The organism is Rheinheimera sp. (assembly GCF_965283995.1).
Taxonomy (GTDB): domain Bacteria; phylum Pseudomonadota; class Gammaproteobacteria; order Enterobacterales; family Alteromonadaceae; genus Pararheinheimera.
This window is the reverse complement of sequence record NZ_CBDIQG010000001.1, coordinates 3,455,794-3,571,136: the sequence shown is the minus strand read 5'-3', so window position 1 is coordinate 3,571,136 and position 115,343 is coordinate 3,455,794. Positions and strand designations below refer to the sequence as shown.

The window sequence follows — 115,343 nt, the reverse complement described above, 5'->3', positions numbered from 1 at the left end:
CCCAGCGACTGCAGACAGCGCTTGCCGCGCTGGGCTGCCGCTCAGTACAATACGCGCCCATTCTGAGGTGCCGCTATGCAACGTTTACAACAATTATCTGAACAGGTCGAAGTGGTCTTTGCCGACATTGGCCAGCGTTATGCGCAATATCAGCGCGACCGCGGGCTGTTTTGCCGCAGTGGCTGCGGCGAATGTTGTTTGCATCCGGGCATTGAAGCCACTGTGCTGGAAATGCTGCCGCTGGCATTTGAACTGATCAAAGAAGGCAAAGCGGAAAGCACGCTCGATGCTTTAGCTGCCCACGACAAACCTGGTTGTTTCTTCTACAGTCGCCATTCGGAAGACGGTAAACAAGGCCAGTGCAGCGTCTACCTGAAACGCCCTGGCATCTGCCGCCTGTTTGGCGCCGCCGGCTACAATGGCCGCGAAGGCGAAGTACAGCTCAGTGTCTGTAAAAATATCAAAGCCGATTATCCGCAAGCCTACCAGGACAGCTTAATCGCACTGGAATCCGACCCACCGCCGATGATCCGTAACGGCAAAGAACAAATCCGCCAAATCGACTACGAACTGGGCGGGATGAATTTCCCAATCAACGAAGCGATGGAACAGGCGCTGCAAAAAGTGCTGTTTGAACAGTATTACCTGGGATTAGCAGACGCTGAGTAAGCTGGATTTTGCCCTGACGGGCAAAAACCACTATCACTCTTCGTATTGATAAGCGCCGCCGCCAAGCTTGGACGCTTCTTCAGTCTTGCTCGAAGTCAGTAACATGGCTTCCAGTTCGGCCATCTCGGCCGGCGTCAGTTCGCGCCATTGACCCGGTGCAAGGCCGGCGAGGCGCACGTTCATGATGCGTACGCGTTTGAGCTTAGTGACATTAAAACCCAGATATTCCGTCATGCGGCGAATTTGCCGGTTCAGGCCCTGGCGCAACACGATATTAAAGGTTTGACGCGATTTCTGCGTGACCTGACAAGGCAAAGTCACAGTGTCAAGAATAGGCACGCCAGCGGCCATTTTTTTCAGGAAATGGTCGTGGATAGGTTTGTCGACGGTGACAACATATTCTTTGTCGTGTGCATTGCCGGCGCGCAGGATTTTATTGACGATATCGCCGTCGTTGGTCAGAAAAATCAAACCTTCGGATTCTTTATCCAGCCGGCCTATCGGGAAGATCCGCTCCGGATATTGCACCGCATCAACAATATTGCCTTTGACATGCAGCTCGGTGGTACAAGTGATACCCACCGGTTTGTGGTACGCCAGATAAACCCGGCGCGGTTTGTTTTTCAGCGGCTTACCAGCCACTTCGACGCGGTCGTCGGCCGACACTTTGGTGCCCACCACCGCCACCTGCCCGTTCACTTTGACCTGACCGGATTCAATCAGCTTGTCCGCCTCGCGCCGCGAGCAGAAGCCGGTATCACTGATAAATTTGTTAAGCCGGAATAACGAAGTCGCGTCGGTCAAAGTGGTAACCCTGTGGCAGAAAAAAGTGCGCAAAGTTTAAGGCCGGCGACGGCAATGGGCAAGTAAAGGCGATCCCACATAACTCTGACGGCCATCGTCATCTACTTATATGGCAACTGAAAGAGACTCACACCTGATCCCTGAAAACACTCGATGACTTGGTCTCATATCCATAGACAACCTCAAATCGAAGTTAAGAATGGGTCACCTACAACTAAAAAGCCAAACGACCTGCTCACGTCACCAATAGATTTTTTTTGAATCTTTAATTCATTTATAATCCGCCGACCAGAAGAACCATTCACATCAAAATAAAGAACTTCACTGGCGAGACCACTGAGTGACCCTGAATTTTTCCCGAATATATAAGAAATAATGGGCGAACCATATGTAAGCACATGGCCTATATTGCAACTGATGGCAATTACAAATTTTGTCTTAGGCTCTGCTTTTTCAATGAAGTTATAGTCTATACATTCATAAGCACACGGGTAATGAAGTTCTGTAGAACCGTGAGCACCAATAAATAATATTTCGTATTTGTTTTCCAGAAGATTTCTGGAGTATTCATCTTGCCATCGGATTGCTTCTGATAGGTCGTTATAGTCCTTAATTCCGGTCACCATATCTATTTCGAAGTTAAATTTCTCAAAATCCTTTCGGAACAAGGTTTTCTCTGAATCTATCTGAGCATCAGCCAATAAAACTCTACGCGGATAAATATTTATACCATCATAATGGTCGTTCAAGCGTTTGAAGTATTGGGAAACAGTTGTGTCCCTTGGTTTGATAACAGCTACGGTGACTTCACCTGAGCCCATCTCATGTTCATTATGCCAATCCCCTTTGACTATATTTGACAAAGAGGAGTACATCCCTAGATATTTAGTACCAGTATTATTATCTGCTAATGCAGGAACGTCGTAGCCAATAAACACAACATGCTTAAGATTCGAAGAATTATAGCTATCTTTTAAAGACTGCTTGAGAACTGCAGCAGAAGTACCTGGCTGGATTTTGTGCAAATCAGCCTGTATATGTTGATTATTACGCTTAACTGCCGCCATCCACTTTTCAATAAGCACGACAGCCTCTGGTTCAACATCATGATTAACAATGATTATTGCTTTTTCATTCTGTTTTGGTGCCGTCTTAATTTTTTTACAGCCAAAGAAGCCAGTGGTTTTAAAATTGTTTACACCACGCATACATACTTCATATTCTGAGTCGGGCTTGAGATTGGAAATAACCTTTTTATACACATTTCTGGCTATCGGCATTCGAATCGAAGTACTATAGTTTCTATTTACTTCCTCAGTAGAGGAATGAACAACACCATTCTCCTTGTAAATAATGTAGCCTAAATCAGTGTTTGGAACATTCACTTGACTCAAATCCATAGAAACGATAATAGAACTATCTTCATGATATGGATATAAATCTAAACTTAAAATACCCTCAGTGAACTCTGCAATAATCTGACAATCGGATGTCACTGAATCAATAATATAGATACTATCCTTAAGATAACCGCCACAACCTGATATTTTGTATTGCCCAACACCTGTATTCTGAGCAGTATAAAATATTAAACGACCACCATGTTCAACCGTTTGCGCCATCGGCGTAATACTTACAGCTGTGTCTGGTATGCTGGCTGTCACAGTATGTATTTTTATTTTGAATTTTGCAGACACTTCACACGCAGCGGTAATGCTGCTGGTTGTGTAGAGATTGCCATTGAGTTGTCCATTACAGCCCTCGACTTTATCAATGTCAAAGCCCGCGGCAGCTGCAATATTTACCACCGCCACACCACCATGTTGGATTAATTGACTGACCGGGGTGACGGTACCGCCTTCTGAGGCCGTCGCTGTAACTGTATAGGATTTTAATTTGAATTTTGCAGACACTTCACACGCAGCGGTAATGCTGCCGGTTGTGTAGAGATTGCCATTGAGTTGTCCATTACAGCCCTCGACTTTATCAATGTCAAAGCCCGCGGCAGCTGCAATATTTACCACCGCCACGCCACCATGTTGGATTAATTGGCTGACCGGGGTGACGGCGCCGCCTTGCGAGGCCGTCGCTGTGACTGAATGTGATTTTAATTTGAATTTTGCGGATATTTCACAAGCGGAGGTAATGCGGCCGGTTGTGTAGATATTTCCGCTGAGCTGTCCATTACAGCCAACGATGCTCTCAACTTCATATTCATTATCAGCAGCAACATTCAAAGTCGCTGTGTTGCCAGTCAAAATTAACTGGCTTTTGGGGGTGATATTGCCACCTATGGAAGTGATTGCTGAAACTTCATAACTGAGTTTGGCAGGTTCCGTTGGGATTTCTTGCTTATCTGAAGAAGCACCACCACAACCAATAAAAAAGCAACTCAGTGGCAGTATGAAAAGCTTCTTCAACATTTTTGTGTTCAATGTAAAAGTCCTTTTAAAAATTCCATGTGTACCTGCGACTCCACTAAACAGTGTCTTTAGTAAATCTTGGCGGTCCTGCGGTCCGCATTAATGCTGAAAAACAAAAAATTAACATAACGCCTGTAGATTATGATTTTACTATAACAATGTCCAACTCATTTTCGATGAAAGTCTCTAGCGAGCATTGAGAAATTCCATTCAGTACCGCCCCCCCTATTGCCTCAGGATTATTTGCCCAAACATGGGATAAAATTTGGCACACGCCATGCTGAAAATGCGGTGTGGAATCATCTACAAGCTTCATTAGCGCTGTCTGTCATCCGCATGCAAAGAGCTGAATGGCTCCAACAGAACAAGATGGTGTCTGCCCCGGATTGTGCTGCCGGTAACAGGGAAAAATCACTATGCAATCAAATCCACTGCTCGCAACAAATCTTGCCGCTTTTTACCGCTTAAACCCGCAAATCTCCGTCTGGCACCTAATTTCCTCTGCTGATTTTCGCTGATTGATAATACCGACCAGACCCATACAGCCGGCTGCGGCCACTTCGCAGATCACGGTTTAGTTAAAAGGAAATCAGATGAACAAGCGCCTTATTTGCACCACCCTGTTCAGTTGCAGCTGCGCGATGGCGGCAACCCCAACAGCACCGCTCAACTCAACACCGACAATCCAAACCACAACCACGGCAACGCTGCGTATGCAGGATGATTTTTATTTGGCGGTGAACGGCGACTGGCTAAATAGCGCGCAAATCCCCGCTGATGCGTCGTTTGTTTTTGGTGCAGATTTACCCGGCATCACGTCAAAACGACTCCATAAAATCATCGTAGAGCTGGCCGGTAGCAAAAATCCTGCTGGCAGCGTAGCGGAAAAAGTGGGCACTTTTTATGCCACATACCTCGATACAGCTCGGTTAGACCAGCTTAGCCGGACACCGCTTAACGCAATTCTGGCCGAAATCGATGCACTGGCCAGCACCAGCGAGTTGGCGCATTGGCAGGGTAAAGCACAAGGCCGTATGGAGACGCCGGTACATTTTCCGTTTGTAATGCCTGGCTTGCAGGACCCGACCATCAATCAGGCCATGCTGGCACAAGGCGGCTTAGGCTTACCGGATCGCAGTTATTATCTGCCGGGCAACGACGCGCAGTCTGCCAACATCTTCACGGCTTATCGAATCTATTTATTGAAATTAGCCAAGCTAGCACAACTGCCACAGGCGCAAGCACTGGTCGAGCAGGCACTCAGTGTTGAAAGCCAAATCGCACAGGCACAATGGGAACTGGCGAAGAGCCGGGATCCTGGCAACATCGCGACGATGCAAATCGCAAAGCTGATCAAAGCTGCGCCAGGCTTTGACTGGCTGGCGTTTTTAGACGGCGCGAACTTAAAGGGGCAAACCACACTAAGTAATCTGCAGCCGGGAGCCGTGCTGGCGATCTCTCAGCTGTATGCCAAGATCCCATTGGCGCACTGGAAAGCCTACACCAAACTACAAAGCCTGAATGAAGCTGCGCCGCTGCTGTCGGCCGAATTTCGTGCCGCCCATTTTGACTTTTACGGTACCACTTTAAATGGTCAGACCGAGCCAGAGCCGCAGAGCACAAAAGCCGTGGCCAGGTTAAATAGCGCGATGGGCGAAGCGCTCGGCCAACTCTATGTGGCGCGTCACTTCCCCGCCGACCACAAAGCGCGTATGCAGGAACTGGTAAAAAACTTACTGACCGCGTACCGCGACGCTATCAGCAGACTGACTTGGATGACCCCCGCGACCAAACAGCAGGCGCTGGATAAAATCGCCAAATATGGCACTAAAATTGGTTACCCTGATGTCTGGCGCGACTATAGCGGCCTGCGCATTGTCGCCGGTGATGCGCTCGGCAATCAGCATCGCGCGGCCCGGTTTGACTGGGAATTTAAGGCCGCCAAAGCCGGCAAAAAAGCCGACAAACGCGATTGGGATATGCTGCCGCAAATGGTCAGTGCGCAATACAACCCACTGCGCAATGATATCGAATTTCCCGCCGCGCACCTGCAGGCGCCCTACTTCGATATAAGTGCCGATGATGCCAGCAACTATGGCGCGATCGGCGCGGTTATTGCTCACGAAATCAGCCACGGCTTCGACAATATGGGCAGTCAGTTTGATGGCGACGGCAAATTTCGCAACTGGTGGGCAACGGCAGACAAAGCTGCATTTCAAGCGATGGGCGACAAGCTGGTGCAACAATTCAGCGCTTACCAACTGTTTCCGGGCAAACATGTGAACGGGCAGCTGACTTTGTCTGAGAACATGGCAGATTTAGCCGGCTTACAAATCGCTTATGATGCTTACATCAACACATTAAAAGGAAAAAAGTCGCCACTGATCAACGGCCTGACCGGTGAACAAAGATTCTTCTACAGTTACGCCCAAAGCCGGCGCAGTAAATTTCGCCCTGAGCTTGCGGCACAATGGTTGGTCACAGATCCACACGCCCCTGATGTGTTTCGTATCAATGGCGTGGTGATTAATATTGATGGCTTCCATCAGGCATTTCATACCCAACCTGGTGATGGCATGTTTAACAGCCAAGCAAACCGGCTGCGGATTTGGTAAGGTCCAGCCGGTGATCAGTCGACACTGATGAACGCCGTCAGATGGGCAAATCTGACGGCGCATTTTTCTGGCACTGCCCAGCAACTGAGGTCATATCGCATTATGCCTGCATTGTATTTCTACCCACGGGACCGGCAGTTCTGGTTATTCCATAGTGGCGCCTTGTTGTTTGTTTGCGGGATCACGCTGCTCAGTATTTTCTTTCTGGGCGATTTTTCTGGCTTTAACATCACGGCATCTGTGGTTTGGGCCCTGCCCTATACTCATGCCGTCTTGCTGCTGCGCTTTATCTATAAACAACGTCAGTGGCAGCAAAAATCCATCACTGCGCTGATCACCATGATCATCCTCTACAGCACTGTGGCTGGTGTATTGGTGGTAGCCAGCGTTTTATTGCTGACGCTGCCATTTTTCTGGACCATTTTGAGCCAAAGTCAGGTCCATTTTGATACCAGCAGTTTCATTTTCCGCAATTTGATCGGCGGCAGCCTGAATACTCAACTATTTATTTGTTCGTGGATTTTTGTCTATGCATATATCAGCAATAGCCGCAGAACCAGAGCCACCGAAATTAACAATCTGCGTTTGCAACATAGCCTCAAAGAAGCACAGCTAACCAACCTGGCTAATCAACTGAACCCCCACTTTCTATTTAACGCATTGAATAATATCCGTTTTATGATGCACGAAAATACAGCTCATGCGGAGAATATGCTGATCGCTTTGTCTGACATTCTGCGTTATTCGCTGGCGAGCAGTGAACATGCCAAGGTCACGCTGAGCCAGGAGCTGGACATCATCGGGCGTTATATCTCTATCGTCAGCATTCAGATGGAAGCGCGGCTACAGTATTCACAGCGTGTCGAGGCGACACTACAGCACTATTTGCTGCCGCCGATGATGTTACAAATGTTGATAGAAAACGCGATTAAACATGGCGTGGACAATATCGCAGGCGGCGGCCGGCTTGAGCTGACGGCCGAAGAACATGAAGCAACATTAGTTTTCACCATCAGCAATGATTTTGCCGCAATCCGTGCCGACTCAGCGCGCACAACCAGCACAGGCGAGACGCCTAGTGCGACGACAGGTGCGACGACAGGTGCGACGATAGATACGACGACAAACATGGGCATCGGCTTAGACAATATCAGACAGCGTTTACTACTGTTGTATGGTCAGCAGGCTAGTCTGCATATCGGCAATCACCAGACTGCAGGCGCTATGCATCAGTTTGTCGTGACGCTGACGATCCCGAAGGAGCGTACCCGATGAAAGTGATAGTAGTGGAAGACTCGCGACTGGCGCGCGAAGGCCTGGTGCGGATGCTCAAAGACTATCCAGAGCTGACGGTGGTCGGGCAAGCAGATCATGCCGGCAGCGCTTTAACTTTGGTTAATGAGACACACCCGGAGGTGATTTTCCTCGATATCCATATGCCGGGTGGCACTGGCTTTGACCTGTTGGAAAAACTCAGTTATTTGCCGCAGATCATTTTCACAACGGCTTATTCAGAACATGCGATCCGCTCGTTTGATTTCAATACCATTGATTATTTACTGAAACCCATCAGCAAAGAACGCTTAACCGTCGCGATAAATAAGTTACTGGCCCGCACAAACTCCAATAACACTGACACTGACACTGACACTGACACTGACACTGAGGATGAAAATCAGTCAGATAATGATAAAAATCAAACGGTTAAAGATCCATTAGAGGGGCATAGCAAATTATTGGTCAAAGACGGCGACCACTGCTATTTAATTCGGCTCGATACTATCCGCTATATCGAAAGCCAGAAAAACTACGTCCAGCTTTTCTTTGAAAACAATAAAGCTTTTGTGAAAAAGTCGCTGAACAGCATCGAAACACGCTTACCAAAAAGTATTTTTTTCCGCGCCAACCGACAATATGTGGTCAACCTGCAAGAGATCCGCCGGATCGAAGAATCCATCAGTGACGGTTTTATCGTGACGATGAGCGACGGCAAGGAATTGGAGATCTCCCGGCGTAATGCCATTGAATTAAAAGAGCTACTCAGTTTTTAGCTGCAGAATAAGCTGCGCCCGATAAAACGGACTGCATTGCTACGTACAGAATATTCAACGAACAAGACCAAACCCCACCGATCCCGGTTCAATCACCTGTCGGTGGCCGGAAAATTCTTTTAGGATAAATTTCAGCCAATTATCCGCACGTTAGTCAGACTCGGCCAAAAGGAAATCACCGATGAAACCACTTTATCTTGCTCTGCTGCTGGCTTTCAGCCCGGTGGTCTTTGCTAGTGAACCTGCAAACAAGACAGCAGTATTGCCAGAACGCGAGCAGGCGCAACTGATTGATGAGTTATTGCAGCAACGGCTGACACAGATTTTGCCGCCGCTGATGCAGCGCGAAAACATCGATATGTGGTTGCTGATTTCCCGCGAATACAACGAAGACCCGGTGCTGAAAACGATGTTGCCGGCGACCTGGCTGTCGGCGCGCCGGCGCACCATGTTGGTGATCTTCAATCCGGGTGCCGGCAAAGCGCCGGAGCTATACGCCGTAGCGCGTTATGACGTTGGCACTGCGTTTAAAAAAGCCTGGGATGTAGAAAAACAACCTGACCAATGGCAGGCACTGGCAGATCTTATCCGCAGTAAAAAGCCGAAACGCATCGGTATTAATCAGTCGGCCAGTTATGGCCATGCCGATGGCATGGTCGCGACTGAACTTGAGCTGCTCAAGCAGGCACTGGGTGCTGCGCAATCCAGCAAACTGGTCAGTGCGGAGAAACTTGCAGTGGGCTGGCTGGAAACGCGCTTGCCGGCCGAGATCGAGCAATATAAAAATTTGACCGCGATTGGCCATCAACTGATTGCACAGGCGTTTTCCAATCAAGTGGTGACACCGGGTAAAACCAGCACTGAAGATGTGGTCTGGTGGTTACGTCAGCAAAGCACCAAGCTTGGCTTACCGGTCTGGTTCCATCCGACCGTCTCCATTCAGCGGCCCAATTCCGGTCAATTCGACCAAATTAAAGCCTTCTCGTCTGCCAAAAAATCCGCCAAAGCCGATGCCCAATCGGAAAGTATTATTCAGCCGGGTGATTTACTGCACGTTGATTTTGGCCTCACCTACTTAAGGCTGAATTCGGACCAGCAACAACATGCGTATGTGTTACGCCCTGGCGAAACCGATGCGCCGGACGAGTTAAAACAGGCATTGAAACTAGGTAATCAGGCGCAGGATATCCTGACCGGCAACTTTAAAACCGGTTTAACCGGCAATGCGTTACTGGCAAAAAGCCTGAATGACGCGAAAAACAAAGGCCTGAAAGCGACAATCTACAGCCATCCGATTGGGCACCACGGCCATGCGGCCGGTCCAACCATCGGCATGTGGGACAATCAGCACGGCACGCCGGGCAGTGGCGATTATCCGTTACAGCCAAACACCGCCTATTCGATTGAACTGAACGTCGCTGTGGCTCTACCGGCCTGGGACAACGAGATCCGTATCATGCTGGAAGAAGATGGTTATTTTGACGGCGTAAAGTTCCATTACCTGAACGGCCGACAACAGCAACTGCACCTGATCAGCACGCAATAAGCAGGATTGGGCACCGTCAGCCGCGGCGCGGTACCTGAGGCAGGCTCAACGCCTGTAACTGCCGCGACTGGCTTTGGGTCAGTGTCTGCAGCTGCAAAAGCTGCACTAAATCAGTCGCCGACTGATCCCAATATTGTTCCAGCTGCAGCAAATGTAACTGTGTCAGTAGATTCAGCAGCTGATCGGCGTCGTCGGGCTGGCAGCGCTGCGCCTGCCAGAACATTTTCAGCGCGCGGTACCACTGTTTTTGTTCATTAAACATCAAGCCCCATTGGGTGTAAGTTTGCGCCGTCAATTGCGCATCGGTGTGGCAATACCCAAACAGGATGCGGTGGAAATAGCCGACTGCCAGCCGCTCCGCAGCCATTGGCATCGCCGTCAGCTGCACCTCTACCCGCCATAATTGCTCCAGCGCATGCTGTTCACGGCCCAGCCGCAAATAAATGTACGCCAAAAATAACAGCTGAAATACATCAAGCTGTTGATCTTCCTGTGCAAATTGTTGCAGCGCCGGTTCAATCTCATCGTCAATTGCATGGACGGTGGCAGCCCGCGCCAGTAGGATCAACTGCTCGAAACGGCGAAAATCCAGACTCCCAAGGTCCGGATTAAACTGCTCAGCATATGCATCGAGCCAATCAGCATGTGAACCGCCGGGTGCTGCCGCCAGTGAATCTAACAAAGTCAGAGTGATCAGCATCAGCAATAATGCATTGCGCTGATAGCTGTCGCGCGCCTGACCCAGCCGGTTTTCCAGAAAAGTGCGGGCCGCCGGTAGCTGCTGTTGCTGGTACAGCAAAATCGCTTTCAGGTTGGTCTCGTACGGCGTCAGCTGGGAGTCGCGCAGCTCAGCAAATAGGTCTTCCGGTAATTCATCCAGCTGCAACGCCTGAAATCGGCACAAGTACCAGCTTTGTTTGCGTTTGAGCTGATGATTTTGCTGCATGTGCTGCAGCTGCTGTTGCAACGCTTCCAGATCCCCGAGCTGGTAAGCCAACTCCAGCCGCAGCTCCAGCCCCAGCAGCGGGTCGCGGATGCGCCCGGCCAAGGCCCAGGCTTCTTTGGCATAACGCCAGTCCAGCAACACCCGCACCTGCATTTGCCGAATAGCATCGCGACTGATAGCCGGCAGCTGACCGGCACGGATACGGATCACCCGGCGCAGCGCCTCGGGTTCCGCACCACAACTGACCGCTTGCAGCAATGGCCGCGCCTGACTCAACAATACTGCCGTTTCCTGCAATAAACCGGTCAGCATGATCCCAGACAAAGGCTTGGCGAGTACCCGGCATGGCAGCTGTAACCACGGCAGATCGGCCAGTGCGTCGTCGGCCTGATTAGTAATAAAAGCCACCCGGCAACATTGCGCAAGACGCTGGCGCCTGAGCAGGTAGCGAACCAAATCTGTGCCGCGCAGCTGATCGCCAAGGTCAAAACCTAACAACAATAAATCGGCGTCGATGCGCTCAAATTGCCGCAACAAAGCACTGCCATTGGCCAAGGCATGCACTGACTTCACGCCGGCAAGACGCAGCAGCTGGCGCAGCATAGTCCGGCTACCGGACTCATCCTCTACCAAAATAACTTTTAAATCAGATACCTGGATCTGTTGCATTGAAGCCTGCTCACGACTGCGCCAGATTACGCTGTGCTAAGCATAGGCAAAAATCAACGGTCAGTCGGTCAGGCCGATTTGTTGCAAGTTATCACGCCCGATTTTTTCAGTCAGCCAAGGCGGACAATAAGCAACGGCAGCGGCTCGATAACAACATGCGTGACGGACAATGTCAGGCAGATCTAACCGCTGTACCACGTCGTTCTGTTGTGATGCCTTTCGATAAAAAATAATTTCGTAAGTTTCATTTGCTTTCTTTTCATGCAAAAGCTAGCATCCTGCCAGATTGTTCACAAATATTTCTCACTATTTCAGCAATGTCGCAGGAGTGTTGTCATGTTCAATAGATCGCTGGCAGGTCCGGCTTTACTTTTCATTTCGTTATTAAGCGCTGGCTGTGGTAGCAGTGGTGGTAAGGAAACGCCAGCTGCACCGCTGCCGGTGCAACAAACGCCCACTCAGCCACAAACCCCGCAACTGAGTCTGAAAGTACCAACTGCAGCCAATAGCTGGGTCGAAGGCAATCCGAAAGAAACTGAAAGCATCATCCAGGCCAATGGCATCCGTAACTGGCGCCGCAGCTCGGACAAAATTGTTACTTACCTGCGCCTTGGTAAAGCGGGCGAGCTGGAACTGGCGCTGAATGCTAAAGTGCTGTCCGGCACGTCGGCGATCGAAGTCAGTGTCGGCGGACTGAGTAAAAAAATAGAACTGAACAACACCACACTGCAACAGGTCTATGTCGGTAAGTTTGCCGTCAGTCAGCCCGGCTATCAGAAAATTGTCCTGCAAGGCGTCAGCGCCAGTGCCGATGTGTTTGCTGACATAGATGACATCCTGATTGGTGGCAGTGCGGTTGGCAGCGACACCTATTTTATTAAAGATGAGTTTTACTGGGGCCGGCGTGGCCCTTCGGTACATCTGAACTATCAAAGCCCGACCAGCACGCCGCTGGAATATTTCTACTCTGAACTGACAGTCCCGGCCGGACAGGATGTGATTGGCTCTTATTACATGGCGAATGGTTTTGGTCAGGGTTATTTTGGTATTCAGGTGAATTCGGCCAGCGAACGCCGGGTGTTGTTTTCGGTCTGGAGCCCTTATGAAACCGATGACCCGAGCAAAATTCCGCCGGAAGACCGCGTACAGTTATTGCGCAAAGGCCCGGACGTGCAAACCGGTGAATTCGGTAACGAAGGCTCCGGCGGACAAAGTTACCTGGTTTATCCGTGGCAAGCCGGCACCACCTATAAGTTCCTGCTCAAAGCCAAACCGGCAGACAATAACAACACCGATTACAGCGCCTGGTTTTATGCGCCGGAACAGGCACAGTGGCGGTTGATCGCCAGTTTCCGCCGGCCGAAAACGCAAACCTGGCTGACCAATCAGCATGCCTTTTTGGAGAATTTTATCCCAGAAGCCGGCCAATTCAGCCGGGAGGCGCAGTATGGCAATGGCTGGGTCCGTACCGCTGCCGGTGAATGGCTGCCACTGCTGCAGGCCAGCTTCAGCTATGACGATACGGCCCGGCGCCAGTCACGCTGGGACTATCAGGGCGGCGTGAAGAATGGCCGGTTTTACTTAAAAAATGGTGGTTTTTTTGATGATTTCACCACATTTGGCAGCAAATTCAGCCGCGATACGACCGCTGCACCTGTACTGGATTTGACAAAACTACCGTAATTTATTCCTTAAGATAGTCATCTCAAGAATAAATTATCAACAACCTCTGGTCGCTGCGTAACCAACGCGATATAACTGTGGTGGATATTTCACCACAGTGTTGGAGATGCAGATGTCAGAAGCCAACTTACCCCGTCGCCAGCTCGCGAAGCATTTACTCGGTCTGGCGGCGACGGGGACTTTACTCAGTTTCGCCGCGCCTGCTGCGATAGCGGCACCGCAACTGCCAAGCATCAAGCCGCGTCCGCTGCAGCCGGGCGACACTGTGGGCCTGGTCAGCCCCTCTGCTGCCACCGCGGACGCGATGGATTTTCAGCTGGTGCAACAAGCGATGCAGGCGCTTGGCCTGAAAGTGAAAAATGGCAATTTTATCGCCAACCGGCGTGGTCATCTGGCTGGTACCGATGCGGAACGCGCCCAGGATCTTAATGCCATGTTTGCTGACCCTGAAGTCAAAGCGGTGATTTGTCTGCGCGGTGGTTCCGGCGCAGCCCGCATCCTGTCGTTACTCGATTACGCGCTGATCGCAGCCAATCCAAAACCTCTGCTCGGTTATTCTGACATCACAGCGCTGCACTGTGCGCTACAGGCGAAAACCGGCTTGATTAGTTTCCATGGCCCGAATGGTGCCGACGGCTGGCCCGCTTTTAATGTCCAGCAGTTCCAGCAGCTATTTTTTGCCAAAGCACTGCCGCTGTATCAAAACGAAGCGGAAATCAAAGATGAACTGGTGCCGCGCAACAGCCAGACGCTGACTATCCGCAGCGGCGTTGCCGAAGGCCGGCTGGTTGGTGGCAATCTGACGGTGTTGACCGCGTTATCCGGTACGCCTTATTTTCCGGATTGCCGCGACAAAATCCTGTTTATCGAAGACATTGCCGAAGCACCGTACCGCATCGACCGGATGCTCAGTACGCTGGCATTAAACGGCACGCTAAAGCAAATCAAAGGCTTGGTTTTTGGCGAGTGCACGGACTGTGAACCTGAGCATGGCTATGGCAATCTGACCCTCGACCAGATCCTGCAGGACTATCTATTGCCGCTGCAGATCCCAGCCTATCGCGGCGCCATGATTGGTCATCTGAAACGACAGTTTATTTTACCGGTCGGCGCCAAGGTAAGGCTCGACGCCACAGCCGGCACTTTGCAGCTGCTGGAGCCGGTATTTGCCGGCTGAACCAGAGTGACGCTGCGCTCTGCAGTAGCACTGGGTTAGTCGCTCAGGCCCATTTGCTGTAAACCATAGCGCTCGATTTTTTTCAGTAAGCCCTGGCGCGACAACCCAAGCTGGCGCGCGGCCTGGCTGCGATTGCCCTGATGTGCGGTCAGGGCTTCGCTTAACAGGCGAATTTCCAGCTGCCGCACCTGCTCATCCAGTGAACTGCCGGGCGGTAACTGCAAGTCAGGAAAAGAGACCTCCTGCGCGTCCAGATGCAAGAGCTGAATATCCGCCAGCTGCACCACACCATGACGGGCAATTGCCACGACACTTTCCAGCACATTGCGCAGCTCGCGCACATTGCCGGGCCAGGGCCGCTGCAACAACCATTGCAGCGCTGGTGCCGATAACTGGACACTTTGTACTGATTTTGCGGCGATTTGCTGCAAAAAATGCTGGATCAATAGCGGAATGTCTTCGCGCCGTTCGTCCAGTGCCGGCGTTTCCAGCGTGATGCCTTTGATGCGGTAATACAGGTCTTCACGAAACCGGCCTTGTTTTACCAACTCAGGCAACTGCGCATTGGTCGCCGACACCAGCCGGATATCAATTTTTTTCTGCTCGCGGCCACCGACCGGATAAAACGTGCCTTCCTGCAATACGCGCAGTAATTTTACCTGCATCGGCAACGGCATCTCGCCAATTTCATCGAGAAACAGCGTGCCGCCGTCAGCCATACTGAGTAAGCCCTGGCGGTCTTTGTCGGCACCGGTAAAAGCACCACGCACGTAGCCAAACAGTTCACTTTCCAATAATTCCGCCGGGATAGCGCCACAATGCACCGAGACAAAAGGCCCGGCGGCGCGCAAGCTGAGTTGATGCAGCGCTTTGGACACCACCTCTTTGCCGGTACCAGACGGGCCGGTCACCAATACCCGCACGTCCGTCGGTGCTATTCGTTCAATCAGTGTGCGGATATTGCGTAGCGCCTGTGACACGCCAACCAACGGCAATAAGCCTTGCGCGGCGCTGACGCCGCGTTTCAGACTATTCAGTTCCTGTTCCAGCAAGTGCTTGCTGACGGCGCGTTTCACTACCACGGCCAGCAAATCGGGATCTATCGGCTTGGCGAGGAAATCCCAGGCGCCGAGGCTAATTGCCTGCAGCGCCAGTTCACGCTCGGCATGGCCGGTCAGAATGATCACCGGCTGGCCGGCCAGTTCCGGCAGCGCATTCAGCGTCGCTTGCGGGTCAAATACCGGCGGCAATGATAAGTCCAGCAGCACTAAATCAACCTGCTGCTGCGCCAGAATGGCCTTGGCCTGTGCCAAATCAGCCGCCAGCAACACCTGATGACCCTGTTGCTGCAAAAAGCGCTCGGCCAGCAGCCGGAACGCCGGTTCGTCATCCACCAACAACACTTTAGCGGTGCGGAAACTATCTAAAGAAAAAGCAGCGCTCATCAGCGTATCTCTCCGGAAACAACAGGCAAATAGAGGGTGAAGCAGACCGGCCAGTCGGGGTCGGGATCATGCTGGATGCGGCCCTGGTGGGCCAAAATGATGCGGGCAACGATGGCAAGACCCAAGCCGCTGCCGCCGGCTCTTTTGCTGACAAAAGGCCGGAATAGCTGACCGTCCAATAGCGCAGGGTCCAGCGCCGGGCCGTTATTCAGCACCCGGATCTGCACTTCTGCATCTATCGTACTAGCCTCAACGCGCAAACAAGCGCCAGGCTGATTGCGTAAAAAAGCAAAGGCGTTATCAAACAGGTTTTGCAGTACTTGCTGCATCCGATAAGGGTCGGCGTGTAGTTGCAAATCAGCCGGCACCGCAAGCTCAGTGCGCACGCCATCTAGCGCTTGCAGCAATAACGACTGCACCAGCGGTTGCAGTGGGAATATAACCGGCTGCAGCTGCAGCCGGCCCGCATAAACCAACATATCGGCGATCAGCCGGTCAGCCCGCTTTAACTGGGTTTGAATATGACCACGCAGCTCAGCATCAACAGCGGCAGACGCCATCGAGATGATATTCAGCGGATTCCTGAGCTCATGTGCCATCGATGCCGCCAGCGCGCCCAGCTCAACCAGATGTTGCTGCGCCAGCTGCTGTTTTTGTGCTTCGGCCAGCGCCAGTGCCGACTGCAAGCGCGCACTGCTACTGACCAGCAGCGAGCCAAACACTTCCGCGGTCAGCTTTAACGTCGGCGTCAGGCCCTGCTCGCCGACAATACTGAACTGCCATTGATTGCCGCTGTGATCGTCGCTGCCTGTCGTGCTGACCAGCAACTTGAGGCCGGAAGTTTCAGCACTTTGCGCCAATAATTCAGGCCCCTGCAGCAGGCAAATTTGTACCGGTTGTTTTAGTGGCTGTCGGATCAGTAAAGCCGCCTGATCGGCCAATTGCTGCCAATCCGCCGCACCAGAAAGCTGTTGCTGCCAGCGACTGACCATCGCCTCACTGAGCTGCACGCCGGGGAAAATCAGGCGCTCGGCCAGCCGGCTGGCCGGACGGTATCCAGCTGCGGCAAATAACAACAATAAACTCGAATACAACCAAAGCTGCCAGCCCGGTACCGCGGCCAATGCTGGCATGCCAAACTGACCAAATAACGAGCTGATCAGCGCCATCAGCAATAACAACAGTAAGCCCATTACCAGATAGACCAGGGCACGGCTGGCAAAGGCATTCACCGCCAGCATTTGATACCGTACCACGCTGTACACCAGCAACACCAGATACAACGGCAATACCAGCATCGGATAGGGATACCAGTTCAAACCAAGCGACGGAAAGACAAAGCTGGTGGCCAGCAACAAACCCAGACCAGCCGTCATCGAAATCGCCACCACTGAATGATGTTTATTGCCGTGATAAGCATGGCGGCCCCGCCACAGCACCCAGTGCGCCAGCATGCCCAGTAGCACTGTGTACGCCAGATTGAACCAGCCAAACCCATCAAACAGGAAAAACACCGGCATGCCGTACAGCGCCTGCACCCGCGCTGATGGTTGTGACCAGCTCAGTAACACCACAAGGACCGATGCAAGTAAAAACCAGGACTGATATTGCCGTAGCCATTCAATCCAGCGCAGCTGCGGCTGCTGTGGTTGTGTTGTGACATAAGCCAAAGCGAACTGCAGAAAAAACGCCGGCATCAGCGGGTTGGCCAGGATCAGCGCTTTACCCGGTAACAACAAATCATGTTGCAGCGCCAGATGACCGCCACACCAGACCGCCATCATGGCGCAAAAACCGGCCAGTGGTTTCAGCACCGGCTGAAACCGGGCATGCCACCACAGCCAAAGCCCGGTCCACAAGGCACTGAGGCTGGTCAGGCCCAGCATGGTCTCAAATAACAGCGCTAAATCCATCGGATCTCCCGGTTGCTGCGGTTTTGCATGTCAACACTGTTGACAGATACAAAGATGCACAGCGTAAACCAGCTTGTCAGCCACCTCAAGCAGCTTTCAATTTATTGATACAGATCAATGTTTTGTCAGAAATCAAAACACTGGCCCAACAATCGCATTGAGCTGGCATCGCTTTTGACTGATTGGTTCGCTGTGAGAGGAGTTGCCGCATGTTGTGGTCTGTATTTTTCACTGAGTTAGGTTTCCTGTTGGGCATCGCCGCCTTGCTGGGTCCACTACTGTATTGGGCTGAGAATCGCCGGGGAGCTGCATGATGGAATTAGATTCCGCGATACTGTCCCGGCTGCAGTTTGCCTTTACTGTCAGCTTTCACATCATTTTCCCGTCTATCACTATTGGCCTTGCGACACTGATCGCAATTTGGGAAGGCCTGTGGCTGAAAACCCGCAACCCTTTGTACCTGCAACTGGCAAAGTTCTGGATTAAACCGTTTGCCATCACTTTTGGCATGGGCGTGGTATCCGGCATCGTGTTGTCATACGAATTCGGCACTAACTTCTCGAAGTTTTCCGAGCTTACCGGGGCCGTCATCGGGCCGCTGATGGCATATGAAGTACTGACCGCCTTTTTCCTCGAAGCCGGTTTTCTCGGAGTCATGCTCTATGGCTGGCAACGGGTCAGTGCCCGGCTGCATTTCTTCGCCACTTGTACCGTGGCAGTCGGCACCTGGATCTCAGCGTTTTGGATCATCGCCGCCAACAGCTGGATGCAGACGCCAGCCGGTCATGCCATTGTTGACGGCAAGTTTGTCGTCGAAAGCTGGTTTGAAGTGATTTTTAACCCGTCGATGCCCTACCGGCTGAGCCATATGCTGCTGGCTACTATGTTGACCGCCGGGTTAGTGGTCCTCGCGACCTCAGCCTGGTATCTGCGCCGCAAAGAACATATCGCGTTCGCCCGCAAAGGCCTGTCGTTTTCGCTGTGGTGGATATTGATTTTCGCGCCGCTGCAGGCGTTTGTCGGTGATTTGCATGGCCTGAACGTCAAAGAACATCAGCCGGTGAAACTGGCCGCGATGGAAGGCATTTGGCCTGCACGCGAGCAGAACGTACCGCTACTATTGTTCGCTATCCCGGACCCGGTGCAGGAGAAAAACCACTTTGAAGTGGCGATCCCAGGCATGGCGAGTTTGATCCTGACCCATGACTGGCAAGGTGAACTGACAGGTCTTCAGTCGGTGCCTAAAGCCGACCGGCCGAACGTGCCGCTGGTGTTTTTCTCGTTCCGCGTGATGGTTGGGCTTGGCGTGCTGATGATTGTTGTCGCACTTTGGGGCCTCTGGCTGCGCCGGCGCGAAGCGCTTTACCAGCAACCGCAATTTTTGTGGTTATGCAGCCTGCTGGCGCCGACCGGCGTGATCGCAGTATTAGCTGGTTGGTATGTCGTCGAAATTGGCCGTCAGCCCTGGATTGTCTATGGGCTGGTGCGCACCAGTGAAGTGGTCTCACCATTGCCGCCAGAGCGTGTTGCGCTATCGCTAACGCTATTTGTACTGACCTACAGCCTGTTGTTTGCAGTCTATCTGTATTTCTTCCACAAGTTGATTAAAAAAGGCCCGCCACCGCTGGAGTCGTTACAACACCATCTGATTGGCGTGGAAGCCTCTGGTTATGCACTGGCATTGACCAAGACTCTGCAAACCGCAGAAGGCAACAACCGTCACACTGGAGGAGCAAAATAATGGATTTACCACTGTTTTATTTCCTGTTACTCGGCTTTGCCATTCTGATGTACGTGTTGCTGGATGGCTTTGACTTGGGGATTGGCATTTTGTACCCCTGGTTTCGCGATGAAGCCGACAAAGACCAGCTGATGCGCTCGATCTCGCACGTTTGGGACGGCAACGAAACCTGGCTGGTATTTGGCGGGGTCATTCTGTTTGGCGCTTTTCCAGCGGCTTACGCCGGTCTGACATCGGCCTTGTATGCGCCCATTATGCTGATGCTGATTGGGCTGATTTTCCGCGGTGTAGCATTTGAATACCGTTTTAAATCAACTACTTCAAAACGCTGGTGGAACCGGGCTTTTGCTATTGGCTCGACCGTCGCGGCTTTTTGCCAGGGCCTGATGCTGGGAGTTCTGATTGGCGGTACTCCGCTGGTATCCGCATCACCGCTGGATTTACTGACGCCGTTTACGTTGTTTACCGGTTTTGCCTTGCTGGCTGGTTATGCCCTGCTCGGCTGTACTTATCTGGTAATGAAATGCCGGGATGAACGCCAGCAGCGTGCAGCGCGTTATGGCCGCAGGTTGGTGTGGGTGCTGATGGGCGCGATGTTAGTGGTCAGCATCTCTACTGCAGTTGGTAGCGACGAGATCTGGCAACGTTGGTTTGGTGGCTGGCATTTCCTCTGGTTATGGCCGCTGCCGCTGTTGTCAGTGCTGGCTGCCCGTCTGCTTTACCGTGATTTAGGCCGGGTGCAACGCCAGTTAAAAGCCGGTGCTTTGCCGCACAGCCGCCATGAAGATCGGCCATTCTGGCTGGCCGTGAGTCTATTTGCATTGGGCTTTGCCGGTCTGCTGGTCAGCCTGTTCCCGGCCATCATGCCGGGCAAACTCAGCTATATCGAAGCCGCCGCGCCTCAGGCCAGCCTGCAGTTTATGCTGCCAGGGGTGCTGATTTTTGTGCCCTTGATTCTGGCTTATACCTGCTGGGGCTACCGCATCTTTGCCGGCAAAGTTGAAGACTTCACAGAAGGTTATTAAGGGGATCAATGATGGACAAACAGCCACAAACAGCTGAAATTTTTTCTCTTACAACTACCATTCGTCGCAAATGGCAGCGGTTACAACGCCCGGGCAATCACTGGTTTTTTCTGCTGTATCTGGGGGGATTATTGACGATTATTGCGATCGCCAGCTTATTGAAATTCGGTATAAAAATGCTGTAATCACGGGCTTTTTCAAACAATCTGCTGCAGGAAAAACTGCAGTAAATCTTGACATGGATCAGGGTTTTCAAACACAGCCTGATTGACTTTCCCGGTCAGGCTGTGCAGTTTTTTTTGTTGTCTTTTCAAAACAGCCGCTGCTATAGTCGAATCATGGTTCTGATGTTGAACCTGCCTGAGATGAAATTCTATGCGTCTGCTGAATGTGTTTTTAGCCATCCTTTATCTGAGCGTCCTGCTGTCGGGTGAAACCCGATCTGCATCTCAGGCATGGGTGGACAACACAGAAGCACATTTCAGCCACAGTCAATCGTTAATCAGCCAGCAAACATCAAAAATTGCCGATGCTGAAACACCAAAAGATCCCGAGACCAAACATCCGCTGTTGTTGCAGACCAGAACTGCCGCCACTGCGTTGTATTCAGATGTCATCGCCCATTTTGCCCCCGAGCAGCTGCCACGCCGCTCAATGTTGCTGACAGCAGCCCCACGCGCACCACCAGCCATCGCCTGATCTGTAGTTCGTCCGCTGTAGACACAGCATTGCATTCTTTTTTTCCAGATTAGATTGGGTCTGCCGGCGCGGGCCCTAACGAGGCATGTATGAGAAAGTTAAACGTTTATACCGTTGATCATATTGACCATTTGATCCAACCTACTGAATTCGCTGATACCACGTTAAAATCACCTGCACTGCAGATTTTTAATGACTTCCGTCACAGTGCACCGGCCATCCTCGATGCAGAAACCAATGCATTAGAAGCGTTGGATATGATGACGCATGAACACTGCACCTTTAAATTGGTGGTTGATGCACACAAAGAGATGATCGGCCTGATTAGTACTGAACAGCTATCGACACAAAACATCATGCAGCATGTCAGCAAAGATCTGAAAGCCAGCGAGCTGCAGGTTGTTGATTTGATGCGGTCGCGCGAAAATCTGATCGCATTGTCGTATCAGCAGATCCAATTCTGCACAGTTGGCGATGTACTGAATACACTGCAGCACAATGGCGAGTCATATTGCGTCGTCATCGACCTGGAAAACCACCAGATCCGCGGTGTGATCAGTGCCCGTGATATTGCCAGCCGCTTGCATTTACCGCCGCTGGATATTGAACGGCAACCAACATTTCTGAATATCTTCGACCGGCTTTACGCCTAACGCTCAAAGCGTCGGGTTACACAAACCAGGTTGGGAACCGGCTGTTGGGGCCGGTGTGGTTAGGACAATAAAGGCGGCTTCGGCCGCCTTTATTGTTTTTCAGTACTGTCACGGGAGGCCCGGATTAGTAATCATCCTGCATCCGGTCCATCAGGCTGGTCAGGTAGGCAATGCCATTTTCTGCAGATAAAGCATTAATAGGTGCCTGCCCCATCGTATAAGCATTGGCATTGGTCAGCCACTGCGCAAACAAAGCGTCAGAGCCGAAATAGGCCAGACCTTGCTGATAAAACTGTTCTGCTTCGACCGGATCAATCGCGTGTGAACGAATCATCCGATATGCATTTTCCGAGATTGTTGCCATAGCATCCCTCCTGCGGTGTTTGCCTGAACCTTTTTACTATAGTCAAGGCTGCCAATTCGCCAAGCGATAGTGTTAAAACACCGGCGTTCTGCGCCACGTCAGCTTTACAGGCGATGCATTCGTATGCAGCTTTATCTGGCAGTAAGATCCCCTATATTGCTGACAATGATAGTTTTTGTGCGGGAAGGGTTTTATGCGTAGGTCTCTGCTGGTGCTGTTTACTCTTTTTAGTTTTTTTTCGCAGGCACTGCCGCAAGTCAGTCAGGGTAGCCTGCAACGGCTGGAAAACTTCCCATCACAACTGGTTCCACCGCGCCATATCGATATCTGGCTACCGGCCGGATTTAGCGCAACCAAAAAGTACGCTGTGTTATACATGCACGATGGCCAGATGTTGTTTGACGCCAACAGCACCTGGAATAAACAGGAATGGCGGGTTGATGAAACCGCTCAGGCTCTGATCAACAGTGGCAAAACCCGGCCTTTTATTGTGGTCGGTGTGCACAATGCCGATCTGAACCGCCACGCTGAATACTTTCCACAACGCCCTTTTCAGAGTTTAACGCCGCAGACGCAGCAAAACTTCTACCAGTTAGACCGCCAACCCGGTCAAAAACTGTTTCAACGTCCCGTTTACTCAGATGCATATCTGCAGTTTCTGGTGACAGAGCTGAAGCCCTATATCGACAGCCATTTCCCGGTACTGACCGACCGTGCCAATACCTTTGTGATGGGCTCCAGCATGGGTGGGCTGATTTCGATGTATGCCATCAGCGAGTACCCTGAAGTGTTTGGCGGCGCCGGATGTTTATCGACGCATTGGCCAGGCGTGTTCCCGGACAAAGAAAATCCGGTACCCGTCGCCTTTCTCCGTTATATGCAAAACAACCTGCCAAAAGCCGGCCAGCATAAAGTGTATTTTGATCATGGTGACCAGACGCTGGATGCTCTCTACCCGCCATTGCAACAGCAAGTCGATCAGCTGATGCAACAGTTGAAATATCCGCCGGCGCTATGGCAAAGCAAGTTTTTCCCGGGCACAGATCACTCGGAGCAGGCCTGGGCAAAACGCCTCGACATTCCGCTGCAATTTTTACTGACGCCAAAACCCTGATCGAAGCCTGCGCTGCTACGTACCTGTTGATAGACAGCAAACGGAGACAGCAGATGCATGTGGTTATTTTGGGTGGCAACAGCGGGATAGGTGCGGCATTAGCAGCGCATTATCTGCAACTGCAGGCACAGGTGTCGGTATTCAGCCGCGCAGCTCTGGCAGCTGCGGTACTGCCAGACGCAGCTCCGGGTTTACAGCAATATCAGTACCAGCCGGAGATGCTGGAGCAACCGCAGTCGCCACTGCATGAATCACTGAAAACCGTGTTTGGCCAACCGGCAGACCTGGTATTTTGTTGCCTGGGTCTGCTGCATCAGGACCAGCTACAGCCAGAAAAAAGTCTGCGTCAACTCAGTGCGGCGGGCTTACGCCAAGCCTTTGAAGTGAACACGATATTGCCGGCGCTATGGCTGCAGGCGATCTGGCCTTGGCTCAGTCAGTCACCGCAAGTGAAGTTATGTTGGTTGTCAGCGAAGGTGGGCAGTATTACCGATAATCAGGCGGGTGGCTGGCATAGCTATCGCGCCAGTAAAGCAGCGTTGAATATGTTGGTGCGCTGCGCGTCGATTGAACTGAAGCGTTCACTGCCACAGGCGACGCTGGTGGCGCTGCATCCGGGCACCACCGATACCTCAATGTCGAAACCTTTTCAGCGCAATCTGCCAGCCGGACAGTTACAAGTCCCGGCCGATACGGCGCGACGACTAGCAGCGACTGTGGCATACCTGACACCGGCGCAAACCGGTGCATTGTTGCATTGGGATGGTAGCGTCTTGCCTTATTGATCCGTACAGAATACGTGCATGCTTCGGCGATCGACCACCGGCAATTCACTGCAGACACTAATTTGCCGCAGTGGTGGTTTCAGCAGAATGCCCTTTTTTAACAGCGCTTGCTGCAGCTGCAATTGCCAGCCAGGCAACAAGCCAAGCAACAGCTCACGCTGCGTTGCCGGCGCCACCAGATGAACCAACAAGCTTTGCGGAAAATGTTCAAATTGCAGCTGATAGGCAAAACCACTACAACCCTGCGCTTGCCACAGTGGCCATAGCGCTTGTAGCACTTCACGTAGTTTTTGCTCTTGCTGCTGACAACGCGCCGACAGTTTGCGGCTCAGCCAATCCGGCCCGGCTTTGACAGTGGCCATCAGCAATACTGCCCGGCAACCCAGCCCGAGCTCCAGGCCCACTGGAAGTTGTAACCGCCCAACCAGCCGGTGACATCCATCACTTCGCCGACAAAATACAGACCCGGCTGCTTTTTCGCTTCCATGGTCTTAGACGATAGCTCGTTGGTGTCAACGCCACCCAGCGTCACTTCGGCAGTCCGATAGCCTTCGGTGCCATTAGGTTTGAAGACATAGTGATGCAAAGTCTGGCTGATATTCGCGATGGATTTATGTTGCAGCGCTTTCAGTGGCTGGTTGTTGATCACTTTGATTTCTATTAGTTTTTCAACCAAACGCTTCGGTAAAACTTTACCCAGTGCAGTTTTCAGTTCCTGATCCGGATGTTTTTGCTGTTGTTCCTGCAAAAACGCCGACAAATCGAGCTGAGGGAGTAAATTGATCAACAATTCATCGCCAGGTTGCCAGAACGATGAGATTTGCAGAATCGCCGGGCCGCTCAGACCCCGGTGGGTAAACAGCATATCTTCCGGAAACATCACATCATTCGCTTCCGCGGTGACTGGCAGCGCGACACCACTGATCTCTTCAAATACCGCTTTGTCGGCCGGCTGCCAGGTCAGCGGCACCAGTGCGGCGCGCACCGGTAAAACGTTCAAGCCAAACTGCTCAGCCAGCTGATAACCAAAAGCGGTAGCGCCTAAATTGGGCAAACTTAAGCCCCCACAAGCGACGACCAGACTCTGGCAAGTCCGCGTCAGTTCAGGAGTGACCACCTGAAACAAACCATCACTATGCGACACACTGCTGATCTGCTGTTGCAGCGCAATTTGTACACCGGCCTTACGGCATTCACTGCTTAACAGCTCGACAATGTCTTTGGCGCTGTCGTCACAAAACAGCTGACCCAGTGTTTTTTCGTGATATGGAATTTGGTATTGCTGCACCAGACTAATGAAATCCCATTGGGTATAACGGCTCAATGCAGACTTGCAGAAATGCGGGTTTTGCGACAGGTAATTCTGATGGCTGGCATAGATGTTGGTAAAATTACAACGCCCGCCGCCGGACATCAGAATTTTCCGACCGATCTTTTTACCGTTATCCAGCACCAGCACGCGACGACCGCGTTTACCGGCTTCAATCGCTGCAAACAAGCCGGCGGCACCAGCGCCAATCACAATTACATCCCACTGCTGCATCTGGTTTTTACCTCTGAATTGAAGGTTCAGCGCCACTACAGGCAGTATCGCGCTAAAAGCCGGCTATTGTCCGGTGGATTGCATCGAAAGGCAAACTCAAGACAGGCCTTAACAGCCAAACATGACAAAAACGCTAGAAATATTCGTGTTTTTTATACCTTTTAGATCTAACTTATTACCGTTAGCTATAATTTCACAGTTGTAACTATTTGTAATAATTCACAGCTATCACGCCGGTTGCAGCGCGATCCTCGCCAATGAATTGCACCATTTCAGTGCATTCTGATTTTCTTCGAGTCCCATTTATATAACCAAATGTTAATTTAGTTATCTTTACAGCACTAATGCATTGATGAATTATTGCCCTGCCCGCAGCACAGCGTTGTACGTCCGTTACAACAGCAAAAAACTATAGCGGGTACTGTCCAGGCAATTACAACATGTCGTTATTGAGAACTTACAATGCAACAATTCAAATTACATAAAATCGCCCTTGGAACCCTGACAGCATTGATGCTGACCCCAGTCGCCGCACAAGAAGTCATTCTGGCGGATACCAAACAAGCCTCTGAAGCCAATACTCAATTTATCCTGACCTACAAACAGACCGGCAATGCCACAGGCTCAGCCAAGTCGGATCTGATGTCACAGAGTTTCGCCGATGAACAAATCAATGTGCAGCAACACATTGAAGAGGAACTGTCCGTGCTGGCCGGTTCTGAGCTGGATTATGTCCGCGCCAGTGCGGTGAATGGCCGGCATATTGTCCGCGCCGAGCGTCGCCTCAGCGCAAAAGAAAAGGCTGACATGATCAAAGCGCTGAAAAATGACCCAAGCGTTGGCGAGGTTGAGGAAGATCGGCTGTTACAAATCATGGCTACGCCAAACGACACGCAATACAACAACCAGTGGCACTACTACGAAAATACCGGTGGCTTGCGCGCGCCAGCGGCATGGGATCAGGCTGATGGTACAGGCGTGGTCGTGGCTGTGCTCGATACCGGTTATCGCCCACACGCGGACCTGAATGCCAATATTCTGCCAGGTTATGACATGATTTCTGACACTTTCATCGGCAACGATGGCAGTGGTCGTGACAGCGATCCGAAAGATCCTGGTGACTGGGTGGCTGTTGGCGCCTGTGGTGGCGGTGAGCCGACACAAGCGCAAGATTCCAGCTGGCATGGTACCCATGTTGCCGGCACTATCGCTGCTGTGACCAATAACAACAGTGGCGTCGCTGGTGTCGCTTATAAAGCCAAAGTAGTGCCTGTTCGTGTTTTAGGTAAATGTGGTGGTTACACCTCGGATATCGCTGACGGGATTATCTGGGCATCAGGCGGAACAGTCGCCGGTGTTCCGGCCAACGCGAATCCGGCCAAAGTCATCAATATGAGCTTAGGCGGTTCAGGCGCTTGCGACTCAACAACTCAGGCTGCGATTAACTCCGCACGCTCACGCGGTACTGTGGTTGTTATTGCTGCCGGTAATGACAACGACAACGCCAACAACTATAACCCGGGCAACTGTAGTGGCGTTGTGAACGTCGCTTCGACCAACCGCAATGGTGGTCGGGCTTATTACTCTAACTACGGCACTTCGGTTGACGTGGCTGCACCAGGTGGCGCCATGAACTCAGCGAACGACAGCAACGGCGTTCTCTCAACCTACAACACAGGCACAACAACGCCGGGTTCAGACAGCTATGGCTACTCACAAGGCACTTCAATGGCAGCCCCACATGTAGCCGGCGTTGCAGCTCTGATCAAACAGAAAAAACCAACGGCAACACCGGATGAAATCGAATCTATCCTGAAAACCACTACCCGCGCCTTTCCGGCAACCTGCAGTAACTGCGGTAGCGGTATTGTTGATGCTGCGGCTGCTGTGACTAAAGCAGCTGGTGGTACCAGCGGTGGAAATACACCAGTCACTTCAACCACACCGAATATCTCGGTGGCGAAAAGCGCCTGGAAATATTACACCCTGACAGTGCCGGCAGGCCGCACCACGCTGACTATTAATACTTCCGGTGGCACCGGTGATGTTGACCTCTATGTTCGTCTGGGTTCACAGCCAACGTTGAGCAGCTATACCTGCCGTCCATACAAAACCGGTAGTACCGAGAGCTGCAGCTTCACCAACCCAACCGCAGGGACTTACCATATCGGTTTGTACGGTTATGCCGCAGTCGCAGGTCTGACACTGACAACCAGCCATCAGTAACCAGTCAGCTAAGATTAAAAAAGCCGCATGTTTGTTGCGGCTTTTTTATTGGTGGTTGAGCAATGTAATCAATGGATCCGGGCATTTATACCGATGTTTTGCTGATAGCCGGCGACAAACGCATGCCAGTATTCGGGGGTAAAATGGAACACGGTTCTAAGACCCAGCTCTTTTTGCAAACTGCGTTGCAAACGGGCCAGCGGTTCAGGCCACCAGTGCTGGCCTTTACGCCGTGCACATTTATCAAAATCAATCAGCCAAAATTGCCCGGCAGCATCAAGCAGAATGTTGTGGCAGTTCAAATCTGAGTGATAAACACCAACCTGATGCAACTGCGCTACCAGCGCGCCAAGCTGCTGCCACTGTGCGGCAGTCAAAGCCTGCTGCTGTAGATAATGATACAAGTCCTGACTCTGTGGGATCCGCTCCAGCAGAATATCAGCACTGTAGCCAAAGCCGCGTTGCTGATAACGGGCAGCCACCGGCGCCGGCACCGGCAGCCCGGCCTGACGCATCCACAGCAATAAACGGAACTCGGCTAGACCACGGCTCGTCGCCACCGGCACCGCTGCAAACCAATCGCGATTGAGTTTGCCTATCAAACCACCGCGGTAATAATGCCGCAGTACCCAGTCAGTCTCAGCGCCGGCAGCGCGGACAAAATACACGGTATTGCGGCCGACCGAATGACCGGTGACAGCCTGCTGCGCTTGCCAATACGTAGGGTTAAACACCGCAGCCGTCTGCAGTTCAGCCGACAATGCCGGCGCAGACCAGCGCAATTCGCCAGGCAATACCGCCGGCGTGGCCATCGCCAGTTGCGCAACCTGTGCCAAAATTCGTGCGGTCGCGCCGCCCTGTTGCTGATAAAGCTGCAAACCAGCCGCAGCCAGTTGCTGACATTCAGCAGGTGCTGCCAGTAACTGCTGTACTTGTTGACTCAGCACTTCAGCGTCCATGACCCAGCGCACCGCATCCTGTTGCGACAGCAGCTGATAGGCCTGAGCAAAATTAAACACATGGGGGCCAGATAACACAGGCTTGGCCAGGCACATAGCTTCGAGTGGATTATGCCCGCCATGCGGGATCAGCGAGCCACCGATCAACACCAAATCCGCCGCCTGATACCACAGCATCAGTTCGCCCATGCTGTCACCGAGTAACACAGCAGTTTCAGCACTGACCGCAGCATCCCGGCTGCGCCGGACATAGTTCAAGCCAGAGGATTCAATCAACCGCGCGACGCTGTCAAACCGGTCCGGATGTCGGGGCACCAGGATCAGTAACAAGTCCGGTTGTTGCTGCCGAATTTGCGCAAAAGCAGCCAGAATAATTTCATCTTCACCGGCATGAGTGCTGCCAGCGACCAACACCGGCCGCGCGCCCCAATCGGTGCGAAGTGCCTCGGCTCTCGTTATCAGATCCGGCGCGATACGCATATCATATTTCAAATTGCCGGCACGACTGGCGAGCGCTCCTGCAGTTCTGTGACAGCCAGCCAGCACATTAAAGCGGGTCGCAGTGGCATTATCCTGCGCCAGAATCGCCGTTAACTGCTGCAGCATCGGTTTGACCAACCAGGCAAAACGCCGGTAACCGCGGGCAGAACGTCGCGACAAACGCGCATTGACCAGCAAAACCGGCACCTGATGGCGGCTAGCTGTGCGCAGCAAATTCGGCCACAACTCGGTTTCCAGCAACAGGATCAGTTGCGGCGCCAGTTTTTGCAGCAAACGGCGGTTTGCGCCCGGCGTATCAAACGGCAAATAACAGTGATAAACCCGACCAGTTTGAAGATGAGAAGCAAAATGTTGGCGTATACGCGCGGAGCCGGTCGGCGTGGTGCAGGTCACCGTCAGCGGTAACGCCGGATAATCCCGTAACAAAGCTTCAATTAACGGAATAGCGGCCACCACCTCCCCCATCGACACCGCATGCACCAGCAATCCGCCCTGAAGCTGTGCCGGGATTGGTTGTAACGCAAAGCGCTCAATAAAACGCTGTCGGTAAGCAGCATCAGCGCGGCTACGCCAGACAAACAGCAGCAACAACACGGGACGCAGCAGATACATCAGCAGGCTGTAACACACTAAGGCCAGTCGGGACAAAACGGCTTCCGTCTATTTGCAATGGAGAACCCGATCATACTGGCTGTGTCTTGGCTTTGCCAGTGAGCTGACTTTTTCCCGCCAAAGCGCTGATCGCAAGGCTCGCGCTTTTCGTAAAACACAATGCCATTCTAAATAAGAATGGTTCGTGTTATATTGCGCAGTAAAGAAAGGTTAATCCGCCGGAGTTTTCAGATGTCAGCCTTGTATTCACGTTCCTTATCTCCCGTTACTCAAGCAATCCGTGTTGCGTTGATTGCTGCCGCTTTGCCATGCAGCGCCATTGCTGCTGACATCCTTGATGATGAATCGAAGAAAATCGAACATATTGAAGTCAAAGGCGAAGCCCAGTCTTACAAAGTCGAAGCCATTAGCACAGCGACTAAAACCAATACGCCGCTGCGCGATATTCCGCAGGCCATTACGGTCCTGACCGAAGAGCAAATCGACGACCAGGCCATGCAGAATATGGCCGATGTGGTGCGGTATGTGCCGGGAGTGCAAATGGCGCAAGGCGAAGGCCACCGCGATGCACCGATTTTCCGCGGTAATACCTCCACAGCCGACTTCTACATCAACGGCATGCGTGATGACGTGCAATACCTGCGTGATTTATACAACGTACAGCGCATCGAAGTGTTAAAAGGCCCGAGTGGTATGATTTTCGGCCGTGGCAGCGCTGGTGGTCTGATTAACCGCGTGACCAAACAGGCCAACTGGTCAGATAGCGGCGGCATCGATGCGTCTATCGGTTCGTGGCAGCAAGCCCGTGTCAGTGGCGATTACAACTATGCCATCAACGACGAACTGGCGGTGCGACTGACCGGCATGTACGAAGATTCTGAAGGTTATCGTGATTTTTACCGGCTGGAACGTTCGGCCGTGAACCCAACCCTGACTTATCGCCTGGCTGATCGCACGACACTGGCGCTCAGCTATGAACATTTTGACGATGAGCGCATCACAGACCGCGGCATTCCGTTTGACCCGGCGACCAATCAACCGCTGCAAATCAACCGCGCCACTTTTATCGGTAACCCGGATCTCAGCGACTCTACTGCCACTGTCGATGCAGTCTCTGCTACCCTCAGCCATGAGTTTTTAAGCGGTGCTTTGCTGGTCAACCAAACGCGCTACGCTGACTACGACAAGTTTTATGGCAACGTGTTTCCGGGCGCTTACACGCCGGCCAATGGTCGTGTTGCGGTCTCTGCCTATACCAGCGGGACCGACCGCAAAAACCTGATGAATCAAACCGATCTGACTTTTGAAGCCAAAGCTGGCACTGTCACTCACAAAATGCTGGTGGGTGCAGAGTTGAATCAACAAGATACCGATAACGTCCGGCTGACCGGTTATTTCACTGATGTTAGTGCGAACGCAACTTCGGCTTTTGTCACGCTGGCCAATCCGGTTTATCGCGGCACTATCCAGTTCCGCGCTTCAGCGACCGACGCAGACAACAGCAGCGATGCCAAAGCCAAAGCGGTGTATCTGCAAGACCAGATTGAAATCACGCCACAGTGGCAGGCCGTGTTGGGTCTGCGTTATGACGATTATCAGGTCGAACTGGAAAACCATCGCAATGGCAGCGTGATCGAAAGCGAAGATGATTTATTGTCGCCACGCGCCGGTCTGATTTACAAGCCGGTCGAAGACGTGTCGATTTATCTGAACTACAGCAAAGCCTATGTGCCGCGCGCCGGTGAGCAAATGGCGTCGCTGACCATCAGCAACGCCGCACTGGATCCAGAGTCATTTATCAATCACGAATTCGGCGTGAAGTGGGATATCAGTGACAGCTTGTCGGTGGCGACGGCGCTGTATCAGCTCGACCGCACCAATGTGGCAGTGACAGATCCGGTCAATCCAACCCTGTCGATTCTGGTCGACGGCCAGCAGGTCAATGGCGTGGAGTTTGAAGTGAATGGCAAGCTCAGCGCACACTGGGATTTTGTTGCCGGTTATGCGTTCCAGGACAGCGAGATCCTGGCGCCAGCCGCACAAAAAGGTAAACAGCTGAGCCAGGTGCCGGAACACAGTTTTTCATTGTGGAACCGGTATCAGGTCAACGAACAATGGGGCGCTGGTTTAGGTCTGGTCAGTCAGTCTTCCGCTTTTGTCGCGGTCGACAATCTGGTGACTTTACCGGGTTTCACCCGTGTCGATGCCGCAGTGTTTTACACGCCAATGCCAGAACTGCGGCTACAGCTCAATCTGGAAAACCTTACTGACAAAACCTATTACGCCACAGCGCATAGCAATAACAACATCACCCCAGGCTCACCGCGCGCCGCCCGGTTAGGTGTCAGTTATAAGTTCTGATCACCGGAACTGCCTGATGATAAAAGCCCGCTCGCGGGCTTTTATGCTATTAAATCCGCGAAATTTTTTACCTGATGCACAAGTTGCGCTGTTTGGCCGGTCTACACGTATAGGTATTTACCGAATGGCGTTGGCCGGAGATTTGTGATGCGTAGCTCTGTCGTTTCTATGTTCGTTGCTGCTTGTTGCAGTTTTGCCTTGTTAAGCTCCCCTGCCGCGCTCGCGGCTGGATCCGTCCCGGCCCAGGCCAGTATGCAAACAGACAGCATAGTTCTGGGTGCCGGCTGTTTCTGGGGCGCAGAAAAACGCTATGCCGCGATCCCCGGCGTACTGAATGCCGTATCCGGTTATGCCGACGGTAAAGGCGTGGAACCTACTTATCGCGCCATCACCGCAACGGCGCGGCGGCTGGACCCGAACAATCATGCCGAAGTGGTCAAGGTCAGTTTTGACCCGGCCAAAGTGTCACTACGCCACATTCTGCAAGTCTATTTCGAACAACACGACCCCACACAGCTGAATCGTCAGGGCAATGATGTAGGAACTCAGTATCGCTCGATTATTCTGGTACAAAACGCCAGTCAGCAGGCGCTCGCAGAGGCGGTCAAAGCGCAGTATCAGCAATTACTCAGTGCCGCCGGTTTTGGCGCTATCACCACGCAAATTAAAACGCTCAGCGAGTTTTTCCCGGCCGAAGACTATCACCAGGATTATTTAGTCAAAAATCCGGATGGATATTGCCCGGACCACAGCACCGGCGTACGCTTTAACGCCACGGCCGTCGCGCCGGTCGACAATAGTGCTTTGCTCAAGGGCAAGCAGCTGCTGGTGCTCGAAGCGGAAGGTTATTGCCCATACTGTGAAAAATTCCGCAAAGATGTACTGCAGCATTATCGCGGCACTATTGCGGTGACTACCCGTACCAGCGCCCAGCTGCAAGGCCTGACGCTGACCACCCCCACCTTTGCCACACCCACATTGTATTTTCTGCAGGATGGCAAAGAAGTGTTTGGCCATCAGGGCTATCTGAATCCAAAAGAGTTTTATCAGGCACTGGGCGCTTTCCAGCTCGGTGATTCAGAGGCGTTTAATGTGGCTTTTGACAAAGGCACCGACAGTCGGTTTTGCAAACAATATGAAATTTTTAAAAACACCCCGGACGGCGTGTTTATCGACAAACTGAGCGGCCTGCCGTTGTTTGATACCCGCGACCGGTTTGATTCCGGTAGCGGCTGGTTGTCGTTCACCCGACCGGTGGTCGGCAGTGTGGTGGAATTGCCGGACCGCAGCTACGGCATGGAACGAACTGAAATTCGCGCTAAAGTCAGTGGTATTCATTTAGGCCACGTGTTTCCGGATGGCCCCGGCGGTTTGCCACGGTATTGCATCAACGCGACAGTTCTGGATTTTGTCGCCCGGCAACAAATCAGTGCCGGAGTGAAAAAAGGCTGACTTTGCTCAAGTGCAGAATGCTGTCTAGACTGCGGATAAGTCTTCAATTTCACTCAGACTCTTTATGCAAAAATTCGGTCGCTGGTTGTGGTTATGGTGTTTACTGGCGACCAGCCCTTGCTGGGCTGCTGAGTCCTCATTCAGGATTATTACCGTTGATGAACCGCCGGCGAGTTTTATCGGCTCCGGCGGTCAGGTCGATGGTTTTGTCGTTGACATGGTCAAAGCGCTGCAACGCGAACTTAATGATCAAACTCCGATGGAACTGATGCCAGAAGGCCGCGCTATGCTGACGGCACAGCAGGATGGCAATGTGCTGCTGTTCAGTTTCTCCCGCACCGCAGAAAGAGAAGCGTTGTATCACTGGATTTTGCCGGTGCTGCAAAAACGTTGGCAAATCTATGTTCCGGCGAAAAGCCGGCTTGAGCTGAACAATTTAGCCGACCTTCGCAAACTCAGTGCCATTGGCGTCGTGCGCGGAGATGTCAGGGAAAGTTATCTGGTCCAGCTTGGCTTTACCAATCTGGTCGCAGTGACCGGCCATCAGCAGAATCTGCAAATGCTGCATAATGGCCGCGTGCAGGCCATCATCGCCGATAGTCTGGAGCTGGCGTATCTGCTGCGCCAGCAAGAACAGCAACAAACAATCCCAAAACTGGCGATGACGCTCAGAACCAGCAACGTCTATCTGATGATGCCCAAAGCGGCCGATCCGCAGCTGCTCCAGCGCTGGCAAAAAGCAGCTAAGACCATACAGCTGCGCGGTGAACTGGAACAAATTGCCGTCTTGTGGCAACAACGGATCCAGCAGGAGCTGAATATCAATGTACAACGCGACGGGCATATGCTGCAGTTTTGAGGCTACGCATCAGCACAGGCTTTCCGTTATACTGGCGGCAATTTTGTCAAAGGTCAGACAAGTATGACAACTGCCGCTCCCCGAATTTTGTTTTTGCCCGTCTCCAGCCCCAAAGGCATCGGTGAATATATGCGTTCGCTGATCATTGCCGAAGCGTTAATGCAGCTGGATCCGACCCTCGATATTCAGTTTGTGCTGAACCGGCATGCTCCCACCGCCGCAAGTTGTCCGTTTAAAACCCATCTGCTGAATAATTCAGCGACCAAAGAAAAAGCCGCCGTCAGCAGCCTGCTGCAACAGTTAAAACCGGATCTGGTGATCTTTGACTGCTCTGGCCGGGCGTCACAGGCCCGCGCGGCGAAAAAAATCGGTGCCAAAGTGGTGTTTGTGTCACAACATAAGAAAAAACGCGCCAAAGGCTTTGCGCTGCGCCGCTTAAGCGCGCTGGACGCACACTGGATAGTGCAGTTTAAGTTTGTCGATGGCGACCTGACTGCGCTGGAGCGCTTTAAAATGCGCCTGCTTCACAAAGATGAACCCATTTTCACCGGCCCGGTATTCAGTGCGCCGCAAACCGAATTACCGGCTGAATTCAGCCAGCTGCATGGCAAAGCCTACAGCGTCTGGGCCGCCGGCGGTGGCGGCCATCAGGTACAGGGCCGTAGTGCCACCGAAGAGTTTTATCAGGCCGCACTTGCGGTTGCCACACCAGAGCAACCGGCGCTGCTGGTTGCCGGCGGCAATTTCAGCGGTGAGCTGGCGTCCACCGACTGCGTCACTGTAGTCAAATCAATGCAAAACCAGCAGCTGATGACTTTACTCAATCAGGCAGCCCTGATCGTCAGTGGCGGCGGCGATATGATGGGCCAGGCTATCGTGCTGGGTAAAAATATTGTCGCAGTGCCGGTTGCCGGTGATCAACCTGACCGTGTGTTGGCCTGTGCCGCTGCAGGATTGATTTATCCGGCGACTTTAGCCAAAGCCGACATCGTGGCACAATGCGATAAAGCATTGAAAAAGCCGCTGCAACCAGTTCAACAGTTTGAACCCGGGCTGCAATTGGTGCTCAAAGACATTTTCCGCCTGTTAGGCCGTTCTGAACCAATCTCTGAAGGACATATTGCATGAGTCAGACCCCAAGTTTTCTCGCTGCGCTGGCCCGTCACCGCGAAGTTTTTGCTGTTGCCGAACAATATGCCGACCAAAGCCAGCAGTTGCTCGATGCTGTTGTGGCCTGCCTTAAAGCCGGTGGCAAAGTGGTCTGGATGGGCAACGGTGGCAGTGCAGCCGACAGCCAGCATCTGGCCGCTGAATTTATGGTGCGCTACAAAGCTGAACGCGGTCCGCTGGCTTCGATTGCACTGACCACAGATACGTCGATTCTGACCGCGCACGCCAATGACTATCACTTTGACAGCGTGTTTGAACGTCAGGTACGCGGCTTAGTCCGCGCCGGTGATGTCGTGATCGGCCTGACGACTTCCGGCAAAAGCCCGAATATCAATCTGGCGCTGGCTGCTGCCAATGAACTGGGCGCTTTTACTGTCGCACTGACCGGTCGTGATGGCGGTAAAGTTAAAGATATTGCGCAGCTCCCTATCATCGTTAACTACGACGAAACCGCCCGCATTCAGGAAATGCATATGTTTATCGGTCACTGGCTCTGTGAAGCGCTGGATCTGGTTCTGGCAGGTTGAGTAGCATTTTATGATTGATATCAGCCGTTTAAATCATTTGTCACAGGCCCGGGTCTTAGTGGTCGGCGACGTGATGCTGGACCGTTATTACCAGGGCGATACGCAGCGGATTTCGCCAGAAGCGCCGGTGCCTGTGGTCCGCGTCAGCAAAATTGAAGACAAAGCCGGTGGTGCTGCCAACGTCGCGCGCAACATCGCCCATCTGGATGCGCAGGTTGGTTTATTGGGCTTGGTCGGTCGGGATGACAACGGCGACAGCCTGACGCAAATTCTGGCCGCTGACGGTATTCGCTCTGAATTACTGGTGCAGGATGAACACCCCACTATCGCCAAAATGCGGGTGATTTCGCGCCACCAGCAGGTGGTGCGGCTGGATATCGAACAGAACTTCAGCCGCAACCAGGCCGAAGCCCTCGCCGACCAAGTAGCGGCGCTGCTGCCGGATTATGACTTTGTGTTGGTATCCGATTACGCCAAAGGCTCATTGGCGGCGGTCGGGCGCATCATCGCCACCGCCAAAGCTGCCGGCAAGTTTGTGCTGGTCGACCCGAAACAAGCGGATTTAGCCGTGTATCGCGGCGCCGATATCATCACGCCGAATCTGTCAGAATTCCGTTTAGCCGGAGGCGATACCAGCTCAGAATCAGCCATGTTCAGCTCAGCCCGCGCCATGCTGGAACGCTGCGGTATTGCAGCGATGCTGCTGACCCGCTCCGAACAGGGCATGACGCTGATCACGGCGAGCGAGCATCATCATTTCCCGGCGCAGGTGTTGGAAGTCAGTGACGTCACCGGTGCCGGTGACACTGTGATTGCCACGCTGGCCGTCATGTTGGGCGCAGGCATGGCACTGCCGCAAGCGGTGGAAGTTGCCAATCTGGCGGCTGGTCTGGTCGTTGCGAAATTAGGCGCTGCCACAGTATCGCCACAGGAACTAGCGGCCAAGCTCAACTCGCACTTGTTCTCACAAGGCGATGTTTACCTGACGCCTTTTGATAAAGCGCTGCAACACATTGAATTTGCTAAACAAAATGGTGAGCGCATTGTCTTCACCAATGGCTGTTTTGATATTCTGCATGCCGGCCATGTGCGCTATCTGGCACAGGCTAAAGCGCAGGGCGACCGCTTGGTGGTGGGGTTAAATTCAGACGCGTCGATTAAACGCCTCAAAGGCGACAGCAGACCGGTCAATCCACTGGAAGAGCGCGCCACCGTGTTAGCCAGTCTGGCCTCAGTCGACTGGGTACTGCCGTTTGGCGATGACCTGAGCGAACAGGACACGCCGCTGCAACTGATCCTGCAAGTGCAGCCGGACGTGCTGGTCAAAGGCGGTGATTACACCATTGAGACTATTGTCGGCGCGCGTGAAGTGCTGGCCGCTGGTGGTGAAGTCAAAGTGCTGCAGTTTGTCGACGGCTGTTCCACCAGCGCTATTATCAAAAAAATCAAAGGGTAAAGCCGGATGTCCGCTCCAGTAATGCCGGTACAGGCAGCGCAGCAGCTGCAATCAATTTGTATTTTGCGTCTATCCGCGATTGGCGATGTCTGCCATGCCGTGTCTGCAGTGCAGGCGATCCAGCAGTATTATCCGCAGGCCCAAATCAGCTGGATCATCGGTAAAGTCGAAGCGATGCTGCTGAAAGACCTGCCGGGCGTGGAGCTGATTGTGTTTGATAAAAAGCTCGGCCTTGGCGCCTACACGGATTTACGCAACAAGCTCAAAGGCCAGCAGTTTGACGTGCTGTTGCATATGCAAGTGGCGCTGCGTGCCAATGTCGCATCCTTGTTTATTCCGGCGCGGCGCAAAATTGGCTTTGACTGGTCACGCGCCAAAGAGCTGCATGCACTGTTTATGCGCGAACGCATTGCGCCGCAGCAAGACCCGCACGTACTGGATGGTTTTGCCGGCTTTGCCCGACATCTGGGCGTACCGTTTTTACAAAACCCGCAAGATAAACCGCAGTGGCAAATGCCAATCACCGAGGAGCACCGTGACTGGGCCAAAGCGCAGCTGAATTCGGCGACAAGCCGTCACCTGGTGATTTGTCCGGCCGCCTCCAAAGCCGAGCGCAACTGGTTGCCGGTGCGTTATGCCGCGATTGCCGACTATGCCGCGACTCAGGGTTTTAGTGTTTATCTGTGTGGCGGTCCAACGGCGATGGAGCAGCAGCTCGCCAAGGAAATCAAAACTCAGGCGCAAACTGACATCATTGATCTGGTCGGCAAAACCAATTTAAAGCAACTGCTGGCGCTGCTGGAGCAAGCGTCCGTGGTGCTGGCCCCGGATACCGGACCGGCGCATATGGCGGTGACAGTCGGCACTCCGGTAATTGGCCTGTATGGCCACAGCAACCCGGGCCGCACCGGGCCTTATTTGTATCGCCAGTATGTGGTTGACGCTTATCACGCCGAGCTGAAAGCACAGACTGGTAAAACGGCTGCCGAATTGCCCTGGGGCACCCGGGTTAAAGGCAGCCATATCATGGAAAAAATCAGCGTAGATGCTGTAAAGCAGATGCTGGATAAACTGATCCGCCAGGAAGGAATCTGATGAACTCAAGCACGTTGACCACATTGCGCAAGGCGGCATTTCTCGACCGCGATGGCGTGATCAATATTGATCACGGCTACACCTACAAACCCGAACATTTTGATTTTATTGATGGTGTGTTTGACGCTTGCCGGCATCTGCAGAACCTCGGTTATTTACTGATTGTGGTGACCAACCAATCCGGTATTGCCCGCGGTTACTACAACGAACAGGATTTCGCCGTGCTGACCAGCTGGATGAAACAGCAATTTGCCGCGCACGGCGTCAAAATCGACGGCGTCTATTATTGCCCGCATCACATTGAAAAAGGTCAGGTGCCGTACAATATCGACTGTGACTGCCGCAAACCCAATCCAGGCATGTTGCTGCAGGCTATCCGTGAGTACGGCATCGATCCGGCACAAAGCCTGATGGTCGGTGATAAAGCTGCCGATATGCAGGCCGCAGCAGCAGCCGGCGTTGCCCGTAAGTTTCTGGTGCGCAGCGGCAACCCGCTGAGCGAGGAAGATTTGCAAAGTGCCGACCTGGTGTGGGAGTCGCTGGCTGATGTGTTGCAAATCACTGATTGATCGTAGTTTTATCTGGAGTAATGCTTGATGACACCTTGGTATATCGCGAGTGCCGTTGTGGCGAAAACGTCGTTGTTAGGGCTTGGATTGCTGACGCTCGGACTTTGTATCGCCGCATTAATCGGTTTGCGTTTGTTTGGTTCAGGTTTAAGCCAACCGCTGCAACAGCGGATCCGGCAAATTTTCCGCACCGGTTTATACCTGCATCTGGCAACCTATGTGATGTTGTTCAGCAAAATGTGGTTGATCGATGGCTGGCAAGACATACCGACGTTCCTGATCAGCCACCTGGTCATGCACCACGCAGTATCGGCGCTGATTGCGACCATCCTGATCATCATGACCATCCGGATTTATAACCACCGCAGCGCCGGAGTGCTGTAAATACTGCAGCTTTGGGCAAATTGCTACCATTCAATGCGTTGTAGGGGCCGCCTGGTCGTCACACGATCGCGGGTGCCCGGATTCCGAGGATTGAGGGCGACCACTAGGGTCGCCCCTACACACCTTTGATTGACCGCATCTGCCCTAATCCCACCTTTTAACTTCAAACAACGCCCATTCAACAATTAAACCTGACAAATCTGGCTGATTTCTAAACAAAACTAGGTACAATAAACCACGACTTTGCTAATCATCAGGGATCCGATGCACGTTGCAATAGGGAACAGTACAGCAGTACAAGCATTTCAGGCCGGAGTTCAGGCCGTCACCTCAGCTTTAAACGACCTTCCTGCTCAACTCACACCGCGGCTGGCACTGGCATTTTGCAGCGGCGATCTGGACGCCCATGAATTTTATGCTGGTATGCGGCATTTACTTGGCGATTGGGTGCCGATTGTTGGTGGTTCCGCGATGGGACTTTGCTGGGCAGATCAATGCGTGACGCAAGGCCCATGTGCTGCGGTGGTGATTATGGCGGGCGACGACTGGGAATGGCAGCTGGCGACCAGCCAGGACATTTATCGCGACCCGCATTTGTCCGGCGAAGTATTGGCGGGACAATTGCCGAGCCTGCCCGACAGCCGCTGTCTGTTGTTGTTTTTTGATTCGGTGCGGTTTGCTGCAACGCCACAACAGCCACCGATTTTAATCCCTGCAGGCCCGATCATTGCCGGCACCCATCATCCGCGTTTAAAACACATACCGCTATTTGGCGCGGGGTTGTTAGGCGATGGCAATTTTAATTTAACCTGGCAATTCTGTGGTGATGGTGTCAGTCGGCACAGTGCCAGTGCACTGCAGCTCGCTGGCCAATTTCAACTGGCTAGCTGCATCATGCATGGTTGTGTGCCTTTATCGGACCGCCGCTATACAGTCAGCGATGTGTTCGGCCCCTATCTGTACAAGCTGGATCAACAGCCGATAGTGCCGTTGTTTGATCAATTGACCGGTGGCCAGCATTGGCGGCATTTACAACACGGTCCAAGCGGTAAGCCATTGCCGGTCACCAGCCTGGCATTGGCGCGCCCATTGGGCACAGATCCGGACGAACAACAGCTGGTCACGCGCTTAATGACCGGTGTATTACCGGACGATACTGCGGTGATGTTATTTGAGGCCGATTTAAGTAAAGGCCAACAAGTGATGTTAATGCGCCGTGACCCGGTGCTGATGATGCAATCGGCACACGACAACACCGAACGTTTACTGACCCAAATTAAAGATGCAGGTCAGCAAGGCAAGCTGGCGCTGTACTTCGACTGTGGTGGCCGCATGTCGGCCATCAGCGGCAGCGACGGTGAAGAAGTCGAAATTGTGCGCGATTTGTGTACCGCCGCCGGCATCCCGTTTTTAGCCATTTACACTGGCGTCGAAATTGCGCCGCTACAGGGTGCCAGCTATGGCCTCGACTGGAGCGGCGTGTTGGTGATCCTGACGCAGTAAATGAAAAAGTGCGGTGACGAGTGGACCTCGTGCACCGCATCTCCCGCTTAACCCTTGCGTTTATTCTTCACTTTCAGCTGATTTTCTTCACAAAGACCAATCAACGGCAACTGCCGCAGGATCTGCATCTGTGGGTCGATTTGCAGCTGATCCGACGCCTTGAGCAGCACCGGTCCTTTGCTGAAATCGAGCACGGTCGGCTGACCATTCAATATCACCGGCACCGGCATCGGGAATGGTTTATTCGCCGGCACTTTCCAGCTCAGCGTCCGCACAGTGCCGGCAGTGCTGTCGATCAATTCGGGCAGCGCAGCCTGATACAAATAGACATCAAACAACCACTGATAATCCTTGCCGGTTAACCGGTTTACAATGGCGATAAAGTCTTCTGTCGTGCGGTATTTCGGTGTGATCGGGAAAGGGATAGTCGCAGTGTCGGCCGTGCCGTACAGCAACTCCCGCGTTGCTTGCCAGAACACTGGTTCACCGACCAGATAACGCAAGGTATGTAAGGTCCAACCGCCTTTACCGTAAATATCCGGGTTAAATGCTTCGTCGGACGTGACAGTCCCGGTTCGCACCACAGGATCACAGTTCAGCAGACCTAGATAAGATTTGTAGAGCTGGTAATGATAAGCGGCGATGCCCAGCTTATCTTTGGCGTAAGCCGGCTGCATATACAAACCAAAACCTTCGTGCAGCCAGGCGTGATTCAGTGTTTTATGCGTGACTAAATTGCCAAACCATTCATGCGCCAATTCATGCTGCGCCAGCCAGTCATAACCGTTATCGTCGCGTTTATAACCTTTGCCATAGGCATTGACGGTCTGGTGTTCCATGCCCAGATGCGGCGTTTCGACAAAACCCAGTTTCTGATTGCCCCATGGGTATGGCCCGAGCACGCGTTCATACCATTGTACTTGCTGCAATAAATCCTGTTGCCACAAGGTTTTGGCTTTGTCGGCGTTCTCCGGCAGTGCCCAGAATTCGACAGCAACTTTGCTGCCGTTGACGCTGGTGTAGCTGTCCTGAATGCGCTGAAACGGCCCGATATTTAGCGCGATGTTGTAATCGCTGGCCGGCACCGACAGTAACCAGTCAAACTGCTGTTTGTCTTTGCCGACCGGAGTGATTTGCTGCAGCACACCGTTAGTGACGGCTGACAAACCATTCGGCACGGTCAGGCGGATACGCATCGAATCGGCTTTGTCAGCAAAATGGTCTTTACAAGGCCAGAACAAATCGCAGCCCTCGCCCTGCACGGCGGTGGCGATCCAGGGTTTCCCATCCGGCGTTTTTGCCCAGACCGTACCGCCAGCCCAAGGCGCGTTTTTCGCCACATGTGGCTGACCATGATAAAACACGGCAACATCCACGGCGCTGCCGGCTGGTTGTTCCGCGCCTAATGCAATCGTCAGCACACCGCCATTGCGCTGATAAGTCGCGGTGTTACCGCCAACTTCAATCTTGTCGATGTGAAAGCGGCTGTCGAGTTTTAATTCCACTTGCGCTGAAGGCTGCAACAGCACAAAGCCGGTGCGGCCAACGCCACTGATACTTTGCGTTGCGGGGTCAATTTCCAGTGCCAAATCATAGGTTTTGACATCGGCGGCCTGCGCCACCGCCGACAGCGGCTGACCAGTGTCGCCAATCAGCGGGTCCAGCGGCGGCACCGTTGATTGGCAGGCTGTCAGGCCAGCAAGAGCCAGGCTCAGTGCGGCAACACGAAATTCAGGGCGGTGCAGCTTTTTCATTAAAATCAATTCCTTTGGGCGACATGTGATGATGCTGTCATCCATAATGCCAGCTGCTGACGTAATGACCAATGCGCCCGGCTGCGGCCTGTCTCCGGTGCTGGGGCTTTGGTCGCGGTGGTCTGGTAATCATCCAGGCTTCGCAGTAGTTTCGAAATCACTAATCTAATTTATCAGCTGAATTACTCACGGAGTATGCTTCGATGCGTGTAACCCCTTTGTCTTTGTTGATCCCTTTGCTGCTATTGCCAGCAGCGCAAAGTCTGGCTTACGACCGCATCACCGGTCATGAGTTTGCCAGTCGTTCTGAAGTCATCGCCACTCAGGCGATGGCGGCCACCAGTCAACCTCTGGCCACGCAAATTGCGCTGGACGTGATGAAACAAGGCGGTAACGCCATCGATGCGGCTATCGCGGCCAATGCCGCTTTGGGGCTTATGGAACCCACCGGCAATGGGATCGGCGGTGATTTATATGCCATCGTTTGGTCCGCCAAAGACAAAAAGTTGTTTGGCCTCAATGCTTCGGGCCGCTCGCCGAAAGGACTGACGCTGGAACAGCTGCAGGCCGAAGTGAAAAAGCTGGGCCGCACCGATATTCCTCCACTGGGTATGCTCCCGATCAGCGTGCCGGGCGCGGTCGACGGCTGGTTCAGCCTGCATGACAAATTCGGCCAGCTGCCGATGAAAAAAGTATTAGCACCGGCTATTAGCTATGCTGAAAACGGCTTCCCGGTGACCGAGCTGATTGCCTATTACTGGCAGAATTCAGTGCCGCGGTTGTCGACTCAACCCGGTGATTTTAAAGGCACATTCACCATCAATGGCCAAGGCCCAAAAACCGGCGACATTTTCAAAAACCCAGCGCTGGCCAACACTTATAAACAGCTGGCAAGTGGCGGTCGTGACGCGTTTTATAAAGGCGCTATCGCGAAAAAAATCGATGCTTTTATGCAAAAAGAAGGCGGTTATCTGCGTTATGACGATTTCGCCAGCCACAGCTCGACCTGGGTAGAGCCGGTGTCGGTGAACTATCGTGGTTATGATGTGTGGGAACTGCCGCCGAATGGTCAGGGGATTGCCGCCTTACAGATGCTGCAGATCCTGAAAAACTTTGACCTGAAAAGTATGGGCTTTAACAGTCCGGAAAGTTTGCATACGTTGATCGAAGCGAAGAAGCTGGCGTTTGAAGACAGGGCCAAGTTTTATGCCGATATGGATTTTGCCAAAGTGCCGGTCAAGGAGTTGATTTCTGAAGCTTATGGCAAGGAGCGCGCGAAACTGATTGGTCCTAAAGCGGCGCAACGGGTCGATGCCGGCAATCCGCATCTGTACAGCGGTGACACCATTTACATGACCACCGCCGACAAAGACGGCAACATGGTGTCATTAATCCAGAGTAACTATCGTGGCATGGGCTCCGGGGTGGTTGTACCGGGCCTTGGCTTTGGCTTCCAGGACCGCGGCCAGATGTTTTCGCTCGATCCGAAACACCACAATGCTTATGCACCGGGTAAACGCCCCTTCAACACCATCATTCCGGCCTTTATCACCAAAGATAACCAGCCGTATATGAGTTTTGGCGTGATGGGCGGGGCGATGCAGCCACAAGGCCATGTGCAGATTGTCGTCAACATGATCGACTACGGCATGAATCTGCAGGAAGCCGGTGATGCCGCGCGCTGGCAGCATCTGGGCAATACCGAACCTACTGACAATACCGGTATGTATCTGGAGAATGGCGGCTACACCGAAGTGGAACGTGGTATCCCGTGGCAGACTGTCCAGCAGCTGCTGCAAAAAGGTCACGATATCCGCTATGGACTGGGGGGTTATGGTGGTTATCAGGCGATCAAAAAAGACCCGGTCAGCGGCGTCTATTATGGTGCTTCAGAATCTCGTAAAGACGGCCAGGCGGCAGGCTACTAAACAACGGGTTCAAACCAAAAACGCCGGCAGCTGCCGGCGTTGTTGTTTTTTATCAGCTATCCAGACAAGGTAAAGTGATGGTACAGACGGTGCCCTTCCCCGGGCTACTCTGAAATTCGATCTGTCCGCCGTGCTGCCGGACTATGGCATAGCTGACCGTCAGCCCAAGCCCGCGGCCATCGCCGACATCGCGGGTCGTAAAAAACGGATCAAACACCCGTGACAGCACCTCGGCTGACATGCCATGTCCGTTGTCTTCAATCACTACAATCACCCGATCCTTCGCCTGACGCTCGCAGTGCAAGCGGATGCAGGATGGCTGTGCTTTCAGCGCATTATCTACAATATGGGTCAATGCTGTGACCATCTCGGTACAGTGCACCTCAACCTGGACATCACACAGCTGTTGTTGGACTTCAATCTCTGTCAGTCGGGTTGGCGCAATATTCATCCAGACATTGCTCCATAACTGCACTAATGACATTCTGACCGCTGCGGACTGGCCCAACACACTGAAATGATGCAGTTGGCCGACAATCTGTTGGATCCGGCCCATTCCTGCTTCCAACTGCGCGACGATATCCGCTGAATCTGCCAGCAACCAGTCCGAATTGGCCCGCTGCAGTATGGCTACGGTATCGGGATACTGCTGCACCACGTCCCCTAACATCGCCGACAATTGCTGCTGGTATTCAGCCAAAGTCCGCACATCTGCCAGACAAAACGCCAGTGGATTGTTAATTTCATGCGCCAGGCCTGCCGTCAGCTGGCCGATCGCCTGCAGTTTCTGCGTTTGTAGCAGCTGTTCTTGCGCCTGTTCTAACTCGTGTTTGCTGGCTTCCAGTTCCAGTACTTTTTCGTACAAGGCCCGGGTTTTGTCTTGTAACAATAACTCGGCCTGCTGGCGCGCCAGTTTTTCCCGTTGCCAGGCACGCGAGTAGTCGTAAGGTTCGCTCATTTTGGTTCCGGAAAGTGCACAATTAAAGTACAGCAGTCAGCGCCCTGATGCATACAAACCGGGTGGCTCAACTGAATGTCCGTATTAAACTGGCGGGCGGCACCCTGAATTAAGCCTTCAGCTGCAAAACACATTTTCCGCCGGGACTGATAATACATAATCAGTTCACCAGGATTACTGTCATCGTATTTAAAGCTCGGTAAATACGAATCCGGATAGACCCGTTTCACTTCTTTGTGAATAGTCGAATCAATTTTTAACAGGAATTCACGCAAATTTTGGCAGGATTGCAGTTCCGGCGGCAAAGTCGCATACAACTGACTAAACAGGTAACTGCCAAAACTACGGACTAAATCCGGAGCGGCAATGCCGGTATGCTGACTCAGCAAAGTCACCAGCTGCAACAGCTCCGAATCGTCATAACGGGCGCCAGCGGTATAAGCACCTTGACTGGGCAGCGCTGCAGCATCAAGTATTTGTTCCCAGACCGGTAACCCGAGCTGCTCAATCACCATATCCGCCAACGCGGTGTAAACGACACCTTGCATCATGACCTCCAGCTTTTGCTATACCAACCACCATAGCAATAGCTGGAAAATTGGCATGCGGCAATAGAGACACTAAAGATAATAGCGACAAAGATGAAAAACGCCGGCAAATGCCGGCGTGGTTATTTCATGTTGGAGAACATGGGTGTACCTGGACTAGTCTGCACCGATCCGGGCTTTGATATCATTAATCAGTGGTGATTGACCCATCCCATTGGTATTCGCCCAATTTTCCAGGTCTTCTGCCTGCAGTGATTTTGCCGGCATCTGTTTGACAAAAAATGAACCGACTTCATAAGCGTCACTGCGCATAGCAAACTTAATCAGTGATTCTTTGTTGCACTGCACGGCATCATAGATTTTACGTAAGTTGATTTTATTGTCCGACAACAGCTTACGGATGCGGTTTTTGTCGTCAGCTTTGGTGTATTCACACAGTGAGACACCCCATTGTTCCTGAGCTTGTGTCATCGGGGCGGTAAAAGCAGCCACAGATAAGAGTACAGCGGCGGTCAAAAATTTCTTCTGCATAACAACCTCTAGTCAACATCCATTCGGGGATCGAAGCATGCAACGCAATGCTTTGAGCAAAGTATTGGTGGTTTATGCATATTGGCAAGCCTGACCAGTAGATTTTCTGGATTTTCGCGTGCGATTGCCGGAAAAAACCTCAAAATTCAGAAATTTACAGCAACTGGCAAACATCAGGTTAACATGGTCCAGTTGCTGTAAAGAGTCACACGCTGAATGACAGGCGACTGTCGTCGGTCGACTGACCGGCCGCTGCGCCATAAGTTTTCATCAGTTGCATCAACGTCTGTTGCAAACGCAATTGACTGCTGTCAGTACTGTTTTGACTGGTGGTTGTAGTGCTGGCCGATCCGGTGGTACTGGCATTTTGTTGCTGCAGTGCCATGGCTTCCTGCCTCGTCACTTTACCGTCTTTATCGGCATCCGCACTGTCAAACTGGTCGATGATCGCCTGCAGACCCGCAGCGGCGTTGCTGTCGTGGTGGCCGATCTCCTCCGCCATCGCGGTCAGTTCATCAACAGTTTTGCCGGTATCTTCCGGCGGCAAACCATGTGGTCCACGCGCCATGCCGGTCTGACCCTGCGCATTGTATAATTGCTGCGCAACAGACGTACTGAACTCATCGCTGGTCAGCTTGCCGTCCTGATCAACGTCCAGTTGGCTGAACCATGCAGCCTGTTGCTCATCATCTGGCGCAGACTGCTGTACCTGACCTTGTGTGCTTAATGCGCTCAAGGCGGCACTAAAATCTGCCTGCTCTAAATACCCTTGTTGTTTACTATCCAGTTTCTGAAAAACGGCACTGGCATCGGCTTTGATTTGATCCTGACTGACTGGCGGCCGCTGCGCCAGCTGCCGGTTGGCCCAAAGATTCTGACTTTGAATTTGCATTTGCATTGCTCCTGATTCAGCACGGACCCACGGTCCGTTGCACTGAATTGGCATGCAATAACATGTCCCCGCCGTGTTCAGAACGGTAGCCGGACGGTAAAGTTAACGCAGTCAAACGAGGTGAAAAGCGGCAGGATCCGCGGTTATTTGGCGAAAATGCGGTGATCAGCAGGCAAATATACAGGGCAGCAACACCATGCTGGCAATTAACTGCCAGCCTGACATGGCAAGCGGATCTGCACCTGCAGGCCAGCCCGGCGGCTGCCGTCGGCATGCCACAGGTTTTCTGCACTGATCTGACCGCCACAGGTCGCCACCGCCCGCAGCGCGATACTCAGCCCCAGGCCAACGCCATCGGTTTGTTTGTCGGCTCGAAAAAACGGATTAAATAACAGCGGCAGCAATTCAGGCGCCACACCGGGGCCGTTGTCAGCAATACTGATCAGTAATTCAGTTGGCAACCGACAACTGCTGATGCGGATCGTCGCGCCACTGCCGGCATATTTGATGGCATTGCGTACCACATTTTCCAAGGCACGAAACAACAACTCTGCGTCCGCCTGCACCCACGCCGGCGGGTTCTGTTCCAATACCAGCTGTTGTTGGCGATTGTGCGCTTCGAGCGTAGCGTCATCACAGATTGATTCGAGCAATTCATGCACCGGTACCGCGACAATCTGCGGCTGCACTTCACCGCTTTCCAGCCGGGAAAACGTTAGGATCTCGCCAACCAGCTGATCAAGCCGCGCCGCTTCGGCCTCGATTTTTTCCAGCGCCAGTTCCAGATCCGCCGGATGCTGCCGCACCAGGCCCGTCAGCAATTGCAGACGAGCCAGCGGCGAACGCAGTTCATGTGAGACGTCGTGCAACAGCCGGCGCTGCGACACAATGGCCTGATACACTTGCTGCGCCATTTGATTAAAACTGCGGGCTAAGGCACCGAATTCGTCGCGCCGGCCCGTCATATCGCTACTGAGCTGCGTTTGCCATTGCCGCTGCGGCAGTTCACTGAGCGCGGCCTTTAACTGGCGCACCGGTGCGGCAAAATACCAGGCCAGACCTAAACTGGCCGCCATACTGGTGACTATCACCGCGACCAGCAGAAATAATGGATGAAACCAGAATGGTGGTCGTAGCGGTGGCTGTCCGGGTCTCGCCAGGCCGGGTCTCTCCTGTCCGCCTCTCGCCAAATCGGAGTTCGCCTGTCCAGTGGCATCGCGCGGGCTGAATCGTTCGCGCATCACCACAGCCCGCTGTTGCCAGAAGTTATCTTTGTCGACCAATACCAGCTGCAGCGGCTGATCATTTGCCTGTACCGTCAGCGTTTTTGTACGCGGACTGGCCTGAAGCTCAGCCGGCACCGGCCGTCCCAACAAATCAGTGCCCGCAGCATTCAATACCAGCAACTGTTCGCGCGCCATTGGATCATCCTGCCAGTTTTGCACCAGTGTCAGCAGCAATGGCACGCCACCGCTATCGATCAGCTGCTGGGCATTTTGCAGGAAAAAGCGACCTTGCGGACTGAACAATGCGCGGTTCTGTTCTGGCGACTGGCTGAGCTGATTCAGTGTAAACACCGCACCAAAGGCCAGGATTAACGCCAGCCAAAATGCCAGCAAAAACTTCCAGAACAGTTGTCCCATGCAGAGCTACCCTTGTGAATTGTACTTCAGCCACTGGTAACCTTTGCCGCGGACGGCTTCGATCCAAGGCTGATTATCCGGGCGTGGGCCCAGTTTGGCGCGGATATTGGAGATATGTACATCGATACTGCGGTCATATTGCGACAGGGTTTTACCAAGCCCTTGCGCCGATAAATCCGCTTTACTGACGATGCGGCCGGCCTGACTGACCAGTAGCCACAACAGGCTGAATTCAGCACCGGTCAGCTCCAGCGCACGGCCATAGACCGACGCGCTGCGGTTGGCCGGAGTCAGCAACAACGGGCCTTCATGCAATTGCAGATCCGGCTGTTGCTGCAACTGCATCCGACGCAGAATGGCGCGGATCCGGGCCACCAGTTCACGCGGCAGGCAGGGTTTGGGCACATAATCGTCGGCACCTAATTCCAGCCCGACGACCCGGTCAATATCATCACCGCGGGCGGTCAGCATCAGTACCGGTTTGTCACTCACCTGACGCAGACGTTTTAGCAAGGAAATGCCATCCAGCTGCGGCATCATCACATCCAGCACCAACAGGTCATATTGCTGTGCCAACGCCAATTGCAGGCCGGTCAGACCATCGTTGGCCACAGTGACCTGAAAACTCTCACGCTGCAGATAAGTTGCCAGCATTGCCGTCAGTGCTTTGTCATCGTCGATTAACAATAATTGCGCCACATCTTCACCCAATTTCGCAGAAAACTGTCTGCTTTGACTCAGTTTAGCGAAAAGGGTGCCCGGCCCGGCATCAGCTTTACAAAACTATACCCTTCGTCTTTGCCGCTGCAGCTTTGTTACCGGCGCTCCCTCTCTGGAGCGCCAGCCCGGCCATCACACAGGCTAACTGTGCTCATGGGTTTCGCTCACTTGCCGCTGCAGCTTTGTTGCTACTGCAGATGCGGCATGCCAAGGCTGTGTACCCGGCGCAACCAGTTTTCCAGTTCTTCCGGTGGTAAAGGTTTACTGAGCAGATAGCCCTGCACTTCATCGACGTCCATTTGCTGCAACTGATGCAGTTGGCCGGCATCCTCTACGCCTTCTGCCACCACCCGCAGGCCAAGACTATGCCCGAGCACGACGACCGAATGCACGATGGCGCGGTCATCGGGATCGGTCAGCAAATCACGGACAAAAGACCTATCGATTTTTAACTTATCCAGCGGAAAGCTTTTCAGGTAGGCCAGACTGGAATAACCGGTACCAAAATCATCCAGTGCTAACGTCACGCCAAGCGCCCGGATCTGTTGCAGCAACTGCCGGCTTTGCTCGACCTGTTCTGCCAGCACCGACTCGGTCAGTTCCAGCTCCAGCTGATTACCGGCAACACCATGTTGCGTCAGCGCTTGTTGCAGTTGTCGCAGGAAATCCGGATGCCGCAGTTGGACCGTAGAAATATTCACGGCGACCCGCAAGATCACCCCTTGCGTCCGCCAACGCGCCAACTGTTTCAGCGCCTGTTGCAACACCCATTCACCGAGTTCAACGATAAAACCGGAATGTTCTGCCAGTGGAATAAAACGCACCGGACTGACACTCCCCAGCTGCGGATGCTGCCAGCGTAATAAGGCTTCCACGCTGACGATTTGCCGATCTGCCAAGGTCTGTACCGGCTGATAATGCAAACTGAACTGACCGGCATATAAACCGCTGCGCATGCCGTGTTCCAGTTGCAACCGTTCGTGCAAAATCTCTGACATCTGCGGGTTGTACAAGCTATAGCGGTTACGACCGGCCGCTTTGGCCGCATATAGCGCCACATCTGCCATCCGCTGTAACTCAGCAAAACTGAGACCGTGCTGCGGAAACAACGCAATACCGATACTGCAGCTGACCTGCAGCATGCGTTCTTCAACCGCAAAGGCTTCTGACATCAACAAAATCAACTGATGCGCAGTTTGCAGCACATCATGCTCAGTCCGACAGGCACGGATCAGGAAAAATTCGTCACCGCCGGGCCGGCTCAGCAGGTCCTGTGCTGTGGTCAGCATTTTCAGCCGCTCAGCCACCATTTTCAGCAGCATATCGCCGGTGTCGTGTCCCATAGAGTCATTGATATGCTGGAAGTGATCTAAATCGATGTGATACACAACCAATTGCTGTTGTTGCTGCAATGCGCTTGCCAGCAGATCGCGGGCTTTATCCTGCAGCGCAGCGCGGTTTGGTAAGCCGGTTAACTGATCAACAAATGCCAATTGCAGAATTTGTTGCTCATACTGGCGCTGCTGCGTCATGTCATCCACAGTGCCGATCATGCCATCAAAACTGCCATCTTTGAGCAATGGCACCAGCCAGCCGCTGAGGAACAACTGACGGCCACCGGGCGTCTGGATCGGCAGCGTTTCAAACCGCACCGGCGTCAGACCATGCATAGCGCGGTAATAAAACGGCCGGAAATGCTGCAACGTCTGCTCCGGGAAATCAGTCAGGATTTGTTTATTTAATAAATCGGTCTCGGCCATCGACATCAGCCGGCTCAGGCCCTGGTTGACATAAATCAGCCGGTGGCGCGCGTCACCAACCCAGACTCCGGTCACCACTTTACTGAGCACAGTCGCATAAAAATCTTTTAACTGACTGACGGCCAAATCGGCCTGCTTCAGCGCACTGATGTCGGTATTGCTGCCGACCATCCGGCTGGCGCGACCTTGGGCATCCCGCTCCACCACCCGGCCCTGACTCAGCACCCAAACCCAATAACCGGCTTTATGCCGCATGCGGAACTCGATTTGGTAAAACGGCGTGACCCCTTTGAGATGTTGTGTCAGCGCCAAACGGGTTGGCACCGCATCATCGGGGTGTAACAGGTTCGTCCAGTGCTGAAACCGCCGGCCCAGCTCACCAGGCTGATAGCCCAGCATCACTTCGGCCTGGCCAAAGAACTGCACTTGATCCTGCTGCAGGTCAAGTTGCCAGATGCCAAGACCTGAGCCCTGCAAAGCACTATTGACGTGATCGCGGGTCCGTTCGCCGGACTGATGCAAAAAGGCCAGCAAATAACTGAACAGACTGATCACCAGAATGTAGCTGCTGATACTGAACAGAGATTGCAGCGGTTCCGGGTCGACAAACATGCCACGCCCCTGCACGGTGCCAATCACCGCCAGACTGGTGATCAACGCCACATTGACGGACGACGCCCATAAGCCCTGCCGCAGCACTATCCATAACAACACCAGCAAAGGCACAAACAACAAGGTTGGTGACCATAAATGCGCACCGGGGATCCAGAACACCAGCAACGAGGTAAGTCCGGACAGGCTTAATACAGTCCAGAACTGCCAGCCGGATAACAACCGCCACTGCCGGCGCTGAAAACACAACAACGGGATACCAAACACCAGTACACCGAAACTATCACCAAACCACCAGGCCAGCATCGTTGAAAACCACAGGGCATCACTGACGTACCCGCTGATCCACAACTGACTAGCGCCATTCACTGAGGTGATTAAGGTTCCAACACCAATTGAAAAGACTAAAAACCAAATCAGATCCCGGGCGTTATCCAACTGATAGCGCAACTTTTTCACCGCAAATAACCGCACCGCCAGTGCCGGCCCAAGCGCGTTGCCAAGCCCCAGCGCAATACTGCTGGCCAGTGGCACCCCCTGATACAGCGTCAGCATAATCACACTGGCGGCGATCGAAATACTGTAGCTGTAGCCAAGACGCCAGATCACCGCGATGGTAAACCCGGTGGCGGGCCAAATCAGACTGATATGTTCATTAAAGAATGGCACCTGTAAACCAAGCCAGCTCAGCAACAGATGAAACAGACATACCAACACCATAGTCAGCAAACGGTGTTGATTAAACCAGGATAAGGCAGGAATGGGCGGCAACAACGGCACTGAGTATGATCCCGGCAAGTACTGGAGGAGCACTCAGTATAGCTAAAAGCCTGATCGGGACAATGCTGACAATTGGCTTTGTCCCTGAATCGTCTCAAAAAAACCGGATCAACGTTGGCGGATTTGCTCCAACAACACTTCCGCTTTACTGACTTCAAATGTCTTCGGTACATCCAGATTCAGCAGCTGCACCACGCCGTCTTCCAGCAACATGCTGTAACGCAGCGATCGGATGCCGCCAAAATCACCACTGTCAGTCGCCATACCGATAGCCTTAGCAAATGCAGCGGCGCCGTCTGCGATAAACTGCACATCACCAGCCTGTTGCTGCTGTCCCCAGGCATCCAGCACATAAGCATCATTGACCGCAGTACATAGAATACGATCAACGCCTGCCTGGAAAAACTGTTCGGCAAGGCTGATAAAACCGGGCAAATGTGCCGCACTGCAGGTCGGCGTAAAAGCACCCGGTAAGGCAAACAGCACCACCCGTTCACCGGCAAACAGCTGTTCGGTGGTTAAAGTCACCACACCATTTTCGGTCAGACGCTGAAAGCTGACTGCCGGTAAGGCTTGCCCAACGGCGATACGATTGTCACTCATGTTTTTTGCTCCAGGGCCGGACTCAGAATCCGGCATTCACATACACATCAAATCTATTGTTTTTGCCTTCGATACTGGTGGTGGGTTTTTGCCCGGCCAGATAACCGGCATAGCCCGGACGTTTGACCACAACCCGGTGTTTGGCCAATGCCAGCGCCGGTGCCAGTAATGCATCGGCGTCGTCATCCGCGCCCACGACATCATGAAAAGCACGCATTTCCTTTTTCACCAGCGCCGATTTCTCGCGCGGCGGAAACATCGGATCGAGAAACACCACATCAGGTGCGGGCAGGCTATGCAGTGCTTCCAGCGCGGGCAGATGCACCAGTTGCATCCGCTGTGGCAACCAGTCTGCTGTCTGCGGATCCCTTGCTCCGCGGCGTAAACCATCTGCCAGTAAAGCGGCAACCAGCGGATTTCGTTCCACCAGCGTCAGCTGAGCGCCCAGACTTGCCAGCACAAAGGCGTCACGACCAAGACCGGCGGTAGCATCAATCACACTCAGTCCCGGCTTTTTATTTAATCCGACCGCTTTGGCGATGCCTTCTGCTTTGCCGCCGCCAAATTTACGCCGGTGCGTGGCTGCGCCGCTGGCAAAATCGACCAGAATGTCACCTTGTTTGGGTAAATCCGCATTGCGCAGCACCAATGCGCCGTCTTGCAGCGTCAGGTACCAGCCTTGGGCGGTGTCCGTTTCGCCGAGCGCGAATGGTGCCAGCAACGCCATTAATTCTGCTTCCAGCGGTCCGGCGAGGCCAGCGCGATACAATAAAGCCTGCTGCTGCATCAATCCGTGGTTCCTGTGGCAAAACCGACTCTGTTATCGCCGACGCTCATTGAGACTATCTGACTGATTTGCTGTAACGACCGGCCAGATTGTTGTTGCCAGTCGTTGAACTGCGCCTGAATTTTTCTCAGACTGCTTTGGCTGGTCAATCCGCCGTCAATCACCTGATAGGCACGCAGATAGGCTTCGACATCCTGACTGAGTAAAAAAGTATCTTTGCCCATGGCGCGTAAGCTGTACGCACCGGTATTGCCACCGAGTCGGGCACCGCGTTTTTTCAGCAGCGCCCACAATTCAATGATGCGTTCACCCGGCCAGTCGGCGACCAGCGCACTGAACGGGCCATATTCCAGTTCCAGCTCATAAATCATCTGGGCATTGGCCTGAATACTGAGCACTTTGCCGGCGTTGCGGATAATGCGTGGATCTGTAGCCTTCTCGGCCAGCATTTCGTCAGACAACAACAGGATTTTTTCCGGCGCAAAATCAAAAAACACCTCACGAAAACCCGGCCATTTTTGCTCGACCACCCGCCAGACAAAACCACTCTGAAACACTTTTTTGCTAAAAGCACTGAGCCAGTCTGCATTGCTGTAACTTTTCAGCTGCGCTGGGCTCAGTGGCTTGCCGGATAAGGCTTCTAATGCCGCGGTACCGCCTTTGCGATCGGCAGCCCGCTGATAAATACTGCTGAATTGTTCAACCATGTAAATCCTCTGTCTCGCTTTGCGCGGTCTCAACGCCAGACTGGTTAAAAGGTGTCGCCCTGACCGCTAGCGACACAAAAACCGCCGACCAGCGCGACGCCCGGTTCCGGCACGATAGCGCAATCAGACACCAGCCCGAGCCGCTCCTGCTCCGCCTGCACCAGCTGGTTATACCGCGATACTTTTTGCAGCAGCAGTGCCTCATCAAGACCTTGAGTCGAATAAATCAGATACGACGCTGGTCCGCCGCAAGGTTTGTGACCAAGGCCGGTTTTTTTGCACTGCAGCGGCTCGCTCGCCGCCGCTGTACCCACCAACGCTTTAATCTCGGCATACAAAACTGCCGGATCATCAGCCACTGGTGCTGCCTTAGTTTTAGCGGGCGGTTGGCTCATGGTCGGCTCCTGGACTGCGATTTGCTCAGTGGATGCAGGCCCGCAACCCGAAAGCAGCAACGCCACAACTGCGGCAGTCACTGCTGCGGACAGGCGATGGGTTATCATGCCGCAATGCCCATATGTCGTAATAAAGCGGCATTGGACGGCTCCCGGCCACGGAACGCTTTAAACAGTTCCATCGGCTCGGCACTGCCACCACGCTCCAGAATACAATGCAGGAAATCGCGTCCGGTGACGGCGTTAAAAATACCTTCTTCTTCAAAGCGGCTGAAGGCATCGGCCGACAACACTTCCGCCCACAGGTAGCTGTAATAACCGGCACCATAACCACCGGCAAAAATGTGGCTAAAACTGTGCTGGAAGCGGTTAAACCGCGGCGGCACTATCACCGAGACCTGACTGCGCACATCGTCCAGCAACTGCTGCACGCGGCCGCCCTCTGCCGGGTCATATTCGGCATGTAAGCGGAAATCAAACAGCGCGAATTCCAGCTGACGCACTAAAAACATCGCGCTCTGGAAGTTTTTTGCTGCCAGCATTTTATCCAGCAGCGCCTGTGGCAACGGCTCACCCGTTTCATAATGGCCGGAAATAATGCTCAATGCTTCCGGCGACCAGCACCAGTTTTCGAGGAACTGGCTCGGTAATTCCACCGCATCCCAAGGCACCCCACTGATACCGGCGACCGCACTGGCATCCACCTGCGTCAGCATATGGTGCAAACCATGGCCAAACTCGTGGAACAAGGTCACCACTTCATCGTGCGTGAACAACGCCGGTTTGCCGCCAATAGGTTTATTGAAGTTGCAGGTCAGATAGGCGATTGGATGTTGTAAGGTGCCGTCGGCACGATGACGGCGACCCTGACAGTCGTCCATCCAGGCGCCACCGCGTTTTTTCGCCCGCGCATATAAATCGAGGTAAAAACTGCCGCGCAGCGCGCCGGTTTCATCATGAATATCAAAGAACTGCACGTCCGGATGCCAGACATCAACGCCGGCGCGCTCTGTTACTGTGACGCCAAATAATTTATGCAGCACGGTAAATAAACCGGCCAACACTTTGGGCTGCGGGAAATATGGCCGCAGCAGTTCGTCGTTGATGGCATATTTCGCCATCTTCAGTTTTTCCGCGTAATAGGTCACATCCCAGGCGTTCAGCGTGTCGACACCAAACTCGGCTTTAGCAAACGCCGTCAGTTCAACCAGATCCTGCTGTGCCTGTGGCCGGGCGCGACGGGCCAAATCAGCAAGGAAATCCAGTACTTGCTGTGGGTGCTCGGCCATTTTAGTCGCGAGTGACTCTTCCGCGGCATTGTTGAAATCGAGCAACTGGGCCAGTTCGTGCCGAAGCGCCAGCGTTTCTTCAATCAGCGGACTGTTATCAAACTGACCAGCGGTTGGGCCCTGATCGGATGCACGAGTGCAATAGGCGCTGTACATCTCTTCGCGCAGCGCCGCGTTGTCGGCATAAGTCAGCACCGCGATATAGCTCGGGAACTCCAATGTGAAAACATAACCATCCACTTCACGCGCGGCCGCCGCTTCTTGCGCCGCCAACAGCGCATCTTCCGGCAGACCGGTTAATTCAGCGACATCGGTCACCTGCTTAAACCAGGCTTGGGTGGCATCGAGGCAATGATTGGAAAAAGTTGAAGCCAGATCTGAACTGCGGCTCTGAATTTCGCCATAGCGCTGTTTTTTATCGTCGGCTAAACCAATACCGGATAATTTAAAGTCCCGCAGCGCATTTTGAATGACTTTCTGCTGCGCCGCGCTAAGCGTGGCATATTCGGTGCTTTGTGACAGCTGTAAATAAGCCTGGTACAAGCCTTCATGCTGACCGACCCAGGTGCTGAAATCAGATAACAGCGGCAAGCAACTTTCGTAGGCGTCACGCAGTTCCGGCGAAGACAATACTGAATTTAAATGCGACACCGGCGACCAGAGCCGGCTTAAATGATCGGCGCTGTCTTCGGTCGCCGTGATCAGGCTGTGCCAGCTAACCGGCGTGGTGGCCACCGCTTGTTCGATCGCGCTGCGGCAACGGGCCAAGGCCTGCTCCACGGCGGGTTTTACCGCGTCGGCCGTGATCTGACTAAATGGCGGTAAACCGGTAAATTCTAAAAGGATATTGTTCATAACGGACCTGCAGAGTCGAAGCGCCCGTCAAGCGGGCCGGGGATGTGCATATAATGGGGCAGCAGCGGCGCCTTCTCAAGGTCTGGCTGCAGATCCGCAGTCAGACCTTGCCGGCTCAGGCGTTCTGGGCGATGGTCTGCAGCGTGGCGGCCAGCTCAGCGTCCAGCACCTGGTCGCGACCGGCCGGAGCGCGGCTGCCCCCTGGCAGACTGGCCTGACGTTGCTGCAACCAGCGGCCAATCTCAGTCGCCGGCATCGGTCTTGCGATCAGATAACCCTGCACGGCATCAATGCCGTTTAACGTCAGAAAATCCAGCTGGCGCTGGTGTTCAACGCCTTCACAAATCACCGTCATCTCCAGCGCTTTGCCCAGCTTAATCGCACCGACCAGTAACTGTTCGCGGTGTGTATCCAGCATGCTGAGCAGCGCCATATCGATTTTAATCTCAGCAACCGGCAGATTGCCAAGTTTGGTCAGCATTGACTGACCAGCACCAAAATCATCCATCACCAATGCCGCGCCGGCTTGTTTCAGCAATTGCAGGGATTTTTGTACCGCAGGCTCATCTGGCGCCAACGCACTTTCCGCCAGTTCGAATTTAATCCGCTGCGCCGGCGCAAACTTGTGTTCATGCTGCAATATGCCATTGATTAACCCCGGATTTTGCAAATCCTGCGCCGACAGATTCATCGAAATTGGCAGCTGGATCTGCTGCTCCAGCAGCTGGTTTTGCACTTTCCGCACTTCTTTGTACACCCAGGCGGTGATCGTGCTCATCAGACCGGCTTCTTCGGCCAGCGGAATAAACACCGCCGGCGACACCGGTCCAAGCTGAGGATGTTGCCAGCGGATAAAAGCCTCTGCACCACAAGGTTGCTGCGTACTGATTTGCAATAAAGGCTGGAATAGCAGACTGAATTGCCCGGCATTTACCGCATGTGCCAGACCGGCAACCATCGCCAGGCGTTGCCGGCTGTCCGCACCTAACTGATGCTGATAACTCAGGTGACCGGCGGTTTTTTGCACATAGGTGATGGCAAGCGCGGCATGCGCAATCAGCTCTTCCGCGTCCTGACCATATTCGCTGCTCACGGTCACCGAGGCATAATGTGGTTTTAAGTCCGGCGTAAAGCCGTCCACCGTGAATTTCTGATGCAACAACTTGCGGATACCGGTTAACACCGGCATAAAATCACTTTGTTGCACCAACAAGGCAAACCGGTCAGTCGCCAGTGAGAACAGCGTCTGGTGCCGCTCAGCGCCTAAACTGACAACTGCTGTGCCATGGCGCTGACATAACACCAATAACGAATCGACGTACGCATTGACGATGGCCGTACTCTGCCGACGGCCCAATACCGCCTCGATGCGGCTATATTGCTGAAATTCCAGCAATAACAAGCGATAGCGGGATCTGTGTTGTTGCAGCTCATAATTGAGCAATTCGACCAATGCCAGCCGCGAACCGAGGCCATAAAAAGGCGCTATTTTCGAGCGGTTCAGTTCTTGCTGCTGCAACTTACTCAGCTGCTCGTTGCGTTCCAGCAACGCTTGCTGCACTTGTGCCTGCCAGGCTTTTTCCAGATAGATGCCCAGTACCAGACTGCTGGTCATCAGGACTGCCGCCAAGGTTGTGCCCAGTTCCAACACTGAACGGGCAAAGGCTGATTCCGGCAAAATCCCCAAAGCCCGCAATGCGGCCAACACCACGCTGAGCATCAACACTGACATCGGCAACAAAAATAATACGGCTTTGCGGCGCTGACTTTTCAGCATCCAGAGCCCGGTGCCTAAAGTCGCCAGCACACAAGCCTGCATCAGAAAAACTGCCAGCTGCTTCAGCTGACTTTGCCAGTGATAAGACTCTAATAACACGCTGATTTGCGTCGCGCACAGCAGTACTACGCTCAGCAACATCAGCAGCCGAAACAGCCGGCGCAGCCATCCGGTGGATAAGTTGAAATAGCTGCTGACAAAGCCGGCGCAACTTAACACAGCCAGCGGCAAACACCATTCGGTCAGCCGGTTCCAACCCGGAGATTCCGGCCATAACCATTGAAATGGCAGGCCATTCAGTTCAGCCTGCACGGCGGCGATGCATAACAACAAACCACTGAACAAATGCAAGCTATGTTGCCGGGTGACCGTGGCCAACAACACCGCCAACAAAGCTGCAAACAGTAAAATACCGAGGAAAAAGCTATGCAGCATTTGCTGGCGTGTGGCTTGTTTCAGCGCTGCATCCTGCTCTACGTAGCGAATTGGCAGATAACTCAGACCCACATTTCGCATCCGCACATACACTTCAGCCTGCGCGCTTTGCCAACTGGCTTGCACCGGGAACATCATGCTACTGGCAGGAAGGCGTCGTTGCGCAATAGGCCGTTGATCCCCCGTCTGCACCTGTTGTAATAACTGGTCATCCGGGGTCAGCAGGTAAAAATCGACTTCATCGAGGAATGGTGCATCGAGCGTAAGGGCGTAGTCATCACGGGGCTCGAACACGAGCCGGAACCAGAGAGTTCCTAAACCATAACCGAGTTGCCGGGTCGGATCGGCCAGCAGCTGCCAGTGTTTAGCCGGGATCTGCCGGGCTTGTTGCGGACTCTGCACTGCCTCGTCTTGCAACAACCACACCTGCACGGGTTGATGAGCCGGGTTGTCACGGCTGCCTCCCAATGCCAGATACAAACAAAGACTGACCACAGCAATTAACACCGCGCTGCAAATCAATAAAACTTTGGGTAATCCAAAAGCAACTTTCAAGCGTCAGGCCCCGGCCGGCCAGTTAATCCAGCGGCTTTTCCATGCAGAAGGTTTGAGAACTGTAACGATATTTGCCATAAGAGGGACATTTTTTAAAGCCTTTATGCAGATAAAAATTCAGCGCTTTGCTGTTAATAATTCGCGCCGTTGCCAGCACGGTCTTAAAACCATCACTGCGGGCTTTTTGTTCCAAATATTGTAACACGGCTGAGCCAACGCCAGGCTGACTTGAATACATACGTTTGATTTCAACGCGATTCCCATCTTCTCTGCGCAACAGGCCACATCCGACAGCATGCCCATCGTGCCAGGCGACTACGGCCAACAGCAGCCCCGCTTCATTAAAACTGAGCTTTTCCGGTTCTTCATCCAAACTATGGCCCAATGAATCAGCCAGTTTGCCAAACAAAGTGATTAATGCCGGATCCGTCAGTTCCACTTCGGTCATTCGATACATAAAGCGCTCCGCCTGTTACTGCCCGGTGATCGGGACCGGTGCTATGATTTTTCAAACTGCGCAGTCAGCGGACCAACCAGCGCTTGATGCTTCTGATGAATGTAGTGATACATCGGCATTTGTTCCAGTGCCGGCTGCACCGCTTGTACCTTCAAACCTGTCATTTGCTGCATCACGGTCCCAATATGCATCACCTCGCTACGTGCACTGACACCACAGGCGAACAGTAACAACAAACACCCGATGTAACCTGCCAGCTGCGTCACAGGCACCCCATATTAGGCACAAAGCGCAGATTATCCGCAGCCTGGTTCCATTCGGCGCACAAAGCAGGCGGTTGGCTGCAAAAAATTCGTGATATTGTCACAGTGTTTGGCATACTCGGTCGACTGATTCCAGTGATAACAATAGTCAAACTTCTGTTCCAGAGGATTCCACAATGAAAAAAACTCTTGTTGCGACCACAGTCGCTACTGTATTGGCATTAAGCGCCTGTACCGACAATAAACCGGCTGCGCCTGAGCAAAGTGCAGCTGCCCCGGCAGATGCTGCTGCGGCAAAAACTGAACCGGCGCCAGCCGCAGTGACTGCAGAGAATCCGTTACTGAAACGTAGTTCACTGCAATATCAGGCTCCTGAATTCGACAAAATCAAAACTGAGCATTTCCTGCCTGCCATGCTGCAAGGCATCGAAGAGCACGCCAAAGAAATTGAAGCCATCGCCAACAACACCGAAGCTGCGACTTTTGAGAACACTATCGTCGCGATGGAAAAAACCGGTGATTTACTGGGCCGTTCCAGCGGTATTTTCTTTAACCTGTCAGGCTCGAACAGCAATGCTGAGATCCTGAAAATCCAGGCTGAGATTTCGCCAAAACTGGCGGCACACAGCGACAATATCAACCTGAATCCAACGCTGTTTGCCCGGGTCAAAGCCATATATGACAACCGTGCCAGCCTGAATCTGGATCCGGAATCACTGCGTCTGACCGAAGTGACCTATGAGCGTTTTGTCCGTGCTGGTGCCCAGCTCAATGACGAACAGAAAACCCAAATCCGCGCCCTGAACGAAGAAAGCTCAAAACTGACCACCAAGTTCAGCCAGAACTTGCTGCAAATCACCAAAGACATCGCGATTTTTGTCGATGACAAAGCCAAGCTGGCCGGTTTCTCTGAAGCTGAAATCGCTGCCGCTGCTGAAGGCGCGAAAGCCAAAGGCCAAGACGGCAAATATGTGATTGAAATCACCAACACCACGCGTCAACCAGCGTTAGCGCAGCTGGAAAATCGCGAACTGCGTCAGCAAATCTGGGAAGCCTCGGCGTACCGTGGTACCAAAGGCGAGACCGACAACCGGCCAATCGTGGCCCGTTTAGCTGAGATCCGGGCTGAACGCGCCAAGTTACTCGGCTTTGACACCCACGCGCATTTCTCGCTGGATCAAAGCATGGCGAAAAATCCAAAAGCGGTGATGGATATGCTCGGCAGCATGGCGCCGACTGTGGTGGAAAACACCAAAAAAGAAGCGGCTGCGATCCAGGACATGATCAAACAGACCGGCGGCACTTTCGAGCTGCAGCCGTGGGACTGGGAGTTCTACGCCGAGAAAGTGCGAAAAGCCAAATATGATTTAGACGAAAACGAAGTAAAACCATACTTCGAATTCAACCGCGTATTGCATGACGGCGTGTTCTACACGATGAACAAACTGTTTGGTATCAGCTTCAAAAAACGGCCTGATCTGCCGGTTTACCACCCGGACGTAGAAGCATACGAAGTGTTTGATGCTGACGGCACCAGCCTGGCTATTTTCTACGCCGACTACTTCGCCCGTGAAGGCAAACGTGGTGGTGCCTGGATGAGTTCTTTTGTTGAGCAAAGCGAATTGCTGAACGACAAACCAGTCGTGGTCAACGTGATGAACATTCCAAAAGGCCCGGCCGGCGAACCAACGCTGGTCAGCTATGACAACGTCACCACCATTTTCCACGAACTGGGCCACGGCTTACACGGCATTTTCTCCAAAGTGAAATACCCGACGCTGGCCGGTACTTCAGTCTCACGCGATTTCGTTGAATTCCCGTCAACCTTCCAGGAAGACTGGGCGGCGCACCCGGATGTGATTGGCAACTACGCCAAACATTACAAAACCGGCGAAGCGATCCCGGCCGAACTGCTGGCAAAAATCATGAAATCCCGCAGCTTCAACCAGGGTTTCGACACGCTGGAATATATGGCAGCTGCGTTAGTGGATATGGAATGGCACTCTATTCCAGCCGGTACCAAAATTGCTGACGTGGAAAAATTTGAAGCCGACGCGCTGAAAAAACACGGCGTTGATTTAGCGGTAGTGCCACCACGCTACAAATCCACCTACTTCAGCCACTCGATGGGCGGCGGCTACTCAGCCGGTTACTACGCTTACATGTGGTCTGAAATTCTGGCAGCTGACGCTTTTGCCTTTGTGCAGCAGCAAGGCGGTCTGAAACTGGAAAACGGCGCGAACTTCCGTAAGAACATTCTGTCAGTGGGTAACACCAAAGATCCGATGGAAGCTTACAAAGCGTTCCGCGGCAAGGAGCCAACCACCGATGGTCTGCTGATCCGTCGTGGCCTGAAAACTGCCGTGAACTAAGTTCGCGAGCGCTGAGCGGTTTTTCGCTGTTTCAGCGAAATGAGCTCAATCATCAGGGGACTTCGGTCCCCTTTTTTCTGCCGGCAGAAAACGTCGCTGGCTTGATCTGCCGCAAACCAGCATCCGGCGCAGTGGCCTAGGCTTAACCTGAACATTTGGTTTTTCCGCGTGTACAGCACACGCCGTCAACCTGTTCGTTTTCCTGTGAGTAACCTTGCCCGGTCTCTGTCCCGGGCTTTTTTCTGCCTGTTGTGTTCAATCACACTGAAGCTGGAGTCTCCGGCTGGCCGCGCACGACCGCATGCAAAGCGATCTGATCTGCTGCATGTGCGGCCACGATAAAATAGCCGCCGGCACTGGAAAGTTGCTGCACCTGCAGCTGCTGTGCGCCAAAGTGTTGCAGCCAATAGGGTGCCAATGAACATTGTGCCGAACCAGTCGCCAGATCTTCGTTGATACCGATGTTGGGCGCAAAATAACGCAGTACATAGCCGCGGTGCTGAGAGCTATCAGCACTATCGAGGGCGGCGGTCAGGATCAGCGCGTGATAAGGCCCGAGCTGCTTTAACAAAGCAAAATCCGGCACAAAAGCCTGTACCTGTGCGGCGCTTGCCAGCACCAGAACTAAATCCCGTGTGGCAAAATAGTCTGTCACTACCAAACCCTGCGCCGACAATTGCAAAGATTCGGTCAACTGGCTAAGTTCCGCGGGCCGTTGCGCCGGCCACGCCGGTAAACACATGACAAAACTGTCGTGACCGGCTGACAACGCCGCCAATGTCAGTGAACTCCGGGCGACGCTGATATCGCCAAACATGCTGGTGAGCTGCACCTGCTGCCATTGTGGACGCTGAGACAATACAAAAGCAGCTGCTGCCAGGCTGCCATGACCACATAAGTTGATTTCCTGACAACCGGCAAACCAGCGGATCTCGATGGGCTGCTGCTCGGTTAGGGCTGGTGGGAGCACTACAAAAGCTGTCACTGGCACGGGCTGATCAGCCGCCAGAGTTTGTAACACCGCATCGGCTGGCCATTGCGTCAGTACGTATACCGCAGCCGGATTTCCACTGGCGCTGTCACTACAGAACACATCAAAAACAACTGCTTGCTCTATTTTCATTACTGCAGCTCCATTGCACCATGGCCGACGATTCGGCACTATTTCCACTAAGCAGAAAACGCAATTTAACTGATCTGCACGCATCCGCCCAGACGCGGATTTACCTGTGTATTCAAACATCTCAGCATTCAGGACTAGCCGTATGACTTATCAGCTCGAAATCCAGACTCCCACAGTGGAAGATTATTGTCATTTACGCGTCGCGACCGGCCTCAGTGCGAAAACGGCAGCCGCCGCCCGCATCGGCCTTGCTGCCACGTTGTTTGCCGTGCAGATCCGTTTTGACGGTAAGGTGATTGGCATGGGCCGGTTGGTTGGCGATGGTGGCTGTCACTGCCAGATTTGTGATATCGCCGTGTTGCCGCAGCATCAGGGCAAAGGCCTCGGTAAACAAATCATGCAGGCGCTGATGCATTATGTTCAAACGCAGTTACCGGACAGCTGTTATGTCAATCTGATCGCCGATGGCGACGCCAAGTACCTGTATCAACAATTTGGTTTTGCTGACGTAGCGCCAGAGTCGATTGGCATGGGGCTGACCTTGCCGCTACGACGCTGATGGCGGGTCACTTAGTCTTTCTGCCCGCTCAGTTCGCGCAAAATACTGCAATCTGACGAATCGTCGCCGGCACAATGCGCCACCAGACTTTGTAATTGCTGCTGCAATTGTTGCAACTGGCTGATTTTAGCGCTGACCAAAACCAGCTGCTGTTGCGCCAGCTGCTGCACATCACGACTGGCGCGGTCCGGTTGCTGCCAAAGTGCCAATAACGCTTCCACCTGAGCCAAAGAAAAGCCCAGCTGCTTCGCCTGATAAATCAGCTGCAGCTGCGCCAGCTGACTTTGCGGATACAATCGATAGCCGCTGGGGCTTCGGCCCGGCTTTAACAAACCCCGGCTTTCATAATGCCGCAGCATTTTTGCGCTGAGGCCAGTCAGACTGCTTGCCTGACCGATGGTCAGCCAGTCCTTCTCCATCATGGCTACCCCTTTGCCAGCGCAAGCTGCGGCGTCCAGTGTTTTAACCGCAGCGCGTTACTGACCACCAGCACACTGGACAGCGCCATCGCGCCGCCCGCGATCACTGGCGACAAATAACCCAAAGCCGCCGCCGGAATGGCCAGCAGATTAAACCCAAACGCCCAGCCCAGATTTTGCCAAATGACCCGGCGCGTCGCGCGGGCGATGTCCAGCGCTGCCGCGACTTTGCGTAAATCGCCATCGAGCAGCTGAATACCCGCCACCGCTGCTGCCACTTCAGTACCGCTCGCCAGCGCGATACCCAAATCGGCCTGCGCTAAGGCAGGCGCATCATTGATACCATCACCGACCATCGCCACTTTGCGGCCGCTTTGCTGCGCCTGTTGCAAGTATTCCAGCTTTGCTGCCGGTGTCATCGCGCTGTGATAGTCGGCAATGCCCAAGGCATCTGCGACCTGCGCCACAGTGCGGTCATTGTCGCCACTGAGCAGTGCCAGCTGATAACCTTGTGCTTGTAGCAATTGCACCGCCGCAGCGCTGTCTTGGCGGATTTGGTCTTGTAGCCAAAATACCGCGACCAGCTGCGGTTGCGGGTCCAGCTGCAGTAAAAACACCTGACTGCCGTCATGCGATTGTAAGTCCGCCGGCAGTGTCAGCCCGGCCGCCTGCACCAGCTGTGCACTCCCCAGCTGCCAGCGCTGACCATGACTAGTGAGCGTCGCCGCGACGCCAACACCGGCTAGTACCTGAAAACCTGTAATAACCGGTAATGCCGCACTGGCGTCCAGCCGGAACGCTTTTGCCAGCGGATGTTCACTGTGTTGCTGCAACGCACAGGCGATGCTGAACAACTCAGTTTCAGCTTGAGCGGTAAAGATCTGACGAGCGCTGATCTGCGGCAGTCCTTGCGTTAACGTGCCGGTTTTATCAAACGCCAGCAGCTGTAACTGACTGGCCTGGTCCAGCACGGCTGCATTTTTCAGCAAGATGCCGTGTCGCGCCGCCTGGCCTAACCCCACCACCAAGGCCGCGGGCGTGGCAAGGCCGAGCGCACAAGGGCAAGCGATCACCAACACTGCGACTGCGTTTAAAATGGCCACAGCCCAGTCGCCGCTATAAAATCCGTGTCCCAGCAGCGTCAGCAGTGCAATCAACAGCACCACCGGCACAAACACGGCGGCAATGCGGTCGACCCATTGTTGCACCGGCGCTTTTTGCAGCTGCGCCTGCTCCACCTGCCGGATCAACTGCTGTAGCTGCGAATCATGCAAGGCGCTACTGGCCTGATACTCCAGCACGCCATCCAGGTTCAGCGAACCACTGCGCAGCGTGGCGCCAGTGTCTTTTAGCAGCGGCAGGCTTTCGCCACTGATCAGCGCTTCATCAACCTGACTGCGACCACTTAACACCACGCCATCCAGCGCGATCCGCTCACCGGGTTTAACCTGCAACCGCATGCCAGGCACGACTTGCACCAGCGCCAGCAGCTGCCAGCCAGCATGGTCGCCCTGCCAGACCCGGGCCTGCGCCGGTTGTAATTCTGCCAGAGCCTGCAGTGCCGAGCGGGTCTGAGTTTTGGCGCGCTGTTCCAGATATTTACCCAACAACACAAAGCTCAGTACCACTGCGGCGGATTCAAAATACAGCGCCACATGTGCGCTGTGCCCCGCCGGGGCGCTCAGCCAGTGCCACAGTGACAAGCCATAGGCCGCGCTGGTGCCGAGCGCGACCAACAAATCCATATTGCCGCTGCGGTTTTTCAGCGCATAAAAAGCACCGCGGTAAAAGCGCGCGCCCAGCCAGAATTGCACCGGCGTGGCCAGCAACCATTGCCAGAGCGGACTTAGCATCAAGTCGAGGCCAAACGGCAGCAGCAACATCGGCAACACCAGCGGCAGGCTCAGCAGCAGGGCCAGCAACACCGGCCAGAACGGTTCTTCGTCGACCGGCGCAGCAGCCTGGCGGGCTACGCTCGGAATGGCTTCGGTTTGAATTGCTGTTGGCTGAATAGTTGTTGTCTGGCTAGCCGCGGCCTGAGGCGTTGCAGCCGGCTTCTCGATGACAACCTGCGCATCGGTTCCAGCCAGCGGCTGCACCACCTGAAAACCAGCCGCTTCCACAGCCGCAATCACGGCGCTCAGCGCTTCAGCGTTTTCCAGCTGCAGATGCATTTGTTTCGCCATTAAATCCACTTGCGCAGTCGCCACATCAGGAAGTTGATGCAACACTTTTTCTAAGCGCGCCACGCAGGACATGCAACGTAAACCGCTGACAGGTAATACATATTCAACATTAGCCATGCTAACCGGCTCCAGATAAAATGCGGGATTCCGTCATAGTTTGAACCTTACCATGATGGCAAGGTCAAGTGGCAATTTGCTTTTACCCGCAGATCTACCACGCTTGAAGCCTCCTTCTTTCTCCTGCGACGGAATTGCCATGAACCAACAAGGTACTATCACTATTCAGTCTGGCCAGTTAAATCTGCGCCAGGCGCCCGACAGCCAAAGCGCTATTATCGCCAAACTCAGTAAAGACCGGCCGGTGCAGGTGCTGGCGGAAGCCGGCGATTGGTATCGGGTGCGGGCCGGTAATCAGGAAGGTTACGCCGCCAAGGCTTATATCGCGTTGTCTTCGCCGCTGCCGGCAGCGGCAGCGGCAGCGGTGCCGGTGATGCCCCAGTCAGCGCGAGGCAATCAGGATGATTTTCAGGTCGACGCCGGCCAGCTGACTTTTGATGCCGAAGGCATGGAACAACGCGGCCGCTATTTTAGCCGTAATCCGCATGTGCCCACTGACAGCTCCGGCGTCACGCTGGGCCGTGGTTACGATATGCGCGATAAAACGCCGGCCGGGATCAATGCGGATTTAACTGCCTGTGGCCTCGACACTGCTGCGGCCGCTCAGTTTGCCAAAGCGGCCGGTTTAAGTGGGGCGGCCGGCAAATCTTTTATCGTGCAACAAAACCTGAGCAACTTTGAGATCACACCCGGCCAGCAAAAACTGTTGTTTGCGCTGACCTACCAACAGATGGTGGGCGACGTACTGCGCATCTGCCAGAAACCGGATTTGGTGGCGCGCTATGGTGCGACCGATTGGGCCGCACTGCCGGCCAAAGTGCGGGATTTGGTGGTCGATTTGCGTTATCGCGGCGATTACACACCATCGAGCCGCGAACGCATGCAGCCTTTACTGGTCGCCAATAACAGCGCTGCCATCGCGCAGCTGATGGCCGATGAAGCTTATTGGTGCGGGCCGGAAAAAGTCCCGCAGGACCGCTTTCGCCGGCGTCGTGATTATCTGGCCTGATCAAGATGGCTTGCCTTCTTTACTGCGACTTGGTCTAACCAGCCAGATAATGTCGTGAGTGCCTCCGGTGCTATCGTCTGTTCAATCAGCAAATATTCAGTTGGATGACCGGTTTTTGCCTGCTGCAGCAAATGGTTCAGTCCAGGCACAATCACAAATTGACTTTGTTTATTCGCTGCTAAGGCCTGTTTGATCGCAGCCACATGAGTCGCCACCGGCACTTGCAGATCTTTATCGCCATGTAGTACTAACACCGGACAGCGCAGCTGACGCAGATACACTGCCGGGTCCAGCGCCAAATATCGTCGCTGCCAGGGGGTTAACAACGGCTCCAGCGCCTCAGGCGGAATACCTTCGGCCGGTATTTCCAGCTGAGTACGCAGTGCTTGCGGTAAGGCCGCCGTAGCCTTCGCCATAGCAGCCTGCGCTGCCTGATGGTCAAGCTCGCTGGCGGCAATCCTGAACAACGCCAGTTCTTGTTGCTGATTGGCTCGTACCAGCGCTTCTGGCATCGCCTCGGCGCGCCGGATTGTCGCGTCCTGCAGACTCAGACTGTCAACGCCGTTGAGACCTGGCGCCGCCAGCAAAGCGATAAACTGCACTGAGTCTGGCGCCTTTGCCGCCACCATGGCCGCGATCAATCCACCTTCACTATGGCCAATCAAGCCGATCCATCTGGCATCGACATTGGGTTGTTTCTGCAAAAACTGCACTGCTGCCAGAGCGTCCGCCGCATAATCATCACTGGTTGACTCCGGATGTAATGAGCCACCGGTCAGGCCTACACCACGTTTGTCATAACGGAGCACAGCAAAACCCTGTCGCGTCAGCTGATCCGCTAACACGGCCTGAGTTTTGTGCAGCGAAACATTGCCGTCGCGATCATGAGGCCCACTGCCGGCAATCAGCACCAGTGCCGGAAAAAGGCCGTCACCGGAGGGATAACTTAAAGTTCCGACTGGCGACACCGCCGGATCAGCTGTATCAAACACCACTTCCTGTGTCCGATAAGGCAAAGGCGATACCGGATGTTGTGGCCGCAACCGCAGGGCGTAGACATGGAATTCACCGCCCACCTGTTCAATCACAAACTGACTGGGCAATCCACTTCGGCCTGTCCCTTCCGTTTGCAACCGGGCCGGCATGTCGCGCAATAACTGTGGAGACTTCAGCTGGATCTGTCTCTGAGTGAATTGCTGTTGCAACTTAGCTTTATCAGGCGCAGAAAACATATAACGTTTGATGCTATTGGCGGGAGTCGTGACAGCAAGCGCCTGACCGCAGAGCAATGCCATGAACATCAAACAGGCGCCAATGGGCGCCAAAGTTTGGAAAAAGTGATGGTATAATTTGCCGTAACCTTGCATCGTCGGATCCTGTCGTTGTTGGAATGTCAGCTGTGAGTCGCGGTGGACGCCAAAAAAGTTGCTCACAGCTAACAGAAGCCGAAAAAAACTCTGGACGGCGTGACGAGAAATCCACTTGGTTTGGCACCAACTTGCCTGATGTCAGCGCGATCAGATGGAGCCTGACGGTTTTCGGGATGAAACCGGCCAACTTACTTTTGATACGGAAGGCTTGGAACAACAGGACCTTCGTGTTAGCCGTGTACCGCATATGCCAACTGAGAGCTCTGGCGTGATGTTGGACCGGGGCGATGACAGGTGCGAAAGGGCCGCAGTGAACACTGTCTTATTCCGCTTGTTTTAACGCATACAGTTGCTGGTCATGCTCCTGCAGAAGTTGCATAAAACGGGCGGCTACCGTCGAGACGGTTCTGGCCTGCAGCCAGGCACAGCCAAAGCGCGCTTTCAGACCTAACGCTAAGCCGGGCACACTGACCAGCGAGCCGGCGGCCAGGTCTGCAGCGACCATAAACCCGGGCATCAGCGACACCGCGTCACAATGACGCAACACGTCTTTCAGCATACTGGCCAGGTCACATTGCACCGCCAGCAAAGGTGTATTTTGTTGTTTGGCGGCCGGGCGCAGTTGTTCCAGCGCTTGCCGCATGCCCGGCAGTAAGCTCGGCCCCGCCAGCGGGTAGCTGAAGATGTCTGTGGCGGAAGGCTGGGCCAGCTGCGTCAGCGGATGCTCAGGCCGACAGACCGGGATCACCGCATGTTCCTGTAAAGCACTGAAGGCAAAATCTTCCATCTGCTGCACCTGACTGAGTTCAACCACGATCAGGTCAACTTCACGGGCCCGCGCGCGATCGGGCAATTCCTGCCATGGTGCTAATACCGTTTTTAACTGCAGTCCGGGATGCAGCTGATGCAGCCGTCCAATCACCGGGCCGACCAGTGCCGAACCGCCATAAGGCCCAACCCCGATGCGCAATTCCCCCAACTCCAGACCTTTACTCAACGCGATATCGCGCTCTAAATCGCGAGTGGCGCAATCGAGCGCCCGCGCATGTCGCAGCAGCAACTCACCAATCGGAGTTGGCAACAGCGCACCACGATTTCGTTCCAGCACCGGCGATCCGACACTGGCTTCCAGCGCCTGAATACTGCGCGTCAGCGCAGGCTGGGTCAGGTGGACCACTTCTGCCGCCCGGCTAAAACTGCCCTGCTCAATGACAGCCATCAGATGACGCAGTTGGCGTAGCTCCATATATGAGTTCCAGTAATAGTTTTGATGTTTTAAATGCATTGGACAAATAGTAGCCAGCGTCTGATGATTCAGCAATCGCGTGATGGCACAGGCTTTAGCCGGCAGGAGATTTGATGAACCCACAGCAGTTTGACTACGTCATTGTCGGTGCCGGTTCCAGCGGTGCTGTGCTGGCCGCGCGCCTCAGTGAAAACCCTGCGGTCAGCGTTTGCCTGCTGGAGGCTGGTGGGCCGGACGACAGCGTGCTGATCCATGCGCCGGCCGGTGTCGTGGCCATGGTGCCGACCAAAATCAATAACTATGCGTTTGAGACCGTGCCCCAACCAGGTTTAAAAGGTCGCCGCGGCTATCAGCCCAGGGGCAAAACACTGGGTGGTTCCAGCTCCATCAATGCGATGTTGTATGTGCGGGGCCATCGCTGCGACTATGACCACTGGGCCGCGCTCGGCAACTCTGGCTGGAGCTATGACGAACTGCTGCCGCTGTTTAAACGCTCCGAACATAACGAACAGTTCAGCGATGCCTTTCATGGCCAGGGCGGCGGCCTGAATGTGACTTACCAGGCGTTTCAAAGCCCGGTGAATGATTTGTTTCTGCAGGCAGCGGTGGATAACGGGCTCGCGCTGACCCCGGACTACAATGGTGCTACCCAGGAAGGTGCCTTTCAGTATCAGGTGACTCATAAAAACGGCGAACGCTGTAGCGCCGCCAAAGCCTTTCTGACTCCCAATCGGAGTCGACCCAATCTGCATATCATCACAGCTGCTGTTGCTGCCAAAATCATTCTGGACGGCCGGCAAGCGACCGGCGTAGCCTTTTACCAACATGGCACACTGCATACAGTACTGGCCCGGCGTGAAGTCATTATCTCCGCCGGGGCCTTTGGCTCACCGCAATTGCTGCAACTATCCGGCATAGGTCCGGCCGACGAATTACAACGGCTGGGCATTCCGGTCGTCTGTGATTTACCCGGGGTTGGCCAGAATTTGCAGGATCATATCGACTATGTGCAGACCTGGCGGGTCCCCAGCGACACCGCTACTTTTGGTCTGTCCTGGCGCGGCACGGCGAGACTTGCCGCCGCCATGCTGGAATGGAAACAGCACCGGACCGGCATGATCAGCAGCGCGATCGCGACTTGTGGAGCATTTTTCCGATCATCCGCTGAAGTGGAGGTACCGGATTTACAGCTGGTGTTTGTGCTCGGCATTGTCGATGACCATGCCCGCAAGATGCATCTGGGCCATGGCATTTCCTGTCATGTTGATTTACTGCGGCCATACAGCCGCGGCAGCGTGCGGCTGGCCAGCACAGATCCGCATGTCGCCCCGCACATCGACCCGAACTTTTTATCAGATCCGCGCGATCTGCCGCTGCTGGTCAAAGGAGCGCAGTTCCAGCAACGACTGATCGAATCCGCTGCTTTTGATGCCATCCGCGGTGACATGCTGTATCCGGTCAATGCCAACGACCCGGCCGCTATTGCCGAAGACATTCGTCACCGCGCAGATACGCAGTATCACCCGGTCGGAACTTGCAAAATGGGCCCTGACCACGACCCGTTAGCCGTTGTCGATGCACAGTTGCGGGTACGGGGCATTGACCGGTTGCGCGTGGCTGACGCCTCCATCATGCCCACGCTGATCGGTGGGAATACCAATGCCCCCTGCATCATGATCGGCGAAAAGCTGGCCGATTTACTGCGCCAGGGTGACGCCAATAACTAGGAGCCACTGATGCAAAAAATACTTAGATGCAGCGGGCTGATAGCCCTGCTGAGTTTGTCGGCTTGTGAGCAGAATACCGCGCCGGCTCAAGCGATAACGAGCGGTGTCAGTCCGGCAGTGCTGCAGCGTAATCATGCTATGGCGAAAACACTGGATCTGGCCGACCCGCTGGATATGGCAGAAGCGACGCGTGGATTTATCGCTAAACCCTCCGGCCAAATCATTAATGCCGAAGGAGCGGTGCTCAAAGATTTTGTCGCTTATGATTTTTTGCACGGCGTTGCTCCCGCAAGCGTCAATCCAGGGTTATGGCGCCATGCTCAGCTGAATGCGCAGGTTGGCTTATTCAAAGTGACCGATGGCGTCTATCAGCTGCGTGGTTTTGATATTGCCAATATGACGCTGATTGAAGGCAAAACCGGCTTCATTCTGGTTGACCCGCTGACCGCGACAGAATCAGCCGCTTTTGCGCTGGCGTTTGCCCGCCAACATCTGGGCGATAAACCAGTGAGCGGTTTGATCTTCACCCATGCCCACGCCGATCACTTTGGCGGCGCGCTTGGTGTGGTCAGCGGCGAAGAAGTGCAGCAGCGTAAGGTGCCGGTGGTCGCTTCTTTGGGGTTTATGGCCGAAGCGACCAGCGAAAATATCATGGTCGGCAACGCAATGGCGCGCCGCTCTATGTATCAGTTTGGAAAAAACCTGCCGCGCAGTGCCACAGGTAACATCGATACCGGGCTTGGCAAAGAGGTGGTGTACGGTTCGATGGGGATTTTGCCGCCGAATATTGTGATCGACCAGCCGGTGCAACCGCTGCAAATCGACGGCGTGAACTTCGTGTTCTACAACCAGCCCGGCGCCGAATCACCGGCAGAAATGACCTTCAGCCTGCCGGATAAAAAACTATTTAATGGCGCGGAGAACCTGAGCCGGACTATGCACAATCTGTTGCCTATTCGCGGCGCCAAAGTACGTGATGCGCTGCTGTGGTCGAGCTATCTGCAACAGTCGCTTGATATGCTCTCTGACACTGAGATTTTTATCGCGCAGCACCATCATCCGATCTGGGGCAATGCCCGCATCCGCCAATTCATCACAGTGCAGCGCGACGTCTACAAATATACCCACGACCAAACGGTGCGGCTGATCAACCAGGGCCTGACCGCCACAGAAATTGCCGATCGCATCAGCTTGCCGGAGTCGCTGGCGAAGCAGCTGCATTCGCGTGGCTACTACGGTGACTTACGCCACAACGTCAAAGCGGTTTACCAGTTTTATCTGGGGTTTTACGATGGCAATCCGGCCCATCTGGACCCGTTACCACCCACTGAGGCCGGCAAACGTTATCTGGCGCTGATAGGTGCCGACAAGGCGTTAAGCGCTGCCCAAGTGGCCTTTGACCAGGGTGATTTTCGATGGGCCGCTGAACTACTGAACCATCTGGTGATGGCGGACGCCAGCAATCAACAGGCAAAACTACTTCTGGCAAAAACCTTTGACCAACTCGGCTACCAAAGCGAAGCGGCGACCTGGCGCAATGCCTATCTGACCGCAGCCCAGGAATTACGCCAGGGCCCTCCGGCACAAGGCATTTCAAAAGCGCAAATGCTGGAGATGTTACAGCGGGTGCCAACCGAACGATTCCTGGAAGCGATGGCCGCCGGACTGAACGGGCCTGCCGCCGAGGGAAAAGACTACAAAATCAATCTGGTGCTGACCGACAGCGGCGAGCAATACGTGTTGTGGCTGGAAAATTCGGTGCTGCATTTTAAACGCGCAGCGCCAGAGGCGGACGCCAACGCGACCTTGGCGCTGACCAGCCACATCTTTGTAAAAATGCTTGCCGGTGTGGCCGGTGTCAAAGACACGATCTTCAGCGACGATTTAACTATATCGGGCAGCAAAATCGATTTGGTACGCTTCTTCGGCTTGATTGATAAAGCCCCGGCGACTTTCCCGATAATGACGCGGGCTGAATAAGCTTCAACTCATCTCCAGGAGCAATCGGCTGACCCGCTGTAGGGTTAGCCGGCCCTACTCAAACCGGCAGATTTACCAGACCTTTACCTTGCGCTGACTGTGCGCTGCCATCCGCTTCTGCCACACTGCTAGCAGTCAGGGCCATGCAGGGAGTCAGGTTGATGCAAATACAGCGGAAAATCATCAGCACTGTGATGATGTCAATGTGTCTGGCGGCTTGTGGCGGCGGCGGCAGCGCCCCCCCGGCAACACCGACACAACCGCCGCAAGCGAGCTGCGATCTCAGCGCGCTGGAACAAAGTCTGCGACAGCAGGCCAGCGCAGTGAAAACCGATACTGATTTTACCTTGTTGCTGGAGCGCTTCGACGGCCGAGCCTTCAGCTATTCGCGCGGCGCATCCAGTGCTGTAACGGCCTACGAATCGGCGTCGACGTCAAAATGGGTCAGCGCGGTGATTATTCTGCGTCTGGTCGACACCGGCGTGCTGAAACTCAGTGACACCGCAGCCAGCCGGCTGACGGACTGGCCGTTAAGTGCCAGCCATCCGCTGTCGCAGATGACTTTGCAGCAGCTGCTCAGCTTTACCTCGGGCCTGACCGAAGAACCTTTGTGCCTGAATTTACCCAGCGCCGATTTTGCCCAGTGTGTGCGCCAGGGCGTCAGCAATAACAGCGCCAATGGCCGCCAGCCGGGCGCCGTATTTGATTACAATGGCCTGCATTTACAGGTCGCAGGGCTGATGGCCATTCGCGCCGCCGGCGCAGCCGACTGGCAAGATCTATTCCGCAATTTTGTGCAGCAGACCGGTTTGTTCAGCACCGCGCGTTATGACCTGCCGTCGACCGGTAACCCCCGCCTCGCCGGTGGCATGCACTGGACAGCACAAGAATATCTGGATTTTTTGCGGGCCTTACAACAAGGGAAATTATTGTCAGCCGCGCTGCAGCAACAAATGCTGGCGAATCAACGCGGCACTGCGACAGTGCTGAATTCTCCAGCCGTCAGTGGTTTTGGCACCGACTGGCCTTATGGCCTGGGTCATTGGCTGGAGTGCAGTAACGGGCAATGCGCCAGCGCGCAGCGCCATTCCAGTCCCGGCGCTTATGGCGCTTATCCGCTGATCGACTATCAACACAGTTATCTGGCGATGTTGGCCCGCGAAGGTGCACTCGGCAGTTTTGTCGAAGGCAAAGCTGTGATAGATGCACTAACCCCAGCCATTCAGGCCTGGGCCGGCTGTAAGCCGTGACGGGGAACGGGAGTTGGTCCTCATGGGCCCATCTCCGGCACCGCAGCCTAAACCAACTGCAAAAACCCGCTATGCAGCAGCTTTTCCACCAGTACCAGCCGGACATCGTCGCCAATTGGACCGGGAATGTCTTTGACCGCGAACTGCGGTGTCTGGCGGACAAATTCCATGCTGGGCGCCACCGCCGGATGCACCAGTAGCTGATCGCCGGGGAAACGAAAATCGAGGATATGCGGCAGGACATTGACCTGCCCTATCGCCAGCGGCGTTTGTTGCACCCGCGTCTCGCGGTTCAGCGGCGGCATCTCAGCGGCAGGTTTTGTCAGCTTCGGCAATTCCAGCAGCATGCGGGCCTGCCGGTGTGCTAGCGCTGCTTCGATAAAACCGGGTTGCTGGCATAGCTGCAGCAGCCGTTCCAGCCCTGCCCGCATCTGGGCTCCGGCTAAATCCAGCTCCTGCCCATGGGCCAGTGCATCGGCACGGCCCGCGGCATTGGCCCGCAGCGGTTTTTCAAAATCGGCCATATAGTCGAGCGCGCTGCCAATAGCTTCCCGGATAGTCACCGGCACAAAGCCGATCGAAATATGCAGTGATTCGCCGGTCGATTGCACCGTGTGCGTGGTACCACGCGGCAGATACAATAAATCACCGGGTTTGACGTCATAGATACGGTGCGTGCCAAGCGGTGGCACACTGGCGCCCAGCGCTTTCCATTTATTCGGTAGTTTTGGCGGCTCGTCGGAAATAAACCAGCGTTTGGTGCCCACCAGCTGGATCGCAATCACATCGACTTCATCATCATGCACCGGCGCTTCGGCACCGGTCAGGCTCCAGAACAACACTGTGCTGGCCGGATTGCCAAACAGCAGCGTCAGGGCACGGTTAAATGCTGCCAGCTCTGGCGTGGCGTTGGTGACATCCGGAAACCGCACTGTGTAGTCATTCGAATGATACTCGGCCAGCAAACCGGCAAAAGCGGCAGCATCGGGCACGGCACGGGGTTTCGGCGCCGGTACCTGCGCCTGGCGGATATGGCAGGTTAAACTAGTGGCATATTCAGCAAACTGACTGAGCAGCAGCGCTTTGGGATCCGGCCCCAGCAACTGGCGCGCCGGCAACGCTGCATCTGCCGCCAGTAACAACGGACGGCGGCTGACCACTTCCTGAAAAAACTGCTCGTAACTCAAAGGATGCAGCACCTGCGCGAGCAGATGGCGGGCTTGGGCAAGGATCATTGGAACACTCTGCAAATACTCTCGCGGCCAAACAAACCGCGATCTCAGGATGGCTCCATTCTTCAGTGCTTTGGCCGATTAATCAAGCCATCTGCGGTATTACAGACAAGTACCGGCCGAGGCGCGACGTGCCCCAGGGGCCAACGGCCATTGTTTTAGCTCACCCGGCTTTTGCTCCAGATAATAATACAGAGAAAGCAGCTGCCATTTTTCGCCATTGTGATACCACTGCAGACTATTGATGCCAGTGACATCGGCCTGTTTTTGGGTTGGATCCGGCCTGGATTCCACCAGACTCAGCACTGTAGCAAACTGACCATACAGCCGTACTTCGCGGCCAATTTCACACTCATAAAAACCTTTGGCACTGACTTGTTGCAGGCTCTGCAAAAAAGCCCTGCCGCTTTGCTGGTTGAGCGCCCCGCCGGGCCTGGCACCTGCCACCACAGCGTCCGGGTGAAATAAAGGCTGCAACGCCGCAATATCAGCGGCCACACCGGGTGCATGCGACATTGCCTGCCACAGACCGCTGACTGCAGTTTCCAGCTGCTGCGTTTGCGACTCAGCCGCATGGGCGTTAGTCATCAGTGCCATCAAAGCCAGCAAAAAAATACAACTGTTTTTCATATAGATACCTCAATAGCGATGCTAAAACAGCATAACATTGCGGTAGGCATGTCTGTTACGGCTGGGACGACTGGTGGGAACCGCGGGCTGAACCGGGACATGGATTTACAGCCATTCCATGCCAGGAAAGCCCGCAAGCTGTTGGGTTAGCGCTGCGCTCGGCGATACCAGCAAAGCAGACCTAAACCAAAGACTCCGAGTAACCAAGGTGCAGGAGCTGCAACAGTATTTGGTTCCGGCTGGTACTCACGATATAAATACACTCCGGCCCTGGCATCGGCATTATTCAGATCGCCCCAACCATAGTCATCAATGTAATCGACGTAGTCTTCAACAAATTTACGGCTTTTCCGATAGACAACGTGGTAATCAACAACAATGGCAAGGGAACGATGAGTCGATACACCCCAGAAATTAAACTCATCAGCCAATATTCCGCTGGCAAATCCAGCAGAACCATCGGCGAAATCCGCCCAGAAATTCTCAGCATCCAGCTCCGCATCAGCGACATCCCCCAATAATCGAATCAGAGGTGCCGTACTGACCTTGGTATCATAATGATATCCCTGATAATTCAAGCCAAACCAATTCGACATCAGGCTACGGAAATCCAGTTTAGTCGCCACCCGCCAGCGGTCTTGAGTCTTAAACAGACCACCCGCGTCATTCAGATCTGTCATCACGTCCTGCAAAGAACGACCGCGGGTTTCGGTCAGATCGAGCCATTCCAGGCCTGTGGTCTGGTCCACGGTGCTTTTGCCTAAGTCCAGAAACCCCAGACCCGAAGGGCTAACCACTGCGGCCTGAGCTGCCCCGCCAGCCAGCAAACCACCACACAGAACACTAATACGTAACAAAGGAGAAACAGAACGGAATATCATGCAGACCCTCGGTGCAAAATGGATGAGATTTTTGCATGAGGCTAATAGCCTGCACGCAGCCAGGCTACAAAAATGCAATATTCACACCATCAAAAAACACCATAATTTACAGATAGATAAAAAATATAAATTTACATATGTAAATAAATTAGACAGGAATTTGTTCAATAAATACACAGCATCAACCTGAACACTGCAAGCAGCAAAAACAACAACGCCGGCAAAAGCCGGCGTTGGAATTAATGCACTGCCGTGCAGTTTTATTGCGTCGCAGTTATTGCTTGACCACCTTCAGCACCGGCGCTGTCGGGGTCGCAGCATTCACGGTAAACAGGTAAGTGCCGCCTTCTGCGATATTGATTTTCAGGTTGTCGTTCGACTGAGCCAGCGTTTTGTTCTGACCCACAGTCACGGCCTGACCATCACTGCCGGCGCCGTAGTTGACGGTCGACCAGTCTGCTGAGGCAAACTTGAACTCATAGTCGCCGGCGGTCAGCGGGATGCTGAACTGATACAGGCCACCGGTGTACACGAACTGACTGGCTTCGCCCCAGCCGTTCATGCTGCCGCGCAGGAACACTTTGGTGGCGCCGTAAGGCACAAACTCAGACACCGTCAGCACTGGCGCTGTAGGTACTGCGGCATTCAATGTGAACACATAAGTGCCGGCACTGAAGTTGGCTTTCATGTTGGCACCCGAGCGTTGCAGCGTTTGCGCGACGCCAAACTTCACATCCTGCTCACCGCTTTTCGCGCCAAAATCGACCGTCGACCAGTCACCTGAAGCGACTTTGAATTCCTGGCTGCCACTGCTGCCAATGTTTATTTTGGCCTGATAAATCCCGGCACCGACATATTCAAAGGCATCGACTTCACCCCAGCCATTCATGCCACCGCGCACAAAGACTTTGGTCAGGCCATATGGTGCGATATCCGGTGCGCCCATGGTTGCATCAGCTTTCAAACCAGTGCCCTGAGCACCGGCCTGCGCTTTGACAAACACCGCCATGGTGAAAGCCGGCACCACGAAGCTGCCGTCAGCGCCCTGCGCGATAAAACGTGCTTCGCTGACGCGGCTATCGTCTGAATCCTGCTGCACCTGATGCAGGCTAAAGCCTTGCGCCGTCGGTACTTTGTGCGTTTTTTCGCTGCTGGTGCCGTTGATCACCACCACCACAGCGTCAAACGCCGGATCGAGATCGGTCAGACCAACGCCATCGTCAATGCTCATTACAATCAAGCCTTGCGTCAGGTTTTTGCCGATGTTGTGGAAGCCAACGCGGTCCATTACATCTTTGCCTGAGGTTAAACGGAACAGTTTGCTGGAGTGGCGGATTTTCAGGAAATCCTGGAGCACAGCACCGGCCAGTTCAATATGCTCCGGATACGCAGTGGTGTTCGGGTTATTGGCGATGGTTTTAATACTGTCCCAGGCGCCTTGGTTATCCTGCGCCAGCGGCAGACCCACATTCCAGTTATTGCTTTGTTTACTGAAATCAACAAAGTTGAACCAGTCACCAGCGTCATAGCTGTTGCGATCCATCGACTTCGAGCGCAGTAAATCATCGCCCATCTGCAGGAATGGGATGCCTTGTGACAACAGCGGGATACCAAGCGCGATATTATGAATGCGCACGCGGTCGTCGATGCTGACTGAGGCTTTTAAACCGAACTGCAGTTTGTCCCACAGCGATTCATTATCATGTTTTGTCACATAGTTGATGATGTCCGCCGGATCTGTGGCGTAACCGGCCGGCTGACCATTCCAGTTCAAGCCAGAGGCTTTACCGGTATTGCCCTGATAATCTTTAAACACAAAGTCTTTTAACGTGCCGGCCAGACCAATTTCAATCAGGTTTTGATCTTTGAGTTTACCGACATCGCTATCGCCGCTGAACAGCGCAACATTGCGCACCGCATCGCGTTCGCGGTCGTTAAAGGTGCCTACTTCCGTGCCAGCCATATTGGCCTGACGCGCCTGGACAAATCGGGCATCGTTCGCCACTTCACCGAAATTCCAGCCTTCACCGTAGAAATAAGTGTCGGCATCGACTTTACGCACCGCGTCACGCGCCGCCAGGATCGAGCCTTTAGGATGGTGGCCCATGATGTCAAAACGGAAGCCGTCAAACTTGTATTCTTTGGCCAGCAGCACTAAAGAATCGGCAACAAATTTGTCAAACATCGCATGTTCAGTTGCGGTGTTTTCACAGCAGGTTGAACGCTCGATATTGCCGGTGGTTGGGTTGTAACGGTGGTAATAGCCCGGCACGATTTTGTCGAATACCGAGTTATCAAACAGGCCAGATGAAGACGTGTGGTTGTAGACCACATCCAGCACCACGCGCAGGCCAATAGTATGTAGCGCCTGGTTCATCGCCCGCATTTCTTTGATGCGCGCCACGCCTTCCGGCGTCGAAGCATAAGACCCTTCAGGTACATTAAAGTGCTGCGGGTCGTAGCCCCAGTTGAAGCTGTCGGTACCACGCATTTCACCGGCAAGCGTCTGTGCATTTTCACCGGAGTTCTGGAAGCCTTTCATCACATCTTCCAGTTTGGCAGACGCACTCTGATTACAGACTGAAGCTTTGCTATTGACCTTACACAGATCTGCCACGGTATTGGTTAAATCAACCCGTTTGCTGGCATCTTCATTGACGGTGGCCATATCGGTCGCCGGCAACAGATGGAAATGGGTTAAACCGGCATCGGCTAAGGCTTTTAAGTGCTTGACCGGCTGCGATTCCATTTCAGTAAAGGCCAGATACTTGCCGCGGTTGGCTGCAGTGACTGTGGTATCACGCACCGAGAAATCACGGATGTGGCCTTCATAAATCACCGTATCTTCGGCATTGGCTACCACTGGCACTTCATGGCTGTCCCAGTTCGCTGGCTTGGTGTCGGCGTCAGCCAGATTGACGAACTGACTGTAACGGCCATTGGTGGCTGTATTCAGTGAGTACGGATCTGTGGCTTCGATAGTTTCTACTTTTTTCGTCAGCGGGTGATACACCTGCACTTCGAAGCGGTAGAACTGGCGGTCCAACGTGGCTTTGGCGCCGCTGTAACTCCAAATGCCGGTATTGGCATCCAGCGTCATCGGATGGGTGGCTGTCACTGCTTTGGCCGCGTTAAACACTTTTAATTTGACGCTACGGGCAGTCGGCGCCCACACCGATGCTTTGATGTTACTGCCGTCGTAAACCAGACCCAGTATCGCTTCGTTGGCATCATTCGCCGCAGTGGTATACAGGTCATCCAGCACTTTGCCGGCCTGAACATGCGAGGCGGCCATCAGCTTGTTCGCCGAGTCATAAGACGCCAGCACCAGCTGATTTTTCGCCATCGTTTTGGCTTGTTCAGCCGTCAGGTTCAGCTTGTAAGCCGGCCAGTTCGCCAGATGCGGCACTCGGGCTTTTTGTGCGTCGGTTAAGCTTGTCGGCGTGGCTTCGACAGCGTCGCCGTTCACGGTCAGCGTATCCGAATCAATCGCCAAATCGGCGGCAGCTGCATGGTGTAATTTCCACTTGGCCACACCGCCGGCCGGTGCGTTCCACACCAGCGTATTGCGGTCCAGCCAATGCGCAGCGCTGTCACTGATTTGTACGCCAAGTGACACCACAGGGTAGGCAAAGACCGAAGGGACACCAGAGAAAGTCCAGCCCATCCGCGAGAACTTGGCCACATCTTTTGCACCTAGTGGCAGTTTCATATCGCTGCCGCCCAGTTCTTTGCCGGCATCATCAGTGCCAATGTGGATAATAAAGTTACCGCAATCAGTGGCCTTACTGCCAACGCCTGCTTTGAGGTTCAGTAACCAATAAGCACCATAGTTCGGATCAATACCGGTGTGCTGCAGACCATTGTCCCAGCTGGCTGCCAGTGAACTGTCCTGATAAGCATTACAGCTTTCATTGTTCCAGGTATGCAGCCGGTAGCCATCATAATTTCGGTCCGCGCGTTTATAGAACAGCACCGCCTGGCCCGCACCAGCCATCACTGCAGGGGCCGGCGCGGCCGGATCGACACCAATGACACAACTTTCATTGCGGGCATCCGGCACTGTCGGGGCCGGACATTTAATCGGTTTCGGCGCCACACAAGCGGTACCGGCTTCGTTTGGCACTTGCGGCACATTACAGGTCAACAGGGTTTTGCCCGCTGACACCGAGTCGCCGCCGCTGCCGCCACAGGCGGACAGTGTCAGCAGCAGAGCAGCTGTCGCCACCGTCTGCAGCATCGTTTTGATATTCAACATAAATTTATTCTCCATAGAAGCTGCAGCGCCTTACATTGAGTAAGTCACACCGAGGAAATACTGCCGGCCAAAGAACTGAATAGTGCCGGTCTGCGTTTCATCGCCGAAATAGCTTTTAGTAGGTTCGTCGGTGACGTTGTTGACCTGAAACAGCACACTCCACTGATCGTTGACCTGATACGAGGTCTGCATGTCGACCACGGTTTCACCGTCGAAATTGACGATCTGCTCATTCACCGCCACTTGTTCAGACACAAATGGGTCGCGGTAACGCGCACTGACCCGCGCTTCAAAGCCTTCGTATTCCCAGAACACAGTTCCGGTAAAGACGTTTTCCGATAAACCCGGCAGGCTGATATCGACCGTCGAACCACCGAGGTTGGTTTGCTGCTGGATCTCACTTTCGGTGAAGGAATAGCTGGTGCTGACACCCAAGCCTTGCCATACACCTGGCAGGAACTTAAACACCTGGGTGTAAGCCAGTTCAGCACCGCGGATATAACCGCCTTTGCTGTTATTGACCGCCGTGGTGTAGTTACCGTTTTTCACCGGTACCGGCACGCCACTTTCCGGATTGATAATCACTTCCGGCACAAAAAAGCCGGCGCCTTTAAAATCAAACTCGGCAATAGTGAAAGTACTGATAAAGGATTTGATGTTTTTGTAGAACAACGCACCGACCAGCGCCCCTTCGGTTTCACTGAAATAACGTTCCCAGGAAATATCGTACTGGTCGGCGTAAAACGGCCGTAAATACGGGTTGTTTTGGCTGGAACCGGAAATAATCCCGTCGTTGTTGATATTGGTACTGGTGTCCGAAGCCAGCCGGTTAATCGGTGGCCGTGACATCACGCGTGCCGCAGCAAAACGCAGCTGGTCATCATCCGTCACGCGGAAATTCAGGTTCATTTGCGGCAGGTAATCGCGGTAGGTTTCACCGAGTACTGCCGGCGCATATTGGTTATTCACCAGGCCGGCATCGTCAACGATATTCTGCGCGCCGAGTTTCGGGTCACCTCCGACGTTTTGCAGCGATGTCGCCGACTGGTCGGTTTCGACCATCCGCACGCCAAAGTTACCGGACAGCGGAATGCTCCACAGATCGGTATCAATATTCGCCATCAGATAAGCAGACAGTACTTTTTCGTACACTTCACCACTTTGCAGCATCGACCACCCGGTGTCAGGCCCCCCGGTGACGCGTTGGCTGGCCAGCACACCACTGTTGCCGGTGCCCCAGGTTTTCACTGGCTGCGGAATACCATTTGGGAACCAGGCCGCCAGCGCTTTTTGCTGGTCAATTGCCAGGTAGCTGGGGAAATAACTAAAATCCCCTTTAAAATTAACCACCTGCACCATATCGGCGGTCAGCTTCAGCGGTTTTTGCGAGGCAGAGAAAGCGCCGTCATTACCGTATTCATAGACAGAGCGTTCGTTGCTGTATTCACGATCGGAATAGCGTACACCGGCTTCCAGTGACGCAATCACCGGATTGTCCAACCGCCAGGTCGCGTCTAAACGCACCGCATCGACCCGGTCTTCGTTTTCATACGGATAAATACCGTATTTACTCAGCATCACGCGGTTGATGTCAGAAAAAGCAGCGGCCTGATTAAAGCCTAAGTCCGGCAGATTCAGACCGTTCAGTTTGTAAGACAACGACACGTTGTCGTCAAACACCGGCGTGGCGGCATTGGCGTCTTTCGCCACTAACGACCAAAGCAGACCGTTGCGGAAATCACTTTGTGCCGCTGAGTGCGATAAATCCAGGTTCAGCTTAAAGTTCTCAGTGACGTCCCAATCAGCGTTCACGCCAAAACTCTGAACTTCGTCAAAATCCTGGTTGTCGTCGTTGACGATCTCAACCCGGGTAAAGCTTTTTGAAGTGCGGTTAAAGGTCCCGCCAATCACTGAGTTGCCATTCAAGACTGGATTGGCCACCGAAGTGCTGGCTCCACCTAATTTGGCGCGGAAACCGCGGGCAAAGGCTTCAGAATCAAATTTGGACACAAAAGCATCCGCCTTTAACGTAAAGGCATCGTGCGGTACCCACTCCAGCGCAGCCATATAGCCGTTACGGACTTCTTCACCGCCTTTGTGCTGCATTTCAAAACCTTCGCTGACGAATTCGTTCGGCACGGTTTCTTTGATGCCGTCGACATCCATACTGGTGTTGTACGCCAAGCCAATAAACTGTGTAGCAACTGAAGGCTGGTACAAGCGGGCATAACCGAAGGCGACACCGAGTTTGTCGTCAGCGAATTTACCCTGATAAGACACACTTAAGCGGTCGCCCATTTCCTGGCCGTCCGGCACTTCATTGGCACGGTCGTTAAACATGCCACGGGCATTGACGGTAAAGGTATGTTGTTCGGCGTTGCGCAGCGGGCTCGCGGTTTGTAATTCAACAGTCCCGGCAACACCGCCTTCAATCAGCGAGGCTTTTGGTGATTTGTACACTGCGGCCGATGAAATCAGCTCAGAAGGATACTGGTCAAACTCAATACTGCGGCTACCGCTAGTACTGACCTGCTCGCGGCCATTTAAGGTTGAAAAGACAAAACCACCGGACATGCCGCGAATATTAATTTCCGCCGCCTGGCCACCGGTACGCACCGCCGAAATACCCGGCAGGCGTGTCAGCGCGTCCGCCATCGACACATCCGGCAAGGCGCCTAAATCGTCAGCCGAAATGGTTTCGGAGACGGTGTCGTTAAAACGTTTGAGATTCAGTGATTTGATCAAAGAGCCGGAATAGCTTTTGACTTCAATGACTTCGATATCTTCTTTGGTTTGTTTTTTTGAGTTGCCGGCTTTCGCTTGTGGGTCTGCTGCGGAGGCGTCGCTGATGGCTTCCGGCGTTTGTTGTGCTGCCCATACAGGCAGAACACAACAGCCGGCTGCAGCGAACGCAAGCGTGATCGCGCTGAGTTTGCTTCTGAACATGTTGTCTTCCCGGTCAGTGAACATGGTCCGGGATCAACTGCGCATCCTTGGCCATGTATGTTGTTATGCAACGAACATTAATTGACCAGTACTGGTGCAAGAACAACATGAATACGTATTCAATGCACTGCTAAATTATTCTACTGCGATATAACCGGTGTTTCTGCACATTCCCGGTGCAACACCGGCAAGAATCAACGCTGAAAATGCTGTTTGTGCAGCTTCACCGCTTCATTCAGCAAACCGACCCAAAACGGATCGAATTTAGATCCGGCGGCTTTGCTGATCTCGACCAGCGCCGTGATTAATTGCCGGTTACTGGATTCCTGATGTTCATGCTGATTGGTCAGTAAATCAAACTCATCGACAATCCGCAGCAAGCGCGCGCCTTCACTAATATCTTCCGCTTCGAGGCCATCCGGAAAACCACTACCATCCTGCTGTTCATGATGCTGCCAAATCATTGCGGCGGCATCCTGCCAGCGCGGTGAACTGGCGACCAGCGATGCGCCCATTTCAACGTGACGCTGCCAGACACTCAGTTGCTCAGGATCAGCGCGACCCTGCGCATCCAGCATCTGCAGTGGTAAAAATGACATGCCGAGGTCATGCAGCATCACGGCAACAGCAAGCTGTAGCTGATCGAGTTTATTCCCAGATAGCCGGTTCATTTCCAGCGCCAAAAATAACTGCCGGGCCGATCGCCCTTGCCAGCGCGGATGCCGCTGCTCCAGTGCTGGCAGCAACTGGATGAAAAACTCCAGATCGGCGTCCATCCGGATGCGGTAGTACTGCAACAAGCGCCGGCAGGCATCGACAGCAGAGGCGGATTTTTGTTCAGTCTCTGTCGGCGTTGTGCTGGTGACGACATCAGGCAATTCATCTTTGATCGCCAACGCCTGCACATGGGTTGGGTCCAATAAACCCAGCACCTGACGGATCCGTACCCCACGCGAGCGTTCGTCGGCGCTGGTCAGGCCGGTCAGACGCTGACAAATTTGTTGTAACTCGCCCGGCGTCAGAGGTTTAGCCGCATCAGCAATGCTGGCTTCTACCCATTGTTGCGTGCGGTCCAGTGTCAGCTGGATCACGTCGCATAAAGAACTGTCATAGGCCATGTGGCCTTTGCGGATATCGTCCAGTACATCTTCAAGACTTTGCAGCAATGGGATCAACGAAAATAAACCGATAAATCCGAGGTTACCTTTGATGGTGTGCACCACGCGGAAGATACCGTGCAGCAGTTCCGGCTGCTGCGGGTGCTGTTCCAGTTCAATTAAGGTGGCTTCACATTGCTCGTAGGCGTCACGAAAATCTTCAAAGAAATCATCAACGCAGTCGCGCTGTAACTCATCAGGGCGATTTAAATTCAGCTGGCTCACTGTTACAACCTCCGGATACCACAAAAACCCAGTGTAGACAGAACCTTAACTGGTGTATAGCCGCAAACCAGCTGCGGCTGCAGGAAAATAACCAGTATCAGTGTGCCATTGGACGCAGATCCGCTCTGACACACCTGTGCGGGCGGCAGAAAACTTAACGCCGGATCACAAAATCTTCAGTGCTACGGCGCACTTTTTGTAAGTTCACCAACCAATCGCCTTCGGCAGCGCGATAACCCAGCGGCAACAACAATACAGAGCGCAGGCCCAGCGCTTTCAGGCCCAGGATCTCGTCGACCACTTCAGGTTCAAACCCTTCCATCGGTGTGCTGTCAACGCCTTCTTCGGCGGCAGCAATCAATGCACTGCCAAGGCCGATGTAAGCCTGACGCGCGGCATGCTGGAAATTTTCTTCCGGGGTGCGGTGTGGATAAAAGTTCAGTAACTTCTGACGGTAGGCTTCCCAACCTTCGTTACGAATACCACGTTGCTCGTTGACCAGGTCAAACATCAAATTGATCCGCTCGGCAGTGTAATGATCCCAGGCCGCGAACACTAAAAGATGCGAAGCATCGGTCACCTGGCTCTGGTTCCAGGCATGGGCGCGGATTTTGGCTTTGGTTTCAGCGTCTGTGATCACCAGTACCTGATACGGCTGCAGACCGCTGGAACTGGCACTCAAACGAATGGCTTCAAGGATCCGGTCGACCTTCGCTTCGGGTACCACTTGAGTGGCATCCATTTTTTTAGCGGCATAACGCCACGATAATAAACGTAAAGTTTCTGACATTTAGGTTGCTCCGATTAAGTACACTGAAGAGTTTACCACTTTTGTACCTATCGGTATATATTGTAAAGTTATAGTCGCTCCCGAAGTCTTCTATCATTCGCTCCATTGAAAGTGCGGATGGCATGGGGGAACCATTGACCGGAAACAGAGTATCTACCGCCATTTTTAGCAGCGAAATACTTGCATGCTTTTAAGGAAGGAAAACCGGACACCTACCAACACCATCTTCTCTAACTGGTGACACCCACCAGATTCCCTCAGGTCCGGGTCTAGCTGGTGACTCCCACCTAATCCGGCACCCACCCAATCCGGCAGGATTCTTGACATTAACGTTTTTGCAACCACATTTAAAATCGACACGGATTCTAACTGGTGACACCCACCAAATTCGCTTCTTCTCTGGTCTAACTGGTGACACCCACCAGATTCCCTTAGGTCCGGGTCTAGCTGGTAACTCCCACCTAATCCGGCACCCACCCAATCCGGCAGGATTCTTGACATTAACGTTTTTGCAACCACATTTAAAATCGACACGGATTGTCAGGGAGAATTGTTATGGCTCATGCAAGAAAAAAGCTGGTTTCAGTGGTTGCAACGCCAAGTTATCACGTAGTTAGTCGCTGTGTGCGGCGTACTTTCCTGTTTGGCTGTTTTGAAAACAAGGATTTCAGTCATCGGCGGCAGCTTATTGTTGAGCGTCTTTCTGAACTCGCGAAGGTGTTTTGCATAACCATTTCGGCCTTTGCCATTATGTCCAACCATTACCATTTGGTTGTCCGCATTCAAAGGCAACAAGCGATTGATTTAGATGTCTATGACGTCATCAGACGCTGGAACGCTTTGTTTCGATTGCCTGTTTTGGTAGAGCGTTTTTCCAACGACACGCCAATCTCTGCCGCAGAAACAGCCGCTGTAAATAAAATCATCGAAACCTGGCGCAGCCGGCTTTACGACCTTAGCTGGTTTATGCGTTGCCTCAACGAACATATCGCCCGTATCGCGAATGCCGAAGACCAATGCACAGGACGTTTTTGGGAAGGCCGGTTTAAATCCCAGGCTCTGTTAGATGAAACAGCCGAGCTGCAAGCCATGGCGTACGTTGATTTAAACCCAATCCGTGCGGATATGGCGGCTTCTCCGGAAGAGTCAGACTATACCTCTATCCAGCTTCGGATGAGTAAGGATAACAACTCACCAATGAAAAACCTGTTGCGGCCTTTTGCTGGTGACTCACACCAAGACAATAATTCCAACGACATTCCGTATAATCTTATTGAGTATATTCAATTGGTTGATTGGTCTGGCAGGCAAATTCACCCGAAAAAACGCGGCGTTATCGCGGCCAACTTGCCTCCGATTTTCACCCGCTTAAACATGCAGCACCACATCTGGCTGCAAAATTGTCTGAGCCTTGAAAGCACATATCACAGAGTTATTGGACCAGCGGCACGCATGCAGGAGTTTTGTGCTCTGATGCAACAGAAATGGCTATTGGGCATACCTGCAGCACGTGAAGCATTTGGTTAAACATCTGAACTCTTGTCAGCTTAAAACGAAGCAAAACCGGCCTACTAAGCACTGGTTAATGCCCGGCATTCGCTTTTGAGGCGAGCTGACGGCATTTTCACTCGTCCTGCAACCCATTACAAATAGATACGCCCTCACAATTGGAGGCCACGTGACATAGTCGCGACGAGCCTTCAAACCACGTGAAATAGGTGGGTGTCACGTTTCTCTGTCTTCACGTTTCTCTGTCTCAATGAATTAGGTGGGTGTCACGTGATTCTCACTGATTCTCACTCATTAACCACGTGAAATAGGTGGGTGTCACGTTTCTCTGTCTCCGTTTCTCTCTCCAGCCTTCAAACCACGTGAATTAGGTGGGTGTCACGTGATTCTCGGATTCTCGTGATTCTCGTGATTCTCGTGATTCTCGTGATTCTCGTGATTCTCACGCTTCCCTTGAATTAGGTGGGTGTCACGTGATTCCGGTGGGTGTCACGTTTCTCTACACGTGAAATAGGTGGGTGTCACGTGATTCTCCTCGGATTCTCGTGATTCTCACGCTTCCCTCACGCGTTTCTCTTCCCTTCCCTCACGCGTTTCTCTTCCCTTCCCTCACGTGATTTCATGTTCACTGCCCTGCGTTTCTCTGCCCACCAAACGGCCCCTGCATCGGGATGAATTGGCGTCTCCAAATTGACTGACAATTGATGTCGAAATAATTTACATGCACTGTTCTGCTTTTATACATCACATCCAACACTACACGACATGTCATTGTATTTATTAAATATTTAATATTTCCTTATATTTGGCATTTAATTTGCTCTTACCAATCATCAAACCAGTCAATTTGGACACAGACAGATGAAAACATTCATGAAATCCGTTTTAATCACCGCTGCAGCAACCCTCAGCCTGTCAGCCCAAGCCGTTGTGATCACCTTCGGTGGTGTGAATCCAAATGACGGTTCTTACCTGACCAGCGCTTTAACTCCGACCAACAGCATCAATCCAGCGTTGGGTATCTTTAATGAAACCTTCGATGGCCCGAATGGTGGCTGCCAGGTGAATTCAGCGGCGCAAGGAATCGACGTCAGTGGTAATTTCTGGTTAACCAAAGGCAGCGGTTCAGGTAAAGCTGCGGCACCAGCCAATGACTCCACCTGTTATGCTTCAGGCCCGCTTAATCTGAATAACGGCGGTCAGGCCGGTAACACCGCAACCATCGACTGGACTGATTTTTTAGCAACGAACCTGCCAGGCAAGAAAATTAACTACCTTGGCCTGTACTGGGGTTCTATCGACGGCTACAACGACATCACTTTTTATGCACAGGGTAAGGCCATTAACATCGCCAGCATTAATGACATTGCCCTGAACAAAACCAAACTGAACGGTGCCGACATCCTGCAATTCGGTGGCTCGTCAGGCGATCGCAAGGATCCGAACACTAACCGCTACGTAAACCTGTGGTTTGGTGAAGACGAGCAATTCGATAAACTGGTATTCAGCAGCAGTAACTATGCCTTTGAAATGGACAATCTGGTGATTCAGGTTGCCGGGGTTACTGAGACTGTGCCAGCTCCAGGCTCGTTAGCCCTGCTGGGCCTCGCGCTGGTTGGTTTAACCTTGCGCCGCCGGAAATAAAATTTGCGGTGATGCTGCTCGAAGGCCTCAGGTAAAACCCTCTGCTGCAACAGAGGGTTTTGTTTTTCTGGTGTCTCAAATCTGTCTGTGCCGGCAAGTAGCGCCTGAACAAACATGACCTTTCCCCCAAACCTTGCGCCAGATCAACACCCAGACGCAGCTGCTGCGCCATAATCCGCGCCATTTTTTCCGGAGCGGCGCCATGACTTCAACCCCATCTCAGACTCAATCAACCCAACCCCATTTCCGCCCCGAGTTGCTATCGCCGGCCGGTACGCTGAAGGCGATGCGGTATGCTTTTGCTTATGGTGCTGATGCGGTTTATGCCGGCATGCCGCGTTATAGCTTGCGCGTGCGTAACAACGAGTTTGATTTGCCGACGCTGGCACTGGGGATAAAGGAAGCGCATGCACTCGGCAAGAAACTTTATTGCGTGCTCAATAGTGCGCCGCACAACGCTAAGCTGGAGACGCTGATCGACGACATCGCTGAAGTGGTCGCGCTCGGGCCGGATGCGCTGATTGTCAGTGACCCGGGCGTGATCCATCTAATCCGCCAGCATTTTCCGCAAATGGAACTGCATTTATCAGTGCAGGCTAATACGGTGAACTGGGCCGCTGTGCAGTTCTGGGCGCAAAACGGCATTGCGCGGGTGATTCTGTCACGCGAACTGGCGCTCGATGAAATCGAGCAGATCCGCCGCAAAGTGCCACAGATGGAGCTGGAAGTTTTTGTCCACGGCGCGCTTTGTATGGCGTACTCCGGCCGTTGCCTGCTGTCGGGTTATATGGATAAACGTGACCCGAACCAAGGCACCTGCACCAATGCCTGCCGCTGGCCATATCAAGTCACCACCGCAACCGAAAATGACGTCGGTCAGTTTGTGCCGGCGGTCGACGCCACAGCGCCAGCAGCCCAGCCCGAAGCCGCTTTATCGTTACACCAGCATGCCCCGGTGGACGACATTATCCTGCTGACCGATCCAGAAAAGCCCGGCGAACAAATGCCGGCGTTTGAAGATGAGCACGGCACTTACATTATGAATTCCAAAGACTTAAGAGCTATTCAGCATGTAGACCGTTTGACGCGGGCCCAGGTCCATAGTCTGAAAATCGAAGGCCGCACCAAATCGTTTTATTATGCCGCGCGCACGGCGCAGATTTATCGCCGCGCGATTGAAGATGCGGTCGCCGGCCGGCCTTTTAACCCACAGCTATTGACCGAGTTAGATGGTCTGGCATCGCGTGGTTACACCGAAGGCTTCCTGCGCCGGCACATCCCTATCCACGAGCTGCAAAACTACGAAAAAAGTGCATCAAGCAGTGACCAACAGCAGTTTGTCGGCGAAATGACCGGCATTGATGCCGATACCGGCCGCGCCTGGGTCGAGGTGAAAAACCAGTTTAATGTCGGCGACATGCTGGTGTTGATGGCGCCATCGGGCAACATGCAGATTTGCCTGCAACAGCTGTGGAACAGCAAAGGTGAACAGATCCAACGCGCACCAGGTGCCGGGCACCGCGTACAAATCGAACTGCCGGAAGGCATGGCCGTAGACTATGTGCTGATTATCCGTGAGCTGCCACAGGCTGAAAGCAGCAGCCGGGGTTGTGCCTGATGGCGCTGCACATCCTCGACACCTGTATCAACTGCGACATGTGCGGGCCTGAATGCCCAAACAATGCTATCTCATTGCAGGTCGTAGCCAGCGGCAAAAAGATTTACCAGATAGACCCAACGCTTTGCACCGAATGCGAAGGGTTTTATCCAGAGCCGACTTGTGTGCAGGTCTGCCCGATTGATGTGGTGGTGAAAGTCGGAGCGTCGAAATAACCACCAGTTGGTTACATTGAGTTACATTTCATTTTCATTTGCTGTTTTTTTTCGCTAGAGTAGGCCCCGCATTGATGCATCCACATGAATTCAGGGACATTTCCTAATGTTAAAAATGACTGTTGCAGCCCTGACGCTGCTGACTGCCACCACTGCCGTGGCGCAAGACACTGCACCATTATCGGCCGTATCTGTACAAGGCGACTTTGGTTACGCTCATCACAGAGCTGGCTCTGAAGACGACAATGAATCCGGCCAGGCTTTTGCTCCCGGCGTTGCATTGACCTACCATATCGACCCACAGTGGGCCGTTCGCTTGCAGCACGTGAATGCCGGCGAATTCACAGCTTTTGCTGAACCAGTGACCGTTTATCTGCAAAATGCCAGAGTTTTTGTAGACGCCAGACTTGAATCAAAAGCCAGTTGGACTGGACTGATGGGTCAATATCAATCCATGCAACAACCCCAGAGCTGGTCCTTTGGCGTGCGTTTTGGCGCAACATTCTGGAAACATGAACTGACGTTCAGTCAGGTAGTTAAGCAAGTCTCGCACTCAACGCTGAATTTTATGCTTGGCGAGAAATATGCTGACCGCGGCACCGACAATGGCGTCGATATTCTTGGCGGTGTATTTGCACAGTACCACTTCAATGACAAACTGGCATTTACTGCAGACTTAGATTTGGCACCATTCAGTACTAATGCAGCGGCAGAGCTTAATGGGGCAGAAACACTAGACCAGACCAAAATGGACTATCACATCAGCCGGATTGGTGTTGGCGTGCAATATCGTTTTTGATTGCTAAGTTCCCACCCCCAAAAAAAGCCTGAACTCAGCAGATTCAGGCTTTTTAACTGTTCACGCCAAATCTTAGTGCCCGGCGATTTGCATTTGATTCAGCAGTACAGAGCCGGTCAGCACCCCACCACGACGGTCAACGTCGTTACCAATCGCCGCGATATCCATAAACATCTGCGCCAGATTGCCGGCAATTGTCACTTCGCTGACCGGGAACTGGATCTGGCCGTTTTCAACCCAGAAACCAGCCGCACCACGCGAGTAATCACCGGTGACGCCATTGACGCCCTGGCCCATCAGTTCAGTCACCAGCAAGCCGGTGCCCATGTCGCGCAGCAGCTGCGCCAAATTGGCATCACCATGTTGCACATACCAATTATGAATACCACCGGCATGCCCGCTGCTGGCCATGCCGAGTTTACGTGCGGAATAACTGGAGGTTAACCAGCTGTGTAGCACGCCGTCCGTGATGATTTGCCGGTCGCTGGTTTTGACGCCTTCACCGTCGAATGGGCTAGACGCCAGGCCCTGCAGCACATGCGGCCGTTCGAGGATATTCAGCTGCGACGCCATTACTTGCTGGCCGAGTTTATCCAGTAAAAAACTCGATTTGCGGTAAATACTGCCACCGCTGATGGCAGAAACTAAATGGCCAAACAAGCTGCTGGCGACGTCAGCGCGAAACAGCACCGGCACCTTTTGTGTCGGTATGGTACGGCTATTCAGACGCTGGATGGTTTCATCCGCCGCTTCACGGCCAATGGCCGCTGCCGCTTTTAAATCCTCTAAGCGCCGACCGACGGTGTAGCTGTAATCGCGCTGCATATCTTCGCCGTCTTCACCGATCACCGAGCAGCTCATACTGTGACGACTGCTTGGATAGCCCACCAGCTGGCCATGGCTGTTGCCATACACTTTCAGGCCCTGATGCGAAGAAAACGAGGCGCCGTCTGAATTGGTGATGCGTTTATCTACCGCGAATGCGGCTTCTTCCGCCGCCGCACACCAGGCTGTAGCCTGTTCGGAACTAACCGATGCCGGATGATACAAGTCTAAGTCAGGCGGGCTGAGTTCCAGCCAGCTTGCTTCAGCGAGGCCGGCACAAGGATCCTCTGAGGTGTAACGGGCGATATCAATGGCGGCTTCAACGGTGCGCTTTAATGCCGCCGGGCTTAAATCAGCCGTCGATGCTGAGCCTTTACGCTGACCAACATACACGCTGATGCCAAGACCACCGTCCTGATTAAATTCCAACGTCTCGACTTCGCCGTGACGGGTTTCGACACTCAGACCGCGGGTCCGGTTCATCGACGCTTCGGCGCTGCTGGCACCGAGCTGACGCGCATGCGCCAACACCTGACTGACGGCGGCTTTCACTTCATCGATTTCTTGCTGAATAGTCGGCATGGGTTGACTCATAACGGGCTGAAAATCCTCAAGGTTGCAGACTGGCAAGCTTACCACAGCCACCGAAAAAGCGCAGAAGTCTGCGCCTGATATAGCACCGACACGGCTTTTCGTTGCCATCTTTGATATACTGACGGGATTTCCGGCAACAAAACTGAAGTTATGGCAGATATTACTGATTTTACCCACGGCGACGACTGGGACCGCGAGGAAGGCAAAAGCAAAACGCAGATCAAAAAAGAGATGCTGGCATTGCAGGAACTCGGCGAAGAGCTGGTCGCATTAAGCCCGGCCGCCCGCGCCAAGATCCCGATGGATAACGACCTGGCCGACGCCTTAAAACTGGCCGACAAACTGGTGAAAAAACACGAAGCCTATCGCCGCCATATGCAGTTCATCGGCAAAGTGATGCGTGGCACCGATTTAGAACCGATCGAACGCGCCTTAGCCGTCGTGCGCAATACCAATCAGGCAGCAACACGCAAGTTCCACCTGATTGAAGACTGGCGTGACAAACTATTAGCAAGTAATGATGCCGTCACTGAATTTATCGCGGAATATCCGCAGGTTGAAGTGCAGCAACTGCGCACTTTGATCCGCAACGCGAAAAAAGAACAGGAAAAAAATCAGCCGGGTAAATCTTACCGCGAGCTGTTTCAACTGATTAAGCCGGCGATTATCGGCGACTAATTCGCTCTGATGCTGACAAAAAAACAGGCCGCAATTGCGGCCTGTTTTGTTTTCTAGAGCATTTGTTGCCTTTTAAGCCGGCAAATCTATCTGGCCTTGCAGATACAACCGCGCCTGGCCGCTGACCTGCACCCGCTCGCCCTGCAGTGCACAGCGCAGCACACCACCCCGGCTTGACGCCTGGTAGGCCAGCAACTCGGTTTTATCCAGCCGCGCCGCCCAGTAGGGCGCGAGTCCGGCGTGGATAGAGCCGGTCACCGGATCTTCATCACCACCATTGGCTGGCCAGAAATAGCGGCTGACAAAATCATATTGGCCTGCTGCGAAACCCTGACCTGGCGCTGTGGCTACCACATCAAAAGGCCACAGCGTTTTCAACAACGTCATATCAGGTTGGAGCGTCGCAACCTGTGTAGCATCGTCATAGACAACAAACCAGGCCTGTTCACTGCGCAGCACCGCTACCGGCTGATGATTCAGCGCCTGCAGCAGCGCGGCCGGCACTTCGGCCTGCACTGTGGCCAGACGGGCCGGAAAATTCATATCCAGCCAGCCATCCTGCCCTTGCACCACGGACAGATCACCAACTTTCAACGTACTGAAACGCAGGCTGGCCACAGGTTCGCGTTGCAACAACACATAGGCTGCCGCCAGCGTGGCATGACCACAAAAATCGATTTCACACAGTGGGGAGAACCAGCGGATCTGATAATGGCCAGCGCCCAGCCGTTTCACGAATGCGGTTTCTGACAGATTGTTTTCCTGGGCGATTTGCAGCATCAACGCATCCGGCAGCCAATCGGCCATCGTTACTGGCAATGGCACGACGGCGGCGGCATTGCCGGCAAACAGCCTGTTGGTGAAGGCGTCGACTTGGAAAAGATCCAGTTTCATTGTTGCACCGCTCCTGCCGTCAGCAATTGCGCGCGCAGCGCCTGACGGATCTGATCATGAAAATAAAAAGCCCGGTTGATATCAGCAGCGTCCAGCGACAGTGGCTCGAGTAGCACCAGACCAATGGCAAATTGCGGATAATACAAAGTGGTACTGATATAACCATCGACATAACCACTGTGGCTATATTCAGTCAGGCCCGCAGTTTTGCTGATTTGCAGACCAAAGCCATAACCCAGCGCGCCCCAGCGGTGTGGCCGCAACAGCTGCGGGCTGGTCATCTGCTGGTAGCTGGCCGATTTTAGCAACGGTTGCTGGTGCAAACACTGTTGCCAGCGGATTAAATCGCCGGCAGAACTGACCAGACGGCCCGACGGATTGTTACTAAAAGCCACATCGAGCGGCGCGGCGACTAACTTACCAGCACGCTCGGTCAGGCCGGCAACCAGCAATGGGGCTGTTGATGTCAGCTGATCAGCCGATGGTGCAAAACTATGGGTCATCTCACAGGAACGAAACAACCGCGCCGCTTGCGCCGCAAAAGGTTCACCGTACAGCCGTTCCAGCACCTGGCCTAACAAGTCATACCCGGCATTGCTGTAGGCAAAAGTGCTGCCCGGTGTGCCGGTTGGTGCAGTCCCGCCCTGGCCCAAGCCCGAGCTGTGCTCGAGTAAATGTTTAATGGTGATGGCATCGCCGAAGCGTTCACGTTGCTCCGGCAGGAATTTGACCAGAGGGTCTTGCAGCAGAAGCCGTTGCTGGTCAACCGCCTGCAGGATCAAGGCGGCAGTGATTTGTTTCGATTGCGACCCGATGATGAACTGACGCTGGGCGGTCAGTGGTATGGTTTTACTGCTGTAATTCCACAGCAGTTTGCCCTGCTGCGCCACTAGTACAATCCCGCTGAATGGTAACTGGGCGCGCGGACCAGCCGGCTGCATCGCTGTATCCAGTGCTGCGCGGTCCAGCGATAACGCTGGCGCCGCAGCAAGTGCCGGACTCGCCGAAAGTAAACATAAACCTGCGACCAGACCGCACCATAAACTTGTATTGAGATGTCGCATCGCAGAACTCCTTTCCAATGCCAAGATGAGCTTAAATCAAACGTTTAAGCACCATATCCACGCCGACACCTTTAATTTTTGCCAGCAGCTTTTGCACCGGCTCCGGGTAATCCCGCATCATTTCAATTTCGCTGAAATGATTGATTTTGCTGGTATTCAGGAAAATCTGCTGCTGTTCATGACTCAGCTGCGCCTGCAGCTGGCCTAACTCATCGTTGACCAGAATGCCATTTTCATAATCCAGCGCAAAAGCGCGTGGATTCAGGTTGTGACCAGTAAACAAATGCCGGCGGCCGTCAACGCTGACACCTTTTAAGTGATAACTGTTGTCTTCGTGTTTCCACAGCCGGATATCCAGCAGACCTTGATCGATAAATGTCTGATTCCGTTTCACAAACTTGCGCAGGATGGTCTCGTACAGGTACGGCAGACCGCCAATCCGGCTAAAGCGCTGCGTCGGTGGGATATAAAAATCGTTGGCGGTTTTATCGCCGACCACGATGGTCACTTTCACACCACGTTTGAGGCATTTGCGCAGCGCCTTGGCCAGCACCGGTGGCGGGTTAAAATACGGTGTGTAAATCAGCACGTCTTTTTCTGCCAGCGCCAGAATAGCCAGCAACGTTTGATTTAACTGATTTTTTAACCGTCCCATCCCCATCAGCAAACTGGCGCGCAGTGGCGCGTCTGATTTGTCCTGTTGTGGGTAGCGATTGGCGCGGGCATGTTTCAGCCAGCCGCGGTGATGCGGTTTGTAGTGCTGAGCCAGCAGTGGGTCGTCCGACAACAAACTCTGGACTACTTGCGCCTGATCCAGGATCTGCTGATGACCGGCAACAAAGGCGTCGGCCAATGGCTGATTGTGGATCAGCAGATAGCGGTCGGCGCGATAACGCACCGGCACGCCCATATAGACATTGTTCAGCGACGCGCCGGAATACAGCAGGGTGTCGTCAAACACAAAACCTTTTAAATGCAGCACACCAAACAGCTCACGCCGTTTCACCGGCACACCGAGAATTTGGATTTGTTCGGTATATTCGGCGCCAATTTCCCGATAAAAATCAGCATTGGTTTTCATGCCGGCCTGGCCAATCAGACCACGGCGGGCGCGGTGAAAATCGACATACACGCGGATATCCAGCTGCGGATTTTGTTGTTTGGCCTGATACAAGGCCCGCAATACTTCTTCACCGGCTTCGTCGGCCTGCAAATATAATGCGGTCAGTACGATACGCCGGCGGGCGCCGGCGATCAGTTCTAATACTTTGGCTTTGTATTCAGTGGCATGGCACAATATTTCTACTGCTGCCGCTTCAAACGCCGTAGCCGGCAATGCCGCCAGCCGGCGTTTGTTTAACATCTGTCCTAACATAGGTCCGTAGATCCCTGCGGTTATCGGTGTTGCAACGCCGGCTTCTGTGACCGGCTGGCATTGAGCTTGTGCTCAGAAAACCGGGCTATTATGCGGCAAAGTCCAAGCGCTGGCAAAAAGGCCGGCACAGCTACGCCACAAGACTCCGATCAGGCTGTGCCACCAACCGTCATGCTGTCCAGCTTCAACGTAGGCTGCCCCACGCCAACCGGCACGCTCTGGCCTTGTTTGCCACAGACGCCGACACCGGCGTCGAGCTTCAGATCCCGGCCGACCATCGATACTTTCTGCATCGCTTCCGGACCATTACCAATCAGCGTGGCACCTTTAATTGGCGCGGTGATTTTGCCATCTTCAATCAGGTAGGCTTCACTGGCCGAGAACACAAACTTGCCGGACGTGATGTCGACCTGACCGCCGCCGAAATTCGGCGCATAAATGCCTTTTTTCACTGAGGCGATGATTTCTTCCGGCGCATACTCACCGGCCAGCATATAGGTGTTGGTCATCCGCGGCATCGGCAGATGGGCAAAGGACTCACGCCGGCCGTTACCGGTCACCGGTACATTCATCAGCATGGCATTGTGCTTATCCTGAATGTAACCCTTCAGAATACCGTTTTCGATCAGCACGTTATATTGGCCAGGTGTCCCTTCGTCATCAATATTCAGCGAGCCACGCCGACCGGATAAAGTGCCGTCGTCGACGATAGTGCAGTGTTTGGACGCCACTTGTTCGCCGATGCGGCCAGAGAACGTTGAGGCACCTTTGCGGTTAAAATCACCTTCGAGACCATGGCCAACCGCCTCATGTAACAATACGCCAGGCCAGCCGGCGCCAAGGACCACCGGCATCATGCCGGCCGGAGCATCGATCGCGGTCAGATTGACCTGCGCCTGACGCACCGCTTCACGGGCGTAACTCATCCAGCGCGGCTCACCGTCCAAATCTTCACTGAAATAGGCATAACTGGTGCGGGCGCCACCACCGGCACTGCCACGCTCACGCCGGCCGTCTTGCTGCAACAACACTGAGCAGTTCAGTCGCACCAAAGGCCGGATATCGGCGGCATAAGTACCATCACTGGCGGCCACCAGCATTTCTTCATAAACACCGGATAAACTGACCATCACCTGTTCGGCGCGGCTGTCCAGCGTGCGGATAAAAGCTTCCATCTGATGCAGCATCGCCACTTTTTCGGTATTCGTCAGACTTTGCAGCGGCTCACAAGGTAAATAGATGTCGCTGTTGGCTGATTTGCTGAATGCTTTAACCTGGCCTTGCTGGCCATGTGCCGCGATACCACGCGCCGCCGTTGCCGCGGTTTGCAGAGCTTGTTTGGAAATGGTATCGGCATAGGCAAAACCGGCTTTTTCGCCGGTCACGGCCCGCACACCGACCCCACGTTCGATATTAAAAGAGCCGTCTTTGACCAGACCATCTTCCAGTACCCAGGATTCATGCACGCTGGACTGAAAATACAGATCCGCATAATCCAGCTGATGCGCAAACAGGAAACTGAGACTGTGCGCCACATCCTGATCGGTCAGGTCGCTCGCGGCGATCAGATTCTGTTCCACTGCATTTAGCATCGCGATATTGCTCATAGCCTCTCACTTTTAAATTGGGTCACGGTTTAACCGGTAACTTTGAAATTGATTATGGGCCGCCAACGGCATTTTGCTGCGTACGCTGGCCACCTCGTTTAAATCGATCCGGACTGAGATTAGCCCGGGTGCAGTGCCGGCATCCGCCAGCACCTGACCCCAGGGGTCAATAATCAGACTATGGCCATAAGTCTGGCGACCATTGGCATGGGTGCCGGTTTGCGCCGGCGCCAGTAAAAAGCTCTGCGTTTCAATCGCCCGCGCCCGCAGCAGTGTATGCCAGTGCGCGGCCCCCGTCACTGTGGTGAACGCCGACGGCAGGCATAACAGATTCATGCCCTGCTGGCGCAACAACTGAAACAGTCCCGGAAAACGCACATCATAACAAATCGCCAGGCCGGCTTTGAGCACGCCCAGATCCGCCACTGTCACTTTATCGCCAGGCATGGTTGCCGCCGATTCACGGTAACTGGCGGTATGGTCACTGACATCGGCGTCAAACAGATGAATTTTCTGATAGTCCGCCAGCAAAGTACCATCCGGTCCAAACAACAGACTACTGGCGCTGAAGCGGGTCGGATCTGCGCTTTGGGTTGGTAAAGTGCCGACCAGCAGATAAATCTGCTGCTGGCGCGCCAGCTGACTGAGCTGTTGTTGCAGCGGGCCTGGCTCGCTGTGCTGATCAGCCAGCGGCTCGGCAATGACCAGATTAGCGCCATCGGCACCGGCAAAACATAAAGCGCCTTCCGGCAAGGCGACCAGCTGTGGCCGGTCCGCCGGGATTTGCTGCAACAGCTTGGCGATTTGCTGCAGGTTGTCGGCCGGATCCGGGCTGCTGCACAGCTGCAATGCGGTCAGTTGCCAGATTGAGGTGTCAATATCAGTGCCGATATCAGTCATGTTGCACTCCGCCAGCGTCTATCTTCGGGGTATCTTCAACCGGTTTGGCTTCTGGCATTGGCCGATCTGGCGCCAAAGCACCTTCCACCGGCGCTTCTGGCAACAGCGGACTCGGCTGCGCCGCCTCTTCAGCGATGGCTGGAGTTGTCGCTAATGGCGGTTTCACTGGTTTTGGTAACGCATCGGCCGGGATCGTGACTTTTTTGCTGTTCCGCTCCAGCTCAGTCACAGTCGGATTATCGAGGTCACCGGTGACACTGAAATTAATTTTTGAGATCACTTCCGCCGACTGGAACATTTCATCGAGCGCATAAGCCGCCACACCGGACACCGGATTGACCATCCAGGCCAGGATCACCGGCAGGCTCGACGTCACTTTCGGGCTAAATGCCATCTGATAATCAATTTGCCGCGCTTTTAAATCTGCTTCGCCAGACATTTCGATATCGCCGGCGACCCCGTCCACTTTGGTATCTGCCGTACTGGAAACGCCTTGATCAATTTGCATCGAGCCGCGCATGCTGTTGTAGAAAAAACCTTTGGCAAATACATCGCGAAAATCCAGTCGCAACTTACGCACCAACGAATCGAGACTGAACAACGAGAAAATACGCGTACCGCCATCACTGACTTCAACCAGCGAGCCTTCACCGAGATCCCAGCCGATACCACCGCTTAAGGTCTGGCGGTTAAACTGGAACGGTGTCCCTTGCCAGCTCAGTGCGTCCAGCGTGATTTTGGCTTTGCTGCCGCTCATACTGCGGCTTAAATCATATTCCTGCATCAACTGGCCAAAGGCCGGGCTTTGCAGCGTGCCACTTAACCGGGTCTCGCCGAGGCCGTCGTCTTTTTGCCAGTCGCCTTGCATTGTCCAGCGATGACCATCGCGCTGGCTGGTGAATTCACTCAAAGTCCAGCTGCTGCCGTCGCTATGCGCTTTGGCATTCACTTCACCAAGGTCATAATCACCGACAATACAGGCCTTGCAATGCAACTGGATCGGCGGCAAATCGGCCAGCCAAGGCATCGGCGTTAATTTGGCAAAGGCTTCGGCTTCCAGTGCGGCGTAATCAGGTTTTTGTGCCGCTTCCGCTTCCAGTAATTGCTGTGCTTTTAACTCGGCCGCAGCCAGTTTCGCCGCTTGTTGATTGGCAAAAATCAGCTGCAACCGGCTCAGGTCGGCTTTGATGCCCTGCTCCTGCAGCTGACGGGAAAACCACAAATCGCCTTGCGCTTCGTCGGCACTAAGATTGAGCTGATAACTGTCAGATTGTGGCGTCAAATGAAAACGCAGCTGGTGCAAAAATACATCATCAAATAGCTGAAGCTCGCCGATCCGGCCATTCACCGCCGACAGGGGCGGAAACATTGCATCTTCGCCCGGCGTTATGGCCGCCAGCTGGTTTTGCAATAAGCTAATCCACGGCAGCAGCTCTGCCTGTTCCAGGTTGACATCGATATAAAAACCGTCCTGCAGCTGGCTACTGGGCAGGCCAAGACTTAACAAAGCACCGGTGATTTTGCCGCTTTGCTGATCTAACCGCGCCTGCAACTGCGCCTGATCGCCATAGCGCATCTCGATCTCGGAGCCTTGCGCGTTGCCTTTACTTTGTAACAAGACCGTGGCACCGTCGGCCGCGGTTTTGCCAAAAGGCGCCGGTAGCTGCAGCTCGGCGGCCGCTAAATCCATCAGCGCGGTCGATTCGTAATTAAAGCCGGTTTGCGGCAGCTGAATATTCAGATCCCAGCTGAAATTGGCCTGACCTTTTCCGAGGACCTGCCAGTCTTCCGACACCAGCGCCAGCAGCTTATCGATCTGTTGTTCGCCATGCGCTTTGAGCTGGACCTGATAGCCCTCTGCCTGCTGCGCGCCATGCAAAGTAGCATTCAGCGGCACGCCATGACTGACAAACATCAGTTTCTCACTGTCGATTTTGTCGTTATCAAACTGCAGATGGCCTTGCAACTGTTCCACCGCGACGGCCGGCGCACGGATATTCAGCTGATTGGCAAAAAACTCGACGTCGCCAAGCGCCCGCACACCGGTCTTTTTCAAACCAATCTGCAGCTGCACTTTGGCGTTCACCAGACCACTGACGCCGAGATAATCCAGTGTGGCGCCGACCGATTCACTGAGCGGCGATGCCAGCATCAGACCCGTCACAGCTTCAGCCTGCGTCTGACGACCGATATCGATCAGCAGCGTCTCGGCGTGAAATAAATCCGGGATCCGCGCCGTCACGCCATCTTCCAGCGCGACGTCAAACAACTGACCGGCCTGGCTTTGGATCAACATGCCGGCGTTTTCAAACAACAGCTCAGCCTGCATGCCCTTAATCACCGGCCAGTGCGGGTCAAACGAAAATTCGGTGTCGGCGATAAACGCCTGCGCCTGAAAAATACCGTTGTGCTTGTCGTAAGGGAAATCTTTAAAAGCACCGTGCCATAACACCCGCGCTACCGGGATTTGGCCGCTGATCAGCGCCGGTGTCAGGTAATTGATCACCGACTCCGGCATATGCCGGGTTGGGAAATAATGCCGCGCATCAGCGACCGGCACTTTACGCAGTTCACCCAGCAAGGTCATGCCGGGTTTGTCACCGAGGTCCAGCACCAGTTGGGCGTCGGCTTCAATTTGCGGATGACGTAAGCTGAGCCGCGGAATTTGCACGCGCCACTGCCCTTGTTGCTGCAGCACTTCAATCCGGGTTTGCAGACTCTGATACGGCGTGGCGCGGCTGAACGCTTCGCCCCAGCTCAGGGCGCCATCCATGCCCTGCAAATCCAGCAATACATAATCCGGGCCGGCACTAAAATGGCCCGTCAGGCCGGTTAAACCGGGGACATCGTCGACCGGGACTGAACTGAAATCGATAAAATCGCCGCTGACAAACCATTGTTTGTCATTCAGTTGCATGCCGAGCTGGGTAATACGGGCATCGGTCTGAAACGACAGAATTTTCCTAAGCGCCGTTGAATCTTCGGCAAACAGCTGCGCCAGTGGCACCGCCGCCTGTAATTGCAGCTGCTGTAACGAGCCGGAATACACACCTTGCTGACTGACTAACTGCAGCTGAAAATCGTGCCAGCTTTGCGCACCCGACGTCAGCGTCAGCTGACTCGACAATAACTGCCAGCCATCAGCCGTGGGTTGCCATAACAGCTGGCCTTTACCAAGGCTCAGCTGCTGAGTTTGGTCGTCTTGTCGCCACATCAGGCGGTTTTCAGCCAGACCAATCTGAATTTGTTGCAACGTACCGCCGGCGATCTCGCCCCAGGCCTGAAAATTGATATCGGCGCGCGCCAGTTTGCGCGTCTCCGGCAACAGAGTTTCGAACCAGGGCAAGACGTTCAGATCATTGCTGGACAGATACAACTGGCCGCGACTTTTCGCCAGACTGTCGCCGGTTAAATCGAGAATAAAAGCGATGGCATTGCCGGTGACGCCGGAGATCACCACTTCACCGGATCCCTGATGGCGTTCGCCGGCATTCAGCCAGGCCAACCGGCGGATCTGCATCTCAATCGGTGGGGTATATTGCGAGCGTAAGGTCAGTTTGCTGTCGACCAGCGTGAAGTTCTTCAGTTGCTGGAACAGCAGTTGTTCGACGGCGCTGAGCAGCGGTTCCGGGTCCGTCGCGGGCGTTTCGGCATTTTGTTGTAACAAACGCTGGCTGTCGATAGTCAGGTGCAGACCCGACAGTTCAAAGTCGTCGGCTTTCAGTTGCAAACTGGTCAGGCTGGCCCAGAAATCGAGGCGGACGCGCAGCTCTGCAACCTCCAGCAGCGTATCACCCGTTGGTGTCTGTACGGCCACTTGTTGCAGTAACAAGGCCGGACCACTGGATTGCCAGGCAGCGCTAAGCTGGCCTATCCGTACCGGCGCGCCATATTGTGCAGCGATAAACTGCTCAATATCGGTTTTATAACCGGTGGCGTAAGGCAGACCCACCCGCAGCAACGTGACCAGCGTGGCAAGCAGCACCACTCCGACCGCAAACAGCAGCCAGAGTTTATGCAGACAAAACCAACCGGCACGCTGAAGTCGCGCCACTACATCATCACCACGTCAAATTGTTCCTGGGTATATTGCGGCTCAATCACTACGCTGATTTGCTTACTGATAAAGACTTCAAGCTCAGCCAGGTTATGGTATTCATCGTTGATTAAAGCATCCTTAACCGCTGGAGATGCATACACCATGAATTTGTCGGTGGCATAAGCGCGATTCACGCGGACAATTTCCCGCATGATTTCGAAGCACACGGTCTCAACCGTTTTCAGTGAACCACGGCCGGCACAGACCGGACATTCGGTGCACAGCACATGTTCCAGACTCTCGCGGGTGCGTTTGCGCGTCATTTCCACCAGGCCTAAAGCGGAAAAACCATGAATATTGGTTTTGGTTTTGTCACGGGACAGCGCGATTTCGAGGCTGTGCAGCACACGGCGCTGATGCTCTTCGCTTTGCATGTCGATAAAATCGATGATGATAATGCCACCGAGATTGCGCAGCCGCAGTTGACGGGCAATCGCCTGCGTCGCTTCGGTGTTGGTATTAAAGATGGTTTCTTCCAGATTGCGGTGGCCGACAAAAGCACCGGTGTTGACGTCAATTGTCGTCATCGCTTCAGTTTGATCGATGATCAGATAACCGCCGCTTTTCAGTGGCACTTTGCGATCGAGTGCACGCTGAATTTCGTTTTCGACATCAAACAGGTCGAATACCGGCCGCTCACCGGGGTAATACTCGAGTTTTTCCGTCATTTGCGGAATAAACTCTTCGGTGAAGGCATGCAGCGCCTGCCAGGTCATTTTCGAATCAACCCGCACCCGCTCTAAATCACTGCCGACAAAGTCGCGCAGGATGCGAAACGCCAGCGTCAAATCTTCATATAACATCGCTTCTTTGCGGTGTTTTTGTTTGCGCTTCTGGATTTTGGCCCAGAGTTTTTTCAAAAACCGCGCATCTTGCAACAATTCAACTTCACAGGCGCCGTCCGCTGCGGTCCGGACAATAAAGCCGCCATTGTCATCGTCCAGGCAAGTGGAGACGATATCTTTTAAGCGTTGACGCTCAGCATCCGAATCAATGCGTTGTGACACGCCAACATGCGGTGAACCCGGCATAAATACCAGATAACGCGACGGCAGCGTGATGTCGGTGGTCAGCCGCGCGCCTTTGGTACCCAGTGGATCTTTCACCACCTGGACCAACAGATACTGGCCTTCATGCACCAACAGCCGGATATCTTTGACCGCAGAAACTTTCACTTCAGGATCATGCGCATCGCGCTGCACAATGTCGGATGCATGTAAAAAGGCGGCTTTATCCAGCCCAATATCAACAAATGCGGCCTGCATGCCGGGCAATACCCGGCTGACTTTGCCGATGTAGATATTGCCAACCAGACCATGACGCGCCTGGCGTTCGATATGCACTTCTTGCAACACGCCGTTTTCGATCAGCGCGACCCGGGTTTCACTCGGTGTGACGTTGATCAGCAGTTCTGCACTCATGAAGCCTCCGGCAATGTCGCCAATAAGGCGGCAGTTTCATATAACGGCAAGCCGACCACAGCAAAATAACTGCCATGAATTTTTTCGATAAAACGCCCGCCCAGCCCCTGAATACCATAACCACCGGCTTTGTCAGCCGGCTCACCACTGCGCCAGTAGTCCTGCATCTGCGCCGGCGTCAGCGCACCGAACCAGACATCGGTCGCGACGGTCACGGCCTGTGGCTCGTGGTTCGCATCCAGACACAACGCCACGGCGGTATACACCTGGTGGCCCCGGCCGCTTAATAACCGCATCATGCGCAGAAAATCAGCTTCGTCCTGTGGTTTGCCAAGGATCTCGCCATCGACCACCACAATGGTATCGGCGCCCAAAGTCGGCAGCGGCTGTGTCTGCACGGCAAAACCGGCCTGCGCTTTAGCCTTTGCCAGCCTCGATACATAATCAGCGGCGTTTTCGCCGGGCAATACCGACTCGTCTATTGGCGCCTGAACTACGATAAAATCAACACCCAGTTGCGCCAACAGTTCACGGCGACGGGGCGAGGCAGAAGCAAGTGCGACAGCGGTCATATCATTGGATCTTCAGTTGACGGCGCATCCGGCGCAAAAACAGGAAAACATAAGGCCAGACTAACATACCGGTCAGCACCGGCCACAAATAAGCGGCGCGGAAATAAACGCCGGTCAGAAAATGGCTGAGCCAGAACAGTAACAAGTGATACAAGGCCAGTAACATGCCGATTAATAAGGCCTGCTGCAGGATAGAAAAGTTCCGGATTTTCAGATAATTAGCCGCAACAATAAAAGTAACCACACTATAGCCAAAGGCATTTACGCCAAGCACAGTGCCCACCATCACGTCGACCAGAAAACCAATGATAAATGCCGTACCAATGCTGGCCCGGTGTGGCAATGCCAGCACCCAATAGCACAACACCAATAACGGCCAGTCGGGCCGGAATAATTTCACTTCAGCCGGCAATGGCATCACCGCCAGCAATAACGCCAGCAGCAGGGTCAGATGGATCCATAAAAAGCGCCAGTTATTTTGCATTATTTGCGCTCCGTATCAGCCGCTTCCGGCGGGGCGACAATTTCCGGATCCGCCACAGTGGTACCCTGATGCGGCCACACCAGCAACACATAACGGATGCGGTCCAGCATGGCGTAAGGTTCGGCCGTCACTTGCAAAAATGGCAGGCGGGCATCGCGGTACACTTTGGTGACGCGGCCAATCGGATAACCTTCCGGGAACACGCCATCGAGGCCAGAAGTTAACAGGCGGTCACCTTCGACCACGTCGGTGCTGTGCGGTAAATGGATCAGCCGCAGCGAGTTTGCCTGGCCAATGCCTTCGGCCACCACACTTAAGCCGGTGCGTTCAACCCGGCCGGAAATGGCGTGGGTATTATCGGCGATCAGAATGGCGCGGCTCGACGTAGGGCCAACACTGACCACTTGCCCCAGCACGCCTAAATCGTCGATCAACGGCTGGCCAATCGTCACGCCGTCATTACTGCCTTTGTTCAGTACGATTTGATGACTGAATGGATGACTGTATACCGCCAGCACTTCAGCGATCAGGCGTTTGCCTTCCGTGACCGGACTGGCGCCGAGCAACGCACGCAGTTTGTCATTTTCCTGCTGCAAAAACTGCAGACGTTGCAACTGGCCGTTTTGCAGCAGCAAAGTGTCTTTCAGTGTTTGGTTTTCTTCGAGGATTTTTTGTTGCGATTTAAACTGTTCGGAGGCACCAAACATCAGGTCTTGCGGCAAATTCGCGAGGTAAAACAATGGGCTGACGGCAGCGGTCAGATAACTGCGCAACTGGGCTGAACTGCTGGTGTAGTGATCCAGCACAATCAGACCACCACTTGCCAGCAGCGCAAAAAATAAGCGCAGCGGCAGTGAGGGTCCGCGATCAAAGATAGGTTTCATCGACGTGGCTGCCGGACAGGTTCAGTTAGTCGTAACTGAACACGTCACCGCCGTGCACGTCGATCATTTCCAGTGCTTTACCACCGCCCCGCGCCACGCAGGTTAATGGATCTTCAGCCACGACCACCGGAATACCGGTTTCTTCCATCAGCAGGCGATCGAGGTCACGCAGCAAAGCGCCACCGCCGGTCAAGACCATGCCGCGCTCAGAAATGTCTGACGCCAGCTCTGGTGGTGATTGTTCCAGCGCCACCATCACGGCCGACACGATACCGGCTAATGGTTCCTGTAAGGCTTCGAGGATTTCGTTGCTGGTCATGGTGAAACTGCGAGGTACACCTTCCGCCAGATTGCGGCCGCGCACTTCAATTTCCAGAATTTCATCGCTTGGGTAGGCCGAACCGATTTCCATCTTGATGCGCTCTGCGGTGGCTTCACCAATCAGAATGCCGTAGTTACGGCGGATGTAGTTGATGATGGCGTCGTCAAATTTGTCACCGCCGATGCGGACAGAAGACGAATACACCACGCCGTTTAAGGAAATCAGTGCCACTTCAGTAGTACCGCCACCGATATCAACCACCATAGAACCGGTCGCTTCAGACACCGGCAGGCCTGCGCCAATCGCAGCGGCCATTGGTTCGTCGATCAGATAGACTTCACGGGCACCAGCGCCTTGAGCCGATTCACGGATCGCACGGCGTTCAACCTGCGTTGAACCGCAAGGAACACACACCAGCACGCGAGGGCTTGGACGCAGGAAACTGTTGCTGTGGGCTTGTTTGATAAAATGCTGCAGCATTTTTTCGGTGACGTAGAAATCGGCGATCACGCCGTCTTTCATTGGGCGAATGGCTTTGATATTGCCAGGTGTCCGACCTAACATACGTTTGGCAGCATGGCCAACTGCAGCGACACTTTTTGGTCCGCCGGCACGTTCCTGCCGGATCGCAACCACTGATGGTTCATTCAGGACAATGCCCTGGTCTTTCACATAAATAAGCGTGTTGGCCGTGCCCAGGTCAATCGACAGATCGTTGGAAAATAAACCACGTAATTTTTTTAACATGAAAAGTGTTAATCCTTCTGAATGGGGCGCCAACAACAGCAAAATCCGGCCGCCCTGGCGAAGTTGGGGCACCGGATCTTGCTCGACAAAAATGTGCGCACATTTTAAGTAACAATGCGCTGGGTGGATAGCCTTATCTTACACGTTTAGCAGATTAAACCAAGCCGACGGCGCTTACACCGACGACATTTCCCGTGTGGTAATGCGGAAAACAATCGACTGCAGTTTAGTTTTCTTGCCAAAAAATCTGACGGTTATTCCCTTTGAATCCACCAAACACCGCTTCACCTTTCGGATCTTCTAATAAAACTCCATCACCAGGCGTCCAATCATACTGCAGCCAGGGCTGGTCATTGAGTTGGTACAGTAAAGGGTAGCGGCTTTCCACCCCAGGTGGAGACAGCATTAAATCAAATGCACCGCTGCTGCCTTGATTCAGTTGGGTCGGATTACCACTGGCCGTAATGACCGGATTTGTACCTGTGGTAATTAACAATTTCGACGGCGTAGTGGCCGTGCAACTATCGAGGCTATTGGGCACAAACTGGCTGCCATTCCAGTACTCCGCTTTCAGTTGCACCGGTAAATTGCTTTGCTCTGAGCCTAATGCATTGACGATTTGCAGGCGGCCGTAGCGCCAGTCCATATTACTGGTGGTCAGCATTTTACTGTCGCAGTCCCCAGCAGCACTGCAGTTTGCGCTACTGTCAACGCGCTGATCTAACGCCTGCAATTGCGCATCCAAATCATCATTGTCATTGAGCTTTAAACCAATCCGTAGTTGCGAAAAAGGACCATCTGGCGCAGTGTCGCGTTTTACATAGACCGGACTATTGATCAGCTGAGCTTCGCCATTATTCCAGTTCAGCAGATTCGATTGATTGTTGAGCCGGCTGCTGCGTTCAACCCCATCGTTGTTATTCTCCGCAACCAGAGCTGCGGTCGCTTTGGCAAAAGTACCGCGATAATTCAGCACCCTTCCGCCTGAAGCGTTTTGCGCCTGTATGGTGAAACTCAACGAGGCTGGCTGCTCAAAGTAACTAACAGCATTGCAACTTGGATCAAGGTCAAAACTCATCACCGAAAACCTATGCGGCACAATTCGCCCCAGAGGCGAGGTCATGGTACTGGTCAAATTCACCGGCATCCCGATATATGGACCGTTATAACTGGCCGCCAAATTAAATACCCCGACCTCACTTTGGCTGGGATTAACAGTCGTCGTCGCCGTCGACGCCGCACTGTGGTTATAGCTGGACGGTGTCAGACTGCCGCTGTCGCCACCACTTGGCTGCACTAAGGAACTGGATAGACTAATACCATCGAGCTGAAAAGACGGCGTCGTCGTGGTGTTGTTACAAAAGTTGCTATCGACATCAGACTCCCAACCCACGGCTTTGATGTCGAGCGGGAATGTATCACCGGCTTTGACATAACCGGTACAAGTCGCGTCGGCGGCAGCACAGTATTGCCGCGGGGTGATACACAATCCGGCCGGCGCGCTGACAAATTGGTCCGCGCCAGTCATCGATAGGTTTGCATCATTGGTCGCCACAGAGCCGCTATACAAGGCATTGAGCGTCACTTGTCCGGCATCGCTGTAATTAACGCCGATGCTGGCTTCGCCACTGCCGTTAAAACTAAGCGCCAGCGCTGCGGCTGTCCCGGAAGTCGTGCCGATATTGGTGTAGGTGCCGCCGTTAGAGACGGACACGGCACGCCCCGGGCTGGCACTTGGCGTAACCGGATTGTTAAATTCAGACCAGAACCGGACTGTACGATTGACGTTGGCAAAACTCGGTACACATTGTTGCGAGCCGTTAGATTTCACCGCTTTGACTAAGATGCCAGTTGCCGGTTTACCGGCAATTTTGTCCGGCACTGAAAACACCAAGCCGCTGCTGGAAAAAACTACATCACAATTTGCCGCAGTGATGGACGCACCTATTTGGCACAAAGTGGTGCTAAATGGTCTTGTTGAAGGATTAGAACCTGATGTACCAACCCGAATAGTTGCCGGTGTAGTCTGCGACAACGTTGCTGTTGCAGTCCCACCCGAGAAGTTAATGGTATTGCCAGTTAAGCCAGTACCGGCAATCCAGCCTGTTGCCGGCACAAGAGTCGCACTGACATTCCCCGTCACCAGCTGTGTACAGGCAGCATTTTGGCAGGCTTTAATAGTAAAAGTCTCTGCTTTACATGTTAAGGCTTGCCCAGTGTAACTAAACTCAAAATGGTCGATCTGTGCAGGAACCGGGTCTGAGCGCAGCGCACAAATTTCCAGATCATCGATTTCATGGTGATTGTTCGCGCCGCCTGTCCCGCCGGTTAGAGACAACAGAAAATTGGCGGGCAGTGCGGCTTGTCCAGTCGCTGCGGCGGCGTTAAACGAACTGATCAACGTGACAAAGCCATTACCACTATTCCGTTCGATCTTAACCAGCGACTGATTGGCTATTTGCGAATCAACAGTAACACGATAGCGGTGTGGCGGACTGACGTTATTATTGTCAACCTGCGGCGACAAACAACTTGTGTTCGTTCTTGTCGTGCCGTTATTGCAAGTACCAGCCAGATATCGATACCCCACAGTACCGCTACCCGACCCCCGGATTGCTACAGACTGCCTGCGTCGACCCGGTCCATTTGCTCCACCCTCTGCAGAAAAGTTTCCATACTCATCAATGCCAATACCAAGCCAGCCTCCGGCAAAGCCATTAACGTTTGAGCGCGCTCCATAGCCTAAAGGTCCACCAAGCGCACCAGAAACCGGGGTAACAGAGGCATCTGACAACACAACAGCGATACCATCACCGCCTTCGCTGCTGCTCCTGCCGTAAGCAAAATGGTCGAACTCAACAACGACCAGATTGGACCGTGCCGGAAACAGCCGCTGAAAAGAAGCTGCAGTGGCTTGGTTTCCGTTGTTTTCAGTAATACGCAGCCGGCCATTGACATTCGACGGCGTAAAATTACCATTCGTCCGTGTCGTCACCCAGTTAGAAGATAATGTCGCCGCCTGAAAATTATCATTTAAACAACTCAGGCTGCCGCCACAAACAACACCACCTTGTAACTTTAACAATGCATTGCTATTGAAAGCTGCAGTTAAATTGCCAGCCCCCGAGAGGGCGCCGTTTGAGGTGACTCCACCATCCAGCGTACCACTGGTGCCATTGGCAATAGAGACGGCACCGCCAGCCAAAACGAATCCTCTGATTTTGACGTTGGAACCGATGGAGAGGGAGCCACTGACCACCAACAACAGGTTTTGCGCTGGTCCATTCCAATTCAACTGGACATTATCGCCAATGGAGAGACTACCTTTCACAAAGATCCGCACCGTCGCACCACTGGTGTTAAAAGTTGTATCTGACGGGATAGAACCGGTTAAAAAATAATCCCCTGCCGCTAAAGTGGCAGGCAAACTGCTGATAGTTGTGGCGTCTGTAACGTTATAGCAACTCGGATTATCGGCAAAACAATAACCCCAAGCGGGAACTGTGGAACTAGATCGAATGGCCTGCGTCCAAATCTGACTGCAGTTTTCGCCAATGGCCCAAACCGCCGCAGACCAGACCAAGCTCAACAGCAACCAACTCCAGCGCATTAATATGCCTCCATGATTACACGCCGACTGGTGGTGAAATCACCCGCATCACATTGACCGACACTGACCAGACGAAACAACCGGCGATCCGCGTTGTCGGGGTTCGGTACCTCAGAACAGGCCAGCGTCGCGCGACAGTCACGCAAGCCGGCGTCATTAAAGCTAAAACTAGCCGTGACTGAGGTACAAGTATTGCCAGGATTACGAAACAATTGTG

General features: G+C 53.5%; 89 protein-coding genes and 1 pseudogene (1 of these 90 running past the window's edge). 38 read left to right on the top strand and 52 right to left on the bottom strand.

Annotated elements, in window-relative coordinates; all coding sequences use genetic code 11:
* The first annotated feature begins 75 nt into the window (after positions 1 to 75).
* Complete coding sequence (locus ACQ66Q_RS16020) at positions 76 to 669, top strand: YkgJ family cysteine cluster protein (RefSeq protein ID WP_430457700.1); 594 nt, start codon at positions 76 to 78, stop codon at positions 667 to 669.
* A 33-nt stretch (positions 670 to 702) separates the two neighbouring features.
* Here the strand turns inward: ACQ66Q_RS16020 and rluF are convergent, their stop codons facing one another.
* Entirely contained in the window at positions 703 to 1,473 is a 771-nt protein-coding gene (gene rluF / locus ACQ66Q_RS16015; protein ID WP_430457699.1) for a 23S rRNA pseudouridine(2604) synthase RluF, read from the bottom strand.
* 182 nt (positions 1,474 to 1,655) lie between these two features.
* Positions 1,656 to 3,908: an InlB B-repeat-containing protein gene (locus ACQ66Q_RS16010; protein ID WP_430457698.1), complete on the bottom strand. Its 2,253-nt coding sequence runs from the start codon at positions 3,906 to 3,908 to the stop codon at positions 1,656 to 1,658.
* Positions 3,909 to 4,489: 581 nt separating this feature from the next.
* On the opposite strand from ACQ66Q_RS16010, the gene ACQ66Q_RS16005 reads away from it, so the two are divergent.
* From ACQ66Q_RS16005 to ACQ66Q_RS15990, 4 genes are all read left to right on the top strand, one after another.
* Positions 4,490 to 6,511 (top strand): M13 family metallopeptidase, encoded by a 2,022-nt coding sequence (locus ACQ66Q_RS16005; RefSeq protein ID WP_430457697.1) that lies wholly within the window; start codon positions 4,490 to 4,492, stop codon positions 6,509 to 6,511.
* A gap of 27 nt (positions 6,512 to 6,538) precedes the next feature.
* Positions 6,539 to 7,786 carry a sensor histidine kinase gene (locus ACQ66Q_RS16000; RefSeq protein WP_430457696.1) on the top strand — a complete coding sequence of 416 codons (1,248 nt, stop codon included), beginning with the start codon at positions 6,539 to 6,541 and terminating at the stop codon, positions 7,784 to 7,786.
* Entirely contained in the window at positions 7,783 to 8,562 is a 780-nt protein-coding gene (locus ACQ66Q_RS15995; RefSeq protein ID WP_430457695.1) for a LytR/AlgR family response regulator transcription factor, read from the top strand. Before ACQ66Q_RS16000 ends, ACQ66Q_RS15995 begins: the two co-directional genes overlap by 4 nt.
* Before the next feature lie 181 nt (positions 8,563 to 8,743).
* Positions 8,744 to 10,108: a M24 family metallopeptidase gene (locus ACQ66Q_RS15990; RefSeq protein WP_430457694.1), complete on the top strand. Its 1,365-nt coding sequence runs from the start codon at positions 8,744 to 8,746 to the stop codon at positions 10,106 to 10,108.
* 16 nt (positions 10,109 to 10,124) lie between these two features.
* On the opposite strand, the gene ACQ66Q_RS15985 is transcribed toward ACQ66Q_RS15990, so the two are convergent.
* Together ACQ66Q_RS15985 and ACQ66Q_RS15980 are read right to left on the bottom strand one after the other, a co-directional pair.
* A complete protein-coding gene (locus ACQ66Q_RS15985) occupies positions 10,125 to 11,723 on the bottom strand; it encodes a response regulator (protein WP_430457693.1) in 1,599 nt (532 codons plus the stop codon).
* A gap of 60 nt (positions 11,724 to 11,783) precedes the next feature.
* A complete protein-coding gene (locus tag ACQ66Q_RS15980; RefSeq protein ID WP_430457692.1) occupies positions 11,784 to 11,990 on the bottom strand; it encodes a hypothetical protein in 207 nt (68 codons plus the stop codon).
* A 69-nt stretch (positions 11,991 to 12,059) separates the two neighbouring features.
* On the opposite strand from ACQ66Q_RS15980, the gene ACQ66Q_RS15975 reads away from it, so the two are divergent.
* Both ACQ66Q_RS15975 and ACQ66Q_RS15970 read left to right on the top strand, forming a co-directional pair.
* Positions 12,060 to 13,406 (top strand): DUF3472 domain-containing protein, encoded by a 1,347-nt coding sequence (locus ACQ66Q_RS15975; protein ID WP_430457691.1) that lies wholly within the window; start codon positions 12,060 to 12,062, stop codon positions 13,404 to 13,406.
* Between the two features lie 112 nt (positions 13,407 to 13,518).
* The gene (locus ACQ66Q_RS15970) at positions 13,519 to 14,583 is read left to right on the top strand and encodes a S66 peptidase family protein (RefSeq protein WP_430457690.1); all 1,065 of its coding nucleotides are present in this window, start codon (positions 13,519 to 13,521) and stop codon (positions 14,581 to 14,583) included.
* A gap of 35 nt (positions 14,584 to 14,618) precedes the next feature.
* On the opposite strand, the gene ACQ66Q_RS15965 is transcribed toward ACQ66Q_RS15970, so the two are convergent.
* Both ACQ66Q_RS15965 and ACQ66Q_RS15960 read right to left on the bottom strand, forming a co-directional pair.
* Positions 14,619 to 16,028: a sigma-54-dependent transcriptional regulator gene (locus ACQ66Q_RS15965; protein WP_430457689.1), complete on the bottom strand. Its 1,410-nt coding sequence runs from the start codon at positions 16,026 to 16,028 to the stop codon at positions 14,619 to 14,621.
* On the bottom strand, positions 16,028 to 17,941 hold the full coding sequence (locus ACQ66Q_RS15960) for a sensor histidine kinase (RefSeq protein WP_430457688.1): 1,914 nt from the start codon (positions 17,939 to 17,941) through the stop codon (positions 16,028 to 16,030). Before ACQ66Q_RS15960 ends, ACQ66Q_RS15965 begins: the two co-directional genes overlap by 1 nt.
* A gap of 310 nt (positions 17,942 to 18,251) precedes the next feature.
* Between ACQ66Q_RS15960 and ACQ66Q_RS15955 the strand changes: the two genes are divergently transcribed.
* The 5 genes from ACQ66Q_RS15955 (at position 18,252) to ACQ66Q_RS15935 (ending at position 22,059) form a co-directional block, all read left to right on the top strand.
* On the top strand, positions 18,252 to 19,682 hold the full coding sequence (locus tag ACQ66Q_RS15955; protein ID WP_430457687.1) for a cytochrome ubiquinol oxidase subunit I: 1,431 nt from the start codon (positions 18,252 to 18,254) through the stop codon (positions 19,680 to 19,682).
* Positions 19,682 to 20,707, top strand: coding sequence for a cytochrome d ubiquinol oxidase subunit II (gene cydB, locus ACQ66Q_RS15950; protein ID WP_430457686.1), 1,026 nt, complete (start codon positions 19,682 to 19,684; stop codon positions 20,705 to 20,707). The genes ACQ66Q_RS15955 and cydB overlap by 1 nt, the downstream gene beginning before the upstream one ends.
* Positions 20,708 to 20,715: 8 nt before the next feature.
* On the top strand, positions 20,716 to 20,892 hold the full coding sequence (locus ACQ66Q_RS15945; protein ID WP_430457685.1) for a hypothetical protein: 177 nt from the start codon (positions 20,716 to 20,718) through the stop codon (positions 20,890 to 20,892).
* Between the two features lie 190 nt (positions 20,893 to 21,082).
* The gene (locus ACQ66Q_RS15940) at positions 21,083 to 21,406 is read left to right on the top strand and encodes a hypothetical protein (protein ID WP_430457684.1); all 324 of its coding nucleotides are present in this window, start codon (positions 21,083 to 21,085) and stop codon (positions 21,404 to 21,406) included.
* Between the two features lie 89 nt (positions 21,407 to 21,495).
* Positions 21,496 to 22,059 carry a CBS domain-containing protein gene (locus ACQ66Q_RS15935; protein ID WP_430457683.1) on the top strand — a complete coding sequence of 188 codons (564 nt, stop codon included), beginning with the start codon at positions 21,496 to 21,498 and terminating at the stop codon, positions 22,057 to 22,059.
* A gap of 124 nt (positions 22,060 to 22,183) precedes the next feature.
* Here the strand turns inward: ACQ66Q_RS15935 and ACQ66Q_RS15930 are convergent, their stop codons facing one another.
* Positions 22,184 to 22,423 (bottom strand): antitoxin Xre/MbcA/ParS toxin-binding domain-containing protein, encoded by a 240-nt coding sequence (locus ACQ66Q_RS15930; RefSeq protein ID WP_377239362.1) that lies wholly within the window; start codon positions 22,421 to 22,423, stop codon positions 22,184 to 22,186.
* 193 nt (positions 22,424 to 22,616) lie between these two features.
* On the opposite strand from ACQ66Q_RS15930, the gene ACQ66Q_RS15925 reads away from it, so the two are divergent.
* Together ACQ66Q_RS15925 and ACQ66Q_RS15920 are read left to right on the top strand one after the other, a co-directional pair.
* Positions 22,617 to 23,537, top strand: coding sequence for an alpha/beta hydrolase (locus ACQ66Q_RS15925; RefSeq protein WP_430457682.1), 921 nt, complete (start codon positions 22,617 to 22,619; stop codon positions 23,535 to 23,537).
* 53 nt (positions 23,538 to 23,590) lie between these two features.
* Positions 23,591 to 24,322: an SDR family NAD(P)-dependent oxidoreductase gene (locus ACQ66Q_RS15920; RefSeq protein WP_430457681.1), complete on the top strand. Its 732-nt coding sequence runs from the start codon at positions 23,591 to 23,593 to the stop codon at positions 24,320 to 24,322.
* Here ACQ66Q_RS15920 and ACQ66Q_RS15915 read toward each other — a convergent pair.
* Complete coding sequence (locus tag ACQ66Q_RS15915; RefSeq protein ID WP_430457680.1) at positions 24,316 to 24,684, bottom strand: hypothetical protein; 369 nt, start codon at positions 24,682 to 24,684, stop codon at positions 24,316 to 24,318. The two genes, ACQ66Q_RS15920 and ACQ66Q_RS15915, sit on opposite strands and share 7 nt — an antisense overlap.
* Positions 24,684 to 25,865 carry an NAD(P)/FAD-dependent oxidoreductase gene (locus ACQ66Q_RS15910; protein WP_430457679.1) on the bottom strand — a complete coding sequence of 394 codons (1,182 nt, stop codon included), beginning with the start codon at positions 25,863 to 25,865 and terminating at the stop codon, positions 24,684 to 24,686. Before ACQ66Q_RS15910 ends, ACQ66Q_RS15915 begins: the two co-directional genes overlap by 1 nt.
* Positions 25,866 to 26,327: 462 nt before the next feature.
* Here ACQ66Q_RS15910 and ACQ66Q_RS15905 point away from each other — a divergent pair, with 462 nt between their 5' ends.
* Positions 26,328 to 28,091: a S8 family peptidase gene (locus tag ACQ66Q_RS15905; protein ID WP_430457678.1), complete on the top strand. Its 1,764-nt coding sequence runs from the start codon at positions 26,328 to 26,330 to the stop codon at positions 28,089 to 28,091.
* Between the two features lie 68 nt (positions 28,092 to 28,159).
* Here ACQ66Q_RS15905 and waaA read toward each other — a convergent pair whose 3' ends face one another.
* Positions 28,160 to 30,199 (bottom strand): lipid IV(A) 3-deoxy-D-manno-octulosonic acid transferase, encoded by a 2,040-nt coding sequence (gene waaA, locus ACQ66Q_RS15900; protein WP_430457677.1) that lies wholly within the window; start codon positions 30,197 to 30,199, stop codon positions 28,160 to 28,162.
* 195 nt (positions 30,200 to 30,394) lie between these two features.
* Here waaA and ACQ66Q_RS15895 point away from each other — a divergent pair, with 195 nt between their 5' ends.
* From ACQ66Q_RS15895 to ACQ66Q_RS15850, 10 genes are all read left to right on the top strand, one after another.
* Entirely contained in the window at positions 30,395 to 32,524 is a 2,130-nt protein-coding gene (locus tag ACQ66Q_RS15895) for a TonB-dependent receptor (RefSeq protein WP_430457676.1), read from the top strand.
* A 147-nt stretch (positions 32,525 to 32,671) separates the two neighbouring features.
* Entirely contained in the window at positions 32,672 to 33,976 is a 1,305-nt protein-coding gene (gene msrA / locus ACQ66Q_RS15890; RefSeq protein WP_430457675.1) for a peptide-methionine (S)-S-oxide reductase MsrA, read from the top strand.
* A gap of 64 nt (positions 33,977 to 34,040) precedes the next feature.
* A complete protein-coding gene (locus ACQ66Q_RS15885; RefSeq protein WP_430457674.1) occupies positions 34,041 to 34,835 on the top strand; it encodes a substrate-binding periplasmic protein in 795 nt (264 codons plus the stop codon).
* 63 nt (positions 34,836 to 34,898) lie between these two features.
* On the top strand, positions 34,899 to 35,963 hold the full coding sequence (locus tag ACQ66Q_RS15880) for a hypothetical protein (RefSeq protein ID WP_430457673.1): 1,065 nt from the start codon (positions 34,899 to 34,901) through the stop codon (positions 35,961 to 35,963).
* Positions 35,960 to 36,532 carry a D-sedoheptulose-7-phosphate isomerase gene (locus ACQ66Q_RS15875; protein ID WP_430457672.1) on the top strand — a complete coding sequence of 191 codons (573 nt, stop codon included), beginning with the start codon at positions 35,960 to 35,962 and terminating at the stop codon, positions 36,530 to 36,532. The genes ACQ66Q_RS15880 and ACQ66Q_RS15875 overlap by 4 nt, the downstream gene beginning before the upstream one ends.
* 10 nt (positions 36,533 to 36,542) lie before the next feature.
* Positions 36,543 to 37,988, top strand: coding sequence for a bifunctional D-glycero-beta-D-manno-heptose-7-phosphate kinase/D-glycero-beta-D-manno-heptose 1-phosphate adenylyltransferase HldE (gene hldE / locus ACQ66Q_RS15870; RefSeq protein ID WP_430457671.1), 1,446 nt, complete (start codon positions 36,543 to 36,545; stop codon positions 37,986 to 37,988).
* A gap of 6 nt (positions 37,989 to 37,994) precedes the next feature.
* Positions 37,995 to 39,083: a glycosyltransferase family 9 protein gene (locus ACQ66Q_RS15865; RefSeq protein ID WP_430457670.1), complete on the top strand. Its 1,089-nt coding sequence runs from the start codon at positions 37,995 to 37,997 to the stop codon at positions 39,081 to 39,083.
* On the top strand, positions 39,083 to 39,652 hold the full coding sequence (gene gmhB / locus ACQ66Q_RS15860) for a D-glycero-beta-D-manno-heptose 1,7-bisphosphate 7-phosphatase (RefSeq protein ID WP_430457669.1): 570 nt from the start codon (positions 39,083 to 39,085) through the stop codon (positions 39,650 to 39,652). The genes ACQ66Q_RS15865 and gmhB overlap by 1 nt, the downstream gene beginning before the upstream one ends.
* Before the next feature lie 27 nt (positions 39,653 to 39,679).
* Positions 39,680 to 40,036, top strand: coding sequence for a hypothetical protein (locus tag ACQ66Q_RS15855; RefSeq protein ID WP_430457668.1), 357 nt, complete (start codon positions 39,680 to 39,682; stop codon positions 40,034 to 40,036).
* Positions 40,037 to 40,300: 264 nt separating this feature from the next.
* Positions 40,301 to 41,539 (top strand): FIST signal transduction protein, encoded by a 1,239-nt coding sequence (locus ACQ66Q_RS15850; RefSeq protein ID WP_430457667.1) that lies wholly within the window; start codon positions 40,301 to 40,303, stop codon positions 41,537 to 41,539.
* A gap of 47 nt (positions 41,540 to 41,586) precedes the next feature.
* On the opposite strand, the gene ACQ66Q_RS15845 is transcribed toward ACQ66Q_RS15850, so the two are convergent.
* On the bottom strand, positions 41,587 to 43,293 hold the full coding sequence (locus ACQ66Q_RS15845; RefSeq protein ID WP_430457666.1) for a M1 family metallopeptidase: 1,707 nt from the start codon (positions 43,291 to 43,293) through the stop codon (positions 41,587 to 41,589).
* A 203-nt stretch (positions 43,294 to 43,496) separates the two neighbouring features.
* Here ACQ66Q_RS15845 and ggt point away from each other — a divergent pair, with 203 nt between their 5' ends.
* Entirely contained in the window at positions 43,497 to 45,221 is a 1,725-nt protein-coding gene (ggt, locus tag ACQ66Q_RS15840; RefSeq protein ID WP_430457665.1) for a gamma-glutamyltransferase, read from the top strand.
* A gap of 52 nt (positions 45,222 to 45,273) precedes the next feature.
* Here ggt and ACQ66Q_RS15835 read toward each other — a convergent pair whose 3' ends face one another.
* The 15 genes from ACQ66Q_RS15835 to ACQ66Q_RS15765 all read right to left on the bottom strand — a co-directional run bounded on the left by ACQ66Q_RS15835 (position 45,274) and on the right by ACQ66Q_RS15765 (position 61,791).
* On the bottom strand, positions 45,274 to 46,179 hold the full coding sequence (locus ACQ66Q_RS15835) for a sensor histidine kinase (RefSeq protein WP_430457664.1): 906 nt from the start codon (positions 46,177 to 46,179) through the stop codon (positions 45,274 to 45,276).
* Positions 46,176 to 46,730, bottom strand: coding sequence for a heme NO-binding domain-containing protein (locus ACQ66Q_RS15830; protein ID WP_430457663.1), 555 nt, complete (start codon positions 46,728 to 46,730; stop codon positions 46,176 to 46,178). The genes ACQ66Q_RS15835 and ACQ66Q_RS15830 overlap by 4 nt, the downstream gene beginning before the upstream one ends.
* A 153-nt stretch (positions 46,731 to 46,883) precedes the next feature.
* Positions 46,884 to 47,258, bottom strand: coding sequence for a DUF3718 domain-containing protein (locus ACQ66Q_RS15825; RefSeq protein ID WP_430457662.1), 375 nt, complete (start codon positions 47,256 to 47,258; stop codon positions 46,884 to 46,886).
* Between the two features lie 205 nt (positions 47,259 to 47,463).
* Positions 47,464 to 48,150, bottom strand: coding sequence for an EF-hand domain-containing protein (locus ACQ66Q_RS15820; RefSeq protein ID WP_430457661.1), 687 nt, complete (start codon positions 48,148 to 48,150; stop codon positions 47,464 to 47,466).
* 206 nt (positions 48,151 to 48,356) lie between these two features.
* Positions 48,357 to 49,793, bottom strand: a complete 1,437-nt coding sequence (locus ACQ66Q_RS15815) for a sensor histidine kinase (protein WP_430457660.1) — start codon at positions 49,791 to 49,793, stop codon at positions 48,357 to 48,359.
* A 6-nt stretch (positions 49,794 to 49,799) separates the two neighbouring features.
* On the bottom strand, positions 49,800 to 50,492 hold the full coding sequence (locus ACQ66Q_RS15810; protein ID WP_430457659.1) for a response regulator: 693 nt from the start codon (positions 50,490 to 50,492) through the stop codon (positions 49,800 to 49,802).
* Positions 50,493 to 50,701: 209 nt separating this feature from the next.
* Positions 50,702 to 53,665: a bifunctional diguanylate cyclase/phosphodiesterase gene (locus tag ACQ66Q_RS15805; RefSeq protein WP_430457658.1), complete on the bottom strand. Its 2,964-nt coding sequence runs from the start codon at positions 53,663 to 53,665 to the stop codon at positions 50,702 to 50,704.
* A gap of 108 nt (positions 53,666 to 53,773) precedes the next feature.
* Complete coding sequence (locus tag ACQ66Q_RS15800) at positions 53,774 to 54,268, bottom strand: peroxiredoxin (RefSeq protein WP_430457657.1); 495 nt, start codon at positions 54,266 to 54,268, stop codon at positions 53,774 to 53,776.
* 22 nt (positions 54,269 to 54,290) lie between these two features.
* The gene (locus ACQ66Q_RS15795; protein WP_430457656.1) at positions 54,291 to 55,055 is read right to left on the bottom strand and encodes a class I SAM-dependent methyltransferase; all 765 of its coding nucleotides are present in this window, start codon (positions 55,053 to 55,055) and stop codon (positions 54,291 to 54,293) included.
* Positions 55,055 to 55,762 (bottom strand): DNA-3-methyladenine glycosylase I, encoded by a 708-nt coding sequence (locus ACQ66Q_RS15790; RefSeq protein WP_430457655.1) that lies wholly within the window; start codon positions 55,760 to 55,762, stop codon positions 55,055 to 55,057. Before ACQ66Q_RS15790 ends, ACQ66Q_RS15795 begins: the two co-directional genes overlap by 1 nt.
* Positions 55,763 to 55,806: 44 nt before the next feature.
* A complete protein-coding gene (locus ACQ66Q_RS15785; RefSeq protein ID WP_430457654.1) occupies positions 55,807 to 56,157 on the bottom strand; it encodes a hypothetical protein in 351 nt (116 codons plus the stop codon).
* Positions 56,158 to 56,261: 104 nt separating this feature from the next.
* Positions 56,262 to 58,301 carry an oligopeptidase A gene (gene prlC, locus ACQ66Q_RS15780; protein WP_430457653.1) on the bottom strand — a complete coding sequence of 680 codons (2,040 nt, stop codon included), beginning with the start codon at positions 58,299 to 58,301 and terminating at the stop codon, positions 56,262 to 56,264.
* A gap of 115 nt (positions 58,302 to 58,416) precedes the next feature.
* Positions 58,417 to 61,068, bottom strand: a complete 2,652-nt coding sequence (locus ACQ66Q_RS15775) for an EAL domain-containing protein (RefSeq protein WP_430457652.1) — start codon at positions 61,066 to 61,068, stop codon at positions 58,417 to 58,419.
* A 22-nt stretch (positions 61,069 to 61,090) separates the two neighbouring features.
* Complete coding sequence (locus tag ACQ66Q_RS15770) at positions 61,091 to 61,525, bottom strand: GNAT family N-acetyltransferase (protein ID WP_430457651.1); 435 nt, start codon at positions 61,523 to 61,525, stop codon at positions 61,091 to 61,093.
* A 41-nt stretch (positions 61,526 to 61,566) separates the two neighbouring features.
* Positions 61,567 to 61,791: a hypothetical protein gene (locus tag ACQ66Q_RS15765; protein WP_430457650.1), complete on the bottom strand. Its 225-nt coding sequence runs from the start codon at positions 61,789 to 61,791 to the stop codon at positions 61,567 to 61,569.
* A gap of 173 nt (positions 61,792 to 61,964) precedes the next feature.
* On the opposite strand from ACQ66Q_RS15765, the gene ACQ66Q_RS15760 reads away from it, so the two are divergent.
* Entirely contained in the window at positions 61,965 to 64,160 is a 2,196-nt protein-coding gene (locus ACQ66Q_RS15760; protein WP_430457649.1) for a M3 family metallopeptidase, read from the top strand.
* A 259-nt stretch (positions 64,161 to 64,419) separates the two neighbouring features.
* Here the strand turns inward: ACQ66Q_RS15760 and ACQ66Q_RS15755 are convergent, their stop codons facing one another.
* Positions 64,420 to 65,283, bottom strand: a complete 864-nt coding sequence (locus ACQ66Q_RS15755; RefSeq protein ID WP_430457648.1) for a PhzF family phenazine biosynthesis protein — start codon at positions 65,281 to 65,283, stop codon at positions 64,420 to 64,422.
* A 142-nt stretch (positions 65,284 to 65,425) separates the two neighbouring features.
* Here ACQ66Q_RS15755 and ACQ66Q_RS15750 point away from each other — a divergent pair, with 142 nt between their 5' ends.
* The gene (locus tag ACQ66Q_RS15750) at positions 65,426 to 65,842 is read left to right on the top strand and encodes a GNAT family N-acetyltransferase (RefSeq protein ID WP_430457647.1); all 417 of its coding nucleotides are present in this window, start codon (positions 65,426 to 65,428) and stop codon (positions 65,840 to 65,842) included.
* A gap of 11 nt (positions 65,843 to 65,853) precedes the next feature.
* On the opposite strand, the gene ACQ66Q_RS15745 is transcribed toward ACQ66Q_RS15750, so the two are convergent.
* Both ACQ66Q_RS15745 and ACQ66Q_RS15740 read right to left on the bottom strand, forming a co-directional pair.
* Positions 65,854 to 66,264, bottom strand: a complete 411-nt coding sequence (locus ACQ66Q_RS15745; protein WP_430457646.1) for a MerR family transcriptional regulator — start codon at positions 66,262 to 66,264, stop codon at positions 65,854 to 65,856.
* 2 nt (positions 66,265 to 66,266) lie between these two features.
* Complete coding sequence (locus ACQ66Q_RS15740) at positions 66,267 to 68,564, bottom strand: heavy metal translocating P-type ATPase (RefSeq protein ID WP_430457645.1); 2,298 nt, start codon at positions 68,562 to 68,564, stop codon at positions 66,267 to 66,269.
* A 139-nt stretch (positions 68,565 to 68,703) separates the two neighbouring features.
* Here ACQ66Q_RS15740 and ACQ66Q_RS15735 point away from each other — a divergent pair, with 139 nt between their 5' ends.
* Positions 68,704 to 69,573, top strand: coding sequence for an SH3 domain-containing protein (locus ACQ66Q_RS15735; protein WP_430457644.1), 870 nt, complete (start codon positions 68,704 to 68,706; stop codon positions 69,571 to 69,573).
* Here ACQ66Q_RS15735 and ACQ66Q_RS15730 read toward each other — a convergent pair.
* Together ACQ66Q_RS15730 and ACQ66Q_RS15725 are read right to left on the bottom strand one after the other, a co-directional pair.
* Entirely contained in the window at positions 69,561 to 70,940 is a 1,380-nt protein-coding gene (locus ACQ66Q_RS15730; protein WP_430457643.1) for an alpha/beta hydrolase family protein, read from the bottom strand. The two genes, ACQ66Q_RS15735 and ACQ66Q_RS15730, sit on opposite strands and share 13 nt — an antisense overlap.
* Positions 70,941 to 71,265: 325 nt before the next feature.
* Positions 71,266 to 72,189, bottom strand: a complete 924-nt coding sequence (locus ACQ66Q_RS15725) for a LysR family transcriptional regulator (RefSeq protein WP_430457642.1) — start codon at positions 72,187 to 72,189, stop codon at positions 71,266 to 71,268.
* A gap of 113 nt (positions 72,190 to 72,302) precedes the next feature.
* Between ACQ66Q_RS15725 and ACQ66Q_RS15720 the strand changes: the two genes are divergently transcribed.
* The 3 genes from ACQ66Q_RS15720 to ACQ66Q_RS15710 all read left to right on the top strand — a co-directional run bounded on the left by ACQ66Q_RS15720 (position 72,303) and on the right by ACQ66Q_RS15710 (position 77,146).
* The gene (locus tag ACQ66Q_RS15720) at positions 72,303 to 73,916 is read left to right on the top strand and encodes a GMC family oxidoreductase (protein ID WP_430457641.1); all 1,614 of its coding nucleotides are present in this window, start codon (positions 72,303 to 72,305) and stop codon (positions 73,914 to 73,916) included.
* Between the two features lie 9 nt (positions 73,917 to 73,925).
* On the top strand, positions 73,926 to 75,896 hold the full coding sequence (locus tag ACQ66Q_RS15715) for an alkyl/aryl-sulfatase (protein ID WP_430457640.1): 1,971 nt from the start codon (positions 73,926 to 73,928) through the stop codon (positions 75,894 to 75,896).
* 161 nt (positions 75,897 to 76,057) lie between these two features.
* A complete protein-coding gene (locus ACQ66Q_RS15710; protein WP_430457639.1) occupies positions 76,058 to 77,146 on the top strand; it encodes a serine hydrolase domain-containing protein in 1,089 nt (362 codons plus the stop codon).
* A gap of 47 nt (positions 77,147 to 77,193) precedes the next feature.
* On the opposite strand, the gene ACQ66Q_RS15705 is transcribed toward ACQ66Q_RS15710, so the two are convergent.
* From ACQ66Q_RS15705 to ACQ66Q_RS15675, 7 genes are all read right to left on the bottom strand, one after another.
* Entirely contained in the window at positions 77,194 to 78,381 is a 1,188-nt protein-coding gene (locus ACQ66Q_RS15705; RefSeq protein ID WP_430457638.1) for a JmjC domain-containing protein, read from the bottom strand.
* 99 nt (positions 78,382 to 78,480) lie between these two features.
* Positions 78,481 to 79,008, bottom strand: a complete 528-nt coding sequence (locus ACQ66Q_RS15700) for a nuclear transport factor 2 family protein (protein ID WP_430457637.1) — start codon at positions 79,006 to 79,008, stop codon at positions 78,481 to 78,483.
* A 146-nt stretch (positions 79,009 to 79,154) separates the two neighbouring features.
* Positions 79,155 to 79,889: a hypothetical protein gene (locus ACQ66Q_RS15695; RefSeq protein WP_430457636.1), complete on the bottom strand. Its 735-nt coding sequence runs from the start codon at positions 79,887 to 79,889 to the stop codon at positions 79,155 to 79,157.
* A 274-nt stretch (positions 79,890 to 80,163) separates the two neighbouring features.
* Positions 80,164 to 84,147, bottom strand: a complete 3,984-nt coding sequence (pulA, locus tag ACQ66Q_RS15690; protein WP_430457635.1) for a pullulanase-type alpha-1,6-glucosidase — start codon at positions 84,145 to 84,147, stop codon at positions 80,164 to 80,166.
* 30 nt (positions 84,148 to 84,177) lie between these two features.
* On the bottom strand, positions 84,178 to 87,093 hold the full coding sequence (locus ACQ66Q_RS15685; protein WP_430457634.1) for a TonB-dependent receptor: 2,916 nt from the start codon (positions 87,091 to 87,093) through the stop codon (positions 84,178 to 84,180).
* Between the two features lie 194 nt (positions 87,094 to 87,287).
* Positions 87,288 to 88,475 carry an HD domain-containing phosphohydrolase gene (locus tag ACQ66Q_RS15680; protein ID WP_430457633.1) on the bottom strand — a complete coding sequence of 396 codons (1,188 nt, stop codon included), beginning with the start codon at positions 88,473 to 88,475 and terminating at the stop codon, positions 87,288 to 87,290.
* Positions 88,476 to 88,629: 154 nt separating this feature from the next.
* Positions 88,630 to 89,265: an NAD(P)H-dependent oxidoreductase gene (locus tag ACQ66Q_RS15675; RefSeq protein WP_430457632.1), complete on the bottom strand. Its 636-nt coding sequence runs from the start codon at positions 89,263 to 89,265 to the stop codon at positions 88,630 to 88,632.
* 555 nt (positions 89,266 to 89,820) lie between these two features.
* On the opposite strand from ACQ66Q_RS15675, the gene ACQ66Q_RS15670 reads away from it, so the two are divergent.
* From ACQ66Q_RS15670 to ACQ66Q_RS15650, 5 genes and pseudogenes are all read left to right on the top strand, one after another.
* Positions 89,821 to 90,792, top strand: a complete 972-nt coding sequence (locus ACQ66Q_RS15670; protein ID WP_430457631.1) for a transposase — start codon at positions 89,821 to 89,823, stop codon at positions 90,790 to 90,792.
* An 855-nt stretch (positions 90,793 to 91,647) separates the two neighbouring features.
* Positions 91,648 to 92,418 carry a PEP-CTERM sorting domain-containing protein gene (locus ACQ66Q_RS15665; RefSeq protein ID WP_430457630.1) on the top strand — a complete coding sequence of 257 codons (771 nt, stop codon included), beginning with the start codon at positions 91,648 to 91,650 and terminating at the stop codon, positions 92,416 to 92,418.
* 202 nt (positions 92,419 to 92,620) lie between these two features.
* A complete protein-coding gene (gene yegQ / locus ACQ66Q_RS15660; RefSeq protein ID WP_430457629.1) occupies positions 92,621 to 94,036 on the top strand; it encodes a tRNA 5-hydroxyuridine modification protein YegQ in 1,416 nt (471 codons plus the stop codon).
* Positions 94,036 to 94,227, top strand: a pseudogene (locus ACQ66Q_RS15655) (YfhL family 4Fe-4S dicluster ferredoxin); the annotation flags it as partial. The gene yegQ and the pseudogene ACQ66Q_RS15655, both read left to right, overlap by 1 nt.
* 130 nt (positions 94,228 to 94,357) lie before the next feature.
* Positions 94,358 to 95,050, top strand: coding sequence for an outer membrane beta-barrel protein (locus ACQ66Q_RS15650; protein ID WP_430457628.1), 693 nt, complete (start codon positions 94,358 to 94,360; stop codon positions 95,048 to 95,050).
* Between the two features lie 72 nt (positions 95,051 to 95,122).
* Here ACQ66Q_RS15650 and pmbA read toward each other — a convergent pair whose 3' ends face one another.
* A complete protein-coding gene (gene pmbA, locus ACQ66Q_RS15645; RefSeq protein ID WP_430457627.1) occupies positions 95,123 to 96,469 on the bottom strand; it encodes a metalloprotease PmbA in 1,347 nt (448 codons plus the stop codon).
* Between the two features lie 150 nt (positions 96,470 to 96,619).
* Here pmbA and yjgA point away from each other — a divergent pair, with 150 nt between their 5' ends.
* Positions 96,620 to 97,147 (top strand): ribosome biogenesis factor YjgA, encoded by a 528-nt coding sequence (gene yjgA, locus ACQ66Q_RS15640; RefSeq protein WP_430457626.1) that lies wholly within the window; start codon positions 96,620 to 96,622, stop codon positions 97,145 to 97,147.
* 72 nt (positions 97,148 to 97,219) lie between these two features.
* Here the strand turns inward: yjgA and ACQ66Q_RS15635 are convergent, their stop codons facing one another.
* The 13 genes from ACQ66Q_RS15635 to ACQ66Q_RS15575 all read right to left on the bottom strand — a co-directional run.
* Positions 97,220 to 98,041 (bottom strand): PhzF family phenazine biosynthesis protein, encoded by an 822-nt coding sequence (locus ACQ66Q_RS15635; protein ID WP_430457625.1) that lies wholly within the window; start codon positions 98,039 to 98,041, stop codon positions 97,220 to 97,222.
* Positions 98,038 to 99,105: a serine hydrolase domain-containing protein gene (locus ACQ66Q_RS15630; RefSeq protein ID WP_430457624.1), complete on the bottom strand. Its 1,068-nt coding sequence runs from the start codon at positions 99,103 to 99,105 to the stop codon at positions 98,038 to 98,040. The genes ACQ66Q_RS15635 and ACQ66Q_RS15630 overlap by 4 nt, the downstream gene beginning before the upstream one ends.
* 31 nt (positions 99,106 to 99,136) lie before the next feature.
* The gene (gene pssA / locus ACQ66Q_RS15625) at positions 99,137 to 100,480 is read right to left on the bottom strand and encodes a CDP-diacylglycerol--serine O-phosphatidyltransferase (RefSeq protein WP_430457623.1); all 1,344 of its coding nucleotides are present in this window, start codon (positions 100,478 to 100,480) and stop codon (positions 99,137 to 99,139) included.
* A 149-nt stretch (positions 100,481 to 100,629) separates the two neighbouring features.
* Positions 100,630 to 102,087, bottom strand: a complete 1,458-nt coding sequence (gene tldD / locus ACQ66Q_RS15620) for a metalloprotease TldD (RefSeq protein ID WP_430457622.1) — start codon at positions 102,085 to 102,087, stop codon at positions 100,630 to 100,632.
* A gap of 12 nt (positions 102,088 to 102,099) precedes the next feature.
* Positions 102,100 to 102,987: a carbon-nitrogen hydrolase family protein gene (locus ACQ66Q_RS15615; RefSeq protein ID WP_430457621.1), complete on the bottom strand. Its 888-nt coding sequence runs from the start codon at positions 102,985 to 102,987 to the stop codon at positions 102,100 to 102,102.
* Positions 102,980 to 107,041, bottom strand: coding sequence for a YhdP family protein (locus tag ACQ66Q_RS15610; RefSeq protein ID WP_430457620.1), 4,062 nt, complete (start codon positions 107,039 to 107,041; stop codon positions 102,980 to 102,982). The genes ACQ66Q_RS15615 and ACQ66Q_RS15610 overlap by 8 nt, the downstream gene beginning before the upstream one ends.
* Positions 107,041 to 108,507 carry a ribonuclease G gene (gene rng, locus ACQ66Q_RS15605; RefSeq protein WP_430457619.1) on the bottom strand — a complete coding sequence of 489 codons (1,467 nt, stop codon included), beginning with the start codon at positions 108,505 to 108,507 and terminating at the stop codon, positions 107,041 to 107,043. Before rng ends, ACQ66Q_RS15610 begins: the two co-directional genes overlap by 1 nt.
* A complete protein-coding gene (locus tag ACQ66Q_RS15600) occupies positions 108,504 to 109,079 on the bottom strand; it encodes a Maf family protein (RefSeq protein WP_430457618.1) in 576 nt (191 codons plus the stop codon). Before ACQ66Q_RS15600 ends, rng begins: the two co-directional genes overlap by 4 nt.
* A 1-nt stretch (position 109,080) precedes the next feature.
* Positions 109,081 to 109,563, bottom strand: coding sequence for a rod shape-determining protein MreD (gene mreD, locus ACQ66Q_RS15595; protein ID WP_377239268.1), 483 nt, complete (start codon positions 109,561 to 109,563; stop codon positions 109,081 to 109,083).
* Positions 109,563 to 110,447 carry a rod shape-determining protein MreC gene (mreC, locus tag ACQ66Q_RS15590; RefSeq protein ID WP_430457617.1) on the bottom strand — a complete coding sequence of 295 codons (885 nt, stop codon included), beginning with the start codon at positions 110,445 to 110,447 and terminating at the stop codon, positions 109,563 to 109,565. The genes mreD and mreC overlap by 1 nt, the downstream gene beginning before the upstream one ends.
* 25 nt (positions 110,448 to 110,472) lie before the next feature.
* Positions 110,473 to 111,516, bottom strand: coding sequence for a rod shape-determining protein (locus ACQ66Q_RS15585; protein WP_031568148.1), 1,044 nt, complete (start codon positions 111,514 to 111,516; stop codon positions 110,473 to 110,475).
* A 226-nt stretch (positions 111,517 to 111,742) separates the two neighbouring features.
* The gene (locus ACQ66Q_RS15580) at positions 111,743 to 115,126 is read right to left on the bottom strand and encodes a DUF6701 domain-containing protein (RefSeq protein ID WP_430457616.1); all 3,384 of its coding nucleotides are present in this window, start codon (positions 115,124 to 115,126) and stop codon (positions 111,743 to 111,745) included.
* Positions 115,126 to 115,343, bottom strand: partial view of a type II secretory pathway component gene (locus ACQ66Q_RS15575; RefSeq protein ID WP_430457615.1) — the 3' portion only. The gene runs 187 nt beyond the window's last position; the window shows 218 of its 405 coding nt (coding positions 188-405); its start codon lies beyond the right edge, outside the window; it ends in the stop codon at positions 115,126 to 115,128. Before ACQ66Q_RS15575 ends, ACQ66Q_RS15580 begins: the two co-directional genes overlap by 1 nt.

Coding starts and splice junctions, on each gene's coding strand:
- ACQ66Q_RS16020 (WP_430457700.1), top strand. CDS start 76: ATGCAACGTTTACAACAATTATCTGAACAGGTCGAAGTGGTCTTTGCC.
- ACQ66Q_RS16005 (WP_430457697.1), top strand. CDS start 4,490: ATGAACAAGCGCCTTATTTGCACCACCCTGTTCAGTTGCAGCTGCGCG.
- ACQ66Q_RS16000 (WP_430457696.1), top strand. CDS start 6,539: ATGAACGCCGTCAGATGGGCAAATCTGACGGCGCATTTTTCTGGCACT.
- ACQ66Q_RS15995 (WP_430457695.1), top strand. CDS start 7,783: ATGAAAGTGATAGTAGTGGAAGACTCGCGACTGGCGCGCGAAGGCCTG.
- ACQ66Q_RS15990 (WP_430457694.1), top strand. CDS start 8,744: ATGAAACCACTTTATCTTGCTCTGCTGCTGGCTTTCAGCCCGGTGGTC.
- ACQ66Q_RS15985 (WP_430457693.1), bottom strand. CDS start 11,723: ATGCAACAGATCCAGGTATCTGATTTAAAAGTTATTTTGGTAGAGGAT.
- ACQ66Q_RS15975 (WP_430457691.1), top strand. CDS start 12,060: ATGTTCAATAGATCGCTGGCAGGTCCGGCTTTACTTTTCATTTCGTTA.
- ACQ66Q_RS15970 (WP_430457690.1), top strand. CDS start 13,519: ATGTCAGAAGCCAACTTACCCCGTCGCCAGCTCGCGAAGCATTTACTC.
- ACQ66Q_RS15965 (WP_430457689.1), bottom strand. CDS start 16,028: ATGAGCGCTGCTTTTTCTTTAGATAGTTTCCGCACCGCTAAAGTGTTG.
- ACQ66Q_RS15960 (WP_430457688.1), bottom strand. CDS start 17,941: ATGGATTTAGCGCTGTTATTTGAGACCATGCTGGGCCTGACCAGCCTC.
- ACQ66Q_RS15955 (WP_430457687.1), top strand. CDS start 18,252: ATGATGGAATTAGATTCCGCGATACTGTCCCGGCTGCAGTTTGCCTTT.
- cydB (WP_430457686.1), top strand. CDS start 19,682: ATGGATTTACCACTGTTTTATTTCCTGTTACTCGGCTTTGCCATTCTG.
- ACQ66Q_RS15945 (WP_430457685.1), top strand. CDS start 20,716: ATGATGGACAAACAGCCACAAACAGCTGAAATTTTTTCTCTTACAACT.
- ACQ66Q_RS15940 (WP_430457684.1), top strand. CDS start 21,083: ATGCGTCTGCTGAATGTGTTTTTAGCCATCCTTTATCTGAGCGTCCTG.
- ACQ66Q_RS15935 (WP_430457683.1), top strand. CDS start 21,496: ATGAGAAAGTTAAACGTTTATACCGTTGATCATATTGACCATTTGATC.
- ACQ66Q_RS15930 (WP_377239362.1), bottom strand. CDS start 22,423: ATGGCAACAATCTCGGAAAATGCATATCGGATGATTCGTTCACACGCG.
- ACQ66Q_RS15925 (WP_430457682.1), top strand. CDS start 22,617: ATGCGTAGGTCTCTGCTGGTGCTGTTTACTCTTTTTAGTTTTTTTTCG.
- ACQ66Q_RS15920 (WP_430457681.1), top strand. CDS start 23,591: ATGCATGTGGTTATTTTGGGTGGCAACAGCGGGATAGGTGCGGCATTA.
- ACQ66Q_RS15915 (WP_430457680.1), bottom strand. CDS start 24,684: ATGGCCACTGTCAAAGCCGGGCCGGATTGGCTGAGCCGCAAACTGTCG.
- ACQ66Q_RS15910 (WP_430457679.1), bottom strand. CDS start 25,865: ATGCAGCAGTGGGATGTAATTGTGATTGGCGCTGGTGCCGCCGGCTTG.
- ACQ66Q_RS15905 (WP_430457678.1), top strand. CDS start 26,328: ATGCAACAATTCAAATTACATAAAATCGCCCTTGGAACCCTGACAGCA.
- ACQ66Q_RS15895 (WP_430457676.1), top strand. CDS start 30,395: ATGTCAGCCTTGTATTCACGTTCCTTATCTCCCGTTACTCAAGCAATC.
- msrA (WP_430457675.1), top strand. CDS start 32,672: ATGCGTAGCTCTGTCGTTTCTATGTTCGTTGCTGCTTGTTGCAGTTTT.
- ACQ66Q_RS15885 (WP_430457674.1), top strand. CDS start 34,041: ATGCAAAAATTCGGTCGCTGGTTGTGGTTATGGTGTTTACTGGCGACC.
- ACQ66Q_RS15880 (WP_430457673.1), top strand. CDS start 34,899: ATGACAACTGCCGCTCCCCGAATTTTGTTTTTGCCCGTCTCCAGCCCC.
- ACQ66Q_RS15875 (WP_430457672.1), top strand. CDS start 35,960: ATGAGTCAGACCCCAAGTTTTCTCGCTGCGCTGGCCCGTCACCGCGAA.
- hldE (WP_430457671.1), top strand. CDS start 36,543: ATGATTGATATCAGCCGTTTAAATCATTTGTCACAGGCCCGGGTCTTA.
- ACQ66Q_RS15865 (WP_430457670.1), top strand. CDS start 37,995: ATGTCCGCTCCAGTAATGCCGGTACAGGCAGCGCAGCAGCTGCAATCA.
- gmhB (WP_430457669.1), top strand. CDS start 39,083: ATGAACTCAAGCACGTTGACCACATTGCGCAAGGCGGCATTTCTCGAC.
- ACQ66Q_RS15855 (WP_430457668.1), top strand. CDS start 39,680: ATGACACCTTGGTATATCGCGAGTGCCGTTGTGGCGAAAACGTCGTTG.
- ACQ66Q_RS15850 (WP_430457667.1), top strand. CDS start 40,301: ATGCACGTTGCAATAGGGAACAGTACAGCAGTACAAGCATTTCAGGCC.
- ACQ66Q_RS15845 (WP_430457666.1), bottom strand. CDS start 43,293: ATGAAAAAGCTGCACCGCCCTGAATTTCGTGTTGCCGCACTGAGCCTG.
- ggt (WP_430457665.1), top strand. CDS start 43,497: ATGCGTGTAACCCCTTTGTCTTTGTTGATCCCTTTGCTGCTATTGCCA.
- ACQ66Q_RS15835 (WP_430457664.1), bottom strand. CDS start 46,179: ATGAGCGAACCTTACGACTACTCGCGTGCCTGGCAACGGGAAAAACTG.
- ACQ66Q_RS15830 (WP_430457663.1), bottom strand. CDS start 46,730: ATGATGCAAGGTGTCGTTTACACCGCGTTGGCGGATATGGTGATTGAG.
- ACQ66Q_RS15825 (WP_430457662.1), bottom strand. CDS start 47,258: ATGCAGAAGAAATTTTTGACCGCCGCTGTACTCTTATCTGTGGCTGCT.
- ACQ66Q_RS15820 (WP_430457661.1), bottom strand. CDS start 48,150: ATGCAAATTCAAAGTCAGAATCTTTGGGCCAACCGGCAGCTGGCGCAG.
- ACQ66Q_RS15815 (WP_430457660.1), bottom strand. CDS start 49,793: ATGGGACAACTGTTCTGGAAGTTTTTGCTGGCATTTTGGCTGGCGTTA.
- ACQ66Q_RS15800 (WP_430457657.1), bottom strand. CDS start 54,268: ATGAGTGACAATCGTATCGCCGTTGGGCAAGCCTTACCGGCAGTCAGC.
- ACQ66Q_RS15795 (WP_430457656.1), bottom strand. CDS start 55,055: ATGCAGCAGCAGGCTTTATTGTATCGCGCTGGCCTCGCCGGACCGCTG.
- ACQ66Q_RS15790 (WP_430457655.1), bottom strand. CDS start 55,762: ATGGTTGAACAATTCAGCAGTATTTATCAGCGGGCTGCCGATCGCAAA.
- ACQ66Q_RS15785 (WP_430457654.1), bottom strand. CDS start 56,157: ATGAGCCAACCGCCCGCTAAAACTAAGGCAGCACCAGTGGCTGATGAT.
- prlC (WP_430457653.1), bottom strand. CDS start 58,301: ATGAACAATATCCTTTTAGAATTTACCGGTTTACCGCCATTTAGTCAG.
- ACQ66Q_RS15770 (WP_430457651.1), bottom strand. CDS start 61,525: ATGTATCGAATGACCGAAGTGGAACTGACGGATCCGGCATTAATCACT.
- ACQ66Q_RS15760 (WP_430457649.1), top strand. CDS start 61,965: ATGAAAAAAACTCTTGTTGCGACCACAGTCGCTACTGTATTGGCATTA.
- ACQ66Q_RS15755 (WP_430457648.1), bottom strand. CDS start 65,283: ATGAAAATAGAGCAAGCAGTTGTTTTTGATGTGTTCTGTAGTGACAGC.
- ACQ66Q_RS15750 (WP_430457647.1), top strand. CDS start 65,426: ATGACTTATCAGCTCGAAATCCAGACTCCCACAGTGGAAGATTATTGT.
- ACQ66Q_RS15745 (WP_430457646.1), bottom strand. CDS start 66,264: ATGATGGAGAAGGACTGGCTGACCATCGGTCAGGCAAGCAGTCTGACT.
- ACQ66Q_RS15740 (WP_430457645.1), bottom strand. CDS start 68,564: ATGGCTAATGTTGAATATGTATTACCTGTCAGCGGTTTACGTTGCATG.
- ACQ66Q_RS15735 (WP_430457644.1), top strand. CDS start 68,704: ATGAACCAACAAGGTACTATCACTATTCAGTCTGGCCAGTTAAATCTG.
- ACQ66Q_RS15730 (WP_430457643.1), bottom strand. CDS start 70,940: ATGCAAGGTTACGGCAAATTATACCATCACTTTTTCCAAACTTTGGCG.
- ACQ66Q_RS15725 (WP_430457642.1), bottom strand. CDS start 72,189: ATGGAGCTACGCCAACTGCGTCATCTGATGGCTGTCATTGAGCAGGGC.
- ACQ66Q_RS15720 (WP_430457641.1), top strand. CDS start 72,303: ATGAACCCACAGCAGTTTGACTACGTCATTGTCGGTGCCGGTTCCAGC.
- ACQ66Q_RS15715 (WP_430457640.1), top strand. CDS start 73,926: ATGCAAAAAATACTTAGATGCAGCGGGCTGATAGCCCTGCTGAGTTTG.
- ACQ66Q_RS15710 (WP_430457639.1), top strand. CDS start 76,058: ATGCAAATACAGCGGAAAATCATCAGCACTGTGATGATGTCAATGTGT.
- ACQ66Q_RS15705 (WP_430457638.1), bottom strand. CDS start 78,381: ATGATCCTTGCCCAAGCCCGCCATCTGCTCGCGCAGGTGCTGCATCCT.
- ACQ66Q_RS15700 (WP_430457637.1), bottom strand. CDS start 79,008: ATGAAAAACAGTTGTATTTTTTTGCTGGCTTTGATGGCACTGATGACT.
- ACQ66Q_RS15695 (WP_430457636.1), bottom strand. CDS start 79,889: ATGATATTCCGTTCTGTTTCTCCTTTGTTACGTATTAGTGTTCTGTGT.
- pulA (WP_430457635.1), bottom strand. CDS start 84,147: ATGTTGAATATCAAAACGATGCTGCAGACGGTGGCGACAGCTGCTCTG.
- ACQ66Q_RS15685 (WP_430457634.1), bottom strand. CDS start 87,093: ATGTTCAGAAGCAAACTCAGCGCGATCACGCTTGCGTTCGCTGCAGCC.
- ACQ66Q_RS15675 (WP_430457632.1), bottom strand. CDS start 89,265: ATGTCAGAAACTTTACGTTTATTATCGTGGCGTTATGCCGCTAAAAAA.
- ACQ66Q_RS15670 (WP_430457631.1), top strand. CDS start 89,821: ATGGCTCATGCAAGAAAAAAGCTGGTTTCAGTGGTTGCAACGCCAAGT.
- ACQ66Q_RS15665 (WP_430457630.1), top strand. CDS start 91,648: ATGAAATCCGTTTTAATCACCGCTGCAGCAACCCTCAGCCTGTCAGCC.
- yegQ (WP_430457629.1), top strand. CDS start 92,621: ATGACTTCAACCCCATCTCAGACTCAATCAACCCAACCCCATTTCCGC.
- ACQ66Q_RS15650 (WP_430457628.1), top strand. CDS start 94,358: ATGTTAAAAATGACTGTTGCAGCCCTGACGCTGCTGACTGCCACCACT.
- pmbA (WP_430457627.1), bottom strand. CDS start 96,469: ATGAGTCAACCCATGCCGACTATTCAGCAAGAAATCGATGAAGTGAAA.
- yjgA (WP_430457626.1), top strand. CDS start 96,620: ATGGCAGATATTACTGATTTTACCCACGGCGACGACTGGGACCGCGAG.
- ACQ66Q_RS15635 (WP_430457625.1), bottom strand. CDS start 98,041: ATGAAACTGGATCTTTTCCAAGTCGACGCCTTCACCAACAGGCTGTTT.
- ACQ66Q_RS15630 (WP_430457624.1), bottom strand. CDS start 99,105: ATGCGACATCTCAATACAAGTTTATGGTGCGGTCTGGTCGCAGGTTTA.
- pssA (WP_430457623.1), bottom strand. CDS start 100,480: ATGTTAGGACAGATGTTAAACAAACGCCGGCTGGCGGCATTGCCGGCT.
- tldD (WP_430457622.1), bottom strand. CDS start 102,087: ATGAGCAATATCGCGATGCTAAATGCAGTGGAACAGAATCTGATCGCC.
- ACQ66Q_RS15615 (WP_430457621.1), bottom strand. CDS start 102,987: ATGACTGATATCGGCACTGATATTGACACCTCAATCTGGCAACTGACC.
- rng (WP_430457619.1), bottom strand. CDS start 108,507: ATGAGTGCAGAACTGCTGATCAACGTCACACCGAGTGAAACCCGGGTC.
- ACQ66Q_RS15600 (WP_430457618.1), bottom strand. CDS start 109,079: ATGACCGCTGTCGCACTTGCTTCTGCCTCGCCCCGTCGCCGTGAACTG.
- mreD (WP_377239268.1), bottom strand. CDS start 109,563: ATGCAAAATAACTGGCGCTTTTTATGGATCCATCTGACCCTGCTGCTG.
- mreC (WP_430457617.1), bottom strand. CDS start 110,447: ATGAAACCTATCTTTGATCGCGGACCCTCACTGCCGCTGCGCTTATTT.
- ACQ66Q_RS15585 (WP_031568148.1), bottom strand. CDS start 111,516: ATGTTAAAAAAATTACGTGGTTTATTTTCCAACGATCTGTCGATTGAC.
- ACQ66Q_RS15580 (WP_430457616.1), bottom strand. CDS start 115,126: ATGCGCTGGAGTTGGTTGCTGTTGAGCTTGGTCTGGTCTGCGGCGGTT.